Annotated in this window: 96 protein-coding genes (2 of these 96 running past the window's edge); 74 read left to right on the top strand and 22 right to left on the bottom strand. The window is 70.0% G+C overall.

Features of this window, described 5'->3' with window-relative positions; genetic code table 11:
• The 12 genes from tssM to AC07SQ_RS00600 form a co-directional block, all read left to right on the top strand.
• Window positions 1-2685, top strand: partial view of a type VI secretion system membrane subunit TssM gene (tssM, locus tag AC07SQ_RS00545; protein WP_495271381.1) — the 3' portion only. The gene continues 1383 nt to the left of window position 1, outside the view; 2685 of the gene's 4068 nt are visible here — the last part of the coding sequence; its start codon lies off the left edge, out of view; its stop codon occupies window positions 2683-2685.
• Between the two features lie 18 nt (window positions 2686-2703).
• On the top strand, window positions 2704-3435 hold the full coding sequence (gene tagF / locus AC07SQ_RS00550; RefSeq protein WP_495271380.1) for a type VI secretion system-associated protein TagF: 732 nt from the start codon (window positions 2704-2706) through the stop codon (window positions 3433-3435).
• Window positions 3432-4541: a TagK domain-containing protein gene (locus AC07SQ_RS00555; RefSeq protein ID WP_495271379.1), complete on the top strand. Its 1110-nt coding sequence runs from the start codon at window positions 3432-3434 to the stop codon at window positions 4539-4541. The genes tagF and AC07SQ_RS00555 overlap by 4 nt, the downstream gene beginning before the upstream one ends.
• Window positions 4538-5695 (top strand): type VI secretion system baseplate subunit TssG, encoded by a 1158-nt coding sequence (tssG, locus tag AC07SQ_RS00560; RefSeq protein WP_495271378.1) that lies wholly within the window; start codon window positions 4538-4540, stop codon window positions 5693-5695. The genes AC07SQ_RS00555 and tssG overlap by 4 nt, the downstream gene beginning before the upstream one ends.
• 25 nt (window positions 5696-5720) lie before the next feature.
• The gene (locus AC07SQ_RS00565) at window positions 5721-6764 is read left to right on the top strand and encodes a type VI secretion system protein TssA (RefSeq protein ID WP_495271377.1); all 1044 of its coding nucleotides are present in this window, start codon (window positions 5721-5723) and stop codon (window positions 6762-6764) included.
• Window positions 6761-7342: a hypothetical protein gene (locus tag AC07SQ_RS00570; RefSeq protein ID WP_495271376.1), complete on the top strand. Its 582-nt coding sequence runs from the start codon at window positions 6761-6763 to the stop codon at window positions 7340-7342. The genes AC07SQ_RS00565 and AC07SQ_RS00570 overlap by 4 nt, the downstream gene beginning before the upstream one ends.
• A 140-nt stretch (window positions 7343-7482) precedes the next feature.
• Entirely contained in the window at window positions 7483-7842 is a 360-nt protein-coding gene (clpS, locus tag AC07SQ_RS00575) for an ATP-dependent Clp protease adapter ClpS (protein WP_062471456.1), read from the top strand.
• 67 nt (window positions 7843-7909) lie between these two features.
• On the top strand, window positions 7910-10231 hold the full coding sequence (clpA, locus tag AC07SQ_RS00580; RefSeq protein ID WP_062471453.1) for an ATP-dependent Clp protease ATP-binding subunit ClpA: 2322 nt from the start codon (window positions 7910-7912) through the stop codon (window positions 10229-10231).
• Window positions 10232-10331: 100 nt separating this feature from the next.
• Complete coding sequence (gene cls / locus AC07SQ_RS00585; RefSeq protein ID WP_159271897.1) at window positions 10332-11780, top strand: cardiolipin synthase; 1449 nt, start codon at window positions 10332-10334, stop codon at window positions 11778-11780.
• Entirely contained in the window at window positions 11781-13220 is a 1440-nt protein-coding gene (gene sbcB / locus AC07SQ_RS00590; protein ID WP_095745215.1) for an exodeoxyribonuclease I, read from the top strand. It begins immediately after the preceding gene.
• 20 nt (window positions 13221-13240) lie between these two features.
• The gene (locus AC07SQ_RS00595) at window positions 13241-13675 is read left to right on the top strand and encodes a DUF3574 domain-containing protein (protein ID WP_495271375.1); all 435 of its coding nucleotides are present in this window, start codon (window positions 13241-13243) and stop codon (window positions 13673-13675) included.
• Window positions 13676-13697: 22 nt separating this feature from the next.
• Window positions 13698-14213, top strand: a complete 516-nt coding sequence (locus tag AC07SQ_RS00600; protein WP_495271374.1) for a GNAT family N-acetyltransferase — start codon at window positions 13698-13700, stop codon at window positions 14211-14213.
• On the opposite strand, the gene AC07SQ_RS00605 is transcribed toward AC07SQ_RS00600, so the two are convergent.
• Complete coding sequence (locus tag AC07SQ_RS00605; RefSeq protein WP_495271373.1) at window positions 14210-14719, bottom strand: GNAT family N-acetyltransferase; 510 nt, start codon at window positions 14717-14719, stop codon at window positions 14210-14212. The genes AC07SQ_RS00600 and AC07SQ_RS00605 overlap by 4 nt on opposite strands.
• Window positions 14720-14729: 10 nt before the next feature.
• Window positions 14730-15794, bottom strand: coding sequence for a DUF72 domain-containing protein (locus tag AC07SQ_RS00610; RefSeq protein WP_495271372.1), 1065 nt, complete (start codon window positions 15792-15794; stop codon window positions 14730-14732).
• A gap of 61 nt (window positions 15795-15855) precedes the next feature.
• Here AC07SQ_RS00610 and AC07SQ_RS00615 point away from each other — a divergent pair, with 61 nt between their 5' ends.
• From AC07SQ_RS00615 to AC07SQ_RS00650, 8 genes are all read left to right on the top strand, one after another.
• On the top strand, window positions 15856-17334 hold the full coding sequence (locus tag AC07SQ_RS00615) for a sensor histidine kinase (protein WP_495271371.1): 1479 nt from the start codon (window positions 15856-15858) through the stop codon (window positions 17332-17334).
• The gene (locus AC07SQ_RS00620) at window positions 17331-17984 is read left to right on the top strand and encodes a response regulator transcription factor (protein WP_492683769.1); all 654 of its coding nucleotides are present in this window, start codon (window positions 17331-17333) and stop codon (window positions 17982-17984) included. The genes AC07SQ_RS00615 and AC07SQ_RS00620 overlap by 4 nt, the downstream gene beginning before the upstream one ends.
• A gap of 116 nt (window positions 17985-18100) precedes the next feature.
• A complete protein-coding gene (locus tag AC07SQ_RS00625) occupies window positions 18101-18601 on the top strand; it encodes a GlcG/HbpS family heme-binding protein (RefSeq protein ID WP_056581174.1) in 501 nt (166 codons plus the stop codon).
• The gene (locus AC07SQ_RS00630; protein WP_070060562.1) at window positions 18601-19299 is read left to right on the top strand and encodes an ankyrin repeat domain-containing protein; all 699 of its coding nucleotides are present in this window, start codon (window positions 18601-18603) and stop codon (window positions 19297-19299) included. The genes AC07SQ_RS00625 and AC07SQ_RS00630 overlap by 1 nt, the downstream gene beginning before the upstream one ends.
• A 63-nt stretch (window positions 19300-19362) precedes the next feature.
• The gene (locus tag AC07SQ_RS00635; protein WP_495271370.1) at window positions 19363-19998 is read left to right on the top strand and encodes an FMN-binding negative transcriptional regulator; all 636 of its coding nucleotides are present in this window, start codon (window positions 19363-19365) and stop codon (window positions 19996-19998) included.
• Between the two features lie 7 nt (window positions 19999-20005).
• Complete coding sequence (locus AC07SQ_RS00640) at window positions 20006-20224, top strand: hypothetical protein (protein ID WP_493192396.1); 219 nt, start codon at window positions 20006-20008, stop codon at window positions 20222-20224.
• Complete coding sequence (gene tadA / locus AC07SQ_RS00645) at window positions 20214-21329, top strand: tRNA adenosine(34) deaminase TadA (RefSeq protein WP_495271369.1); 1116 nt, start codon at window positions 20214-20216, stop codon at window positions 21327-21329. The genes AC07SQ_RS00640 and tadA overlap by 11 nt, the downstream gene beginning before the upstream one ends.
• Window positions 21326-22303, top strand: coding sequence for an LD-carboxypeptidase (locus AC07SQ_RS00650; RefSeq protein ID WP_495271368.1), 978 nt, complete (start codon window positions 21326-21328; stop codon window positions 22301-22303). The genes tadA and AC07SQ_RS00650 overlap by 4 nt, the downstream gene beginning before the upstream one ends.
• Window positions 22304-22355: 52 nt before the next feature.
• On the opposite strand, the gene AC07SQ_RS00655 is transcribed toward AC07SQ_RS00650, so the two are convergent.
• Window positions 22356-22691: a hypothetical protein gene (locus tag AC07SQ_RS00655; protein WP_062480058.1), complete on the bottom strand. Its 336-nt coding sequence runs from the start codon at window positions 22689-22691 to the stop codon at window positions 22356-22358.
• A gap of 331 nt (window positions 22692-23022) precedes the next feature.
• Between AC07SQ_RS00655 and AC07SQ_RS00660 the strand changes: the two genes are divergently transcribed.
• The 3 genes from AC07SQ_RS00660 (at window position 23023) to AC07SQ_RS00670 (ending at window position 24859) form a co-directional block, all read left to right on the top strand.
• Window positions 23023-23970 carry an adenylate/guanylate cyclase domain-containing protein gene (locus tag AC07SQ_RS00660; RefSeq protein ID WP_062480056.1) on the top strand — a complete coding sequence of 316 codons (948 nt, stop codon included), beginning with the start codon at window positions 23023-23025 and terminating at the stop codon, window positions 23968-23970.
• Window positions 23971-24092: 122 nt separating this feature from the next.
• Window positions 24093-24443 carry a hypothetical protein gene (locus AC07SQ_RS00665; protein WP_495271367.1) on the top strand — a complete coding sequence of 117 codons (351 nt, stop codon included), beginning with the start codon at window positions 24093-24095 and terminating at the stop codon, window positions 24441-24443.
• Window positions 24444-24628: 185 nt separating this feature from the next.
• Window positions 24629-24859 carry a hypothetical protein gene (locus AC07SQ_RS00670; protein ID WP_492683763.1) on the top strand — a complete coding sequence of 77 codons (231 nt, stop codon included), beginning with the start codon at window positions 24629-24631 and terminating at the stop codon, window positions 24857-24859.
• Between the two features lie 13 nt (window positions 24860-24872).
• Here AC07SQ_RS00670 and AC07SQ_RS00675 read toward each other — a convergent pair whose 3' ends face one another.
• The 5 genes from AC07SQ_RS00675 to AC07SQ_RS00695 form a co-directional block, all read right to left on the bottom strand.
• Window positions 24873-25232, bottom strand: coding sequence for a response regulator (locus AC07SQ_RS00675; RefSeq protein ID WP_095745227.1), 360 nt, complete (start codon window positions 25230-25232; stop codon window positions 24873-24875).
• An 85-nt stretch (window positions 25233-25317) separates the two neighbouring features.
• Window positions 25318-26535, bottom strand: coding sequence for a hybrid sensor histidine kinase/response regulator (locus AC07SQ_RS00680; protein ID WP_495271366.1), 1218 nt, complete (start codon window positions 26533-26535; stop codon window positions 25318-25320).
• Window positions 26525-27139: a chemotaxis protein CheB gene (locus tag AC07SQ_RS00685; protein WP_062480044.1), complete on the bottom strand. Its 615-nt coding sequence runs from the start codon at window positions 27137-27139 to the stop codon at window positions 26525-26527. The genes AC07SQ_RS00680 and AC07SQ_RS00685 overlap by 11 nt, the downstream gene beginning before the upstream one ends.
• On the bottom strand, window positions 27136-27966 hold the full coding sequence (locus AC07SQ_RS00690; RefSeq protein ID WP_062480071.1) for a CheR family methyltransferase: 831 nt from the start codon (window positions 27964-27966) through the stop codon (window positions 27136-27138). Before AC07SQ_RS00690 ends, AC07SQ_RS00685 begins: the two co-directional genes overlap by 4 nt.
• A 47-nt stretch (window positions 27967-28013) precedes the next feature.
• Window positions 28014-31514 (bottom strand): response regulator, encoded by a 3501-nt coding sequence (locus AC07SQ_RS00695; RefSeq protein WP_495271365.1) that lies wholly within the window; start codon window positions 31512-31514, stop codon window positions 28014-28016.
• Between the two features lie 141 nt (window positions 31515-31655).
• Between AC07SQ_RS00695 and AC07SQ_RS00700 the strand changes: the two genes are divergently transcribed.
• From AC07SQ_RS00700 to bioD, 7 genes are all read left to right on the top strand, one after another.
• Entirely contained in the window at window positions 31656-33986 is a 2331-nt protein-coding gene (locus AC07SQ_RS00700; protein WP_495271364.1) for an ATP-dependent DNA helicase, read from the top strand.
• Window positions 33964-34581, top strand: coding sequence for an alpha-ketoglutarate-dependent dioxygenase AlkB (locus AC07SQ_RS00705; protein ID WP_495271363.1), 618 nt, complete (start codon window positions 33964-33966; stop codon window positions 34579-34581). Before AC07SQ_RS00700 ends, AC07SQ_RS00705 begins: the two co-directional genes overlap by 23 nt.
• Complete coding sequence (locus AC07SQ_RS00710; RefSeq protein ID WP_495271362.1) at window positions 34578-35168, top strand: DUF4304 domain-containing protein; 591 nt, start codon at window positions 34578-34580, stop codon at window positions 35166-35168. Before AC07SQ_RS00705 ends, AC07SQ_RS00710 begins: the two co-directional genes overlap by 4 nt.
• Before the next feature lie 114 nt (window positions 35169-35282).
• The gene (locus AC07SQ_RS00715; RefSeq protein ID WP_495271361.1) at window positions 35283-35594 is read left to right on the top strand and encodes a plasmid stabilization protein; all 312 of its coding nucleotides are present in this window, start codon (window positions 35283-35285) and stop codon (window positions 35592-35594) included.
• A 298-nt stretch (window positions 35595-35892) separates the two neighbouring features.
• On the top strand, window positions 35893-37320 hold the full coding sequence (locus AC07SQ_RS00720) for an adenosylmethionine--8-amino-7-oxononanoate transaminase (protein WP_495271360.1): 1428 nt from the start codon (window positions 35893-35895) through the stop codon (window positions 37318-37320).
• The gene (gene bioF / locus AC07SQ_RS00725) at window positions 37304-38536 is read left to right on the top strand and encodes an 8-amino-7-oxononanoate synthase (protein ID WP_495271359.1); all 1233 of its coding nucleotides are present in this window, start codon (window positions 37304-37306) and stop codon (window positions 38534-38536) included. The genes AC07SQ_RS00720 and bioF overlap by 17 nt, the downstream gene beginning before the upstream one ends.
• A complete protein-coding gene (gene bioD, locus AC07SQ_RS00730; RefSeq protein ID WP_495271358.1) occupies window positions 38533-39300 on the top strand; it encodes a dethiobiotin synthase in 768 nt (255 codons plus the stop codon). Before bioF ends, bioD begins: the two co-directional genes overlap by 4 nt.
• Here bioD and AC07SQ_RS00735 read toward each other — a convergent pair.
• Window positions 39283-40335, bottom strand: coding sequence for an aldo/keto reductase (locus AC07SQ_RS00735; RefSeq protein WP_139706342.1), 1053 nt, complete (start codon window positions 40333-40335; stop codon window positions 39283-39285). The two genes, bioD and AC07SQ_RS00735, sit on opposite strands and share 18 nt — an antisense overlap.
• A gap of 236 nt (window positions 40336-40571) precedes the next feature.
• Here AC07SQ_RS00735 and AC07SQ_RS00740 point away from each other — a divergent pair, with 236 nt between their 5' ends.
• Together AC07SQ_RS00740 and AC07SQ_RS00745 are read left to right on the top strand one after the other, a co-directional pair.
• Window positions 40572-41555, top strand: a complete 984-nt coding sequence (locus tag AC07SQ_RS00740; RefSeq protein ID WP_062482185.1) for an AraC family transcriptional regulator — start codon at window positions 40572-40574, stop codon at window positions 41553-41555.
• Window positions 41556-41717: 162 nt separating this feature from the next.
• Window positions 41718-42947: a class I SAM-dependent methyltransferase gene (locus AC07SQ_RS00745; RefSeq protein WP_495271357.1), complete on the top strand. Its 1230-nt coding sequence runs from the start codon at window positions 41718-41720 to the stop codon at window positions 42945-42947.
• 21 nt (window positions 42948-42968) lie between these two features.
• Here AC07SQ_RS00745 and AC07SQ_RS00750 read toward each other — a convergent pair whose 3' ends face one another.
• The gene (locus AC07SQ_RS00750) at window positions 42969-43175 is read right to left on the bottom strand and encodes a dodecin (protein ID WP_062482179.1); all 207 of its coding nucleotides are present in this window, start codon (window positions 43173-43175) and stop codon (window positions 42969-42971) included.
• A 176-nt stretch (window positions 43176-43351) separates the two neighbouring features.
• Between AC07SQ_RS00750 and AC07SQ_RS00755 the strand changes: the two genes are divergently transcribed.
• From AC07SQ_RS00755 to AC07SQ_RS00825, 15 genes are all read left to right on the top strand, one after another.
• Window positions 43352-43552 carry a hypothetical protein gene (locus AC07SQ_RS00755; protein WP_062482175.1) on the top strand — a complete coding sequence of 67 codons (201 nt, stop codon included), beginning with the start codon at window positions 43352-43354 and terminating at the stop codon, window positions 43550-43552.
• A 115-nt stretch (window positions 43553-43667) separates the two neighbouring features.
• Window positions 43668-44675 carry an LLM class flavin-dependent oxidoreductase gene (locus AC07SQ_RS00760; RefSeq protein ID WP_495267213.1) on the top strand — a complete coding sequence of 336 codons (1008 nt, stop codon included), beginning with the start codon at window positions 43668-43670 and terminating at the stop codon, window positions 44673-44675.
• Window positions 44676-44709: 34 nt separating this feature from the next.
• Complete coding sequence (locus AC07SQ_RS00765) at window positions 44710-46050, top strand: LLM class flavin-dependent oxidoreductase (RefSeq protein WP_495271356.1); 1341 nt, start codon at window positions 44710-44712, stop codon at window positions 46048-46050.
• Complete coding sequence (locus AC07SQ_RS00770) at window positions 46050-47270, top strand: M20 aminoacylase family protein (RefSeq protein ID WP_495271355.1); 1221 nt, start codon at window positions 46050-46052, stop codon at window positions 47268-47270. Before AC07SQ_RS00765 ends, AC07SQ_RS00770 begins: the two co-directional genes overlap by 1 nt.
• Window positions 47267-47803, top strand: a complete 537-nt coding sequence (locus tag AC07SQ_RS00775) for a GNAT family N-acetyltransferase (RefSeq protein WP_159277042.1) — start codon at window positions 47267-47269, stop codon at window positions 47801-47803. The genes AC07SQ_RS00770 and AC07SQ_RS00775 overlap by 4 nt, the downstream gene beginning before the upstream one ends.
• The gene (locus tag AC07SQ_RS00780; RefSeq protein WP_495271354.1) at window positions 47800-49626 is read left to right on the top strand and encodes an amino acid ABC transporter permease/ATP-binding protein; all 1827 of its coding nucleotides are present in this window, start codon (window positions 47800-47802) and stop codon (window positions 49624-49626) included. The genes AC07SQ_RS00775 and AC07SQ_RS00780 overlap by 4 nt, the downstream gene beginning before the upstream one ends.
• Before the next feature lie 40 nt (window positions 49627-49666).
• Window positions 49667-50590: an ABC transporter substrate-binding protein gene (locus AC07SQ_RS00785; protein ID WP_495271353.1), complete on the top strand. Its 924-nt coding sequence runs from the start codon at window positions 49667-49669 to the stop codon at window positions 50588-50590.
• A 12-nt stretch (window positions 50591-50602) separates the two neighbouring features.
• On the top strand, window positions 50603-51529 hold the full coding sequence (locus AC07SQ_RS00790) for an ABC transporter substrate-binding protein (RefSeq protein WP_495271352.1): 927 nt from the start codon (window positions 50603-50605) through the stop codon (window positions 51527-51529).
• Between the two features lie 19 nt (window positions 51530-51548).
• Window positions 51549-52592, top strand: coding sequence for an LLM class flavin-dependent oxidoreductase (locus AC07SQ_RS00795; protein ID WP_495271351.1), 1044 nt, complete (start codon window positions 51549-51551; stop codon window positions 52590-52592).
• 119 nt (window positions 52593-52711) lie between these two features.
• Window positions 52712-53662, top strand: a complete 951-nt coding sequence (locus AC07SQ_RS00800; RefSeq protein ID WP_062472823.1) for a sulfurtransferase — start codon at window positions 52712-52714, stop codon at window positions 53660-53662.
• Between the two features lie 126 nt (window positions 53663-53788).
• Window positions 53789-55003 (top strand): YeeE/YedE thiosulfate transporter family protein, encoded by a 1215-nt coding sequence (locus AC07SQ_RS00805; RefSeq protein ID WP_495271350.1) that lies wholly within the window; start codon window positions 53789-53791, stop codon window positions 55001-55003.
• A gap of 164 nt (window positions 55004-55167) precedes the next feature.
• Complete coding sequence (locus AC07SQ_RS00810; protein ID WP_495271349.1) at window positions 55168-56757, top strand: ABC transporter substrate-binding protein; 1590 nt, start codon at window positions 55168-55170, stop codon at window positions 56755-56757.
• Window positions 56758-56767: 10 nt separating this feature from the next.
• On the top strand, window positions 56768-57733 hold the full coding sequence (locus AC07SQ_RS00815) for an ABC transporter permease (RefSeq protein WP_101491495.1): 966 nt from the start codon (window positions 56768-56770) through the stop codon (window positions 57731-57733).
• A gap of 20 nt (window positions 57734-57753) precedes the next feature.
• Complete coding sequence (locus AC07SQ_RS00820) at window positions 57754-58695, top strand: ABC transporter permease (RefSeq protein ID WP_495271348.1); 942 nt, start codon at window positions 57754-57756, stop codon at window positions 58693-58695.
• A complete protein-coding gene (locus tag AC07SQ_RS00825) occupies window positions 58692-60452 on the top strand; it encodes a dipeptide ABC transporter ATP-binding protein (RefSeq protein WP_495271347.1) in 1761 nt (586 codons plus the stop codon). The genes AC07SQ_RS00820 and AC07SQ_RS00825 overlap by 4 nt, the downstream gene beginning before the upstream one ends.
• Window positions 60453-60459: 7 nt before the next feature.
• On the opposite strand, the gene AC07SQ_RS00830 is transcribed toward AC07SQ_RS00825, so the two are convergent.
• The 3 genes from AC07SQ_RS00830 to AC07SQ_RS00840 are packed head-to-tail and all read right to left on the bottom strand — an operon-like array spanning window position 60460 to window position 66122.
• Entirely contained in the window at window positions 60460-62358 is a 1899-nt protein-coding gene (locus tag AC07SQ_RS00830; protein WP_495271346.1) for an esterase/lipase family protein, read from the bottom strand.
• The gene (locus tag AC07SQ_RS00835) at window positions 62355-63368 is read right to left on the bottom strand and encodes an Lnb N-terminal periplasmic domain-containing protein (RefSeq protein WP_495271345.1); all 1014 of its coding nucleotides are present in this window, start codon (window positions 63366-63368) and stop codon (window positions 62355-62357) included. Before AC07SQ_RS00835 ends, AC07SQ_RS00830 begins: the two co-directional genes overlap by 4 nt.
• A 60-nt stretch (window positions 63369-63428) precedes the next feature.
• Window positions 63429-66122, bottom strand: coding sequence for a bifunctional acetate--CoA ligase family protein/GNAT family N-acetyltransferase (locus AC07SQ_RS00840; RefSeq protein ID WP_495271344.1), 2694 nt, complete (start codon window positions 66120-66122; stop codon window positions 63429-63431).
• Window positions 66123-66441: 319 nt separating this feature from the next.
• On the opposite strand from AC07SQ_RS00840, the gene AC07SQ_RS00845 reads away from it, so the two are divergent.
• The 16 genes from AC07SQ_RS00845 (at window position 66442) to AC07SQ_RS00920 (ending at window position 95061) form a co-directional block, all read left to right on the top strand.
• Window positions 66442-67803 carry a homoserine dehydrogenase gene (locus tag AC07SQ_RS00845; protein ID WP_495271343.1) on the top strand — a complete coding sequence of 454 codons (1362 nt, stop codon included), beginning with the start codon at window positions 66442-66444 and terminating at the stop codon, window positions 67801-67803.
• Between the two features lie 115 nt (window positions 67804-67918).
• The gene (gene gspG / locus AC07SQ_RS00850) at window positions 67919-68350 is read left to right on the top strand and encodes a type II secretion system major pseudopilin GspG (RefSeq protein WP_307638249.1); all 432 of its coding nucleotides are present in this window, start codon (window positions 67919-67921) and stop codon (window positions 68348-68350) included.
• Window positions 68351-68374: 24 nt separating this feature from the next.
• Window positions 68375-69370: a type II secretion system minor pseudopilin GspK gene (gene gspK, locus AC07SQ_RS00855; protein WP_495312997.1), complete on the top strand. Its 996-nt coding sequence runs from the start codon at window positions 68375-68377 to the stop codon at window positions 69368-69370.
• Window positions 69367-70563, top strand: a complete 1197-nt coding sequence (gspL, locus tag AC07SQ_RS00860) for a type II secretion system protein GspL (RefSeq protein WP_495271341.1) — start codon at window positions 69367-69369, stop codon at window positions 70561-70563. Before gspK ends, gspL begins: the two co-directional genes overlap by 4 nt.
• Before the next feature lie 44 nt (window positions 70564-70607).
• Entirely contained in the window at window positions 70608-71165 is a 558-nt protein-coding gene (locus tag AC07SQ_RS00865) for a type II secretion system protein M (RefSeq protein ID WP_495271340.1), read from the top strand.
• A complete protein-coding gene (gene gspD / locus AC07SQ_RS00870) occupies window positions 71162-73768 on the top strand; it encodes a type II secretion system secretin GspD (RefSeq protein ID WP_495271339.1) in 2607 nt (868 codons plus the stop codon). The genes AC07SQ_RS00865 and gspD overlap by 4 nt, the downstream gene beginning before the upstream one ends.
• Entirely contained in the window at window positions 73765-75207 is a 1443-nt protein-coding gene (gene gspE, locus AC07SQ_RS00875) for a type II secretion system ATPase GspE (RefSeq protein WP_495271338.1), read from the top strand. The genes gspD and gspE overlap by 4 nt, the downstream gene beginning before the upstream one ends.
• Window positions 75208-75213: 6 nt before the next feature.
• Window positions 75214-76419, top strand: coding sequence for a type II secretion system inner membrane protein GspF (gspF, locus tag AC07SQ_RS00880; RefSeq protein ID WP_495271337.1), 1206 nt, complete (start codon window positions 75214-75216; stop codon window positions 76417-76419).
• A 164-nt stretch (window positions 76420-76583) separates the two neighbouring features.
• Entirely contained in the window at window positions 76584-77807 is a 1224-nt protein-coding gene (locus AC07SQ_RS00885; RefSeq protein WP_495271336.1) for a substrate-binding domain-containing protein, read from the top strand.
• A gap of 232 nt (window positions 77808-78039) precedes the next feature.
• Window positions 78040-78765 (top strand): STN domain-containing protein, encoded by a 726-nt coding sequence (locus tag AC07SQ_RS00890; RefSeq protein ID WP_495271335.1) that lies wholly within the window; start codon window positions 78040-78042, stop codon window positions 78763-78765.
• Window positions 78762-79310, top strand: a complete 549-nt coding sequence (locus tag AC07SQ_RS00895; protein ID WP_492741095.1) for an RNA polymerase sigma factor — start codon at window positions 78762-78764, stop codon at window positions 79308-79310. The genes AC07SQ_RS00890 and AC07SQ_RS00895 overlap by 4 nt, the downstream gene beginning before the upstream one ends.
• An 11-nt stretch (window positions 79311-79321) precedes the next feature.
• The gene (locus AC07SQ_RS00900; RefSeq protein WP_495271334.1) at window positions 79322-80314 is read left to right on the top strand and encodes a FecR family protein; all 993 of its coding nucleotides are present in this window, start codon (window positions 79322-79324) and stop codon (window positions 80312-80314) included.
• 68 nt (window positions 80315-80382) lie between these two features.
• Window positions 80383-80724 carry a FecR/PupR family sigma factor regulator gene (locus tag AC07SQ_RS00905; protein WP_495271333.1) on the top strand — a complete coding sequence of 114 codons (342 nt, stop codon included), beginning with the start codon at window positions 80383-80385 and terminating at the stop codon, window positions 80722-80724.
• Window positions 80715-93668, top strand: coding sequence for a filamentous hemagglutinin family protein (locus AC07SQ_RS00910; protein ID WP_495271332.1), 12954 nt, complete (start codon window positions 80715-80717; stop codon window positions 93666-93668). Before AC07SQ_RS00905 ends, AC07SQ_RS00910 begins: the two co-directional genes overlap by 10 nt.
• A gap of 125 nt (window positions 93669-93793) precedes the next feature.
• Window positions 93794-94429, top strand: a complete 636-nt coding sequence (locus tag AC07SQ_RS00915; protein ID WP_495271331.1) for an RNA polymerase sigma factor — start codon at window positions 93794-93796, stop codon at window positions 94427-94429.
• A gap of 14 nt (window positions 94430-94443) precedes the next feature.
• Entirely contained in the window at window positions 94444-95061 is a 618-nt protein-coding gene (locus AC07SQ_RS00920) for a transposase (protein WP_495261544.1), read from the top strand.
• Between the two features lie 13 nt (window positions 95062-95074).
• On the opposite strand, the gene AC07SQ_RS00925 is transcribed toward AC07SQ_RS00920, so the two are convergent.
• Window positions 95075-95506 carry a type II secretion system protein N gene (locus tag AC07SQ_RS00925; protein ID WP_495271330.1) on the bottom strand — a complete coding sequence of 144 codons (432 nt, stop codon included), beginning with the start codon at window positions 95504-95506 and terminating at the stop codon, window positions 95075-95077.
• Window positions 95507-95665: 159 nt separating this feature from the next.
• Between AC07SQ_RS00925 and AC07SQ_RS00930 the strand changes: the two genes are divergently transcribed.
• Genes AC07SQ_RS00930 through AC07SQ_RS00940 form a run of 3 tightly spaced genes read left to right on the top strand, consistent with a single transcriptional unit; the run spans window position 95666 to window position 97135 of the window.
• The gene (locus AC07SQ_RS00930) at window positions 95666-96154 is read left to right on the top strand and encodes a prepilin-type N-terminal cleavage/methylation domain-containing protein (RefSeq protein ID WP_495271329.1); all 489 of its coding nucleotides are present in this window, start codon (window positions 95666-95668) and stop codon (window positions 96152-96154) included.
• On the top strand, window positions 96144-96509 hold the full coding sequence (gene gspI / locus AC07SQ_RS00935) for a type II secretion system minor pseudopilin GspI (RefSeq protein ID WP_492735357.1): 366 nt from the start codon (window positions 96144-96146) through the stop codon (window positions 96507-96509). The genes AC07SQ_RS00930 and gspI overlap by 11 nt, the downstream gene beginning before the upstream one ends.
• A complete protein-coding gene (locus AC07SQ_RS00940; protein WP_495271328.1) occupies window positions 96506-97135 on the top strand; it encodes a type II secretion system protein GspJ in 630 nt (209 codons plus the stop codon). The genes gspI and AC07SQ_RS00940 overlap by 4 nt, the downstream gene beginning before the upstream one ends.
• A gap of 6 nt (window positions 97136-97141) precedes the next feature.
• Here the strand turns inward: AC07SQ_RS00940 and AC07SQ_RS00945 are convergent, their stop codons facing one another.
• From AC07SQ_RS00945 to AC07SQ_RS00960, 4 genes are read right to left on the bottom strand one after another with little or no spacing between them, the layout of a single operon-like run.
• Window positions 97142-97843, bottom strand: coding sequence for an MOSC domain-containing protein (locus tag AC07SQ_RS00945; RefSeq protein WP_495271327.1), 702 nt, complete (start codon window positions 97841-97843; stop codon window positions 97142-97144).
• A complete protein-coding gene (locus tag AC07SQ_RS00950) occupies window positions 97840-98532 on the bottom strand; it encodes a glutamine amidotransferase (protein WP_495271326.1) in 693 nt (230 codons plus the stop codon). The genes AC07SQ_RS00945 and AC07SQ_RS00950 overlap by 4 nt, the downstream gene beginning before the upstream one ends.
• A 22-nt stretch (window positions 98533-98554) precedes the next feature.
• Window positions 98555-99106 (bottom strand): redoxin family protein, encoded by a 552-nt coding sequence (locus AC07SQ_RS00955; RefSeq protein WP_492685641.1) that lies wholly within the window; start codon window positions 99104-99106, stop codon window positions 98555-98557.
• 1 nt (window position 99107) lies between these two features.
• Window positions 99108-99656, bottom strand: coding sequence for a carboxymuconolactone decarboxylase family protein (locus AC07SQ_RS00960; RefSeq protein WP_495271325.1), 549 nt, complete (start codon window positions 99654-99656; stop codon window positions 99108-99110).
• Between the two features lie 95 nt (window positions 99657-99751).
• Here AC07SQ_RS00960 and AC07SQ_RS00965 point away from each other — a divergent pair, with 95 nt between their 5' ends.
• Complete coding sequence (locus AC07SQ_RS00965; protein ID WP_495271324.1) at window positions 99752-100636, top strand: cupin domain-containing protein; 885 nt, start codon at window positions 99752-99754, stop codon at window positions 100634-100636.
• Between the two features lie 4 nt (window positions 100637-100640).
• Here the strand turns inward: AC07SQ_RS00965 and AC07SQ_RS00970 are convergent, their stop codons facing one another.
• Both AC07SQ_RS00970 and AC07SQ_RS00975 read right to left on the bottom strand, forming a co-directional pair.
• Window positions 100641-101828: a M20 aminoacylase family protein gene (locus AC07SQ_RS00970; protein ID WP_495271323.1), complete on the bottom strand. Its 1188-nt coding sequence runs from the start codon at window positions 101826-101828 to the stop codon at window positions 100641-100643.
• Window positions 101825-102823, bottom strand: a complete 999-nt coding sequence (locus AC07SQ_RS00975; RefSeq protein WP_495271322.1) for a tripartite tricarboxylate transporter substrate binding protein — start codon at window positions 102821-102823, stop codon at window positions 101825-101827. Before AC07SQ_RS00975 ends, AC07SQ_RS00970 begins: the two co-directional genes overlap by 4 nt.
• Window positions 102824-102954: 131 nt before the next feature.
• Between AC07SQ_RS00975 and AC07SQ_RS00980 the strand changes: the two genes are divergently transcribed.
• On the top strand, window positions 102955-103842 hold the full coding sequence (locus AC07SQ_RS00980; protein ID WP_095745258.1) for a LysR family transcriptional regulator: 888 nt from the start codon (window positions 102955-102957) through the stop codon (window positions 103840-103842).
• A gap of 12 nt (window positions 103843-103854) precedes the next feature.
• Here AC07SQ_RS00980 and AC07SQ_RS00985 read toward each other — a convergent pair whose 3' ends face one another.
• Together AC07SQ_RS00985 and AC07SQ_RS00990 are read right to left on the bottom strand one after the other, a co-directional pair.
• Window positions 103855-106173, bottom strand: a complete 2319-nt coding sequence (locus AC07SQ_RS00985; protein ID WP_495271321.1) for an ATP-binding protein — start codon at window positions 106171-106173, stop codon at window positions 103855-103857.
• Window positions 106174-106223: 50 nt separating this feature from the next.
• Entirely contained in the window at window positions 106224-106901 is a 678-nt protein-coding gene (locus AC07SQ_RS00990; protein WP_495263639.1) for a response regulator, read from the bottom strand.
• A 455-nt stretch (window positions 106902-107356) separates the two neighbouring features.
• Here AC07SQ_RS00990 and AC07SQ_RS00995 point away from each other — a divergent pair, with 455 nt between their 5' ends.
• The 6 genes from AC07SQ_RS00995 to AC07SQ_RS01020 all read left to right on the top strand — a co-directional run.
• Window positions 107357-107971 (top strand): DUF1120 domain-containing protein, encoded by a 615-nt coding sequence (locus AC07SQ_RS00995; protein WP_495271320.1) that lies wholly within the window; start codon window positions 107357-107359, stop codon window positions 107969-107971.
• Window positions 107972-108105: 134 nt separating this feature from the next.
• Window positions 108106-108768, top strand: a complete 663-nt coding sequence (locus tag AC07SQ_RS01000) for a DUF1120 domain-containing protein (RefSeq protein ID WP_495271319.1) — start codon at window positions 108106-108108, stop codon at window positions 108766-108768.
• A 275-nt stretch (window positions 108769-109043) separates the two neighbouring features.
• Window positions 109044-109760: a fimbria/pilus chaperone family protein gene (locus tag AC07SQ_RS01005; RefSeq protein WP_495271318.1), complete on the top strand. Its 717-nt coding sequence runs from the start codon at window positions 109044-109046 to the stop codon at window positions 109758-109760.
• 2 nt (window positions 109761-109762) lie between these two features.
• The gene (locus AC07SQ_RS01010) at window positions 109763-112300 is read left to right on the top strand and encodes a fimbria/pilus outer membrane usher protein (protein WP_495271317.1); all 2538 of its coding nucleotides are present in this window, start codon (window positions 109763-109765) and stop codon (window positions 112298-112300) included.
• Window positions 112297-112869, top strand: a complete 573-nt coding sequence (locus AC07SQ_RS01015) for a DUF1120 domain-containing protein (RefSeq protein WP_495271316.1) — start codon at window positions 112297-112299, stop codon at window positions 112867-112869. The genes AC07SQ_RS01010 and AC07SQ_RS01015 overlap by 4 nt, the downstream gene beginning before the upstream one ends.
• Before the next feature lie 83 nt (window positions 112870-112952).
• Window positions 112953-113588, top strand: the 5' portion of a protein-coding gene (locus AC07SQ_RS01020; protein ID WP_495271315.1) for a winged helix-turn-helix transcriptional regulator. 237 nt of this gene lie beyond the right edge of the window; the window shows 636 of its 873 coding nt (coding positions 1-636); it begins with the start codon at window positions 112953-112955; the stop codon falls past the right edge of the window.

Below are 113588 nucleotides of genomic sequence, written 5' to 3' on the forward strand. Positions count from 1 at the left end.
GACCTGGAAATGCCTGCCGATGCCGGCACGCTGTTTCAGCGTCTGCAGCGCAGTCTGGGCCTGGGGGCGGGCGGCGCATCTGCGGCCGGCAACGAAGAGGGGGTCAAGCCACCGGGAAGAATGGCCTCGCCCATGCGGGGACAGCAAGGGTTCTTTCTGCAGGACCTGCTGACCAAGGTGATCATTCCCGAGGCGCATCTGGTGCGCCCCAATCTGCGCTGGGAGTTCCGCTTCCGGTTGCTGCGTCTCACCGGGCATGCGCTGGCCGTGGTGATCTTCCTGTGGCTTGCCGGCGCGCTGGCCCTGAGCTTCGGCAACAACCGCCAGTACCTGAGCGCCGTCGGCCAGCGCGCCGAAGCGCTCACCGTGCAGGTGCGCCAGCTGTTCGCCGATTTCAAGCCCGCAGGGGTCCCGGACGTGCTCAGCGGGGCGCGTGAGTTGCCGGGCTATTCGGGCCTCGACATCGACAACCCGCCCGGCAGTTTTCTCTACGGCCTCTACACGGTGCCTCCGGTGCTGGAGGCGGCCAGCGACACCTACGCCCAGCTGCAGGATCACACCCTGCTTCCCTCCGTCCTGCAGCGGATGGAGAGCGTACTGAAGCAGAGCATGAATGACGGCGATGCCAAGACGGCGTACGAGGTCTTGCGCGTCTACAAGCTGCTGCACGACAAGGAACGCTACATGCAGGGCGGGGCGCAGGATGTGCGCAACTGGGTGCTGAAAGACTGGGAGAGGGCTGACAGCGCTGCCGCCTTTGGCGGCCGGGCATCGATGGTGGGGCATGTCACGGCACTGTTCTCCGGTGCCCGACCGGTGCAGTCCGCATCGCTGCCCAACGAGGCGCTGGTGCGCTCGGTGCAAAACTTCCTGGACAGCAATACCTCGAGTCAGCGCGTCTATGAACGCGCCAAGGCCGCCATGCTGTCCGAGGCGCCCCAGGAGTTCACGCTGGTGCGCGCGGTCGGACCCCAAGCCGGGACCGTGTTTTCCCGCGCAGGCGGATTGCCTCTGGAAAAAGGGGTGGCGGGCCTGTTCACCTATGACGGCTACCACGAGGTCTTCAACAAGCGCTTGCCGGAATTCGTGGTGCGGGCCCTCGACGACGATGCATGGGTCATGGGGCGCGGCGCGCAGGGCGGCGCGACCTTGGCCACGCAAATGAAGACACCGGCGCTGCTCGATGAAGCGGCCCGCAAGCTGCGCAATGATCCGCTGCTCGATGACATCCGGCGCCAGTATTTGGCGGAGTACGCCCAGCATTGGGAGTCTTTTCTCGAATCGATCCGAACCGTGAGCGGCAGCGACACCACGGGAACGAGCCTGGGCTTCGATCTGAGCGTGCTGCGGCAGCTTGCCGCCCCTGACTCTCCGCTGGCCCGGTTGGCGCGAGCGGCGGCCCGCGAGACCACCTTGTCGCGCCCGCTGGTGGTTCGCACGCAGGAGGAAAAAGGCTTCCTCGACAAGGCCACCGACGAACTGAACAAGCAGACCAATGCCATCGGCAGGAACCTCGGCATCCGGGCCGAGGAGCGGCTTGAAAAGCAGATCGTCGACAACCGCTTCGCCGCGCTGCGCGAGGTCGTCACGGGGCAGGCCGACATTGGCGTGACCAGCGCCGGTGCCGCTGCGGGCAAGCCGGGGCTCGAAAACATCTCTGGCCTGCTGAACGAGTTCTACACCTTGCTGGTCGTGGCAGACACGGCGCTCACAGCCGGAAGCCTGCCTCCCGGAGGTGCCGAGGTCGGCGCCCGTTTGAAGCTGGAGGCCGGCAAATTGCCGGCGCCCTTTCGTGAGGTGCTGACGGCGCTGGCCGCCAGCGGTGGCGACAAGGTGATGCTCGGCTCCACCGGCATCCTGCGCAGCCAGGCTCAACTGCAGCTCGACCGCATCATGGGGTTGATGGCGATGCAGGTCAGCGAGCCCTGCAAGCGCGGCGTGGAAGGGCGATACCCGCTGGCCGCCGTGACGCAGGACGCGTCCATCGAAGACTTTTCGTTGGTGTTCGCTGCAGGCGGTGCGGCGGATGAGTTCTTCAACAAGCACCTCGCACCCTATGTGGACATGAGCGTGCGGCCGTGGCGTTACAAGGATCCGAATGTGGCCAATGCCATGGTCGGCATCGACGCTGCGGCAGGCAACGGCGCCGGGCTGAAGCCGGCCACTTCCGGCCCGACCCTGCTCGGTGAATTGCTCAAGCTGCTGGCCCAGAGTGGTCCGAGTCTCGATGCCTTCTACCGCGCACAGCAGATTCGCGACCTGTTCTTCCGCGACGCGGGCGGCAAGAAGCTGGCCTGGAAAATCGATCTGCGTGTGCTTGAGCTCGAGCCCAGCATCACCGAACTGGTCATCGACATCGACGGGCAAGGGCAGCGCTACGTTCATGGCCCGGTGCAGGCCTTTGCTGTTAACTGGCCGGGGCCCCGCGGCGGGGCGATGGCGGAGATCACGGCCAATCCCCGCATTTCGAACCCGACCTCGACCTTCCTGGCTCATGGGCCGTGGGCCTTGTTTCGGCTCTTGGAGAAAGGGCGCATCGTGAGCACGGCCACGCCGGGGCGATTGAGCGTGGAATATGCGTTCGACGGCCGCAGGGCGTTGATCGATGTCAGTTCGGGCAGCCAGCCGAATCCCCTCGGTAGCGATGTGCTCAAGGGCTTTCGTTGCCCTGGACGCGCAGCCTGACCCATGCGGATGTGGAGCATGCTGCGTGCCGCGTGGCACGTCACCCCGCCTGCCATCTGGGGAAAACTTCCCGGGCATGCGGATTTCGTTCGCAGCGGCGTCCGCCACGGGGAACCGGACGCGTGGATGCCCTGGCTGGCCCAGCAGTGCCGCCATGCCGGGGCTGACGCCACGGCACGTGCCATGGCGATTCCCGTCGCCTTCGTGCTTCCGCCAGGAACGCTGGCGTTCGCGCGGCGGCGCTTCGTGCTGGGCGTGATCGCGCCGTCCGTTGACAAGGTGGGTCGGCACCACCCCTTGCTTGTCTACCAACTGGCGCATCCACGCTGGACGCAGGCGCACTTCGGCGCTCAGGTGCAGGAGCCCCTGGATTGGCAGTTCTGGCTTGCGCGTGCCGTGGCCCGTCATGCCTGTGCCCAGGGGGCGGCCGATCTGCGCGTGCTGGAGCGCACGGTGCGGGCGCTGTGGCGCGCGCAACAGTCGCAGAACGGGCGTGCGGCATTGAAGGACGAGAGCAACCGCGCGCATCGGCGCCGGCAGATGCAGGCATTGCTCGAACGTGGGACGGGGCCCGCGCAGCCGAACGATCCCGCCGCGGCGCTGCAAGGCGTTCGCTTCCTGCCATGGGCCGACTGGCCGAACCGGCTGCAGGGACCCCGGGCGGAAATGGCGTTCTGGCAGCAGGACGCGCAAGGGCGCTTCATCGGAGCGGCCAACCGGCTGCAGAAGCTGTGGGGGGATGCACCATGATCCGCATGGAGACAAGGGAGGGCGACCCCGAAAAGACCCCTTTGCGCCTGCAGCTCACGCACAGCAACGGGGAGCCACGGCGTGGCGCCTTGTCGATCCCTCCCTCCGGCGCCGGCATGGCTGATGCGCTCCAGCTGTGTGGGGAGCGTCAGAGCGAAGCGCAATGGCGCGCGGCCAATCTGTGCCGCATCGCATGGAGCGATAGTGCGGGGGAATGGCGTTTGACGAACAGCAGCCACACGCTGATGTGCGTGTGCCGGGGCGAGCGCGTGCCCGCAGGAGCGAGCGTGCCGGTCGCGCCGGGGGACGCGCTGGAACTCGGACTGTTGCGTTTCACGGTCGAGCAAGGCGCCCCGGCCGACGTGAGGCAGCCGGGCACGCAGACGCCTGGTCGGCGCGGGTCCGCCGATGTCGAGCGAGGCGCGGCGTCGCACACGCCCACGTCCGACGCGCCGCCCTTTGACCTGCGTGTATTGGCCTTCAACGACCCTCCGGAGGGCGGCGGGCGCGACGAACACGTGGATGTGCTGGCGAACCCGTTCGGCGTTCTCGACATCGCGGGGGCGCAACCGTCGCCCGTCGCGGATGTCCTGGCGGGGCTGCTCGGTGATGCCCCCGTTGCTGCGCAAGCACGACCTGCCGTGCGTCCGGCAAGCCCGCCGGCCCGTGGCGATGGCCGCCCGGCCTGCCTGCTCGACGAACTGCACGAGGAGTTTGTCCGTGTGGTGCGCGATCCCGCTCAACTCTCGGGGCGTGTCGACTGGGAGGGCCTGCTGGCATCGGGCAACGAAGCCGCGCCCACGCTCGATGACTTGCGTCGGCAAGCCGAGCCGTACCCGTTGCTGCGCGACATCCTGCTGCCGCGCGAGGGCATCGACCGGATCATCGAAGACTTCGAGCCGCTCGTGAGATCAGGCTTGCTCGACCAGGAGGTGCCCGAGGACGTGCTGGGCCTGTTCGCCCCGGAACTGGCGCGCGACAGCCGTGCGCCATTGCCCAGCCTGACACGGCAAGAGCACCATGACCTGTCGCCTGACAGCCATCTTCACTTGGGGGCGACATCGCAGCATCGAGCGGACACCGACGAAGGCGAGGGGAAGTCATGACGAAATCCCCGGAGGCTGCCCCCGGCGGGACGCTTCAAGACATGCTGGGACGACTGCGGCGTGCGCCGTGGAGGTTCGGCTTCCTGTCCCTGTTGAGGCGCTTCGGCGCGTCCCACCTGCAGCATCCCCCCGTCGGCTTGGCCAGGCGCCCTCAGCATGAGCCGTTCCGGCTGGGGCAGGCGGCGGCCTTGACCTTCGCGCCGCGCGAAATCGCCAGCGTGGTGCTGCCCGGCGAGTCGGAGCGCCGGGTGCCGGGGGCGTCCTCGACGCGGTCCGGCAACAACCCGACGCTGCCGGTCGTGCGCCTGTACGGCCTCGGGCTCCTGGGCCCCAACGGCCCGTTGCCGCTGCACTACACCGAACTGGTGCGGGACCGCACGGAAAACCACAACGACAGCACCCTGGCGGACTTTCTCGACCTCTTCCATCACCGCTACCTGACGCACATGTACCGGGCGTGGTCGCAAGGACAGGCCGCTGCCGGGCTCGACCGTTCGGAGGACGAGGCGTTCAGCCGCTACATCGCACGCCTGACGGGGCACGACCCGCTCGAGATCCGCGATTCGGTGCTGCCCGCGCACGCCCGGTTGGCGGCCTCGACCCACCTGGCCCGCGAAGCCCGCAATCCCGACGGGCTGGCCGCCACGCTGGCGCACTTTTTCGCCGTGCCCGTGCAGCTGCAGGAGTTCGTGCGCCACTGGATCCGGATCGATCCCGAGGACCAGAGCCACCTGGGACGCGCGCGGACCTCCAGCATCATGGGCGTCGGGGCCATGGCGGGGGAGGTCGTGGCCGACCGGCAGAACAAGTTCCGGCTCGTGCTCGGCCCGCTGAGCCTAGAGCAGTACCTGCGTTTCACCCCTCAGGGGCAAGACCTGGGCTTGCTCGTCGAATGGGTGCGCGGCTTTGTCGGCTACGAATTCGTCTGGGAGGTGGAACTGCGTGTGCGCAACGACAGCACCCCGCCGGCACGGCTCGACGATGCCGAAAAGCTCGGGTGGTCTACCTGGCTCGGCGGTTCCGGCAGCGCGGAAGACGGGCGGCCTGCCGTCGATGCGCCGCGTTCGACGCCCGGCTACACCGTCGGCATGGTGTTCGAGCCCGAGGCGTACATCGGCTCGCGCCATCACGGCCAAGCGGCCGCGGCGCGCTGAATCTTTCATTGGGAGAACCTGCTCCATGACTGCCCCCATCCACACCGACGCCGAGCCCACCGCCTACGCCACGCGCGCCCGCAGTGAGGCGGGCGACCGGCTGTCCCCCTTCAGCGCGGCGGCGCCTTGCGGCCCCAGCCTGGAATACGACGCCGAATACGCCGTCCTGCTGGCGCGCATGTCCCCGCGTGGCGATGCGCAGTACGGGCAGTTCGTCGGAGCACCCGACGCCCCGAACTGGGCCGAGATCGAACGGGACTGCCGTCGGCTGCTGTTGCGGACGCGGGACATCAATCTCTTTGTCTGGCTGTGCCGAGCACGCACCCGTCTGGCGCAGGCGGCAGGGCTTGCGCAGTCGTTGGTGCTGCTGGTCGAGGCGCTGCGGACCTGGCCCGAAGCGGTGCACCCCCAGTTGGTGATCGAAGGCGAGCGCGACCCGGCCGTGCGCGCCAATGCGCTCGCTGCGCTGGCCGATCCGGAGGGCCTGTTGAGCGACGTGCGAGAAGTCGTCATTGCAGCCAATGCCGCGCGGCACCTGACGGTGCGTGAAGTCGAGCGCGCCTTTACGATGCCCCGAGCGCCGGACGCAGCCAGTCCGGAGGCCATGGCGCAGCAGCTGGCAGACCTCGCGGCCGCGGCGTCGGGCGACGACCAGGCGCCGCTGCGCCTGTTGGCGCAAGCGGCCGAGGCGGCGGCGCAGATCGTCGCCTGGGCTGGCCAGCACCTGGGGCCGGACGCGCCTCCACTGCATCCGCTGGTGCGGTTGCTGGCCCCGTTCCAGCGAACCGGGTCATCGGCGCCGCCTGTCGCGGCCGCAGCAAGGCCTGACCCACTCCCGTCGTGGCCGGCAAGCACGCCAGCCGGTGAGGGCCTGGCGACACGCGACGACATCCTGCGTGACATTCGCAAGGCCCGCCGATGGTTCGAGAACCACGAACCAAGCAGTCCTGTCGCCGTGTTGCTCAAGCAGGCCGAACGCATGACCGGCCTGCGGTTTTCCCAGGTGGCCGATGCCATTCCACTTGATCTGCTGCGCAAATGGGATGCCGACGAGGAGGCTTCGCTGTGACGCTGATCCAGGCCAACTTTCTTGTCATCTGCTTCGCGGTCGGCGCCGCTGGCGCCTTGCTTGGCCTCTGGGTGTTCTCGCACAGGCTCGGCAGGCAACTCGACGCGCAGCGCCGTGCCTCGGATTCGGAGCGCGAACAGATGCGGCTGGCGATCCGCGCCGAATTGGCGCTGCTCGGGCAACAGCAGACCGCACATCAGAAAGCGCAACGCTTGGCACTGGCGCGGTGGCAGGCTGAGCAGGATGCGCGGCGGCTGGCTGAATGGCAGGCGCTGTCGCCAGCGCTCCCCACCTTGACGGGCAGAAGAGGAGGGCCGGTTGCGCCGCCCGTTGCACCGTTCCCCACACAGCGGCCGCGATCGCAACCAGGCCCCGCCTTTCACGAGGATTCGGAGCCGCAGAACTCGCCGGTCCCGCTCGCCCTGCCCACCGCTGTTGACCCGGAGGCAGAATCGGCCCCCGAGCGCGAACTCACCGACGAAGAAATCGACGCCTTGCCGCCCGATCTGCCGGTTCCGACCCGGGTGCCGGGCCGGAAATTGCCGGCGCCCAAAGGTCCCGTTCTGCGCAATCTGTAAAAAAGACCGGCAACCTGCCGGTTTTTTTACGTCTGTCTTCGTGCTGTCGTACACGACGCATGCCTCTTGATTTGTCGAATAGGCGTCACCAAGTCTGTTGGCGTCGGCACGGTGCTTGCACGCTCTATAGAATCTTTTTCATGGCAACGAGAATTCCCAAAACTCCCAGCACCCCACCGGCGCAGAAACCGGCGGGCGACGACGGAGATTCGGTCGTTCTGGAGCGCCGCCCGCAAAAAACGGCGCCGCCCCAGATGTACCAGGTCGTCATGCTGAACGACGACTACACGCCGATGGAGTTCGTGATCGTCATCCTGCAGGAATACTTCAGCAAGGACCGAGAGACGGCGACCCAGATCATGCTCAAGATCCACCTCGATGGCCGGGGTGTCTGTGGGGTTTATTCCCGCGACATGGCGGCCACCAAGGTCAATCAGGTGATGGAGGCCGCGCAGCAGGCAGGGCACCCGCTGCAATGTGTCAGCGAACCGGTCGCGTGAACCAGTTGAATTGCACGCGCTCCAACCCATCTGAGAACTTATTTACAGCAAGGCAAAAGGAAATCACATGATTGCCCAGGAACTGGAAGTCAGCTTGCACATGGCCTTCGTCGAGGCCCGGCAGCAACGCCACGAGTTCATCACCGTGGAACATCTGCTGCTCGCTTTGCTGGACAACCCGAGCGCCGCGGAAGTTCTGCGCGCCTGCTCGGCGAACGTCGACGACCTGCGGGCGTCGCTCACCAACTTCATCAAGGACAACACGCCCCAAGTGGCGGGTACCGATGATGTCGACACCCAGCCCACCCTGGGTTTCCAGCGCGTGATCCAGCGCGCCATCATGCACGTGCAGTCCACCGGCAACGGCAAGAAGGAAGTCACCGGCGCCAACGTGCTGGTCGCGATCTTCGGCGAGAAGGATTCGCACGCCGTGTACTACCTGCACCAGCAGGGCGTCACCCGCTTGGACGTGGTCAATTTCATTGCCCACGGCATCAAGAAGAGCGATCCACCGGAAGCCGTCAAGGGCAGCGGCGAAGCGCCTCAGGGCGAGGGCGAAGAGGGCGGCGGCGAACGCAACGAGAAGGCCTCGCCGCTCGAGCAGTTCACGCAAAACCTCAACCAGCTCGCCAAGGACGGCAAGATCGATCCGCTGATCGGCCGCGAGTACGAGGTGGAGCGCGTCATCCAGATCCTGTGCCGCCGGCGCAAGAACAACCCGCTGCTCGTGGGCGAGGCCGGCGTGGGCAAGACCGCGATCGCGGAAGGCCTGGCATGGCGCATCACCCAGGGCGACGTGCCCGAGATCCTCGCCGAGGCGCAGGTCTATTCGCTCGACATGGGCGCGCTGCTGGCCGGCACCAAGTACCGCGGTGACTTCGAACAGCGCCTGAAGGGCGTGCTCAAGTCGCTCAAGGACAAGCCGAACGCCATCCTGTTCATCGACGAAATCCACACCCTGATCGGTGCGGGCGCAGCCTCGGGCGGCACGCTCGACGCGTCGAACCTGCTCAAGCCGGCGCTCTCCAGCGGCCAGCTCAAGTGCATCGGCGCCACCACCTTCACGGAATACCGCGGCATCTTCGAGAAGGACGCGGCCCTGTCGCGTCGTTTCCAGAAGGTCGACGTGGTCGAGCCGTCGGTGCAGGAAACCGTCGACATCCTCAAGGGCCTGAAGTCGCGTTTCGAGGAACACCATGGCGTGAAGTACGCCGTGGCGGCCCTGCAGGCTGCGGCCGAGCTCAGCGCCAAGTACATCAATGACCGTCACCTGCCCGACAAGGCGATCGACGTCATCGACGAAGCCGGCGCCGCCCAGCGCATCCTGCCGCCGAGCAAGCGCAAGAAGACCATCAGCAAGACCGAGGTCGAGGAAATCGTCGCGAAGATCGCGCGCATTCCCCCGGCCAACGTCAGCAACGACGACCGCAGCAAGCTGCAGACGATCGAGCGCGATCTCAAGAGCGTGGTGTTCGGCCAGGACAAGGCACTCGAAGTGCTGGCCTCCGCGGTCAAGATGGCGCGTTCGGGCCTGGGCAAGGGCGACAAGCCGATCGGCTCGTTCCTGTTCTCCGGCCCCACGGGCGTCGGCAAGACCGAAGCGGCGAAGCAGCTGGCCTACATCATGGGCATCGAGCTGATCCGCTTCGACATGTCGGAGTACATGGAGCGTCACGCGGTGAGCCGCCTGATCGGCGCGCCTCCGGGCTACGTCGGTTTCGACCAGGGCGGTCTGCTGACCGAGGCTGTCACGAAGAAGCCGCACGCGGTGCTGCTGCTCGACGAAATCGAGAAGGCGCACCCGGACATCTTCAACGTGCTGCTGCAGGTCATGGACCACGGCACGCTGACGGACAACAACGGGCGCAAGGCCGACTTCCGCAACGTCATCATCATCATGACGACGAACGCGGGTGCCGAGACCATGAACAAGGCGACCATCGGCTTCACGAACGCGCGGCAGGCCGGCGACGAAATGGGCGACATCAAGCGCCTGTTCACGCCGGAGTTCCGCAACCGTCTGGACGCCATCGTCAATTTCAAGGCGCTCGACGAACAGGTCATCCTGCGCGTGGTCGACAAATTCCTGCTGCAACTGGAAACCCAGCTCAGCGAGAAGAAGGTCGAGGTCACCTTCACCGACAAGCTGCGCAAGCACCTGGCGAAGAAGGGCTTCGATCCGCTGATGGGCGCACGTCCGATGCAGCGCCTGATCCAGGACACGATCCGTCGTGCACTGGCCGACGAGCTGCTGTTCGGTCGCCTGACCGACGGCGGTCGCCTCGAAGTCGACCTCGACGAGAAGGACGAAGTGCTGCTCGACATCCAGCCGATCCCGAAGAAGGAAGGCAAGTCGAAGCCCGAAGCTGAGGAAGCCGCCACGGGCTGATCCCGCCTCTCTGAGGAACGAAGTCAAAGGCCGGTAGCATTCGCTGCTGGCCTTTTTCTTTGGGCCGGCCGAAAACACCCCGCCTTCACCCGCTTTTGCCTTGATCCTCCCCGAACTCAGCCACGAATGGAAAACTGGCCTCTCCCTGGCGTGGAGCGGCTACATCGCCGTGCTGTCGATCTGGATCGTGATGCAAAAGCGCGCGCCGGTGTCCACCATGAGCTGGATCCTGTCGCTGGCGCTGCTGCCGTTCGCGGGCTTCATCGTCTATTACTTCCTGGGGCCGCAGCGGCTGCGCAAGCAGCGGCTCAAGCGCCTGCGCAACCGCGCGAACGCGCATGCGCAGGCCGACCTGGCGCGGCTGCGTGACGCCTCGCAGCATGCGCCGCCGGCGCTGCAGCAGATGGCCCGGCTGGGCACCGCCGCCTGCGGCCTGCCGGTGTCGAGCGCCACGGGCGTCGAGCTGCTGTCGGGCGGCGCGCGCACCTTCGACGCGATCTTCGAGGCCGTGCGCGCGGCGCGCGACCACGTCCACCTCGAGTACTACATCTTCGAGCCTGACCGGATCGGCACCGCCTTGCGCGACCTGCTGGTCGAGCGCGCGCAGTCCGGCGTGCGGGTGCGCCTGCTGCTCGACGCGCTCGGCTCCAAGCGCATCGGCCGCAAGTTCATGGCGCCGATGCACGCGGCGGGCGTGGAAGTGGCGCTGTTCCACGACACCAAGATCGGCCGGCGCCTGCGCCCCGTGACCAACTACCGCACCCACCGCAAGATCGTGGTGTGCGACGGCCGCGTGGGCTTCACGGGCGGCGTGAACATCACCGACGAGGAAGACAAGCGCACCAACCCCAAGGACGCGTACCACGACGTGCACGTGCGCATCGAAGGCAGCGCGGTGCGCTGGCTGCAGACCACCTTCCTGGAGGACTGGAGCTACGCCACCGGCGAAAAGCAGCACCGCTCAGACGCCGTCCTGGACGCGCTGCTGCCCCAGGTGGAGGCGGGCGACATCCCGGTGCAGATCGTCACCAGTGGCCCCGACAACGCCTTCGAGGCCATCCACCGCATGCACGTCGAGGCCATCCACTCGGCCACGCGCCGGGCCTGGCTCACCACGCCGTACTTCGTGCCGGGCGAGCCTGCGCTGATGGCGCTGACCAGCGCGGCGCTGCGCGGCGTCGACGTGCGGCTGCTCGTGCCGCGCCGCAGCGACTCGGCCATCGTGAGCGCCGCCGCGCGTTCGTACTTCGACGAGCTGATCGCTGCGGGCGTCAAGATCTGGGAGTACAAGGAACGCATGCTGCATTCCAAGACGCTGGTGGTCGACGACCATTGCGCGATGATCGGCACCGCCAATTTCGACAACCGCAGCTTCCGGCTCAACTTCGAGGTCTGCGCCGTGGTCTACGGGCCCGCGCTGACCCAGCCGCTGGCGGCGCAGTTCGAAACCGACCTGCACAGCTCCGGCGCGGTGCGCGCCCACCGCCCGCAGACTTTCTGGCGCCGCCTCGGCGATGCCATTGCGCGACTGTTTTCTCCCTTGCTCTGAATGAACCACACCTTTCTCTGGCACGACTACGAAACCTTCGGCGCCGTGCCGCGCCGCGACCGTCCCTCGCAGTTCGCGGCCATCCGCACCGACGCCGAGCTCAACGAGGTCGGCGAGCCGCTGATGATCTATTGCAAGCCCGCGCCGGACTACCTGCCCAGCCCCGAGGCCTGCCTGATCACCGGCATCACGCCGCAGGTCTGCCTGGAGCGCGGCATTCCCGAGCACGAGTTCGCGGCCCACATCGAGCAGGCCTTCTCGCAGCCCGGCACCATCGGCGTGGGCTACAACACCATCCGCTTCGACGACGAGGTCACGCGCTTCCTGTTCTGGCGCAACCTCATCGACCCGTATGCGCGCGAATGGCAGAACGACTGCGGCCGTTGGGACCTGCTCGACGTGGTGCGCCTCACGTATGCGCTGCGCCCCGACGGCATCGAGTGGCCGAAGAAGGAAGACGGCAAGCCCAGCTTCAAGCTCGAAGACCTGGCGCGCGCCAACGGCCTGCTGCACGAGTCGGCGCACGATGCGCTGTCCGACGTGCGCGCCACCATCGCGCTGGCGCGGCTCATCCGCGACAAGCAGCCCAAGCTCTTCGACTTCGCCTTCGGCCTGCACAAGAAGGACCGCGTGGCGATGGAACTCGGCCTGCCCGCGATGCGCGAGACCGCTAAGCCCTTCCTGCATGTGTCGGGCATGTTCCCGGTCGAGCGCGGCTGCCTGGCCGTGATGTGGCCGCTGGCCAGCCACCCGACCAACAAGAACGAGCTGCTGGCCTGGGACCTGTCGCAAGACCCGAGCGAGCTGCGCGACCTCGACGCCGAGACGCTGCGCCTGCGCCTGTTCACGCGCACCGCCGACCTACCCGAAGGCATGACGCGGCTGCCGATGAAGAGCGTGCACCTGAACAAATCGCCGATGGTGGTCGGCAACCTGCGCACGCTGGCACCGGCCATGGCCGAGCGCTGGGGCGTCGACATGGACACCGCCATGCGACACGCCGCCATCGCGCGCGACCTGCCCGACATGAGCGCGATCTGGTCGCAGGTTTTTTCCCGCCCGAAGGAGGCGACGCCCGATGTCGATGAAGACCTCTACGGCGGCTTTGTCGGCAACGGCGACCGCCGGCGCCTGAACCAGCTGCGCGGGCTGTCGCCCGAGGGGCTCGCCAAGGAGCGCGTGGCCTTCGACGACGGGCGGCTCGAAGAAATCCTCTTCCGCTACCGCGCGCGCAACTGGCCCGAGTCGCTGAACGAGGAAGAAGCCGAGCGCTGGGAAGCGCTGCGCGTGGCGCGCCTGTTCAAGGGCGAGGGCGGGGCGCGCACCATCGAGGCGCTGTTCAGCGAAGTCGATGCGCTGTCCGAGAACGCCGACGAGCGCGGTGAGGAAATCCTGGGCGCGCTGTACGAGTACGCCGAGTCGATCGCGCCCGAGGCCTGAACCAAGACCGAGGGGCCGGCATGAGCAACGTCGCACGCCACAGGCTGTTTCGCGCAGGCGTGGCGGGCGCGCTGGCCGCTGCGGTGCTTGCAGGCTGCGCCGCAGGGCCGTTCGGCCACTGCGCAACGGGCTTCGAAGCCTTCGAGCGCGACACCCTCTATTTCGGCCGCGCCATCCCCACGGGCGGTCAGGTGTCCGACGCCGACTGGGCCGACTTTCTCGACACCCGCGTCACACCGGCCTTTCCGCAAGGCTTCACCGTGCTCGACGCCGCCGGCCAGTGGCGCGGTGCGTCGGGGCAGGTGGTGCGCGAGCTCTCGAAGCTGGTCGTGCTGCTGCACCCGCGCGACGCGAAGACCGACGCGACCATCACCGCGTTGATCGACACCTACCGCCAGCGCTTCGCGCAAGAGGCCGTGTTGCAGGAAAGGCAGTCCGTCTGTGCCCGTTTCTGAAGCCGCTCCCACCGTTCGCCGCTTGGTCCCCGCCGACGCACCGGCCTACCGCGCGCTGATGCTCGACGCCTACGCGCGGCACCCCGAGGCGTTCACTTCCACGGTCGAGGAGCGCGCCAGCCTGCCGCCGACGTGGTGGGAGACGCGCCTGCGCACGGACGCCGATGCTGCCGAGGTGGTGTACGGCGCCTTCGATGCCACCGGCGCGCTGATCGGCGCGGCGGGGCTGGGCCGCGAATCGCGGCAGCGCACGCGCCACAAGGCGAGCTTGTTCGGCATGGTGGTGGCGGAATCGGCACGGCGCGCGGGTGCCGGGCGACAACTCGTGCGGGCCTTGCTCGCGCATGCACGCACGCTCAATGGCGTGCGCGTGGTGCAGCTGACGGTGACCGAAGGCAACCGCCCGGCGCAGGCGCTGTACGAGCGCTGCGGCTTCCAGGTCTTCGGCGTCGAGCCGATGGCCACCGTGCTCGATGGCGCGTTCTCGTCGAAGGTCCACATGTGGTGCGACCTCGGCGCCGCACCGCCTGTGGCCTAAACGCCGCGCTCGCGCACCATCAGCAGCGCGGGCCCGTCGGGCGTGACCACCTCGCCCAGCGCACGGAAGCCAGCCTTGGCATAGCTGCGGATCGCGCGGGCGTTGCGCGGCGACGGATCGGTCTGGATGCGCGTCACGGCCGGGTCGGCGAACAGCTGGTCCGTGAAGGCGCGCACCATCGCGCTGCCGAGTCCGCGATTCAACTGGTCCGCCTGCGCGAGGAACTGGTCGATGCCGCGCGCGCCCGGGTCGCGTTCGTCTTCCCACCAGCCGTCGCCCGAACCCATCACGACGTACGACTGGATGAATCCCAAAGGCTGCCCGTCGTACAGCGCGATGTAGCCGCGGTCGGGCGAGTCGTGCGCCAGCATCGGCGTGAAGTCGGCCTCGACCTCGGCGAGCGTCGGCACCGGCGTCCACCATTCGGCCACGTGCGGGCGGCACAGCCACTCGTGGAGCATCGCGAAATCCGTGGATTGCAGGGGCCGGAACGAGATCGAAGGCATGGCGGGCGTCCTAGCGGGAGATCCGGTCGACGATGTCCTGCGCCAGCGAGGCGATGGTCAGCGGCGCGCAGCCTTCGGCGTTGTTGCTCACGGTGACGAAGGCGTTCTGCCCGGCGCCCGTGGTGCCCGCGATCACCTTGGCCAGCGCGGCGCGGGTTTCGGGGTCGGGGTCGAGCACCTTGTCGAAGGGGCCGTAGAGCTTCTCGGCGTCTTCATAACCGAAGCGGCCGTGGCGGCGGTGCAGGTTCCAGCGGCACACCAGCGGCCCGGGCCACAGGGCGCGCAGCATCGGCAGCTGGTCTTCGATGGGCGGCATCTTCGCGTGCAGGCCCATGCAGAAGGTCGCGCCCACGCTGCGCAGCATGTCGGCGAAGGCGGGGCACAGCAGCTGCGGGTCGCGCACCTCGACGGCGAGCACGGCGTCGGGCGCGGTCGGTTTCAGGTCGGGCATCGCCGCCAGCATCGCGCCGATGCGGGCGATCAGCGTGGGCTGGTCGGCCAGCAGGTGCGCGGGGATCGGGCTCAGCTGGAACACCAGCGCGCCGATGCGGTGGCCCAGCCCGTCGAGCGCCGGCTGCACGAACTCCTGCAGCGCGATCTCGTGGCTCAGGAACACCGGGTTGGCCTGCGTACCGCGGCCGCTTTCGTCGCGCACGGTGGCGTCGGTCACCAGGCTCGGGGCCTTCACGACGAAGCGGAAGTCGTCGGGCACCATGGCCGCGTAGCGCGCGTACTGGCTGGCCGTGAGGGCGCGGTAGAAGTTGCGGTCCAGACTCACGGTGCGCAGCAGCGGGTGCTGGGCGAGCGCCGACAGGCCGTTCTTCGAGAGCACGGTTTCGGCATAGTCGCCGTCCCAGACCAGGCCGGCCCAGCCCGGGTAGCTCCACGACGAGGTGCCCAGGCGCAGTTTCGGCGGCAACTCGGCGGCGAGGGCGACCAGCGCCGCGTCGGGGGCCACCGGCTTCACGGTGGCACCGCGCGATTTCTTCGGCGAAGGCGGCGGCGCCTCGGCCGCTTCGGCCGGGCGCGGAAGTTCGGGGAGGTCGGAAAAAAGGGAGTCCTGCACGTCAGCCATGTCTGGGTCGGCATTTTCGGCCAAGCCGGGAGGCCCGTCGGCGCCGGGCACAATCCGCGCCATGACACAGTGGTTGCGTACGCGGGGCGGTTGGTGGCTGGCTTGGATGGTGCTCACGGCCGCTGGCGCCGTGTGGTTCGCGCGCGCCGAGTTGACCCGGCTCCAGCAGGATTTCGAGACCGACGCGCGCATCGCGCACCGGCTCATGAGCCAGCAGGTGGTGCAGTACGACGCCGTGCTGGCCACGCTCGCCTTGCTGGAGCCCAACGCCGGCGCCGACTACCCCGAGCGGCGCCTGCCGTCGGTGTACTCGTCGATCCTGCGCGTGCAGCGGCGCGCGGCTGACGAGCCCTGGCCCGATGCCGAGCACGCCGACGCGCTGGCCGCGGCAGAGGCCCGTTCGCGCGCCGAGCGCCGCGCCGACCTCGCCGTGCTCGACCTCGCGCATGGCCGCTACCAGCTCGTGATCGGCTCGGAGCCGCTGAGCTATGCGCTCGAGATCGACCTCGTCGGCTCGGTGCCCTGGCGCGACTGGCCGATGAACCCGCAGCGCAGTCCCGTGCGACTGGTCCTGCAGCGCGACGGCCAGCAACTGGTGCTGCAACACGGCCAATCGGCCGCGCATGGCTGGCGCTACAGCCTGAGCAAGGAGCTGGCGTCGCCGAGCCAGCCTTTCGAGCTGGTGGCCGAGCGCCAGGTCGGCTGGGCCGAGCTGCCGTGGCGCACCATCGGCGGCTGGGCGGTGGCGATGGCGCTGCTGCTGGCGGGCCTGTGGGCCGCACAACGCCAGCGCATCGCGCGGCGCCGCGCCGAGGAGTTGCTGCGCCTGGGCCAGGTGGCACGCCTCAATGCGCTGGGCGAGCTGTCGGCCGGGCTGGCGCATGAGCTCAACCAGCCGCTCACGGCCGTGCTGGCCAACGCCCAGGCCGCGCGCCGCCTGCTCGACGACGATCCGCCCGACCTCGCCACCGCGCGCGACGCGATGGGGCAGGCCGTTGAGCAGGCCCGTCGTGCCTCCGGCGTGGTCGGCCGCCTGCGCCGCGTGATCGAGCGCCCCGAGGCCGGCGGCGACGTGAAGCCGCTGGTGCTGCAGGAGGTGGTGCGCAGCGCCATGCACCTGCTGGCGCCCGAGTTCGCGCGCCACGGCGTGGCGGCCCAGTTCGACGCCAGCGCGCAGGCGCCCGTGCGCGTGCAGGCCGAGGCCGTGGCGCTGGAGCAGATCGTGCACAACCTGCTCATGAACGCGATGCAGGCGCTGGACCTCGTGCCCGCGGCCGAGCGGCGCCTTGTGGTCTCGGTCGGGCGCAACGGCGAGGAGGGTGTGCTGACCGTCACCGACAACGGCCGCGGCATCGCGCCCGAGGCGCTGCCGCGCCTGTTCGAACCTTTCTTCAGCACGCGCGAAGGCGGCCTGGGCCTCGGCCTGAGCCTGAGCGAAACGCTGGCCAGCGGCATGGGCGGCAGCCTGAGCGCCGCCAATGCCTCGCCGCGCGGTGCGCGCTTCACCTTGCTGCTGCCGCTGGTGGCACCCTCGACATGACCACGTTGACCGCCGACCAGCCGCAATCGCCCCTGATCCACCTGATCGACGACGACCAGGCCGTGCGCGACAGCCTGTCGCTGCTGATCGGCACCGTCGGCCTGCGCGTGCAGGGCTGGGCCGATCCGCAGGCCTTCATCGACGGCTTCGACCGCGCGAGCGTCGGCGCCATCGTGCTGGACGTGCGCATGCCCGGCATCAGCGGCCTCACGGTGCTGGACCGGCTGGTGGCGCAGGGCGTCGACCAGCCTGTGATCATGCTGACCGGTCACGGCACGGTCGAGATGTGCCGCCGCGCCTTCAAGGCCGGCGCGGCCGAGTTCCTGGAGAAGCCGGTGGACGACGAGCAGCTGCTCGAAGCCCTGCAGCAGGCCGTGCGCCAGCATGTGCGCACGCGCGAGCGCTCGCAGGCCGACAACGCCGCGCGCGAGCGGGTGGCGCAGCTGTCGGAGCGCGAGCGCGAGGTGCTGGCCTTCATCGTGCAGGGGCTCACCAACAAGGAGATCGCGCGCGTGCTGGCGCTGTCGCCGCGCACCGTCGAGACCCACCGCGCCAACCTGTTCGCCAAGCTCGATTGCGACTCGCTGGCGCAGCTGATCCGGCGCTACGCCGTGCTGGCGTCGGACGCGGGAGAAGAGGGCGCTCCGTAGTTCTACGGAGTGCCGGGCGTAGCCGTACGAATGGTTGCAGCGGACCGTATTTTTTACAGTGACACCGTGGTCGGCACAGGCCGGCACGAACCCTCTCATCACTGGAGAAACAACACATGCAATCGATCATCCGCGTTGGCGGCCTCGCCGTTCTGCTCGCTGCTTCCGTCGCCCAGGCCCAGACGCCGGCCCCCGCTGTTCGCACCGAGAAGAACATCTCGCTCGCGCTGGCCAACCAGATCGCCGCAGAAACCGTGGCCGCCTGCGCCGCCAACGGCTACAACGTGGCCGCCACCGTGGTCGACCGCGCCGGCACCGTGCGCGCCGTGCAGCGCGCCGACAACGCCGGCCCGCACACGCTGTCGTCGAGCGAACGCAAGGCCTGGACCTCGGCTTCGGCCAAGAGCCCCACGCAAGCCATGATGGAAGGCGCCCAGAAGAACCCCGGCGCCGCCAACCTCGTGTATCTGCCGGGCTTCCTGCTGCTGGGCGGCGGCGTGCCGATCAAGTCGGGCAACGAAGTGATCGGTGCCGTGGGCGTGGGCGGTGCGCCCGGCGGCCACCTCGACGAGCAGTGCGCCAACGCCGCGCTCGAGAAGGTCAAGGGCCAGCTCTGATGACGGCGCGCGGTCTCTGGTCGGCGGTGCTCGCCGCCGCGATCGGCTGGAGCGCCGCGCCCGGCGCGGCGGCCCAGGTGCCGCCGCTGGCCGCCGAAGTGTTGGCCTACGAAGGCCTGCATCGCGCCGCCTGGCACGGCGACCTGCCCAAGCTCAAGAGCCTGATCGCCTCCGGCGCCAGCCTCGATGTGCGCGACGCGCGCGGCCGCACGCCGCTGCAGGTCGCCACCTATGCGCGTCAGCGCGACGCCGTGACGCTGCTCGCCAAGGCGGGCGCGAACATCGACCTGCTCGAAGACGACCGCTACGACGCCGTGACCATCGCGTCCGTGGCCGACGACGTGACCACACTCACGCTGCTGCTGCAACTGGGCGCCAAGCCCGGGCAGGTCACCAGCCGCTACGACGGCACCGCCTTGATCGCTGCCGCACATCTGGGGCACGACGAGGTCGTGCGCCGGCTGGTCGCGGCCGGTGCGCCGCTGGACCATGTGAACAACCTGCACTGGACGGCGGTGATCGAATCGATCGTGCTCGGCGATGGCGGCGCCCGCCACCAGCGCACGCTGGCCGCGCTGATCGCCGGCGGTGCCAACCTGCAACTGGCCGACCGCCAGGGCCTCACGCCGCTGCAGCTCGCAAAGGCGCGCGGCTACACCGCGATGGTGAAGCAGCTCGAAGCGGCACGCGCCAAGTAGCCTGCCGCACCGAAAGCCGGGGCGACTCGGGGACAATCGGACCTCCCCACGAGGAACCGCCCCATGTACATGCCTCCGCAGTTCAACGCCAAGGACCCGGCCGTCGCGCTGGGCCTCATGCGCGACCACCCCTTTGCCAACCTGATCTCGAACGACGACGAGGGCCTGCCCTTCGTCACGCACCTGCCCATCGTGGCCGAGCAGCGCGAGGGCGATGCGCTGGTGCTGCTGGGGCATTGCGCCAAGCCCAACCCGCACTGGCGCTACCTGCAGGCGCGGCCGCGCGCGGTCGTGGTCTTCCAGGGGCCGCACGCCTACCTGTCGCCTTCGGTCTATCCCGACCTGGCGCGCGTGCCGACGTGGAACTACCTCGCGGTCCATTGCACCGTCGAAGCCCGGCTCGTCGAGACGCCCGAGGCCAAGGACGCGCTGCTCAAGAAACTCATCGGCGACCACGAGCCGGCCTACGCCCAGCAGTGGAAGGACCTCGGCGAGGAGTTCCAGCGCAAGATGCTGGCCGGCATCATGGGCTTCGAGCTGCACGTGACGGCGCTGCAATGCAAGATCAAGCTCAACCAGCACCGGCCCGAATCGCACACGGCGATGCGCGAGGTCTACAGCGCCGGCTCGGCTGACGAACAGGCGCTGGCCGTGTGGATGGACCGGCTCGGCATGGCCGTCGCACCGGAGGCGCGCTGAGATGCGGATGTTCGGTTTGATCGGCCTCGTGCTCGCGCTGGTGGTCGTCGGCCTGCTGGCGAAGCAGCAGCTGTCGCGCACCGCCATCGCCAAACAACCGGCAGCGCCCGGCGTGTCGGCTCCTGCGGCGGTCGATGCACGCACGCAGGCGCAGCAGGTCCAGCAACAGGTCAAGGACGCCCTCGACGCCGCGGCCCAGGCCCGCAAGATGCCCGATGACAACTGAGCCGGCCGCATCGACATCGGACGCGCACTGGATGGCGCTCGCGCTGCAGGAAGCGCAGCGTGCGGCCGACGCGGGCGAGGTGCCGGTGGGCGCGGTGCTGGTGAAGGACGGCCAGGTCGTCGCAACCGGCCGCAACACGCCCGTGGCGCAGCACGACCCGAGCGCGCACGCCGAGATCAACGCACTGCGCGCCGGTGCCGCCGCACTCGGCAACTACCGGCTCGACGGCTGCGAGCTCTTCGTCACGCTCGAGCCCTGCGCGATGTGCGCGGGCGCGATGCTGCATTCGCGGTTGGCGCGCGTGGTGTTCGGCGCCGCCGACCCCAAGACCGGCGCCGCGGGCTCGGTGCTCGATCTCTTCGCCGAGCCGAAGCTGAACCATCACACGCGCGTGCAGGGCGGCGTGCTGGCCGACGACTGCAGTGCGTTGCTGCAGCGCTTCTTCCAGCAGCGCCGCAGTGTCGCGCGCGCGCAGGCCGAGCCGCTGCGCGACGACGCCTTGCGCACGCCTGCTGAACGCTTTGCCCCGCTCATCGATTTCGAATTCGCGCCGCATCACGCGCAGGACCTGCCGGTCCTGCAGGGCTGGCGCCTGCACTGGATCGACGAGACCGGCCCGGCCGGCAGCGATGGCCGCGTGGCCGATTGCCTGTGCCTGCATGGCCCGGGCGAGTGGGGCTACTTCTTCCGCCACCTCGTCGGCACGCCCGGCCTGCGCACGCTGGTGCCCGACCTGATCGGCTTCGGCAAGAGCGACAAGCCCAAGCGCGAAGCCACGCACCGGCTCGAATGGCACCGCGACGTGCTGCTGGCGTGGCTCGACCAGGTGCATCCCGAACCGCTCGCGCTGGTGCACAGCGAGGCGGGCGATGAACTGGCCGCGCTGCTGCAAACGTCGGCGCCGGGCCGCTTCACCGCAACGCTTGCCGCACCCGACAGCGGCGTGCGCGCCAAGGACGCCTGGCGCGCGCCGTTCCCCGACCGTGGCTACGAGGCCGCGCTGCGCGCGCTCGGTCCGCGTGCCGCATCGGGCGGGCCGGACAGCGCGCAGGCCGCCACCCTGGCCCGGCAGATCCGGGACGCAATGGGATACTCGACGACGTGACGTCCAAACATATCTACATCTATTCCCCCTCCAGTGCCATCCGCGACAAGGCCGCCTTCCGGCGCGGCGTGGCGCGGCTGAAGGCCCTGGGCCATGAAGTCGAAGTCGATGAAGCCACGCTCTTGGCGCACCAGCGTTTCGCTGGCGACGACGCCACCCGGCTCGCCGCCATCTCGCGCGCGGCCGCCAGCGGCGCCGACGTGGCGCTGATCGCACGCGGCGGCTACGGCCTCACGCGCATCCTCGACGCGCTGCCGTACAAGGCGCTGGCCAAGGCCATCGACAAGGGCACCGAGTTCGTCGGCTGCAGCGACTTCACGGCCCTGCAGAACGCACTGCTGGCCAAGAACGGTGCCGTCACCTGGTCGGGCCCCGCGGTCGGCGAAGACTTCGGCGCCGAAGGTGGTGCCGATGACATCATGGAAGCCTGCTTCGACGACCTGTTGAGCGGGCAGGGAGAGGGCACCGGCTGGCGCATGCCAGCGCGCGACGCCGAACTCAAGGTCAAGCCGGTCGAAGACGCCGTGCTCTGGGGCGGCAACCTCTGCGTGCTGACCAGCCTGCTGGGCACGCCGTACTTCCCGGTGGTCGACAAGGGCGTGCTCTTCATCGAGGACACCAACGAACACCCGTACCGCATCGAACGCATGCTCGACCAGCTGAAGCTCGCGGGCGTGCTGGCGCGCCAGAAGGCCGTCGTGTTCGGCCAGTTCACGGGCGTGCGCAACATCGCCGGCTACGACCGCGGCTTCGGCATGAACACGGTGATCGACCGGCTGCGTTCAAGCCTGAAGAAGGTGCAGGTGATTGCCGGCTTGCCGTTCGGGCATGTGCAGACCAAGGTGCTGCTGCCGGTGGGTGCGAAGGTGGCGCTGGCCGCCGAGGGGCGCGACGTGTTCCTGGTGTGGGGCCATCGGCACGGCCACCATGACCATGATCACCACGGTCACGACCATCACGGCCACGACCATTGAGCCAGCACGCAGGCGGCCACCGGTGCCGCTGCGTTGCCGGCCGATCAGGACATCACTGGTTGGTGAAACGCTGATGGACGCGCGGGCCCATCGAGCCGGGCAGGCCGCCCTTGAACATGCTGTTGATTTCTTTCATCTGGCGCCGCGCGGCCGATTCGCCGTCGATGGCGCTCAGCGCGACCATCACGTCCTGGCGCAGGTACCAGAGGGTCTCGACATCGACCGCAAAGCGCACGCGTTGGCTGACACGCTGGATCGATTGGCCACCGCGGCCCTGGAGCACCGACAGCATCGCCGTGCGGATGCGCCCGAGCTGACTTTCCGCAACCTGCCGCGAGCCCAGGCCGGGTACGTTCAGGAGCTGAAAAAGGCGGCGAAAGAGCAGCATGTCACGAAAAGCGTATTGCCGGGAGCTGAGACGGTCGCTACCTTAAGCCTCAGTTCGCCGGGACACAAGATGTGAAACACCGTTTCTTGTTTGCAAACAACAAGCTTTAGCGGTCTCTTTTGTTGTCATTTGAATTTTGAGCGCAAAAGTATTAAAAAACTTTGGCATTCATCTGCACGATGCGCCAAGCTGGCCCAGTCGATGCAGCGTCAACAAGAAGCTTCTGCGGATCGTTCCTTGCATGTGAAGGCGCATGTCGGGGAAACTTCTCGCAGGAGCGGCGAAAGGTCCAGAGCAACATAACCAGCGCTTGCCGCCAAGAAAAAACAGTATGGGTGTCAATTCCACAGTCGTTTTCGCGGACTTGACCGGAAGTACCAGGGTCTTCGAGGCCATGGGGAATGCACGTGCCACCGAGACCGTGACGCGGCTGACCCAATGGATCGGGCGTGTGTGCGAGGCCCACGGCGGCCGGGTCGTGAAATCGCTCGGCGACGGCGTGTTCGCCATCTTCACCAGCGGCGCTGCCGCCACGCACGCGGTCATCGAGTTGCAGCGCTACCACCAGAAGCGCCTGGCCGGCTGGCCCGTGCCGCTGCGCATGGCGCTGCAGATCGGCGTGGCCAGCGGCGACGTGGTCGAGGTGGAGGGCGACTGCTTCGGCGACGCCGTCAACCTGGCCTCGCGACTGAGCGACCTGGCCGGCCCCGGCCAGATCTGGGTCACCGAGGCGGTGATCCAGCAACTGCACGAAGGCGCGGTGCAGCACCGCGACCTCGGGCCCATCAGCATCCGCGGGCGCACCGAGATGTCGATCGTCCACCGCATCGACTGGCAGGAAGACCTGACCAGCTTCCTCACCGTGCCGGCCGCGCTGCTGCCGGCGCGGCTGCCCGATTCCACCTTCGGCCGCATCGAACTCGCATGGCTCGACGTGCGCTCCATGTTCCGCATCGACCAGCTGCCCATTCACCTGGGCCGCGTGGGCGACGCGCAGTTCGTGGTCAACGACCCGCGCGTGTCGCGGCTGCATGCGCGCATCGAGGAGCGGCAGGGCAGTTGCGTGCTGATCGACGTCAGCACCTACGGCACCTGGGTGCGCTTCCATGGCAACGGCGGGCCGAGCCACGAGATCGCGTTGCGGCGCGACGAGTGCGTGCTGCATGGCCGCGGCGAGATTGGCCTGGGCGCGCCGCTGAGCGACTTCAGCGCGCCGACCATCGCCTTCAACACGACGGGCGACGACGTGATGCTGTCGCGCCGGGCCATCGTGAACTGAAGGCCGACTGGGAATCCCGTTCACGTTTGGCAACCAGCTGGTGCGCTTCGAGGTGCACCACGCAGGGACATGTGGCGTTGCAGGAGCACGCCGGCGCCGTTCGCGCCAGGCCTGGAGCCACCATGCATTCCCCAAGTGATTCTTCTGTTTTCAGATGGGCCGCGGTTGCCGCGATCGCGGCCGGCACGCTGCTCGCCACGGGTGCCGCCAGCGCGCGCACGAGCTGGTCGGTGCAGATCGGCACGCCCGGCGCGGTCTATGCACCGCCGTACTACGTGCCGCCGCCCGTCTATGCGTACCCGGCCCCGATCTACTACGAACCGCCACCGCCGCGGGCCTACTACCGTCCGCCGCCGCCCGTGTACTACCGGCCGGCCCCGATCTACGTCCCGCCGCGCGGGCGCCTGTACTACGGTCCCGGCTATCCCTACCGTGCGCCGAACGATGACGACGACGATGACGACCGCGATTGACCGGCCACCCGCAAGCTTGCAGGCATGCCAATTCTTGGCGTGAACTCTGACGAAAACGTCACATTCAGTCACATTTGTAAGATCAAAGAATTCATTTCATGCCTGCAGGAGGGTTGAGGCCCGGGGCATGACACTTGCCTTGCATCGTTCAACAGGCGCGCAGAGTGCCGAAGGAGCGACAAAAAATGCAGACCAGCGTTCGGCCTTTCACCGATGTCGACGCCGCCATTGCGGCGGTGGAGGCCCTGGACGGCGAACTCCGTAAGTTCGAGCTGGCCGTGGGGGACAACCTCCAGGACAGCATCGGCCTGCAGATGGCGCAGATCACCGACCGCGCGCTCGCACGCGGCTGGGAACCCAGCGGCTTCATCCAGAAGGAAGGTTTTCGCCTCTACCGCTACCGCGCGATGCGCTGACAGGCCCTGGTAGTCAACTCGGCGCGAGGATGCGCTCGAGCGCCCCGATGTCGATGGGCTTTTGCAGGTGGTGGTCGAACAGCACCTCGCCCGGCGCCGCATTCGCCGCGTCCCTTTCCGAAAAACCGGAAATCGCCACCAGCAACCGCGGCGTGCCTTCGGCCGCGGTGGCACGCAGCCGGCGCGCCACCTCGGTGCCAGGGAAGTCGGGCAGGGTGAGGTCGATCAGCGCCGCATCGAAGCGCTCGCCGGCCGCCGCGTCCAGCGCCTGTTGCGCCGTGTAGGTGCAGCGGGCGGTGTGATCCTGCAGCGTCAGCAGCTCCCGCAGCAGGTCGGCCGCGGCCTCGTTGTCGTCGACGATCAGCACATTCACAGTTGTTTTCTCTCGGCATCCATTGATTGCGATCCCGCAGTATCGACGCTGTGCCTACCGGAATCCGTAACAGAGGCCTTGTTTGTTACTTCCCGGCGTCGGCCGTGGCAGGCGGCGGCTGCAGCGGCAGCTCGACGAAAAAGCGCGCGCCGTGGCCCGGCGTGCTCTCCACGCCGATACGGCCCGCGTGCAGGCTCACGATCTTGTGCGTGATGTACAGCCCCAGGCCCAGGCCGGCCGCGTGCTTGCGACTGACGTCGGTGCGCTCGAACTGCTCGAAGATGCGGTGGTGGTCTTCAGGCGAAATGCCGATGCCCTGGTCGCGCACGCTGACCACGGCGTTGTCACCGTCCTGGCGCACCGTCATCTCGACCGGCTTGCCGCCGCCGTAGCGCAGCGCGTTGGTCAGCAGGTTGGTCAGCACCTGTTCGATGCGGAACTCGTCCCACACGCCGCGCAGCGCGGGGGGTGCGTCCAGGCTGATGGCGCAGCCCGCGGCCTCGGCCTGGTGGCGCAGGTTGTCGACCACGGCGCGGGCCAGCTCGGCCAGGTCGACCGGCTTGGTCTGGATCGACAGCGCGTCGCGGCGCAGCCGCGTCACGTCGAGCATGTCGTCGATGAGCCGCACCATGTTGCGGATCTGCCGCTGGTCGCGCTCGATCATCAGGGGCAGCTTCTCGGGCGAGAAGCTGTCGAGCTTGCCCTTGGACAGGTGCAGCTGCCGCAGCTGCGCCTCCAGGTAGAGCGTGTTCAGCGGCGTGCGCAGTTCGTGCGACACCATCGACATGAAGTCGTCGCGCATGCGCACCGCGCGCTCCAGCTCGCGCTGCGTGTGCTGCAGCTGCTGCACCAGCTCTTCCTGCTTGCGGTGCGCAGCGGCCAGCGATTCCATTTCGTGGCGCAGCGCCTTGCGGTGCTGGTGCAGGTCGACGAACACGCTGACCTTGCTGACCACCGCGTGCGGATCGAGCGGCTTGTGCAGGAAGTCGACCGCGCCGCTTTCGTAGCCCTGGAAGGCGTAGTTCATCTCGCGCCCGGCGGCGCTCACGAAGATGATCGGGATGTGCCGCGTGCGCTCGGTGCCGCGCATCAGCTCGGCCAGCTCGAAGCCGTTCATGCCGGGCATCTGCACGTCGACGATGGCGAGCGCGAATTCGTGCTCCAGCAGCAGCGCCAGCGCGGCCTCGGCCGAACCGGCGCGGTACACCAGCCGCCCGGGCGCGCGAATCAGCGCCTCGAGCGCCAGCAGGTTCTCGGGCAGGTCGTCGACGATCAGCAGCTTGCTTTCGACCTCAATGGGCATGGGCGGGCTCCAGTAGCTGCAGCAGGATGCGCAGGTCGCGCAGCCGAAGCACGTGGTCGGGGGCGTGGCGCGCAATGGCGGCGAGGGGCATGGTGGGAACCAGGGCTTCTTTCGGGTCTTGCACGGCGGTGAGTCCGCCGGCGCGGTGGATGCGCAGCAGGCCTTCGGCGCCGTCCTCGTTGGCGCCGGTCATGAGAAAGCCGGCCACCGACGGCCCGTAGGCGTCGGCGGCCGAGGCCATGAGCACGTCGATGGACGGGCGCGAGAACAGCACGGGCGGCTCGCAGCTCAATGAAAAGCGCCTCCCGCGCTCGATCGACAGGTGGTAGCCCGGCGGCGCGAAGTACAGGCAGCCGTCCACCAGCGGCATCTTGTCGAGCGCCTCGTGCACCGGAATCGGCAGGCGCTGCGCGAAGATCTCGGCCAGGTGGCTCTCGTGCGATTCGGGCAGGTGCAGCACCACCGCCATCGGAATGCGCCAGTTGGCCGGCAGGCCGTCGAGCACCGCGCTGAGCGCGTCGATGCCGCCGGCCGAGGCGCCGAGCACCACGGCTTCGACACGGCGAACCGGAAACGGACGGTGCTGCGTGCCGGCGCGCTTCATGCGACCTTGCGGTAGATGCGCTCGGCGCGCGCGTGGGCGTCGAAGCGGTCGGCGTAGCCCGAGAAGTCGATGCTCTCCTTCGAGCCCAGCCCGAGAAAACCGCGGTGCGACAGCGACTCGTGGAACAGCCCGAGCGCGCGGTCCTGCAGCTGGCGGTTGAAGTAGATCAGCACGTTGCGGCACGACACCAGCTGCGTCTCGGCGAACACGCTGTCGGTGGCCAGACTGTGGTCGGCAAAGATCACGTCGGCGCACAGCGAGGGGTCGAAGCGCGCGGCCTCGTAGGCGGCGGTGTAGTAGTCGGAGAACGCGCTCAGGCCGCCCGCACGCTGGTAGTTGGCCGTGTAGCCGCGGATCGCCTCGAGCGGAAAGATGCCCTGGCGCGCCTTCTCGAGCGAGGCCGGGTTGATGTCGGTGGCGTAGATCTGCGTGCGCTCGAGCAGGCCTTCCTCGCGCAGCAGGATGGCCAGCGAGAACACCTCTTCGCCCGTGCTGCAGCCCGCCACCCACACCTTGACCGAGGGGTAGGTGTGCAGGATCGGCACCACGTGCCGGCGCAGTGCCAGGAAGTAGGCCGGGTCGCGGAACATCTCGCTCACGGGAATGGTCAGGAACTGCAGCAGCTGGCCGAACAGCGCCGCGTCGCGCAGCACGCGGTCCTGCAGTGCCGAGATGCTGGGCAGCTCGAGCTGCTCCAGCGCATACAGCACGCGGCGCTTCTGCGAGGCCGTGGTGTAGTTGCGAAAGTCGTAGCTGTACTTGAGGTAGATGGCCTCCATCAGCAGGCGCAGCTCGATCTCGGTGTCGCTCAGCGGCTGGGGCTGCATGGGGGCGGTGGCCGGGTCCTGCAGCGCGGCGGGAAGGGGCTTGCGGGTCACAGGCGCTCCATCTTCGGCATCCACACGCGCAACAGCGAGAACAGGCGCTCCAGGTCGACCGGCTTGGCCAGGTAGTCGCTGGCGCCGGCGGCCAGGCACTGGTCGCGGTCGTCCTTCATGGCCTTGGCGGTGATGGCGATCACCGGCATCTTCGCGAAGCGCGGGTCGGCGCGCAGGCGGCGCGTGGCTTCCAGGCCGTCCATCTCCGGCATCATCACGTCCATCAGTACGAGGTCGATCTCGCTGACCTGGTCCAGCCGCTCCAGCGCCTCGCGGCCGTTGCGCCCGATCTCGACCGTGGCGCCGCGCTGCTCCAGCGCGCTGGTGAGCGCGAAGATGTTGCGCACGTCGTCGTCCACCAGCAGGATGGTGCGGCCCTCGAAGATGCGGTCGCGCCCGCGCGCCGTCTTCAGCATGCCTTGGCGTTCGCTGGACAGCGAAGCCTCCACCTTGTGCAGGAACAGCGTCACCTCGTCGAGCAGCCGCTCGGGCGAGCGCGCGCCCTTGATGATGATCGAGCGCGAGTAGCGCTGCAGCTCGGTTTCTTCGTCGCGCGTGAGGTTGCGCCCGGTGTAGACGATGACCGGCGGGAACGACACGATCTCTTCCGCCGCCATGGCCTTGAGCAGCTCGCTGCCCTGCATGTCGGGCAGCCGCAGGTCGGTGATCATGCAGTCGAACACGCGCGTGCGCAGCAGCGCGAGCGCCTCCTCGCCGGAGCCGACCGCGACGATCTCGATGTCGTCGTCGCCGATCAGCCGGATCACGCTCTCGCGCTGCAAGGCGTCGTCTTCCACCAGCAGCACGACCTTGACCTTCTGCGTGAGCTTTTCTTCCAGCCGGCCGAACACCTTGGTCAGCTCCTCGCGCGTGGCCGGCTTCAGCGCGAAGCCGATGGCGCCCATGTGCAGCGCGGCGGCCTGCGCGTTGTCGGCGGCCGAGACGACGTGGATCGGGATGTGGCGCGTGTGCGGCGAGTCCTTGAGCTTTTGCAGCACGTCCAGGCCGGTGCTGTCGGGCAGGCGCATGTCCAGCAGGATCGCGTCGGGCACGAACTGCGTGGCCAGCTCGAAGCCGTCGGCCGCGCCATGTGCCACCAGGCAGCGGTAGCCCAGCTCGTGCGCCAGGTCGTACAGGATGTGGGCGAACTGCGGCTCGTCCTCGATGACCAGCACGCGGCGCACCTGGTCGCGCGGAATCGACCGGTCGTCCGCGAAGCGCGGGGCCGGCACCACGGGCGCCGGGGCAGGGGGCGCGAGCGGCGGCGGCGACAGCACGGCGGGCGCATGTGAAGACGAAGACGTCGACACCGAACGCAGCGTGCCCACGGGCGTGGCCGGCGCGGGCATGGTCTGCGGCGCGCGCGGCGGCAGCTGCAGCGTGAAGGTGCTGCCCTGGCCGGCTTCGCTCTTCACCGTCAGCGAGCCGCCCAGCAGCTGCGTGAGGTCGCGCGAGATCGACAGGCCCAGCCCCGTGCCGCCGTAGCGCCGGCTGGTGGTGCCATCGGCCTGGCGGAAGGCCTCGAAGATCAGCTCGTGCTGCTGCGGGTCGATGCCGATGCCCGAGTCGTGCACCGCAAAGGCCGCGCCGCCGTCGGCCGTGGCCGACACCGTGAGCGCCACTTCGCCGCGCTCGGTGAACTTGATCGCGTTCGACAGCAGGTTCTTCAGGATCTGTTCCACGCGCTGCCGGTCGGTGACCAGCAGGGCCGGCGCGTCGGGCCGCAGCTCCAGGCGGAACTCCAGGTTCTTGTCGGTCGCGAGCGGGCGGAAGGTGCTTTCCAGGCTCTGGGCCAGCTTGTCGAGCGGCACCTCTTCGGGCACCAGTTCGAGCTTGCCGGCCTCGACCTTGGCGATGTCCAGGATGTCGTTGATCAGCACCAGCAGGTCGTTGCCCGAGGCGTAGATCGATTCCGCGAACTTCACCTGCTCCAGCGACAGGTTGCCCTGCGGGTTGTCGCCCAGCAGCTTGGCCAGGATGAGCGCGCTGTTCAGCGGCGTGCGCAGCTCGTGCGACATGTTCGCCAGGAACTCCGACTTGTAGCGGCTGGCGCGCTGCAGCTCGTCGGCGCGGTCTTCCAGGTCGCGCTGCACGCGGCGCAGGGCGGTGTTGCGCTGGTCGAGCGCTTCGGTGCGTTCCGACAGCTGGCTGTTGGTCTGTTCCAGCTCGGCTTGCTGGTTCTCCAGCATGGCCTGCGAGGCGCGCAGGGCGCGCGACTGTTCTTCGAGCTCTTCGTTGGCGGTGCGCAGCTCTTCCTGCTGCACCTGCAGTTCTTCGTTGAGCTGCTGCGTTTCGGCCAGCACGTCCTGCAATTGCTCGCGGTAGCGCGCCGCCGCCAGCGAGGTGCCGATGTCGTCGGCCACCAGATCGAACAGCTGCTCGCTGCGCGCGTCGGGCGTGCCCGGCAGGCCGAGTTCGAGCACGCCGTTGACGGCGCCGTCGGCCGCCACCGGCAGCAGCAGCACGGCCTTGGGCGCCATCTCGCCGAGGCCGGAATTCACCTTCAGGTAATCGGCCTGCACCGGATCGATCAGCATGCGGCGCTGCTCGGCTGCCGCCTGGCCGACCAGGCTTTCGGTGGGGGAGAACACCTGCGGCGAGGCTTCGGCCTCGCTGGAGAAACCATAGCTCGCGGCGCGGCGCAGCGGGCCGTGGCGTTCACGCACATAGAGCGCGCCGACCGAGCTGCCGAGGTTGCGCGAGAAGAACGCGAGGATCTTGCGGCCCATGTCCGGCGCGCTGAGTTCGCCGACCAGCTCGCCCACCAGCTCGGTCTGCGCATTGCGCAGCCAGGCTTCCTGCGACAGCCGCTCGGCGTGCGCCGCCTGTTCGCCCAGCACCACGTCGTAGCTGTCGGACAGGCGCATCAGCTGCCGGCGACCGAAGAACGCCACCAGGCCCGAGTACACCAGCGTGAACAGAAGGAACAGCCCGACCACCCACCAGCTGGTGCGGTTGGCTTCGGTGTTGCGCTGGAAGCGCAGCGTCTGCTCGGTGTCCATGAAGGCCGTGAACTCGGCGCGCAGGTCGTCGGTGAGGCGCTTGCCGCGGCCCAGCCGGACGGTGGCCTGCGGATCGATGCCGTTGCGCCGGGCCTCGATCATTTCCCGCGCGAAGTTCAGCCACGACTCCTGCAGGCCGACGATGCGGTCGACGCGCTCCACCTGCTGGCGGTTGTCCGACACCTGGCGGCGCAGCGCGTCGGTGTCGGCCTTCAGGCGCGGCAGGGCGGACTGGTAGGGCTCGAGAAAACTCTCCTCGCCGGTGATCAGGAAACCGCGCATGCCCGTTTCCATGTCGATGGAACGGCGTTGCAGTTCGCTGGCGGCGCGCGTGACCTGGTCGGTGTGCTCGACCCAGCTCAGGCTCGTCAGCAGATACAGGATCAGCGCGACGAACGCCACGGCCCCGATCAGTCCGCCCAGCAGCGGCAGCTTGAGGTTGCGGCTGAGCAGGCGGTCGAATTCGACGGGGTCGATCGCGGAGGGAGTTTTCATGAATGCATTTGTAAGCAAAACTTGTCAAGTCTTGCCGAAAAAGATCATTTGACCTGTCGGAGAAGGCCTCGATACCGATTTGTGTGACGTATTGCCGCATTCGGCGCTCGCTATACTGTGATTTCATCCAGTATCGGCAGCATGCCTTCCGACCTCCATTCCGCCCCGTCAGCCGCCGTTTCGGCGGCGCACGTCGTGTCCGTCAAGGCCCTGTGCGCCTTCGGCGCGAAGGCGGGCGATCTCGACCTGCGCTTCGTGCCCGCGCCCAGCGCGCTCGAAGGCATGGCCGGCCACGCGCTGGTGCAGGCCCGGCGCGGCGGCGACTACCAGAGCGAGGTGCCGCTGGCCACCGCCTGCGGCACGCTGCGCGTGCGCGGCCGGGCCGACGGCTACGACCCGGCGCAGGCGCGGGTGGAAGAAATCAAGACCTTCCGCGGCGACTTCGACGCCATCCGCTCCAACCACCGCGCGCTGCACTGGGCCCAGGTGCGCTGCTACGGCTGGATGCTGTGCGAACAGGAAGGGCACGAGAGCCTGACCGTCGCGCTGGTCTATCTCGACCTGGCCAGCGGCGACGAGACGGTGCTCGAAGAGCAGCACACGCGCGACACGCTGCGCACGCACTTCGAAACCCTGTGCGCCTGCTACAGCGACTGGGCGCAGCGCGAGGCCGCGCACCGCGGCGCGCTCGACGACGCGCTGGCGCGGCTCGAGTTTCCCCACGCCGACTTCCGCACCGGCCAGCGCGAACTGGCCGAGGCGGTTTACCGCGCCGCCGTGGGCGAGCGCTGCCTGCTGGCGCAGGCGCCCACTGGCATCGGCAAGACGCTGGCCACGCTCTTTCCGCTGCTCAAGGCGCGCGCGACGCACAAGCTCGACAAGGTGTTCTTCCTCACCGCCAAGACCTCCGGCCGGCCCGTGGCGCTCGACGCCTTGCGCGTGCTGGGGCAGGGCGGCGCGCACCGGCCGCGCGTGCTCGAACTCGCGGCCCGCGAGAAGGTCTGCGAGTACCCCGACCGCGCCTGCCACGGCGAGGCCTGCCCGCTGGCGCGCGGCTTCTACGACCGCCTGCCCGCCGCGCGCGCCGAGGCCGCGCAGGTGAGCTGGCTCGACCGCGAAGCGCTGCGGCGGGTCGCGCTCGCGCACGAGGTGTGCCCCTATTTCCTGGCGCAGGAAATGACGCACTGGAGCGACGTCGTCGTGGGCGACTACAACTACTACTTCGACAGCAGCGCGTTCCTGTTCGCCAGCATGAAGGACGCCAGCTGGCGCGTCGCCGTGCTGGTCGACGAGGCCCACAACCTGCTGGAGCGCGCACGCGGCATGTACACCGCGAAGCTCGAAGGCGCGGCGCTGGAAGAAGCGCACCGCGCAGCGCCCGCCGCCGTGCGCGGCCCGCTGGCGCGGCTGTTCCGCGAATGGGACACGCTGCAGCAGGCGCAGACCGCCGACTACGACACCGCCGACGAGATCCCCGAGCGCTTCCTGCGCACGCTGCAGGCCGCCAACACCGCGATGGCCGAGCACTTCGCCGCCACGCCCGACGCGGCGCAGGGGCCGCTGCAGCGCTTCTTCTTCGATGCGCTGCACTTCGCGCGGCTGGCCGAGGTCTTCGACGACCACTCGGTGTTCGAGCGCACGCTGGGCGCCACGCAGGAGCAGCGCGGGCTGGCCATCCGCAACCTCGTGCCCGGGCCGTTCCTCGAAGGCCGCTTCGCGGACGCGGTGTCGGTCACCTGCTTCTCGGGCACGCTCGCGCCGTTCGCGTTCTACCGCGACGCGCTCGGCCTGCCCGAAGACACGGCGCTGCTCGACGTCGAATCGCCGTTTCGCGGCCAGCAGCTGCGCGTCGAGGTCGCGACCGGCGTCTCCACGCGCTTTCGCGACCGCGCCGGCTCGCTGCGCCATGTGACGGACATCATCGGCGCGCAGTTCGAACGCCTGCCCGGCAACTACCTGGCCTTCTTCAGCAGCTTCGACTACCTGGACAAGGCCTGCGCCGCGTTCTCGCTGCGCCACCCCGGCGTGCCCGTGTGGACGCAGACGCGCGGCATGCGCGAAACCGACCGCCACGATTTCGTCGCGCGCTTCGAAGAGGGCGGGCAGGGCATCGGCTTCGCCGTGCTCGGCGGTGCGTTCGGCGAAGGCATCGACCTGCCGGGAAGCCGGCTCATCGGCGCCTTCGTCGCCAGCCTGGGGCTGCCCCAGTACAACGAACTCAACGAGATCACGCGCGAGCGCATGCAGTCGCGCTTCGGCAAGGGCTACGAGTACACCTACCTCTACCCCGGCCTGCAGAAGGTGGTGCAGGCCGCCGGCCGCGTGATCCGTACCGAGGCCGACACGGGCGTGCTGCACCTGCTCGACGACCGCTTTGCGCGCGCCGAGATCCGCGAGCTGCTGCCGCGCTGGTGGCATGTGCAGCTGGCCGGGGAGGCCGGGGAAAACGATGCGCGCCACCCGACGCCTTGAGCACGCCGGCCAGCCCGACCTGTTCGGCGAGGCGCCCGTGGCGGCCATCGAGGGCCTGCGCTACGAAGCCGGCTTCCTGTCGCGCGAGGAGGAGGCCGGCCTGCTGCGCATCGTGCAGGGCCTGCCGCTCAAGGAGATGCGCTACAAGGAATACACCGCCCGCCGGCGCGGCACCAGCTTCGGCGGCAGCTACGACTTCGACACCAACCGCCTCAAGCCCGGCGCGCCGCTGCCTGAGGCGCTGCACCCGCTGCGCGCGAAGGCGGCCGCCTGGGCCGGCCTGGCGCCCGAAGACCTCACCCACGTGCTGATCGCCGAGTACCGCCCCGGCACGCCGCTGGGCTGGCACCGCGACGTGCCCGACTTCGAGGACATCGTCGGCGTCTCGCTGTGCGGCGACGCGGTGATGCAGTTCCGGCCGTATGTGCCCGGCGCGCCCGCGTCGGGGCCGGCCGTGCTCGAATTCCTCATCGAGCCGCGCTCCGTGTACCTGCTGCGCGGACCGGCGCGCTGGGCATGGCAACATGCCATCGCCCCGACCGAGGGCCTGCGTTATTCGATCACCTTGCGTACTCGGAGACCCCGCGCGCCATGAACCGCACCACCTTCCTCAAGCTGCTCACGCACCACCTCTTTCCCGTGCTCAAGGCCGAAGGCTTCCAGGGTTCGGGCCAGACGCTGCGGCGCATCGACGGGCCGGTGATCCACGTGTTCAACGTGCAGGGCGCCAGCGGCGGCAAGGCCTGCTACCTGAACCTCGGCGCGCACCTGGACTTCTTGCCGCCCGAGGGCGGAACGCCGGTGGCGCCCGAGGCGCTCGAAGAATCGCACTGCGTGTTCCGCGACCGCCTGGACCCACCGCCCGGCGCCGCGTTCGGATGGGCCTATGGCGAGACGAAAGAACAGGCCGAGGAAAACGTCGAATTCATCGTGAGCGAGTGGGAAGGACCGGGGCGTACTTTCTTCGCACGGCATGGCAGCTATCCGCAGAGCTTCGAACAGATGCTGCGCGAGACCGACCCGCACCAGATCCATGCGCGCAACGCCTTGCACTTCGCACGGATCGCGATGCACCTGGGCGACCGCGCACGGGCACAGGCGCTGGTCGAGGCGGGGCTCGCGCGGGCGCCGGAACGCGCCACGGCCCTGAAGGCCGACCTCGCGAACGTGTTGTCGGCCTGAGCGCGCACGACAGACTGCGCTGACGCGCAGCGCCTGCCTCTTCCGACCCATGGCGCCGCACAGGCGGCCAGCATGAAGGCTTCTTTCATCCCATTTGATTGAAGGAGCGCAGACATGCCGAGAGGCGACAAGTCGTCCTACACGGACAAGCAGAAACGCAAGGCCGAGCACATCGAGGCCGGCTACGAGCACCGCGGCGTGGCCAAGGGCGAGGCCGAGCGCCGCGCCTGGGCCACGGTGAATGCCGAGACCGGCGGCGGCAAGAAGAGCGGTGCGGGCCGCGGCAAGGCCGAGAACCACGGGCCCTCGCGCAAGGGCGGGCGCCTCGGTGGCGCCGCCGCGGCGAACCGCACCGCCGCCGAACGCTTGGCCTCCGCGAAGAAGGGCGCCGCAACACGCAAGCGCAACGCCGAGAAGCGCGGCTGAAGCCGGTTGCGAATATCCGCCATATCGGTTGTCCGAAAAGCGAAGTCCACCCACCGCGCACCCTGAAAAGCGGACATTCCTTCGCCATCTGTGACGGCAGCCGGACAACTTGCGTCGGCCCCGCGCCGGCGCGGCCCCGCACGAAGTCGCCAGCTTGCGCGACGTTGGCCTGAACGCACGCGCTACACCGCCCAACCTCGGTCATTCCGCCTTCTTTTCGCACGCGTTCCGGGCGTTTGCCGGGGCGCGTTCGCGTCGATACGATCCGCCGCCTTGCCCTCCAGAAAGGAACGCGCGGGTGCCTCCCTCGAACGTTTTCTCCCCCACGACCGCGCCAGCCGCCGCAGGTGCCGATGCCGCCAATGCCAACGCCGACTGGCAACAGCGCAGCCGCCGCCATGTCTGGCACCCCTGCACCCAGAGCATCCGCCTCGACGTGGCGCCGCCGCTGCCCATCGCGCGCGGCGAGGGCGTCTGGCTGACCGACCACGAAGGCCGGCGCTACCTCGACGCCACCAGCTCGTGGTGGGTCAACCTGTTCGGCCACGCGCACCCGGCGATCAACGCCGCGCTCAAGGCGCAGCTGGACACGCTGCCGCACGTGATGCTCGCCGGCTGCACGCACGCGCCGGCGGTCGAGCTGGCCGAGCGGCTGGCGGCGCTCACGGGCCATGCGCTGGGCCATTGCTTCTATGCCTCCGACGGCGCTTCGGCCGTGGAGATCGCGCTCAAGATGAGCTTCCACGCCTGGCGCAACGCAGGCCGCGCCGGCAAGCGCCGCTTCGTGGCCTTGCGCGGCGGCTACCACGGCGAGACGCTGGGCGCGCTGCACGTCACCGACGTGCCCGTGTTCCGCGACGCCTATGCGCCGCTGCTCGCCAGCGCGCACCTCGTGGCCTCGCCCGATGCGCGCGCCGCCCGGCCCGGCGAAGACGCCGCCGCCGTGGCGAACCGCGCCGCCGACGAGCTTGAGGCGCTCCTGGCCGCGCAGCACGACAGCATCGCCGCCGTGATCGTCGAGCCGCTGGTGCAGTGCGCCACCGGCATGGCGATGCACGATCCGGCCTACCTGCGCCGCGTGCGCGCGCTGTGCGACTGCTTCGGCGTGCACCTGATCGCCGACGAGATCGCGGTCGGCTGCGGGCGCACCGGCACCTTCTTCGCGTGCGAGCAGGCCGGCATCTGGCCCGACTTCCTGTGCCTGTCGAAGGGCATCAGCGGCGGCTACCTGCCGCTGGCGCTGGTGATGACGCGCGAGGCCATCTACCAGGGCTTCGTCGACGACGACGCCGCGCGCAGCTTCCTGCATTCGCATTCCTACACCGGCAACGCGTTGGCCTGCCGCGCGGCGCTCGCCACGCTCGATCTGTTCGAACAGGAAGACGCGCTGAACCGCAACCTCTCGCGGTCCGCGCGCCTGCTGGCGCGGCTGCGCGAAGGGCTGGCCGGCCAAGCGGTCGACCACCTGCGCCAGCGCGGAATGATCACGGCCTTCGACGTGCGCGAGCCCGGTGCGCGCTTCGCCGAGCGCTTCCACCTCGCGGCGCGCGACCATGGCCTGCTGATGCGGCCCATCGGCGCCACCGTGTACCTGATGCCGCCGTACGCCATCGCCGACGACGAGATCGACCAGCTCGTGGACGGCACGCTCGCCACGCTCCAGGCCGTCACCCACGCATCCGGCGCCATCGCCGAAGAAGGAGCCCGCGATGCTGCGCTTGCTTGAACGCCTGCAGGACGAGATCACCGCGCTCGAGGCGCGCTCGCTGCGCCGCCGCCGTCAGATCGCCGAGACCGCCTGCGCGCCCGAGCAGATCCTCACGCTGGCCGGCGCCGCCGCACCGCGCACCATGCTCGGCTTCAGCAGCAACGACTACCTGGGCCTGGCCGCGCACCCCGCGCTGGCCGAGGCGCTGGCCGAAGGCGCTGCGCGCTACGGCACGGGCAGCGGCGGCTCGCACCTGATCCTGGGCCACTCGCGCGCCCATGCGCAGCTCGAGGAGCGGCTGGGCGAATGGATGGCGCCGCACATTCCCGAGGCGCGCAGCCTGTTCTTCTGCACCGGCTACATGGCCAACCTGGCGGTGCTGTCTGCGCTGGGCGACGGCGAGGCGGTGATCTTCTCGGAGACGCTGAACCACGCCTCGCTGATCGACGGCGCGCGGCTGGCCCGCGCCCGCGTGGAGCGCTACCCGCACTGCGACCTGCAGGCGCTCGACGCGCAGCTGGCCGCCTGCGACGCGCCGGTCAAGCTCATCGTGAGCGACGCCGTCTTCAGCATGGACGGCCACATCGCCCCGGTGGCGGGCCTGCTGGCGCTGGCCGAGCAGCACGACGCCTGGCTGGTGATCGACGACGCACACGGCTTCGGCGTGCTCGGCGCCACCGGGCGCGGCGCGCTGCAGGCGCTGGCGCTGCGCTCCGAGCGGCTGGTGCTGATCGGCACGCTGGGCAAGGCGGCCGGCGTGTCGGGCGCCTTCGTGGCGGCGCACCGCACGGTGATCGACTTCCTGGTGCAGCGCGCGCGGCCCTACATCTTCACCACGGCCGCGCCGCCGGCGGTGGCGCATGCGCTGCTCACCAGCCTGGCGCTCATCGAGGGCGAGGAGGGCATGCGCCGCCGCGCGCAGCTGCGCGCCCGCATCACCCAACTGCGCAGCGGCCTGAAGCAGGTGCTGCCGGCCGACGGCAGCGCCTGGCTGGCCGATTCGCCGACCGCGATCCAGCCGCTCATCGTGGGCGACAACGCGCGCGCGATGCAGACCATGGAGCGGCTCGACGTGCACGGCCTGCGCGTGGGCGCGATCCGTCCGCCCACGGTGCCTGCCGGCACCGCGCGGCTGCGCATCGCGCTGTCGGCCAGCCACACCGAGGCCGACGTGGCGCGGCTCATCGGCGCGCTGGGCGAGGCCCTGGCCGAACCGTGGCCGGAGGCCGCATGACGACGGCAGCAGCAGCAGCAGCAGCGACACAGCGCCGCTGGTTCGTCACGGGCACCGACACCGGCGTGGGCAAGACGCTGGTGAGCAGCGCCATGCTCGCGCTGCTGGCCGCCTCGGGCCTGCGCGCGGTCGGCATGAAGCCGGTGGCGGCGGGGCTCGATGCCATCGACGGCGAATGGCGCAATGAAGACGTCGAGCGCTTGCAGGCGGCCGGCAACGTCGCCGCGCCGCTGGCCTGGCGCTGCCCCTATGTGCTGAAGGCGCCGATGTCGCCGCACCTGGCGGCGCGGGAAGAGGGCGTGCAGGTCGCGCTGCCCGTGCTGCTCGATGCCTTCGAACGGCTGTCGGCGCAGGCCGATGCGGTGGTGGTGGAAGGCGTGGGCGGCTTCTGCGTGCCGCTGGGCGACGACCTGGACACGGCCGACCTCGCGGTGGCGCTGGGCCTGCCCGTGATCCTCGTGGTCGGGCTGCGGCTGGGTTGCCTCAACCATGCGCTGCTCACCGCCGAGGCGATCCGCGCGCGCGGGCTGGTGCTGGCCGGCTGGGTCGCGAGCGTGGTCGAGCCGCAGATGCTCTCGCCCGAAGGCAACCTGCAGACGCTGCGCGCCCGGCTCGGTGCGCCGCTGCTGGGCGTGGTGCCGCACCTGGCCGCGCCCTCGGCGGCGCGCGCCGCCGAACACCTCGACCTGCGCGCGCTGCGGGCCAGCGCGGCCCATGCCGCGCGTCGCACCGAGGCCCCGCGCGTGTCAGCCGCGACGGCCTGAATCGGCCAGCCGCTGGGCGCGCACGCCGCCCTGGCGCGCCAGCATCCAGCCCGGGTACTCGGGCGCCAGCGCGCTGGCCTTGTCGATCGCCGCGAGTTCGTCGGCCGTGAGCCGCACCTCGGTGGCGGCGATGTTGTCGTCCAGCTGGTCGATGCGCTTGGCGCCGACGATCACGCTGGTCACCACCGGCTGGTGCAGCAGCCAGGCCAGCGCGATCTGCGCCACCGACACGCCGCGCGGCTCGGCGAACTGGCGCATGAGGTCGATGCAGTCGTAGGCGCGCTCCACGTTCACCGGCGGAAAGTCGAAGCTCGCGCGGCGGCTGCCTTGCGCGGTGGCGGTGTGGCGGTCGACCTTGCCGCTGAGCAGGCCGCCGGCCAGCGGGCTCCAGACCATCAGGCCGAGCTGTTCGCTGCGCAGCATCGGCACCAGCTCGCGCTCCAGGTCGCGCCCGGCCACGGTGTAGTAGGCCTGCAGCGACTCGAAGCGCGCCAGCCGGTCGCGCTCGGCGATGCCCAGCGCCTTGGCGATCTGCCACGCGGCCCAGTTCGACACGCCCACGTAGCGCACGTGGCCCTGGCGCACGAGGTCGTCGAGCGCGCGCACCGTTTCCTCGATGGGCGTGATCGGGTCGATGCCGTGGATCTGGTACAGGTCGATGTGGTCCAGCTGCAGCCGCTTCAGGCTGGCCTTCACGCCGTCCATGATGTGGTAGCGCGAGGCGCCGGCCGAGTTCACGCCCTTGCTGCCGGTTTCGCCGAGCACCTTGGTCGCGACCACCACGCGGTCGCGCGGCACCTTCAGGTTCTTCAGCGCCTGGCCGGTGATGGTCTCGGACAGGCCCTCGGAGTACACGTCGGCCGTGTCGATGAAGTTGATGCCGGCGTCGAGCGAGCGGCCGATGAGGCCCTCGGCCTCGCCTTGCTGCAGCTGGCCGATGTGGTCCCAGATGCCCGGCGCGCCGCCGAAGGTCATCGTGCCGAGGCAGAGTTCGGAAACCAGGAGGCCGGTGCGGCCGAATTGGCGGTATTGCATCGAAAGTTGTCCTTTGCGGGTGGAGGGGCCGTCCGGCGTGACGGATGGCCGGCGGTTGCGAAAAAGTATCCCGCCGGCGCGCCCCGGCGGGCGAGCGCGTTTCTGCAAAGTCTTTGCCTATTTCTCCAGACATCGTGCGCAGGCCGTGCGAAGGAGAGGATGCGACGCTAAGCTGCGGGCAGCCCAATCCTCCATGGCCGCCACCGCGGCCGCTCCCCTTTGTCAGAGGCCTACCCATGTCTGATGAAACCCCCGACACCGCCACCGTCCTCGCCATGCCGATGCCGCTGGAACCCGAACTCGATGCCGCCCGCGAAGAGCTGGTGCAGCTCATCCGCCACATCACGCGCGGGCAGGACGGCACGGTCGAATGCGCCGTGCCCGGCCTGCAGGTGCACTGCATCAGCAAGCCCGACGGCCCCAAGCACGGCTTCGCGACGCCGGCGCTGGGCCTCATCGCGCAGGGCTCCAAGCGGATCATCGTGGGCGACGACATCTACGTGTACGACCCGATGAACTACCTCGTCACCTCGGTCGACCTGCCGGTGTGCGGCCAGGTGTGCGTGACCAGCGAGAACGAGCCCTACCTGGGCGTGCGGCTGGAGCTGGCGCTCGACGAGATCGGCGACCTCATCGGCGACGAGAAGCTGCCCGCCAAGGCCAACGCGCCGGCCTCGCGCGGCATGTACGTCAACCGCATCGCCATGCCGGTGCTGGAGCCCGTGCTGCGCCTGCTGCGGTTGCTCGACACGCCCGAAGACATTCCGATCATGGCGCCGCTCATCAAGCGCGAGATCATGTACCGCCTGCTGGTGAACGGCGAGGGCGCGCGGCTGCGCCAGATCGCGCTGCACGACAGCCACACGCAGCGCATCGCGAAAGCCATCAGCGCGCTGCGCACCAACTACGCGCAGTCGCTGCGCGTGGAGGACATGGCGCGCGCGGTGCACATGAGCGTGTCGTCGTTCCACCACCACTTCAAGGCCGTGACGGCGATGAGCCCGCTGCAGTACCAGAAGCAGCTGCGCCTGCAGGAGGCGCGCCGCCAGATGCTGATCGCCGGCACCGACGTGGCCAGCGCCGCGCACAACGTGGGCTACGAAAGCCCCTCGCAGTTCGCGCGCGAGTACGGTCGCATGTTCGGCGCGCCGCCGCTGCGCGACAAGCGCCGCTGGCTCGGCGAGGCCGGCAACGACGCGACCTCGATGGAAGCCGCGTAGGCCGCCCGGGGCCCCGCGCGAGGGGTTTTTCAACATAGCACCTGCCGCGATTTCTTGCGTCGTCGTGGAAATGCAGGTTTCGCAAATTCTCGCTATCGTTTTGTTCGCTGCAGCACCCGTCCGCCCGTGGAGGCGGGACTACTCAACAACTCGGAGAGATGCATGCTTTGGGAAAAGAAGCTGGCGCAGTGGAGCGCCGCGGTCCGCGCACGGGCCAACCTGCCCGCGCGGCTCACCTTGTGGGACGGCCAGTCCTACGACTTCGGTGACTTCAGCGGACCGGCGGTCACGCTGCACGTGAAATCGCCCGCGGCGCTGTCGCTGATGCTGCAGCCCACGCTCGACAACCTGGGCGAGGCCTACGTCAAGAGCAAGATCGACATCGAAGGCAAGCTCAGCGACGTGATCGACATTGCCTACGGCCTGGCGAAAACCTCGCTCGACAAGCCCGGCGGCGCGCTGCAGAGCATGGCGCGCTACTTCGCGCACACCAAGTCGTCGGACAAGAAATCGATCGAGTACCACTACGACGTGTCGAACGCGTTCTACCAACTCTGGCTCGACGCGAACATGGTCTATTCGTGCGCCTACTTCGAGAACGGCGACGAAGACCTGGCCACCGCGCAGCTGAAGAAAATAGACCACATCCTCACCAAGATCGAACTCCAGCCCGGGCAGACGCTGCTCGACATCGGCTGCGGTTGGGGCGCGCTGGTGATCCGCGCGGCGCAGAAGTTCGGCGCGCGCTGCGTGGGCGTCACGCTGTCGCAGAACCAGTTCGACCTAGCGACCGAGCGCGTGAAGGCCGCCGGCCTGCAAGACCGCATCGAGATCCGCCTGCAGGACTACCGCGACGTGGCGGGCCAGTTCGACCGCATCACCAGCGTCGGCATGTTCGAGCACGTGGGTCGCAAGAACCTGTCCGAGTACTTCGGGCGTGTGCAGAAGTTGCTGGCCGACGACGGCATCGTCATGAACCACGGCATCACCTCGTCCGACCCCGAGGGCGGCGGCGTGTCGTACGGTGGCGGCGACTTCATCGACCGCTACGTGTTCCCCAACGGCGAGCTGCCGCACATCAGCCTGGCGCTGCAGGCCATGCAGCAGGGCGGGCTCGAGGCTTTCGACGTGGAGAACCTGCGCCGGCACTACGCGCAGACGCTGCGCCACTGGAGCGACGCCTACGAGGCCCATGCCGACGAGGCGCGCGCGCTGGTCGACGAAGAGAAGTTCCGCATCTGGCGCATCTACCTCGCGGGCTGCGCCTACGCCTTCGAGAACGATGACGTGGCGATCTACCAGATCGTCGGGCGCAAGGCGGGCAGGGCGGCAAGCACGCTCCCGTGGTCGCGCCGCTTTATCTACGACGGCACCTCGGCGCTGCGCGCCTGACCCGTCAAGGCCGCGTTGCGGCTACTCGAGCGTGAAGCCGATCTTCACCGTCACCTGCCAGTGCGCGACCTTGCCGTCGACCACGTGGCCGCGCGTCTCGGTGACGGTGAACCACTGGATGTTGCGCACCGTCTCGTGCGCCTTCGCGATGGCGGTCTGCACCGCGTCCTCGATGCTGGTCTTGGACGAGCCCGTCAGCTCGAGCGACTTGTAGACATGGTTCGACATGGCGGCTGCTCCTTGGGTGGTTGCGTGCCCATCGTAGCCATCGCATGGGGAGAGAGGCAACACCTTTGGGCGTGTGGATGCGATGCAAACCGCATCAGGACATTCGCAATCCGTCGTTGGCAACGGCGGGTGCGCTTCGCAGAATCGGCGGCATCGAACCAGGGAAACCGCCCGCCATGCCACTGCACACCGTCGCCTCTTCATCCCCGGCCGCACAGGCCCGCCACGTCCTCGCGCTGACCGCCATCGCCTGGTGCATCGCGCCGGCGTCGCCGCATGAAGTGGCACGCCGCGCACCGCATGGCCATGTGCCGCTGCGCGTGCGCAGGCGGCTGCACGCCACGGCCGTGGCGGCGCTCCTGCCTTATGCATGGTGAGCCGCGCGACCCCGCAGATTCCAGATATCGATAGAGGAATTCAGCGCAAACGGCCCGCGCGATGGCTCGCAGAATTTGAAGCACACCCGCTTCCACTGCGCCATCGCCGAACACCGTGTCCTACTCGCTCTCCCTGCTCGACAAGAGCCTGATCCCCGAAGGTGCCGATGCCGCGCAGGCGTTCCAGCACACCATCGCGCTGGCCCGGCGCGCCGAACGGCTGGGCTACCGCCGCTACTGGCTGGCCGAGCACCACGGCAACCGCACCTACGCGGGTTCGGCACCCGAGGTGCTGGCCTCGCACCTGCTGGCCAAGACCTCGCGCATCCGCATCGGCACCGGCGGCGTCATGCTGCAGCACTACAGCCCCTTCAAGGTGGCGGAGACCTTCAAGGTGCTGGCCTCGCTGGCGCCGGGCCGTGTCGACCTGGGCATCGGCAAGGCGCCGGGCGGCCTGCCGCTGACCAGCAAGGCGCTGCAATCGCTGCACGATCCGGCGAAGGCGAAGGCCCTCGATTTCGAAGCGCGCCTGCGCGAGCTCGATGCCTTCCTGCACGACGGCGTGCCCGCCGACCACGCGCTGGCCGGCGCCGTGGCCACGCCGTTCCCGCCGGTGGCGCCGCAGCGCGTGCTGCTGGGCGGCAGCCCCGAGAGCGCGCTGCTCGCGGCGCGGCTGGGCTGGCAGTTCGTCTATGCGGGCCACTTCAACGGCGACCCCGTGAACATCGAACAATCGATCGATGCCTACCGCGGCGCAACCGGCCGCGCGCCGCTGCTCGCGCTGTTCGCCTTCGCCGCCGAGACGCACGACGAGGCCGCCGAGCGCGTGGGCGCGCTGCGCAGCTTCCGCGTGACCTTGCCCACGGGCCAGAGCGTGAACCTGCCCAGCCTCGAAGCCGCCGCCGAGTTCGCGCGGCAGGCCGGCGCCAGCGACTACCGCACCGAAGAGCGGCGCCCGCATGTCATCGCCGGCACCGGCGAGGAGGTGCGCGACGCGCTCGAAGCCCTCAGCGCGCGCCATGGCATCGAGGAGTTCGTGATCGACATCCCGGTGGCGGACTTCGGCGCGCGCGCCACGGCGGTCGAGCTGCTGGCGCAGGCCCGCGAGCCCGCACTGGCCTGAGTCTTTTCTTTTTCCCACCACAAGAACGATCGTCATGAGCAACATCCAGTTCGGCGTCATGCTGCAAGGGGCCGGCAGCCACATGAATGCCTGGAAGCACCCGGGCGGCCCGGCCGATGCCAGCGTCAACCTCGACTTCTTCATCCGCAACGCGCAGAAGGCCGAGGCCGCGGGCATCGCCTTCGCGTTCGTAGCCGACGGGCTCTACATCAACGAGAAGTCGATCCCGCACTTCCTCAACCGCTTCGAGCCGATCTCGATCCTGTCGGCGCTGGCCGCCGTCACCTCGAAGATCGGCCTGGCGGGGACCATCTCCAGCTCGTACAGCGACCCGTTCACGGTGGCGCGGCAGTTCGCCTCGCTCGACCTCATCAGCGGCGGGCGCGCGGGCTGGAACGTGGTGACCACGCCGCTGGAAGGCAGCGCGAAGAACTACAGCCGCGCCCACCCCGAGCACGCGCTGCGCTACGAGATCGCCGACGAGTACCTGGCCGTGACGCAGGGCCTGTGGGACAGCTGGGATGACGACGCCTTCGTGCGCGACCGCGAGAGCGGCCGCTTCTTCGACCGCGACAAGCTGCACACACTGGACCACAAGGGCCGCTTCTTCCAGGTGGCCGGGCCGCTGAACATCCAGCGCTCGTCGCAGGGGCAGCCGGTGATCTTTCAGGCCGGTTCGTCGGACGCGGGCATCGGCCTGGCGGGCAAGTACGCCGACGCGGTGTTCACGCATTCGCCGTCGCTCGAAGACACGCGCGCCTTCCTCAAGCAGGTCAAGGCCAGCGCCGTGGCGCAGGGGCGGCAGGCCGGCGACGTGAAGATCTTCCCGGGCATCGGCCCCGTGGTCGCGGCCACCGAGGCGGAGGCCGAGGCCAAGTACCTCGCCATCCGCGCGCTGCTGACGGTCGAGGAGGCGCTGGCCTACCTGGGCCGCTTCTTCGACCACCACGACTTCAGCCAGTACCCGCTCGATGCGCCGTTCCCCGAGCTGGGCGAGATCGGCCGCAACAGCTTCCGCTCGACCACCGACCGCATCAAGGCCAATGCCAAGGCCAAGGGCCAGACGCTGCGCGAGGTGGCGCTCGAAGTGGCCACGCCGCGCACGCAGTTCGTGGGCACGGGCGAGCACATCGCCGACGAGATCATCCGCTGGGTGGACGAGGGCGCGGCCGACGGCTTCATCCTCGGCTTCCCGGTGCTGGGGCAGGGCCTGGACGACTTCATCGAGTTCGTGGTTCCGGCGCTGGAGGCACGCGGCCGCTACCAGCGCACGCTGCCGGGCCAGACCCTGCGCGACCACTTGGGCCTGCCGCGCAAGGCGAGCCGCCATGCCGCGCCGCAGGGCGGCGCCACCGCCGAGCGCAAGGCCGCCTGATGGGCGCCGCGCTGCCACGACCGGCCCTGAAGGACATCCACCGCGTCGAATCGACCATTGCCGGCTACGGCGACGAATTCATTGCGCTGCGGCGCGACATCCACCAGCACCCCGAGCTGTCGTTCAAGGAGCACCGTACCTCGAAGCTCGTGGCCGAGCGGCTCGCGGCCTGGGGCTACGAGGTTACGACCGGCCTGGCCGGCACCGGCGTGGTGGGCACGCTGCGGCGCGGGCCGGGGCGCAGCCTCGGCATCCGCGCCGACATGGACGCGCTGCCGATCCACGAGGCCACGGGCTTGCCGTACGCGAGCGAGAACGCGGGCGTGATGCATGCCTGCGGCCACGACGGCCACACGGCGATCCTGCTCGCGGCGGCGCGCTTCCTGGCCGAGGCGGGTGCCTTTCGCGGCACGCTGCACCTGATCTTCCAGCCCGCCGAAGAACTCGGCGCGGGTGCCAAGAAGATGATCGACGAGGGCCTGTTCACGCGCTTCCCGTGCGACGCCGTCTTCGGCCTGCACAACTGGCCCGGCGTGGGGGCAGGGCACGTGGGCTGCGTCACCGGGCCCGCGATGGCGGCCATTGACCAGGCGCACATCACGGTGCGCGGCAAGGGCGGCCACGGCGCGCAGCCGCACGAGACGGTGGACCCCGTGGTCGCGAGCGCGCACCTGATCGCGGCGCTGCAGACCGTGGTGTCGCGCAACGTCGATCCGCTGGACATGGGCGTGGTCACGGTCGGTTCCATCCACGGCGGCGAGGCCTCCAATGTGATTCCGAACACGGTCGAGCTCAAGCTCACGGCGCGTTCGTTCAAGCCCGAGGTGCGCGCGCTGCTGGCGCAGCGCATCCCCGCGCTGGCGCGGGCGCAGGCCGAGAGCTTCGGTGCGCAGGCCGAGGTGGACTACCGGCCGGGCTTTCCACCGGTGGTCAACCACGCCGAAGAAACCGCCTTCGCACGCGCCGTGGCGCTGGACACCTTCGGCGCGCAGCGGGTCGACCCGGCCTTCCGCCCGCGCACCGCCAGCGAAGACTTCGCCTACATGCTGCAGGCGCGCCCCGGCAGCTACGTGTTCTTCGGCAATGGCGAGAGCGCCTCGCTGCACAGCCCGCGCTACGACTTCAACGACGCGATCCTCGCGCCCGCGGCCGTGTACTGGGCCCGGCTGGCCGAGCGCTTTCTTTCCGCCGACGGCGACACCCAGGAAACCACCCCATGAGCGAACAGTTTCTCTACACCACGCCGCTGGACCCGTTGGCCCGGCCGTTGATCGAAGGCCTCACCTTCGAGTACGACAGCCGCTACGGCGACGTGCTGCGCGAGCCCGGCGCACCGCGCGAGATCGACCGCTACGCGCCCGAGGTGTTCGCACCGCCGCACGGCAACTTCGTGCTGCTGCTGCGCGACGGCGTGGCGATCGGCGGCGGCGCCTTCATGCGCCACGACGAGCGCACCGCCGAACTCAAGCGCGTGTGGACGCACGGCGCGCTGCGCCGCCAGGGCCTGGCCAGCCGCGTGCTGGCCGAGCTGGAGGCGCAGGTGCTGCGCCAGGGCTACGAACGCATCTACCTCACGACCGGCTTTCGCCAGCCCGAGGCCGTGGGCCTGTACCGCAGTCATGGCTACACGGCGCTCTTCACCGACGACGCCGACCCCGAGACGCCGCGCAAGCTGCCGTTCGAGAAGCACCTGGCGCAATGGGCCACGCAAGGCCGCGCCGGTGCGGCGCTGAGCGGGGCGGTGTCGCGATGAACACGACCACCATCCTCGATGTCGGCCCGGAGCCGCGCACCCCCACAGCACCCGCACGACCAATCGGCCGCAGCGACGCGGCACCGCCCGCGAAGGGCGACTACTCGCACTTTCGCATCGTCCCCGCGACCTACCCGGCGCGCACCGTCGGCACCGTCTTCGCGGTGGCGGTGATCGGCCTCGTGCTGCATTCGGTGCTCACCAACCCGCGCTGGGGCTGGCCGGTGTTCGCGCAGTGGTTCTTCTCGGAGCCGGTGCTGGCCGGGCTGGGCCGCACGCTGCTGCTCACGGCGCTGGGCGCGGTGCTGGGCTTCTTCTTCGGCACGGGGCTGGCGCTGGCGCGGGTGTCGCGCTCGCCGCTGCTGGCACGGCTGGCCTGGGTGTTCACCTGGCTCTTCCGCTCGGTGCCGGTGATCGTGCTGCTCTTGATCATCAACAACCTGGGCTACCTGTACGAGACCGTGTCGCTGGGCGTGCCGTTCACCGACCTGACATTCTTCTCTTACCCGACCACGCAGCTCATCAGCCCCTTCGTGGCGGCGTTGCTGGGCCTCACGCTGAACCAGGCGGCCTTCGCCTCGGAGATCGTGCGCGGGGGCATCCTGTCGGTGGACCAGGGGCAGCTCGAGGCAGCCGCCGCGCTGGGCCTTTCGCGCCGGCGCCAGGCTTCGCGCATCGTGCTGCCGCAGGCCATGCGCAGCATCCTGCCCACGGCCTTCAACGACATCATCGGGCTGGCCAAGGGCACCTCGAACCTCTACATCCTGGCGCTGCCCGAGCTGTTCTACACGATCCAGATCATCTACCGGCGCAACCTGGAAGTGATTCCGCTGCTCATGGTGGCGACCGTGTGGTACCTCGTGATCCTCACGGTGCTGTCGGTGGCGCAGCACTACATCGAGCGGCATTTCTCGCGCGGGGCGCTGCGCCATGCGCCGCGCTCGTGGCTGGGCGGCGTGGTGCACGGGCTGTGGGCGCGGGGCAGGGCGCCGGCCGTGGTGCCCGTGTCGACACCGGCAGCGGCCCCCGCGCAGGTGCCGCGCTGGAGCGGCTCGCGCGCGCCGGGCGGCGAGGTGACGATCCACGGCGTGTCCAAGCGCTTCGGCGCGCTGCAGGTGCTCGACGACGTGACCTTCACCGCGCCGCGCGGCAGCGTCACCGTGATCCTCGGCCCCTCGGGCTCGGGCAAGTCGACGCTGCTGCGCACCATCAACCACCTGGAGCGCGTGGACGACGGCTTCATTGCCATCGATGGCGAGCTCATCGGCTACCGGCGCGACGCCGACACGCTGTACGAGCTGCACGAGAAGGACATCCTCACGCGCCGCGTCGACGTGGGCATGGTGTTCCAGAACTTCAACCTGTTCCCGCACCTCACGGTGCTGGAGAACATCGTCGAGGCGCCGCAGTCGGTGCGCGGCCTGCCGCGCGCCGAGGCCGAGGCGCTGGCCACCGACCTGCTGGCCCGCGTCGGCCTGGCCGACCGCAAGGACGCCTACCCGCGCCAGCTCTCGGGCGGCCAGCAGCAGCGCGTGGCGATCGCGCGGGCGCTGGCGCTCAAGCCCAAGGTGCTGCTGTTCGACGAGCCCACCTCGGCGCTCGACCCCGAGCTGGTGGGCGAGGTGCTCGCGGTGATCGAGGAGCTCGCGAGCTCCGGCACCACGCTGGTCATCGTGACGCACGAGATAGGCTTCGCCCGCGAGGTGGCCGACACCGTGGTCTTCATGGAGCAGGGCCGCATCCTCGAGACCGGCACGCCCGAGCAGGTGTTCAACGCGCCGAGGCATCCGCGCACGGCCGAGTTCCTGGCCAAGGTGCTCTGAGATTTCTTTCCCTTCCCCATTTTTCAAACCGACCGCTTTCATGACCCATCGACGCCTTCTCCTGTCCGTTCTCCTGGCGGCCTTGCTGCCGATCGCCGCCACGGCCCAGACCGCCCCGGCGCCCGACCTGAGCCCCGAGCAGCCGGGCCGCCCGCGCGCGCAGAAGATCGACGAGGCCGTGCGGCTCGCGAAGGACTTCAAGTTCCAGAAGGAAGGCGTGCTCGTCGTGGGCACCACCACCGGCCGGCTGCCGTTCGCGGCCTACGCCACCGACACGAAGACGCCCGTGGGCAACGCGCCCGACATCGCGCAGCTCGTGGCCGACAGCCTGGGGCGCAAGCTGGAGCTGGTGTCCACCGCCTGGGCCGACTGGCCGCTGGGCCTGCAGTCGGGCAAGTTCGACGTGGTGGTGTCGAACGTGACCGTCACCGAGGAGCGCAAGGAGAAGTTCGACTTCTCGACCTACCGCAACGACCAGCTGGGCATCTACGTGAAGTCGGACAGCAAGCTGGGCGCGATCAAGGAGCCCAAGGACATCGCGGGCCTGAAGCTCATCGTGACGGCCAGCACGAACCAGGAGCAGATCCTGCTGCGCTGGAACAAGCAGAACATTGCCGCCGGCCTCAAGCCCATCGAGATCCAGTACTACGACGACGATGTGGTGCAGCGCCTGGCCATCCAGTCGGGCCGCGCCGACGCCTACGTGGGCCCCAATGCCATCGCGGCCTACGAGGCGCGCGACGGCAAGACCCGGCTCGCGGGCCTGGTGTCGGGCGGCTGGCCGCTCAACGCCGAGATCGCCGTCACCTCGCGCAAGGGCTCGGGCATTGCCGAGGCCGTGACGCTGGCGCTGAACACGCAGATCAGGAACGGCAACTACGGCAAGGCGCTGTCGCGCTGGAACCTGGCGTCCGAAGCGATCGAGGTGGCGCGCACCAACCCACCCGGCCTGCCGAAGAACTGAGGGGAGGGGACCATGTCGTTCAAGAAAAAACTGGGGGCGCTGGCCGCCCTCGGGCTGATGGCGTTCGCGCCGGCGCACGCCGCCGACACCTTCGACTTCAGCCCCGAACAGAAGGGCCGCCTGCACACCGGCAAGGACGCCGAGGCCGTCAACGCCATTCCGCCGAGCTTCAAGTTCGTGAAGGAGGGCGTGCTGACCATCGCCATCGCGCCGTTCGCGCCGCCGATCTCCACCTATGGCACCGACGCGAAGACGGTGGTGGGCTTCGACCCCGACTTTGCCCACCTCATCGCCGAGGCGCTGGGCCTGAAGCTGGAGCTGCGGCCCGTCGCCTGGGCCGACTGGCCGCTGGGCCTGAGCTCGGGCAAGTACGACGCCGTGATCTCCAATGTGGGCGTGACCGAGCAGCGCAAGGAGAAGTTCGACTTCTCGACCTACCGGCTCGGCCTGCACGGCTTCTACGTGCGCACCGACAGCGCCATCCAGTCGATCAAGGAGCCGAAGGACGTGGCGGGCCTGAAGCTCACGACCGGCGCGGGCACCAACCAGGAACGCATCCTGCTCGAATGGGACCGCCAGAACGTGGCCGCGGGCCTGAAGCCGGTGTCGATCCAGTACTACGACGACGATGTGACGCGCTGGCTGGCCGTGACGACGAAGCGCGTCGACGCCAACTTCAATCCCAACGCACCACAAGCCTACGAGGCCGCGAAGAACGGACAGCTGCGGCTGGCCGGCACCGTGAACGCGGGCTGGCCGCTGAAGTCGGACGTGGCCGTGGCCACGCGCAAGGGCAGCGGCCTGGCGGTGGCGCTGACCACCGCGGCCAACGGCCTGATCCGCAACGGCACCTACGCCAAGGCGCTCGCGCGCTGGCGTCTGGCCGAAGAGGCGCTGCCGAAATCGGAGGTCAACCCGCCGGGGTTGCCGAAGTTCTGACCCTGCGATTCCCACGACCATGACCATCCACCACATCGGTTTTCTCACGCCCGGCAACTACGACGAGGCCGACCCGCACGCGGGCCTCGAGGCTGCGCTGCGGCTCTTTGAATTCGGCGAGCGGCGCGGTTTCGACAGCGCCTGGGTGCGCCAGCGCCACCTGGAGCGCGCCGTGTCGTCGGCGCCGACCTTCCTGGCCGCCGCCACGCAGCGCACGCGCCGCATCGAACTCGGCGCGGCCGTGATCCAGATGGGCTACGAAAACCCGTTCCGGCTCGCCGAAGACCTGGCCACCGTCGACGTGCTCTCGCGCGGCCGCCTGCAGGTGGGCCTGAGCGCGGGCGCGCCGCCGCACGGCGCCTTGCTGGGCGGGCGCTTCCAGGACGCACCGCCGGCCACCGTCGACTTCACGCACAAGCGCGTGGCGCGGCTGCGCGCCAACCTCGAAGACGTGCTGCTGGGCGACGAGGACACGGTGGTCGAATCGGCCGGCGGGCGCGTGCGTCCGCGCGTGCAGCCCTATGCGCCCGGCCTGGTGGGGCGGCTCTGGTACGGCGGCGGGTCGCTGCGCTCGGCCGAATGGGCGGGGCGCAACGGCTTTCACCTGCTGCTGGGCAACGTGCTCACAGGCGAGAACACCGACGACTTCCTCGAGGCGCAGACCGGCCTCGTCGAACGCTACCGCGCCAGCGAAGTGCCCGGCGCGCGGCGCGGTCGGATTGCGCTGGGCCGTGTGATCGTGCCGCTGGACGGCGCCGATGCGGCCACGCGGCGGCGCTACCGCGCGTTCGCGGCAGGCCGCGTCGAACGCACGTTGTCGCCGCAGGGCGAGCGCCGCACGCTGTTCGCCGGCGACCTCGTGGGCAGCGCCGACGAGATCCTCGAGCGCCTGCACCGCGACCCCGTGCTGCCGCTGGTGAGCGAGCTGCGCGTGGAGCTGCCCTACAACTTCGACAGCGAGGCCTACGAGCAGATCCTGGACGACCTGGCGGTGCGCATCGCGCCCGAACTGGGCTGGCGCGTGCGCGCCGAGCTGCCACATCAAGAGGCCGCACTCGCTTGAGCCTCAGACGCTTTGCGCATGCGCTTATCGCAAACGCTTCGTTGGTGATCACGTGCTGCCTGCCTAGAGTTCGCTCTGATCTGTTTCAGATGTCTTCCATTCAACACAAGGAGTCCCGCATGTCGATCTTCAGCAGATGGTGGCGCGCCGCGTCCCTCGCCACGCTGACCTTCCTGGCCACCGCACCGTCGGCCTTCGCGCAGGCCTCGGCCGACGGCAGCGGCCCGCTGGTCTCGACCGACTGGCTCGAGAAGAACCTGCGCAACCCGAAGCTGCGCGTGATCGAGGTCAGCGTGAACCCGGGCCTGTACGAGCGCGGCCACATTCCGGGCGCGGTGAATTTCTCGTGGCACAACGACCTCAACGACCGCGTGCGCCGCGACATCGTGAGCCAGGCCGAATTCGAGAAGCTGCTGTCGGCGGCCGGCGTCGACAAGGACACCACCGTGATCCTCTACGGCGACACCAACAACTGGTTCGCCGCCTGGGGTGCCTGGGTGTTCGACCAGTACGGCGTGCAGAACGTGAAGCTGCTCGACGGCGGGCGCAAGAAGTGGGAGGCCGAGAACCGGGTGCTCGACAACCGCGCGCCCGAGCATGTCGCCACGCGCTTCAAGGTGACGCAGCCCAACCCCCAGCTGCGCGCGCGGCTGGCCGACGTGCTGGCCGTGGCCGAGGGCCGCTCCGACGCGAAGCTGGTCGACATCCGCTCGGCCGACGAGTACAGCGGCAAGATCTTCGCGCCGGCCGGCGCCGCCGAACTGGCGGTGCGCGCGGGCCACGTGCCCGGCGCGGCCAACGTGCCCTGGGGCCGCGCGGTGAACGAAGACGGCACCTTCAAGTCGGCCGCCGAGCTGAAGGCGATCTACGCGGCCGTCGGCATCGACGGCAGCAAGCCGGCCATCACCTACTGCCGCATCGGCGAACGCTCGAGCCACACCTGGTTCGCGCTGCACAAGATCCTGGGCTACAAGAACGTGCGCAACTACGACGGCTCGTGGACCGAGTACGGCAACGCCGTCGGCGTGCCGGTCAACAACCCGGCTGGCACGGTGTGGGCGTCCAAATGAATGAGTTGAGGTGAGATGAGTTCGAGGTGAGTCGGCGTTGGAGGGACCTCGCGGCCTCTCTGATGAGCGACATTGGGCGAGCCCTCGGGCTCGCTTTTTTTTGGGTCAACACAAAGGGACCGGGGCATGTCCGCTTCGTCAATCAGTGCGGCGCCTTCGCCGCCGCTTTCTCGCACAGGCCTAGCCGCTGCAGTCGTGGTGTTGCTGCTGGTCGCCGCCGGCGTGCACCTGCTCGGCGAGCGCAGCGGCGGCCGCGCGCTGGCCTTCGCGCTCGGGCTGGGCGCGGTGCTCGGCGTGGTGCTGCAGCGCTCGCGCTTCTGCTTCTACTGCCATGCGCGCGACTACTTCGAAGGCGGCGACGCGCGCGGCCTGCTGGCCATCGTGGCCGCGCTCGCGGTCGGCACCGTGGGCATGCATGTCGTCATGACCGGCTGGCTGCCCGTGCCGCAGCCGGGGCGGTTGCCGCCCGATGCGCACATCGGGCCGGTCAGCGGCGCCCTGGTGCTCGCGGGGCTGGCCTTCGGCGCGGGCATGGTGGTGTCGGGCTCGTGCATCAGCGCGCACTGGTACCGGCTGGGCGAAGGCTCGCCGACCGCGCCGTTCGCACTGCTCGGTGCGGGCGCGGGATTCCTGCTCGGCTTTGCGAGCTGGAACTGGCTCTACAGCGCCACCATCGCCACGGCGCCCGTGGTGTGGTTGCCGCATCACCTGGGCTATGCGGGGTCGGCGGCGCTGCAGCTGGCGGTGCTTGCGGCGCTCGCGGCCTGGCTCTGGCGGAAGCTGCCGGCGGGCCAGGCGGCGTCGCCCACGTCGCGCAGCTTCATCGACGCCGCGCGCCGGCTGCTGCACGGACGCTGGCCGTATGCGTGGGGCGGCCTCGCGGTCGGTGCGATCGCCGTGATCGTGGTGCTGCGGCTGCGCCCGCTGGGCGTGACAGCGGCGCTCGGCAGCGCCGCGCGCGACCTCGGCAATGCGCACGGCCTGCTGCCGCAGCGGCTGGACGGCCTCGACGGTTTCGGTGGCTGCGTCACGGCGGTGGTCGAAAGCCTCTGGCAGACGCCCAACGCGTTGCTGGTCGGCGGCCTCGTGGCTGGCGCACTGGCCGCGGCGCTCGCGAGCGGGCAATTCAAGCCCGCGTGGCCGACGGTGGGGCAGGTCGTGCGCGGCCTCGGCGGCGGCGTGCTGCTCGGGTGGGGCGCGATGACCGGGCTGGGCTGCACGGTCGGCAACCTGCTGTCGGGCACCATGGCCGGTGCGCTGTCGGGCTGGGTGTTCGGCGCGAGCGTGCTGCTGGCGGTGTGGGGCGGGCTGCGATTGAAGCGTCTCGCCGTAAGGGCGTGATCGCCGTTCATCGCAGCGCGGCAGACACCGCATTTCCATATGCGGAGTCCTTCTTTCGGAGCGGCGCGGGGCAGGGCACAGTCCCTCACGCACAGGCACAGGACGACGCCGCCCCGCGCGGTCGTCCGCCTGTCTTCTCTTCCAAAGAACACCCGAGGGATTCCATGCTCCGACCACTCCTGACCGCGGCCCTGCTGGCCGCCGGCCTGCTGCAGGCGCCTGTTGCCGCTGCCGAAACCGTGCGCTGGGCGCGCAGCGCCGACCCCGCCACGCTCGATCCGCATGCGGTCAACACCGGCACCAACTTCGGGCTGCTGCACCAGATCTATGAGCCGCTGATCCTGCGCGGTGCCGACAGCAAGTTGCAGCCCGCGCTGGCCACTTCGTGGAAGCTCACGGCCGATCCGACGGTGTGGGAGTTCAAGCTGCGCCCCGGCGTCAAGTTCCATGACGGCGCGCTGCTCACGGCCGACGACGTGGTGTTTTCGCTGCAGCGCGCGCAGGCGCCGAGCTCGGCGCTCAAGTCGCTGCTGTCGTCGGTGGCCGAGGTGAAGAAGGTCGACCCACTCACGGTGCATGTACGCACCAAGGGCCCGAACCTGATCTTCCCGAACAACCTCACGAACCTCTTCATCCTCAACGAGGCCTGGGCGAAGGCGAACAAGGCCGAGCAGTCGCAGGACGTGGCCAGCAAGACCGAGAACTTCGCCACCCGCAACGAGAACGGCACCGGCCCCTACGTGCTGGCCTCGCGCGAGGTCGATGCGCGCACGGTGCTCAAGCAGTTTCCGCAGTACTGGGGTCGCGGCCAGTTTCCGCTGGACGTGACCGAGCTGGTCTACGTGCCGATCAAGTCGCCCGCCACGCGCGTGGCCGCGCTGCTGTCGGGCGAGGTCGATTTCGTGCAGGACCTGCCGGCGCAGGACGTGGGCCGCCTCAAGGCCGACAAGCGCCTGCGCGTGACCGAAGGGCCCGAGAACCGTTCGATCTTCCTGGGCCTGAACGTGGGCGCGAAGGAACTCAAGTACGCCGACGTGAAGGGCAAGAACCCGCTGGCCGACCCGAAGGTGCGCGAGGCCATCGGCCTGGCGATCGACCGCGACGCGATCAAGGCGGCGGTGATGCGCGGGCTGTCGAACCCCTCGGGCATCATCGCGCCGCCGTTCGTGCACGGCTACGAGAAGGGCTTCGCGGCCTACCCGAAGGCCAACGCGGCGCAGGCGAAGAAGCTGCTGGCCGAGGCCGGCTACCCGAACGGCTTTGCGATCACGCTGCACACGCCGAACGACCGCTACGTGAACGACGAGGCCATCAGCACGGCGGTGTCGGGCTTCCTCGGGCGCATCGGCATCAAGACCACGGTGGCGGCGCGCCCGATCGCGCTGCACAGCACCGCCATCAACTCGGCCGACACCGACTTCTACCTGTTCGGTTGGGGCGTGCCGACCTACGACTCGGCCTACATCTTCGATTACCTGGTGCACACGCGCGGCAAGGACGGCCGCGGCCCGACCAACGCCACCGGCTACAGCAATGCCGAGGTCGATGCGCAGATCGCATCGCTGGCCGCCGAGAGCGACAAGGCCAAGCGCGACGCCACCATCAAGAGCATCTGGCAGACGGTGCAGAAGGAGCGCATCTACATCGCGCTGCACGACCAGGTGCTCAACTTCGCCTCGACCCCGAAGCTGGACATTCCGGTGAGCCCCGACGGCAGCGTGTTCTTCAAGAACGTGAAAGTGGCCAGGCCCTAGAGCGTCGGCCATGTGGGTTCATCTCTTGCGCCGGCTCGGCCAGTCCGTGCTGGTGCTGCTGGCGGTGTCGTTCGTGTCCTTCCTGGTGTTCCGCCACATCGGCGACCCGACCATCAGCCTGCTCGGCGAAGACGCCACGATCGAAGAACGCGCCGCGCTGACGGCCGAACTGGGTTTCGACCGCCCGGTGCCGGTGCAGTACTTGCGCTACGTCGGCCACGCGCTGCAGGGCGACCTGGGCGTGTCGTACCGGCTCAAGCGACCGGTGGTCGAACTCATCGCCGAGCGGTTGCCGGCCACGCTGGAGCTGGCGCTGGTGGCGGCCGTGCTGGCGGTGGCGGGCGGCGTGGCGCTGGGCGTGTACACCGCGATCCGACGCGACAGCGTGGCCAGCCGCGCGGTCATGGCGGTGTCGCTGGTCGGCGTGTCGCTGCCCACCTTCCTGATCGGCATCGGGCTCATCTACCTGTTCGCGGTCGAGTTGCGCTGGTTGCCGTCGTTCGGGCGCGGCGACACGGTGCAGCTGGGTGGCTGGAGCACCGGGCTGCTCACGGCCTCGGGCTGGGCCTCGCTGCTGATGCCCGCGCTGACGCTGGGCCTGTACAAGCTGACGCTGATCATGCGGCTGGTGCGCGCCGAGATGCTGGAGGTGCTGCGCGCCGACTACATCCGCTTCGGCCGCGCGCGCGGGCTGCGCGAGCGCGACCTGAACTACGGCCATGCGCTGCGCAACACGCTGATCCCGGTCATCACCATCACCGGACTGCAGATCGGCTCGCTGGTGGCCTTTGCCATCGTCACCGAGACGGTGTTCCAGTGGCCGGGCGTGGGCCTGCTGTTCATCACGTCGATCCAGGGGGTGGACGTGCCGGTGGTGGCGGCCTACCTGCTGCTGATCGCGCTGCTGTACGTGGCGATCAACTTCATCGTCGACCTGCTGTATGTGCTGGTCGATCCGCGCCTGCGACGCGCCTGACTCCTTTCTTGTTTTTCCGAATGACGCTTCCTTCTCCGACCGGCGTTCCCGCGCCGCGCCGCTGGCGCAACGCCGAGTCGCCCGTGCTGCGCGCGTTTGCACGCTCGCGCACCGTGCAACTGGCCGCCTTCGTGCTGCTGCTGGTCGCGCTGGCCTCGCTGTTCGCACCGTGGATCGCGCGGCAAGACCCGTTCGACCCGGCCGTGCTCGATCTGATCGACGCCTTCACGCCGCCGGGGCAGCAGGGCGCCTCGGGCGCTTTCTACCCGCTGGGCGCCGACGACCAGGGGCGCGACGTGTCCTCGGCCATCCTCTACGGGCTGCGCATGTCGCTGCTGGTGGGCGTGAGCGCGGTCGGGTTGTCGCTGATCATCGGCGTGCCGCTCGGGCTGGCGGCCGGCTATGCGGGCGGCTGGTTCGACACGCTGGTGATGCGCGTGGCCGATGTGCAGCTGACCTTTCCGGTGCTGCTGGTGGCGCTCCTGATCTTCGGCATTGCGCGCGGCCTGCTGCCCGAGGGCTACCGCGACGACATGGCGGTGTACGTGATCGTGGCGGCCATCGGGCTGTCGGAATGGGTGCAGTACGCGCGCACGGTGCGCGGCGCCGTGATGCTCGAGAAGCACAAGGACTACGTGGCCGCCGCGCAGATCATCGGCCGCTCGCGCACCGGCATCCTGGTGCGGCACATCCTGCCGAACCTGCTGGCGCCGGTGCTGGTGATTGCCACCATCAGCTTCGCGCTGGCCATCGTGGCGGAGTCGACGCTGTCGTACCTGGGCGTGGGGCTACCGCCCACGCAACCGTCGCTGGGCACGCTGATCCGCATCGGGCAGGGCTTTCTGTTCTCGGGCGAGTGGTGGATCCTGCTGTTTCCGGCGCTGGTGCTGCTGGCGCTGGCGCTGTCGGTCAACCTGGCGGGCGACTGGCTGCGCGACGCCTTGAACCCAAGGCTGCAATGAGCGCGCGCGACCCATCGCCATCGCCCCACGGCGAAACGCCCGTGCTGCGGGTGCGCGGGCTGGACGTGGCCTTCGACACGCACCGGGGCACGGTGCAGGTGCTCGATGGCGTCTCGTTCGAGATCGCGCCGGGCGAAATCCTGGGCGTGGTCGGCGAGTCGGGCGCGGGCAAGTCGATGGTCGGCGCGGCCGTCATCGGCCTGGTGCCGCCGCCGGGGCGCATCGCGGGCGGCACGGTCGAGCTGCACGGCGAGCGCATCGACACGCTTCGCGGCGAAGACATGCGCCGCGTGCGCGGGCGCCGCATCGGCAGCGTGTTCCAGGACCCGCTGACCAGCCTGAACCCGGTCTACCCGATCGGCCGGCACCTCATCGAAACCATCCGCACGCACCTGCCCGTGAGCGAGCAGGAGGCGCGCCGGCGCGCGCTGGCGCTGCTGGCCGACGTGGAGATTCCCGACCCCGAAAGCCGCATCGACCAGTACCCGCACCAGTTCTCGGGTGGCATGCGCCAGCGCGTGGCGATTGCGCTCGCGCTGTGCGCCGAGCCGCAACTGCTGATTGCCGACGAGCCCACCACCGCGCTCGACGTGTCGGTGCAGGCCCAGGTGATCCGCGTGTTCCGGCGCGTCTGCCGCGAGCGCGGCACGGCGGCGATGCTCATCACGCACGACATGGGCGTGATCGCCGAGGCGGCCGACCGCGTGATGGTGATGTACCAGGGCCGCGTGCTGGAGACCGGCCCGGTGCGCCAGGTGCTCGACCACCCACGCGAGCCGTACACGCGCGCACTGATGGCCGCGATTCCCTCGGTGCACGACAGGCTGCATCGGCTGCCGGTGCCCGAGATCGGCGCGGACCTCGCCGTGGCCGCCGCGCTGCCGCCCGCGCAGGCCGAGACCGTGGCGGCGCCGGCCGACAGCCCGCCGCTGATCCACGTGCAAGGCCTGTCGCGCGAATTCGATCTTTCGGCCGGCTGGCTCGTGCGCGCGCTCGCGCGCCAGCCGAAGAAGGTGCTGCACGCGGTCGACGGCGTGAGCTTCGACATCGCGCGCGGCCGCACCTTCGGACTGGTCGGCGAATCGGGCTCGGGCAAGTCGACCGTGGCGCGCATGATCGCCGGCCTCACGCGGCCCACGGCCGGCACGGTGCATTTCGACGGCATCGACCGCTGGGGCGACGCCGCGCAGACGGCCGCGCTGCGCCGGCGCTTCCAGATGATCTTCCAGGACCCGCATGCCAGCCTCAACCCGCGCTGGCGCGTGGACCGGCTCATCGCCGAGCCGGTCGAGGTGCTGGGCCTGGCCGCCAGCGCCGACGAAACCGCCGAGCGCGTGGCCCAGGCGCTGCGCCGCGTGCGCATGTCGCCCGACGACGGGCGGCGCTATCCGCACCAGTTCTCGGGCGGCCAGCGCCAGCGCATCGCCATCGCGCGGGCCTTGGCCAGCCAGCCCGAGTTCATCGTCTGCGACGAACCGACCTCGTCGCTCGACGTGTCGGTGCAGGCCCAGGTGCTGAACCTCATGCGCGACCTGCAGGACGAGTTCGGCCTGACCTACCTGCTGATCAGCCACAACCTCGCGGTGATCCGTCACATGTGCGACGACGTGGGTGTGATGCAGCGCGGGCGCCTGGTGGAGCAGGGCAGTGCGGCCGAAGTGCTCGATGCGCCGAAGCATGCGTACACGCGGGCGTTGATGGCGGCGGTGCCGGACATGCGGCACGCACCGGCTGCGGCCGTGCTCGCCACGGCATGAAGTGCCCTCAGGGCACGCGCTGCAGCTGCTCGCGCAGGATGCGCCGGATCTCCAGGATCGCCAGCGGGTGCTCCTGCACGCTGTGCGCCGACGGAATCACCAGCTCCGACACCGCGCCGTCGAGGTGCGCGCTGGTGTAGGGCACGATGCCGTCGCTCGACTCGGCCAGCGGCAGGCCGGGCGTGTCGTTGCCGATGATCGAGTGGTAGCGCACCTTCGGACTCAGCGGCAACCCGGACGACAGGCGCACGAACGCATCGCGGTCGCTGAGGTTGTCGATGCTGTTGGGAATGCGCAGCGGGCCCATGTCCTGCGAACTGGGCGCCACGCGCATCAGCTCGCGCGAGATGTCGTTGAGCTGGCCCAGCATGGCCACCGGCAGGGTGATGAGGTTGGCCACCCAGCGCGAGATGCGCTTGTTGGCGAACGAGGTGCCGCGGTGCGGCGACGCGATGAAGATGGCGTCGCTGACCTGGGGCAGCGGCTCGAAGCGCAGGTAGGGGCCCAGCCCTTCCTCGATGCGGCGGCGCTGCGCGGCCGGCATGGGGTAGCCCTCGCGCAGCGCGTCCCACAGCACGTCGCCCGACGACGACACCAGCAGGCGCGAGAGCACGCCGCCCATGCTGTGGCCGATGAGCGTGACGTTGCGCGACGCCTCGGCGCGGCCCTGCGGATCGAAGTGCACCAGGGTCTGCGTGATGGCTTCGCGGATGGCCAGGTTGTTCAGCGGCAGCGGCGCGTTGGTCGGGTAGTACACCTGCCAGATCTGGTAGCGGCGGCGCAGCGTCTCGTCGCCGAGCACTTCGTTCGCCACGTTGATCCAGGCCTCGGGGCTGCTGGCCAGGCCGTGCAGCATGACGATGGTGCGGCGCTTCGGGTCGTAGGGCTGCATCAGGTAGATGTGCGGCCGGGTCAGGCCCTCGGCGCCGCCGAACAGGCTGCGCAGCGCCTGCAGCGCGAAGTCGGAGCGGGCCAGCCACAGGCCGTAGCCCGAGGTGAAGTTGGCGGCCAGCGGAATCTCTTCGCCGGCCAGGTTGATCGTGCTGGTGCGGTAGGGGTCGAACACGGCGATGCGCAGCGTGCGCGTGGCCAGCACGTCCTGCAGGGTAGCGCCGTCGAACTGCAGCAGCGCGGTGAGGGCGGGGAAGGGCGTTTCGCTGAAGGGCGGGGCGTCTTCGTCGGCCTGCGCCGCGGTCGGGCGGTCGTCGCCCGCGGCCACCAGCTCGGCGCCGAAGCCGTCGCGGCGGTAGATGTTGCGCAGGCCCGAGAAGGTCAGCGAGGCGGCGGGAATCAGCTCTTTGGGCGGAGGCGCGTCGGGTGCGAGCTGCAGCGCCGACAGGTCGGCGTCGATGCGCCAGCCGCTCACCTGCGGAATGGCGGCCACCGACATGTCGCTCTTGCGGTAGCGGCTGAACAGGCCGGTGATGGCGCGCTGCACCGCGTAGTTGTAGTAGTCGCGCACCTGCGTCTGGCGGTCTTCGAAGGCGCGGTCGCGCGGCTTGCGCGCCGTGTGGAACAGGTAGGCGTAGGCGTGGCGCGCGGTTTCCAGCCAGGCCTCGATGGCTTCGGGCGCCATGGGCTGCGCGGCCGAGCCGCCATCGCCGCCCGCCAGCGCGAGCTGCAGCCACACCTCGGACAGCGCCGACATGCGTTGCTCGTCGCTCAGGCCGGCGGAGGTGGCGAGGTTCTGGCGGCAGGCGCGGCCGTCCTTGCGGCACTGGTCGGCGTCGGAGCCGATGACGCGCAGCACCTCCTGCGCGGAGCTGCTGAGCTGGCCGGTGGTGAGCACGTCGCCGCGCCGCTGCGCCAGGTAGTCGGCCGGCGAGATGGAGCCGACCGTGACGCCCGCGCAGCCGGTGAGCAGCGACAGCGCCAGCAGCAGGGCGGGGAAGCCAATGCGCTTCATGGCGCCACGCCCGGCAGGCCGTTGCGGATGGCCTGCGAGAAGTTCACGCCGGGCTGCTGGTCGGTGGCGATGGCCCGGTCGGTGATGCGGCCGCCAGCGCGCAGCGCCTCCATGCTCAGCCCCGGCGTCAGGCCGCCTACGTCGTGCAGGTACTCGGGCAGGTAGCCCGAGGCCAGCAGGCGGTAGTCCATCGGCAGGCCGGGCACGACGTGCCGGGCGAGGCTGTAGACGATGGTCGTGCAGTTGGCGGTGAGCGTGTTGTAGAAGCTCGGCGCGCGCGCCAGCGCATTGGCCTCGCCGACGTAGCCCAGGAACAGCGAACGCATTTCGGCCTGCGGCAGGCGCACGCGGTACATGTAGACGTCTTCGCCGCGCACGTTGGTGCGTACGCGCAGGATGTCGTGCTCGTCGGCGGCCACGAGGCTGTTCTCGAACTGCTTGAAGAAACCGCCCACGGACGAGAAGCTCTCGCCGCGCTCCTTGCGGATCTCGATGGAGAAAGTGACGAACTGGCCATCGTCGAAGCCGAAGGACACCAGCGTGTGGGCGATGGCCGGGCCGGTCCAGTACGACAGCGACACGTCGACCGAGCGCAGGCGGTCCAGGTCGTAACGGCGCGTGTCCCAGCGCACGGTGTAGTCGGTGTCGCTGCGCCAGTCGAAGTTGCGCACGTTCTCCATCGTGACCACGCTGCCCTCGACGCGCGGCTTCAGGTGGCGCGCCACGTCGTCGGCCCATTCGCGATGCTGCGAGGGCGCGATGGTGCCCCACCACTCGAGCAGCACGACGAAGCCGATGGCGTAGGCCAGCAGCGAGCGGCCGGCCTTGCCGCGCCACAGCAGCACGATCGCCGCCAGGCCGAAGAGGCCCCACAGCACCATCGCGCCGACCTTGAGCGGTGTCGCCACCGGCAGCTGGTACCAGAGGGCCGCGCAGGCCCAGGCGGCCGACAGCAACACGGCGAAGCTCACCAGCAGACGGCCGAGGGAGTGCAGGAGGATTCGGAGCATGAAGAAACGCGGAGGTGGAGGGCGGCCGATTCTCGTCGAGTTGCAGCCGCCGCCGTCGGGCTACAGCGGGTAGGTCACCAGCTTGAAGTCCGGGTCCTCGGGGAAGGACTTCACCGAGAAGCCCAGCCGGCGCACCAGCTTGAGCATGTCGGGGTTGCCGGCCAGCACCAGCCCGTCCATTTCGGAAAGGCCGCGGTCGCGTGCCACGTCGATGATGCTTTCCATGAGGCGCGAGCCGATGCCCTTGCCGCTGAACTCGTCGGCCACCACGAGCGAGAACTCGCAGCTGGTCTGGTCGGGGTTGGTGATGTAGCGCGACACGCCCACGATGCGCTCGCTCTCGAGGATGCTGCCGTCGGGCGCGGTGCTGCGCTCCATCACGGTGGCGACCAGCGCCATCTCGCGGTCGTAGTCGATGAGCGTGAAGCGCGACAGCATCGACGGCGGCAGCTCATGGAAGCGCGAGACGAAGCGGAACCAGCGGCTCTCGGGCGACAGCCCCTGCACCAGTGCCTGCAGCATCTGCGCGTCGTTCGGATGTACCGGTCGCACGACGTACGCGCCGCCACCGGGCAGCGGCCATTCGCGCCGGTAGCGCGCGGGGTACGGCATGATGGCCAGGTGCTGGTAGCCGTTGCCCACCGGGCCCGCCACGGCCTGCGTGCTGCTGTCGACCACGATGCGCGCATCGACCGACACCGCGCCGTGCTCGTCCACGATGATGGGGTTGATGTCCATCTCGCGCAGCTCGGGCAGCTCGCACACCATTTCGGACACGCGCAGCAGCACGTCCTCGATGGCCTCCATGTTCACCGCGTTGGCGCCGCGCCATTCGCCCAGCGTCTCGGCCACGCGCGAGCGCTCGATGAGGTGGCGCGCCAGGAACTGGTTCAGCGGCGGCAGCTCCATCGCGCGGTCGTTCATGAGCTCGATCATGGTGCCGCCGGCGCCGAAGACGATCACTGGGCCGAAGGGCTGGTCGGTGACCAGGCCCACGTAGATTTCGCGCCCGCGCCGCGCGCGCACCATCTTCTGCACGGTCACGCCGTTGATGCGGGCATCGGGCGCCAGGCGTGCCACGCGCTCCATCATCTCCAGGTAGGTGTCGCGCGCGCTGGTGCCGTTCATCACGTTCAGCGCCACGCCCTCGACGTCGGACTTGTGCGAGATGTCGGGCGAGTCGATCTTGAGCGCCACCGGAAAGCCCAGCTGCGTGGCGATCATCATGGCCTCGTTGGCGCTGCGCGCGAGCAGGGTGCGCGTGATCGGGATGTGGAAGCACGACAGCAGCGACTTCGACTCCATCTCGGTCAGCACCTTGCGCCGCTCGGCCAGCACGCTCTCGATGAGCAGGCGCGCGCCGTCGATGTCGGGCTTGGCCAGCGCCGACAGCGGCGGCGGCGTCTGCTGCAGCAGCTGCTGGTTCTGGTAGAAGGCCGCGATGTTGCCGAAGGCGCCCACGGCCGCCTCGGGCGTGCGAAAGCTCGGGATGGTGGCCTCGGCCAGCACGGCCCGCGCATTGCCCACCGATGCGTCGCCCATCCAGCACGACAGCAGCGGCTTGGGCATGGGGCGCGGAATGTCGGCCAGCGCGCGCGCCGTGGCGGCCGCGTCGACGCCGGCCTTGGGCGAGAAGATGGCGAGCACGCCGTCGATCTGGCTGTCGGCCGAGGCGGTGTCGATGGCGGCGCGAAAGTGCGCGGGCGTGGCGTCTTCCGACAGGTCGATGAGGTCGGTGAGCGACGCGAGCGCCGGCAGCGAGGGCTGCAGCGACCGCTGCGCGGGGGCCGAGAGGCGGCCCAGGTCCAGGCCGATCTCGTTGATCCAGTCGGCCGCGAGCACGCCGGGGCCGCCGCCGTTGGTGACCACGGCCAGCCGCTTGCCCACCGGCCGGTAGCGCGAGGCCAGGCATTTGGCGGCCGAGAACAGTTCGACGAAGGAGCGCACCCGCACCGCGCCCGCGCGGCGCAGGGCGGCGTCGAACACGTCGTCGCTGCCCACGATGGCCGCGCTGTGCGTCTGCGCGGCCTCGTTGCCGGCCGGCTTGCGGCCCGCCTTGAGCACCACCACCGGCTTGGCGTGCGAGGCCGAGCGCAACGCGCTCATGAAGCGGCGCGCATCGGCAATGCCCTCGAGGTACACGATGATGCTGTGCGTGCTCGAATCGTTGGCCAGGAAGTCGAGCACCTGCGGGATGTCGACCGAGGTGTGCGGCCCGAGCGACACCACGCTGGAAAAGCCCACGCCGTTCTGCCGCGCCCAGTCGAGCATCGAGGCCGTGAGCGCACCCGACTGCGACACCAGCGCCAGCGGCCCGGTGCGCGCGAGCGGGCCGGCCACGCTGGCGTTCAGGTGCAGCGGCGGGCGTTGGAAGCCCAGCGAATTCGGGCCCAGCAGGTGCACGCCTTCGCGGCGCGCGATCTTGCGCCACTGCGCGGCCTGCTCGGCGGCGATGCCGGTGGAGATGACCACCGCGGCCTTGCAGCCGATGCGGCCCGCGATCTCGAGGGCGGCCGCCACGTCGTGCGGCGCCAGCGCGATCAGCGCCAGGTCGGCGTGCGTCTGCGCCAGCTCTTCGAGCGTGCCCTGGGTGCGCACGTCCAGAAAGCGCAGCGTGCTGTCGAAGCGGTCGGCCCGGAAGGCCTCGCGCAGCGTGCGGCCCAGGGCGGTCTGGCCCCCCGGATCGCTGGGCTGGCCGACGAAGGCCACGATCGACGCCGGGGCGAACAGGGGGGTCAGGAAATGCTTGTCCATGCCCTAGTTTGCCCGGATCGGGGCGTGCCGCAAGCACCGCGTGTACACTCGCCGGCTCATGTCGTGCCTTTCACTTTCCCCCGTTGCAGCATCCAGCGCCGCCGTTGTCGGCCGCACGATGCCGTTCGCCGCCTGCGTGCGAACGAGCGACGCAGTGAATGCACGAATGATTACCACCATGACCGCCGCGGCCCCCTGAGCACGCGCAGGGTGGCCGCTCCGGCAGCCACCTGGTGTCTCTTCTCCCGAATGAACGAAACCCAGCTGGCAGCTGGGTTTTTTTGTTTTTGTCCTGTTCGTTCGTTGTTTGGAGAAGCCCATGTACCGCGATCCCGTCTCGTCCTTCCTGCCCCAGCCCAGCCATCCTGCGGCCATTCGCCCCCTGCGCGTCGGCATGATCGGCATCGGCACCGTGGGTGCGGGCACCTTCCGCGTGCTGGCCCGCAACCAGGACCTCATCGCCGCCCGTGCCGGGCGCGGCATCGAGGTGACGGTGGTGGCCGCGCGCAACCTCGCGCGCGCCCAGGGCATCGTGGGCGAGGGCGTGGCGCTCACGGCCGACCCGATGCAGGTGGCCACCGATCCCGATGTCGATGTGGTGGTCGAGGTGGCCGGCGGCACCGGCCCGGCGCGCGACTGGGTGCTGGCGGCCATTGCGCACGGCAAGCACGTGGTCACGGCCAACAAGGCGTTGCTGGCCGTGCACGGCCCCGAGATCTTCGCCGCCGCCAGCGCGCACGGCGTGCCCGTGATGTACGAGGGCGCGGTGGCGGTGAGCATCCCCATCGTGAAAGCGCTGCGCGAGGGCCTCACGGCCAACCGCATCGAATGGGTGGCGGGCATCGTCAACGGCACCACCAACTTCATCCTGAGCAAGATGCGCGACGAGGGCCTGGACTTCGGCGACGCGCTCGCGCAGGCCCAGGCGCTGGGCTATGCCGAGGCCGACCCGGCCTTCGACATCGAGGGCGTCGACGCCGCCCACAAGACCGCACTGCTGGCCGCCAACGCCTTCGGCATGCCGGTGCGCTTTGCCGACGCGCAGGTCGAGGGCATCACGGCGCTGCAACGTGTGGACGTGGCCTGCGCCGAACAGCTGGGCTTTCGCGTCAAGCTGCTGGGCGTGGCGCGCCGCCGTGAAGAAGGCGTGGAGCTGCGCGTGCAGCCCGCGCTGGTGCCGGCGACGCACCTGCTCGCGCAGGTGAACGGCTCGATGAACGGCATCATGGTCAAGGGCGACGCGGCGGGCGTCACGATGTACTACGGCGCGGGCGCCGGTTCGGAGCAGACCGCCTCGGCCGTGATCGCCGACCTGGTCGACGTGGCGCGCCTGGACGGCACCCACGCCGGCCAGCGCGTGCCGCACACCGGCTTCCACGCGCATGCGGTGCGCGAGCTGCCGGTGCTGCCGCGCGCGACCGTGCGCAGCGCGCACTACCTGCGCGTGCCGGTGCAGGCGGCGACCGACATCGCAGCCGTGGCCGACCTGCTGGCCGCGCAGCGGCTGCCGGTGCGGCAACTGGTGCTGGCGAACGGGCCGGCGGAGGCGGCGCCGCAGGTGCTGGTGATCACCGAATCGGCGTTGCAAAGCGCGGTCGATCTCGCCTTGCACGCGTTGCAGACGAGCCCGGTCGTGGCTGGCCCGGTGATCGCACTGCGCGTCGAAACCCTCGACGACTGAAGGCCTGTCACCGAACTCCCGAGGATTTTCAATCGGACTGACATGCGCCGCTGCGAGGATGGCCCGCAGTGCTCGTCGTTGTCCTTGTGAAGTCTTTTCCCGGGAGTTGTGGAACATGGCCGCCCGTTCAATCCGTCGCCGTGCCGAGCGGGCCTTCACCCTCATCGAACTGATGGTGGTGCTGGTCATCATCGGCGTGCTCGCCGCGCTCATCGTGCCGAGTCTGATGGACCGCCCCGACCAGGCCCGCGCCACCGCGGCGCGGCAGGACGTGGCCGCGATCATGCAGGGGCTGAAGCTCTACCGCCTGGACAACGGCGCCTACCCTAGCGCCACGCAGGGCCTGCGTTCGCTCGTCGAGAAGCCGGCCACGGGCAAGGTGCCGACGAACTGGCGCACCTACCTCGAACGCCTGCCTCAGGACCCGTGGGGCAACGCCTACCAGTACCTGAACCCCGGCACGCACGGCGAGGTCGACGTGTTCTCGCTGGGCGCCGACGGCGAGCCCGACGGAGAAAAAGCCAACGCGGACATCGGCTCCTGGTAGCGCGGGAACGGCACCGTGGGCGCGATGGCAGGGATCGGAACAGGCCGCCGGCAACGGCGCATGCGCGGCATGGCGGTGATCAGCGCCTTGCTGATCGTCGCGGTGATCGCCGCGCTGGCAGCCGCGCTGCTCGGGCGGCAGTCGGCCTTCATCCGCACCACGCAGGGCGAGCAATCGCGCGTGCAGGCGCGCTGGCTGCTGCGCGGGGAACTGGGCGCGGCGCAGCGGCTGTTGCGCGCCGAGGCCGTGCGCGAGCCGACCACGCGCCTGGACGGCCTGTGGACCCGGCCGTTCGCCGGGCCCGTGGCGGGGCAGGTGGCCGCCGAGGGCGCGCGGCTGCTCAGCGAGATCAGCGACGAGCAAAGCAAATTCAACCTGCGCAACCTCGTCGACCGGGGCCGCATCGACCCGGCCGAAGCGGCCGTGTTCCAACGGCTCTGCACGATGACGGGCGTCTCGCAGGCCCAGGCGCAGGCGCTCATGCGGCGCGTGGTCGGCAGCATCGCCGACCCCGAAGGCGAAGCCGCGCAGACGATGCCCGATGCGGCAGCCGACACGATGGCCGCAACGCCGGGCCTGCCGCCCGAGTTGCCGCGCGCCCCGCAGGCCCCGCGCCCGCGCGTGCTGGAAGACCTGCAGGCTGTGCCTGGCGTCGATGCCGGCGTGATCGCGCGGCTCGCGCCTTTCGTCACGCTGCTGCCGGCGCGTACCTGGATCAACGCGAACACGGCCAGCGCCGAGCTGCTCGCAGCAGGTGTGCCCGGGCTGGCGCTGGACAAGGCGCGTGCGCTGCTCGCCGCGCGCGACCGTGGCCAGTGGTTCATCAACCGTGGCGACTTTGCGAACCGGCTCCAGATGCCCGCGCTCGACGAGCGCGACGTGCGCATCGGCATCGACAGCAACTGGTTCCGCGTCGCCAGCGTGCTCGACACGCCGCGCACGAAGTTCGTGCAGGTCGCGCTGCTGCAGGACGACAAGACCAGTGTGCCGCGCGTGGTCTGGCTGCGGGAGGGCGTGTGAGTGCTCTGAAAGTCGATCGCCTGCGCTTGCAATTGCCGCCCTGGCCGGGCGAAGGCGAAACCGATGCCGTGGACGCCGAGGTGCACTGCGGCTGGCGCGCCGCCGACGGCCGGTGGCACGACGGCGGCGCGCTCGCACTAGGCGCCGTGGCCGGCCGCTTCGAGGCGCGCCATCTCGAGGTTGCGCTGGCGCCGGGCGAGGTGGCGCTGGCGAGCTTCGCGCTGCCGCCGCTGACGGGGCGGCACCTGCATGCCGCGGTGCTCGGGGCCATCGAGCCCTGTGCGTTGCAGTCGATCGACGCGCTGGCGGTGGGCGTCGGCCCGCGCGGGGCCGACGGCACGGTGCCGGCCGCTTGGATCGCGCGCGACGCGATGGCGCGCTGGCTGGCGCTGCTGCGCCGGCACGGCATGGCGCCGCGCGCGCTGTGCCTGCCGACCGCCTTCCTGCCGACGCCCACCGAGGGCTGGACAGGCCTGCAGTTGGACCGCTGGCTCGTGGTGCGCACCGGCGCCGGCGCGGGCTTCATGCAGGCGCTGCCGCACGGCGCGGACCGCGACGCCGCGCTCGCGGCGTATGTGACGAGCGGCGAGGCGGCGTCGCCGGCCGTGCACTGGACGGCGCAGGAAGAGGGCGACGCGGCGCGCTGGTCGGGCGAGGGCTGGCGCTGGGCGCTGTCCGCGAGCGACCCCGCGCAGGCGCATGCGGGCGTGGCGGCGCTGCTGCGGCCGGCGGCCTTGTGGGGCTGCATGGCCGCGCTCGTGTGGACGGCCGGCCTCCAGGTGCATGCCAACCGGCTGGCGACGCAAGGCCAGGCCCTGAAGCGGGAGATGGCCGCGCGGGTCAAGGCTGCGTTTCCCGAGCTGCCCGTGGTCGTCAACCCCGTGCAGCAGGCGCGCCAGCAGAAGGAGGCGAGGGCGGGCCAGGCACCGCAGGCCGCAGTCGGCGGCGATTACGCGGGGCTGTCGCGCGCGGCGGTGGGCTTGCTCGCGCAGCTGCCGGCCGGGCAGGTCCAGGCCATGCACTACACGGCGGGCGAGCTGCGCGTCCGCTGGCGCGAGGGCGCGGCGCCGAACACCGAGGCGCTGCGCGTGCTGCAGGCGCAGGCGCGCGAGCGAAGCTTGTCCGCCGACCCGGAGGCCGGCGCACTGCGCATCACGCCGGCCACGGCCCGCGCAGAGAAGGACACCCCGTGAACCTGTCCCGAAGGGGTGGCGTCCTCCTCGACCCTGCGCGACGGATGGCACGCGAAGCGGCCAGACGCTGGCGCGCGCTCCCCGCACGCGACCGGCTCGGCGCGGGCCTTGCGCTGCTGATCGTGGTGCTGGCGATCCTGTGGCTGGGCCTGGCCCGTCCCGCGCTCGACACCGCCGCCCGCTGGCAGCGCGACCTGCCGAAGCTGCGGGCCCAGTCCGCCGAACTCGACACGCTGCTGGCCGACGTGCCCGGCGCCCACGCGGCGACCGATACAGCACAGGGCGGCATAGACGCCGCCCTCGACCGCGCCGGCCTGCGCGGCCGTTACCGCCTGCACGACGCCGTGGCCGACGGGCCGCCGGCGGCCGGGAGCCCGGCGCAGCCCGCGCGTGCCTGGCGCGTCGAGTTCCCGGAGCCCGTGCCAGCCGCACAGGTGTTCGCCTGGCTCGTGGCGGTCTCGGCGCGCCGCGACCTCGAGGTCACGCAGGCGCAGCTGGAGCGCATCGACAGCACTGAAGACGACAGCGAGGGCACGCCGCAGGGCCGCGTGCGCGGCGCGGTGGCGCTGCAGTCCACACAACTCACCAAGGATGGCCAGTGACACGAGATCGAAACGGCGCGGCCCTGCGTCGATGGACGGCGGCTTGCTGCCTGGGCGTCTTCGCGATCGCCGCCAGCGCCGCGACCCCATCGCCGCCCGCCAAGACAGCGCCGCGTGCCGGTGCGGAAGAACGCGTGGTGCTGAACTTCGTCGATGCCGACATCACCTCGGTGGTCTCGGCATTGGCGCGGTTCCTGGGTCGCAACTTCCTGTTCGATCCGCGCGTGAAGGGGCAGATCACGCTGGTCTCCGAAGGCGAGGTGCCGGCCGCCACCGCCTACGGCATGCTGGCTTCGGCGCTGCGCATGCGCGGCTTCGCGATCGTCGACGTGGGCGAGGTGAGCCGTGTCGTGCCCGTGGCCGACGCCAAGCAGCAGGGCGGATCGGTCAACGCACGCAGCCCCGGCGGCGGGCTCGCGACGCGCACCTTCCGGCTCAACTACGAGAACGCCGAGGCGATGGTGCCCGTGCTCAAGCCGCTGGTCGCGGCCGAGAACAGCATCGCGGCCTATGCCGCCAACAACACGCTGGTCGTCACCGACTACATCGACAACCTCGAGCGGCTGGCGCGCATCATCGAGAGCATCGACACGCCCACCGCACTCGACGCCCAGCTGGTCAAGCTGCGCCACGGCATCGCGACCGACATCGCCGCGCTGGCCACCGAGCTACTCGAAGGCAGCGGCGAAAAAGGCCGGCGCGACATCGTGGTGCTGGCCGATCCGCGCTCCAACAGCATCGTGATCCGCTCCAGCAGCCCGGGCCGCACGGCGCTGGCACGCGAACTCATCGGCAAGCTCGAGAGCGCGCAGGGCGACCCGGGCAACCTGCATGTGGTCTACCTGCGCAATGCGCAGGCGGTGCACCTGGCGAACGTGCTGCGCGGGCTCCTCACGGGCGAATCGGGCGAGCAGACCGCCACGGGCGGTGGCGGCAGCTCGGTGCGTGCCGCGCTGGGCGCGGGCGGCATGCTCGGTGGCGCGGGGGCGGCGAATGGCGGCGCGGCCAACGGTGCGTCGGCCACCGGCAGCCAGTCCGCGACCGGCGGCGCCACCGCAAGCACCGCCGGCAAATTCGGCGGCCTGCGCGGCGCGGCCGGTGGCGCCAATGGCCCCGCGCAGGGCGCGGCGGGCGGCACCGGCGGCACGTCCACCGCGTTCTCCAGCGGCGGTGTCACGGTGCAGGCCGACGCCACCACCAACACGCTCATCATCGCGGCGCCCGATCCGATGTACCGCAGCCTGCGCAGCGTGATCGACCTGCTCGACCAGCGGCGCGCGCAGGTGCTGGTCGAAAGCCTGATCGTCGAGGTCACCGAGCGCGACGCGGCCGAGCTGGGCATCCAGTGGATGGCCGGCGGCAACAACGGCCGCGTGCGCGGCGGCACCAACTTCGGCGGCGCGGGCCTCAACGCCAATGCGCGCACCACCATCGACGCCATGCCGCGCGGCCTGAACATCGGCGTGGTCGACGGCACCATCAACCTGCCCGGCGTGGGCGAGGTGCTCAACCTGAAGGTGCTGGCGCGCGCGTTGCAGGCCAAGGACGGCGCCAACATTCTCTCGACGCCGAACATCCTCACGCTGGACAACGAGCCGGCCTCGATCATGGTCGGCAAGACCGTGCCCTTCGTGAGCGGCCAGTACATCACCAACGGCAACAGCAGCACCAACCCGTTCCAGACCATCCAGCGCGAGGACATCGGCCTGAAGCTCAACATCCGGCCGCAGATTTCCGAGGGCGGCACGGTCAAGCTCGACATCTACCAGGAGGTGTCCAGCATCGACGAGCAGACCTCGGGCGCGGCCGGCATCGTCACCAACAAGCGCGCGCTCGATACGAGCATCCTCGTGGACGACGGCCAGATCATGGTGCTGGGCGGGCTGATGGAAGACAGCGTCGCCAACGGCACCGAGGCCGTGCCCGGCCTGGGCTCGCTGCCGGTGCTGGGCAACCTGTTTCGCTACGACAAGCGCCAGCGCGTCAAGACCAACCTCATGGTGTTCCTGCGGCCCTACGTGATCCGCGACGCCAACGCCAGCCGCGGCCTCACGCTCGACCGCTACAACTTCATGCGCCTGCAGCAGGGCCGCGCGCGCCCGATGGCGCACGGCCTGCTGCCCGACAGCGGCGCACCGTTGCTGCCGCCGGCCGACGTGCCCAGCCTGCGCGCTCCGGGATCAGCGCCCGAGGTCGACCTGCGCCCCCAGAGCTGGGAGCACACGCGCGAGCAGCCACCGCCGCCCACCGCCACGGCCAGTGCGGTGCGCCAGGCACCGGCCGCTGCGCCGCCGCCACCCCCGACGCAGCGCTCGCGGCTGCCGACAGGCGTGACGGTCGAGTCCGACCCCGCCGCGCTGTACGGCGGCGCCAACGACAAGGTCACCGTGGTGCAGTTCGCCGATACGAAGACCGAGCAGGAGGCGCTGCGCATCGTGCAGCGCGTGCGTGTGAGCGGCATCGGCGCCTACATCGTCGGCGGCCCGGGCGGGGAGGGCGCGATGGTGCGCGTGGACGTGCCGCGCGAGCCGCAGGCCGTGGACAACGCGGTCGCCGTGCTGCGCGAGCTGGGCTACCGGCCCGAACGGGTGGTGATGCCATGAACACGGCCCGCACCGACACCGTCTTGCCCCAGGCCTGGGCCCGCAGCCAGCGCGTCGCGGTGCAGCGCGACGGCGAGGCGGCCTTCCTGGCGGTCAGCCCGCGCACGCCCGGCTGGGCCGTGGTCGAGGCGCGCCGGCTGCTGGGCGCGCTGCCGCTGCGGCAGGTGGGCGACGACGACATGGAGCGCCTGCTCGCCGAGCGCCAGGCCGAATCCGGCGACGCCGCCTCGGTGGTGGGCGCGGTGGAGCAGCAGGTCGACCTGGCGCGGCTGATGCAGGACATCCCGGCCGTCACCGACCTGCTCGACGCGCAGGACGATGCGCCCGTCATCCGCATGATCAACGCGCTGCTCACGCAGGCCGCGCGCGACGGCGCGAGCGACGTGCACCTCGAGTCCTTCGAGACCCATTCGGTGGTGCGCTTTCGCGTCGACGGCACGCTGCGCGACGTGGTGACGCCGCGCCGGGCGCTGCATGCGGCGCTGATCTCGCGCATCAAGATCATGTCGCAGCTCGACATCGCCGAAAAACGCCTGCCGCAGGACGGGCGCATCACGCTGCGCGTGGGCGGTCGGCCGATCGACGTGCGCGTGTCGACCGTGCCCACGGCGCACGGCGAGCGCGCCGTGCTGCGGCTGCTCGAGAAGGACGCCGGCCGGCTGCGGCTCGAACGGCTGGGCATGGCGCCCGACACGCTGGCCGAACTCACGCGGCTGGTGCGCCAGCCGCACGGCATCGTGCTGGTCACCGGCCCCACGGGCAGCGGCAAGACCACCACGCTGTACGCCGCGCTGGGCCAGCTCGACCTGGGCACCAGCAACATCCTCACCGTGGAAGACCCGGTGGAGTACGACCTGCCGGGCATCGGCCAGATTCCGGTGCACGCCAAGATCGGCATGACCTTCGGCGCGGCCCTGCGCGCCGCGCTGCGGCAGGACCCCGACAACCTCATGATCGGCGAGATCCGCGACCTGGAAACCGCGCAGATCGCCGTGCAGTCCTCGCTCACGGGCCACGGCGTGCTGGCCTCGCTGCACACCAACGACGCGGTGTCGGCCGTTACGCGCATGGCCGACATGGGCATCGAGCCCTTCCTGCTGTCGTCTTCGTTGCTGGGCGTGCTGGCGCAGCGGCTGGTGCGCTGCCTGTGCCCGGCCTGCAAGGCGCCGCGCGTGCAGGACGACGGCCGCACGGTCTACGTGCCCGTGGGCTGCGCGGCCTGCGGCCACTCGGGCTTCAAGGGGCGCACCGGCATCCACGAACTCTTCGTGGTGCACGACGACATCCGCCGCCTGATCCACGAAGGCGGCGACGAGCAGGCCATGCGCGCCGCCGCCGTGCGCCACGGCATGCGTTCGATGCGCGAGGACGGTCAGCGCTGGGTGCGCGAGGGCGTGACCACCGCCGAGGAAATCCTGCGCGTCACGCGCGACAGCTGATCTGCCATGGCACGGTTCCAGTACGAAGCGGCGAACGCGGCCGGCGAGGTGCAGCGCGGCGGCGCCGAGGGCGAGTCCGCGCGCTCCGTGCGCGCCCAGCTGCGCGAACGCGGCCTGACGCCGCTCGGCATCCGCGAACAGGCGGCCGGCGGCGGCGCGCTGGCCTGGCTGCAACCCAGGCTCGGTGCGGCCGACCTGTGCTGGGCCACGCGCGAACTCGCGAGCCTGCTGGGCGCACGCCTCACGCTCGAAGCCGCGCTCGTCGCCACCATCGAACAGGCCGAGCGCCGCCACGTGGCCGAAGCATTGGGCGCGGTCTGCGACGGCGTGCGCGCCGGCCTGCGGCTGGCCGATGCGCTCGGCGAACGGCCGCGCGACTTTCCACCGATCTACCGCGCACTCGTCAGCGCCGGCGAAGACTCGGGCGACCTCGCGCGCGTGATGGAGCGGCTGGCCGACTACCTCGAGAGCCGCGACACCCTGCGCGGCAAGGTGCTCACCGCCTTCATCTACCCGGCCATCGTCGGTTTCGTGTCGCTGTGCATCGTGGTCTTCCTGCTGGGCTATGTCGTGCCGCAGGTCATCGGCGCGTTCGCGCAGGCGCGCCAGGAGCTGCCGGCCATCACCCGCGTCATGCTGGCCGCGAGCGCCTTCGTGCGCGAGTGGGGCTGGCTCACGGCCGGCGTGTGCGCGGGCGCGGCAGTGGGGGCCCGCGCCGCGCTGCGCGATGCGGGACGGCGCCTGCGCTGGCATGCCCTCGTGCTGCGCCTGCCGCTGGTCGGGCGCTATGCGTTGGGCGTGGACACGGCGCGCTTCGCGTCCACGCTGGCGATCCTCATGGACGCGGGCGTGCCGCTGCTGCGCGGGCTCGAGGCCGCGCGCCAGACCCTGGGCAACGACTGGCTGCGCCGCTGCGTGCTCGAGGCCACGGGCCGCGTGAAGGAGGGCGCGCCCCTCGCGGCGGCGCTGAAGGCACAGAAGATTTTTCCGTCGAACCTCGTGCACCTGGTGGCCAGCGGCGAGAAGACGGGAGCGTTGGCGGCCATGTTCGAGCGCGCGGCGCAGAACCTCTCCCGAGATCTGGAGCGCCGCGCGATGCGCCTGACCACGCTGCTGGAGCCGCTGATGATCCTGGCCATGGGGGGCGTGGTCATGGCCATCGTGCTCGCGGTGCTCATGCCGATCATGGAAATCAACCAGATGGTGCGCTGAATGTTCGGGAGCTTGGCGCACGCCGGCGCCCCGTTTCGCACGCATTCACGGGTGCGTGTTCCCGAGCTTTTTTCGGGTGGCTGTCACCTCGCGAACGCACCATCGATCCTGTCGCTGCACAGGCGACACGAGTCAAATTTTCTGGTCCCTTCAAAGGAGTTTCCATGCGTGCAAAGTTCAAGTCGGTCGCCCTGTCGGCCGTGATGATGGCGGCCCTCGTGGCCGCCGGCGCCGCTTCCGCCCAGATCGCCGTCGGCGGTGGTGCGACCCTGCCCGAAGTGCTCTATGACGACATCCTGCCCAGCGGCGTCGGCTTCACCGACTTCAGCTACACCGGCACCGGCAGCGGCGCCGGCAAGACGGGCTTCGTCAGCAACAGCGCGACCGCCTTCCGCAACGAGTCCGTGAGTGGCACACCGGCCTGGGCCGCCGGTCAGTCGGTGCACTTCGCAGGCAGCGATTCCGCGCTGACCCAGGCGGAGTTCAACACCTATACCGCCAACGCCGCCGGTGCCACCGGCTGGGGCCCGATGATCCAGGTGCCCGCCGTGGCCACCTCGGTGCTCATCCCCTACAAGCGCGCCGGCATCGCCGACCTGAACCTGACCGACGCCAAGATGTGCGCCGTCTTCAGCAACAAGACCGGCGGCCAGACCTGGGGCCAGGTGCGCGGCACGGCCGACACGACGACCGTGAAGGTGGTCTACCGCACCGACAACAGCGGCACCACCGAGCTGCTGAGCCGCTACCTCGTGGCCGCTTGCCCGGGCGCCGGCTTCACGGTGTCGAACAACTTCGCCACGGTGGTGGGCGGTGCGCTCTCGCCGGCCAACGTCATCCCCACGCACTGGGTCGGCGTTGCCGGCAGCAGCGGCGTGTCGGGCGCCTTCGGTACCGACGGCCGCGTGGGCTACCTCAGCCCCGAGCCGAACTACACGGGCGCGAGCAACGCGGTCGTCGCGAAGATCAACAACGTGCTGCCGGTCGCCAGCTCGATCCGCAATGCGCTCGCCAAGCAGGTGCTTCCGAACGGCCCGGCGGCCAACCCGCTGAGCTGGGTGCCTGCCTACGTGATGCCGGCCGCCGGCACCGAGTACCCGATCTTCGGCACCACCAACCTGCTGTTGAACCAGTGCTACAAGGACGCCGCGATCCAGACCAAGGTCAAGAACCTGCTGACGGGCCTGACCGGCACGACCTACGACGCCAAGATCGAAACCGGCCCCAACTCGCACAACTTCGTGGTGCTCCCGAACGGCACGTCGCCGGGCACGCCGCCGGCCGCCAACAACAACTGGAAGGCCGTCATCGCCGCCAACTTCCTGAACGCTTCCAGCTCGCTGAGCATCGGCTACGCCAGCGTCTGCAACGGCAAGGGCCGCCCGTAAGTTGCTGATCGGTCCGGCCTGAGCGGGCCTTGCCCGTTCACCGACCCGGGGCCCCGTGGAGAGGCTGCGCTTCGGCGCGGCCGCTCCCGGGGCCTCTTCGCTGTTCGCGGCGGAGCAGAACGAATGAATGTCATGCGTGCGTCACCGTCGATCACTACCGTGACCACGGCCTTCCGCAGTCCCGAGGGCGCGGAAGAACGAAGTCACCCAGGAGCCTGTGCGTCCCACCGGTATGAGAGCGAACGCGGCATCGGTCCGTGCCCTGGCACTGATCGGGTGCCTGGCCTGGGGCGTGGGCGTGCAGGCGCAGCAGCCACCCGAGCCAGCCGCCAAGGCGGCATCGGCGGCACGCCGGGCGTTCGACATCGCACCGCAGCGGCTGGGCGATGCGCTCGATGTCTACAGCCGGATGACCGGCCTGGACATCCTGATCGACGGCGAGCATGCGCAGCGGCGGTCGGGCGCGGTGCGCGGCAGGCTGAGCGCGGCCGAGGCGCTCGACGCGATGCTGGCCGGCACGGGCATGGAGGCGCGCCATGCGAACGCGGGCTCGGTGGTGATCCGCGAGGCCGCCGCAGGGCCGAAGGAGGCGGGCCTGTCGCCGGAAGCGGCGGGCCTGGAGGGGTCGGGTTTCAACGAAGGGGATGTCTTGCATCAAGCCTATGCCGCACAGGTCCAGCACGCCTTGCGTGGTGCCCTGTGCGATACCACGCAGACGCGGCCGGGCAGCTACCGCCTCGCGCTGCAGCTGCACCTGGACGCGCGCGGCGCGGTGGACCGCTTTCGCCTGCTGAGCACCACCGGAGAACCCGACCGCGACGCCGCGGTGCGGCTCAAGGTGCAGAGGCTGTCGGTCGGCGCGCCACCGCCGCCGTCGCTGCCGCAACCGCTCGTGGTGTTGCTGTTGCCGGAAGGGCCGGGCGCGCGCACCGACTGCACGCCGCCGGTGGCGCCATGAGTGAAAGCCTGGCCTCCACGCTGCGCGCGCGCATGGTCGCGCGCTATGTCGAGCTGCGCGGCAAGCTCGAACGCATCGTCGGTTCGCGCGACGATGCGGCCGACGCCATGCAGGAAACCTGGCTGCGGCTCGCGGCCATGGGCGACGCGGGCACGGTGCACAACGCCGACGCCTACCTGCTGCGCATGGCCGCCAACATCGCGACCGACGGTTACCGCCGCGACAGCGTGCTGCTGGTGCGCGGCGAGATCGATGCGCTCGTTCACCTCGTGGACGAAACGAGCGACCCCGAGCGCATCGCCAGCGCGCGCAGCGACGTGCAGGCGCTGAGTGACGTGCTGGCGCGCATGCCGGTGCGGCGCCGCGAGATCCTCGTGGCCGCGCGGGTCGAGGGGCTGCTCAACAGCGAGATCGCGCTACGCTTCGAGGTGTCGCTGAGCACCGTCGAGAAAGAGCTGCGCGCGGCGCTGGACTACTGCAAGAAGCATTTGCCGGACGTGGACGCGGTGCAGCGCGGCCACTTTGCCGGGCCGAGACACAACTGATGATGAGCGCCATGTCTTCCCCCGATACCGAAACCGGCCAGCTGGAGCGCCAGGCGCGGGCCTGGTGGGCACGCCTGCATTCGGGCCAGGCCACGCGCGCCGATGCTGATGCGTTCAAGCAATGGGCCGCGTTGAGTGCCGCCCACGCGCAGGCCTGGCGCGAGCTGATGCGCGTGTGGTCCGCGCTCGATCCGCTGCTGGCCGAAGAAGCAGCACGACAGGCCGAAGCCGCACGCTCACGCACGCGGGCCTACCGCTTCTGGCCGGCGCTGTCGAACGCGCTGCATTCGCCGGGGCGCCGTGCTTTCCTTGGCGGTGCGGTCGCGGCCTCGGTGACCGCGGGCGTGCTCGCGGTCGATCCGCCGCTGGGCCTGTGGCCATCGGTCGGCGAGCTGACGGCCGACTACAGCACCGCGACCGGCGAGCAGCGGCAGGTGGCGCTGGGCGAGGGCGTCAGTGTGCGCATGAACACGCAGACGCAGATCAACCGCCTGCAGGGCGCGCGCGGATTGGCACTGGTCGCCGGCGAAGCCGAGATCGCGACCGCCGGCGAGGCCGAGCTGTTCGTCGAAGCCGGTGGCGGCCGGCTGCAGGCGCGCGGTGCGCGCTTCAACATCCGCCACACCGGGCCCGAGGTCTGCGTGACCTGTCTCGACGGCCGCGTGCTGGTGTCGGTGAACGGGCAGCAGCGTTCGGTCGAGGCGGGCCGGCAGGTGGTGTACGACCCCAGCGGGCTGCACGAGGTGGTGCGCGCCGACCTGGCGAACGTGAGCACCTGGGGCACGGGTGTGCTGTCGTTCGACGGCACGCCGCTGGCCGAGGTCATCGCGGAGATCAACCGCTACCGGCCGGGCCGGATCATCCTGCGCAACGAGGCGCTGGGCCGCGTGGCGGTGCGCATGCAGTTGTCGCTGCGCAGCATCGACAACGCGCTGGCGATGATCCGCGAGCTGTACGGCGCGAAGTTGCGCAGCCTGCCGGGCGGCATCGTGCTGCTGAGCTGAATTTCTGACACACCGCGAGCAACCTGCAAAAAGTTTACGGGTTGCATCGTGCAGGCTCGTCATGGGGTATGCAACCGACGCCTCATGACACCCGCCTGAGCGACGAAGCGCTGGCCTGGGTCGTGCGCCTGAACCGCCTGCATGGCAGCGAGGCCGAGGCACAAGCGCTTGCGGGCTGGTGTGCACGCAGCGCGGCGCATGCGCGGGCCTGGCGCGAGGCCTTCGCGCTGTGGCAGTTGCTGTTGCCCGCGGCCTGCCAGGCGCGGCCGTTGCCTGCCCCTCGATTCCCGTCGATCGCCCGCGCGGCGAACGACATCCATGTGTCCGCGCGCCGTCCGGGTTCCCGGGCGGCGTTCGATCCCGCCGTTTCTCCCTTCGCGCCGTTCCGCTCCCGCTCATCATGGTCCTGAATCCGCACGCCCATTCTTCGCGCCGACGCGCCGTTTCGACCGAGGGCGAGCTGCGCCTCACGCCGCTGGCGCGTGCGCTGGCCGTGGCACTGGCCACCGCGGGTGCGCTGGGCGTGGCCCAGGCACGGCAGGCCTTCAGCCCCGCCTGGTTCGCCGACAAGGGCGCGGCGCAGGCCGGCGCCGTCCAGAGCGGGCGCCTGCCGAACGGCATGCCGGCGTCGAGCCTCACGAACCCGGGGCTGCAACAGCAGCAGGCGAACGCGCAGCTGCAGCGTTCGATCAGCAACCTGAACCTCGCGGCACAGGCCATCGCGGCGCAACAGGCCGCGCAGGCGGCGGCGCGCGAGGCCGCGCGCAACACGCCGTCGTCGGTGCCCGACGGTCTCACCGAAGGCGGGCTCGCGGTCGACACCAACAGCCTCACGGCCGGCTGGCACAACGCCAACAGACCCGAACAGACGCCGTCGGCCGACGGTCGCACGCACGTGGCGATCCAGCAGACCGGCGACCGCGCGGTGCTGAACTGGGAGACCTTCAACGTCGGTCGCAACACCACGGTCGAGTTCCGCCAGCAGGCCGACTGGGCCGCGCTCAACCGCGTGAACGACCCGAAGGCACGGCCCTCGCAGATCCAGGGCCAGATCAAGGCCGACGGCACGGTGCTCATCGCCAACCGCAACGGCGTGGTGTTCAGCGGCACCAGCCAGACCGACACGCGCAACCTCGTGGCGGCCGCCGCGCACATCAGCGACGACCAGTTCAAGGCACGCGGCATCCACAGCACGCGCGCCGGCGAAGGCTATGCGCCGAGCTTCACCGATGCGCAGGGCGCGATAAAGGTCGAGGCGGGCGCGCAGCTCACCACGCGCACACCGGCCTCGGTGACGCAGGGCGGCGGCTACGTGCTGCTGATGGGCAAGGAGGTGCACAACGCCGGCACCGTCACCACGCCGCGCGGGCAGGCGCAGCTTGCGGCGGGCGACTTCTTCATCGTGCGCCCGGGCCAGGGCACGGCCGAGAACACCTTCTCGACCACGCGCGGCAACGAGGTGGCGCCGCAGTTCCTGCCCGACAGCACAGCGGGGCAGGTGAGCAACACCGGCCTGCTGCGTGCGCCCGAGGGCGACATCACGCTGGCCGGGCGCAAGGTGGTGCAGGACGGCGTGGCGCTGGCCACGACCACGGTCGACACGCGCGGCACGATCCATCTGCTGGCGTCGGCCGCCGATGCGAAGAGCAGCGTCACCGTCACCGGGCGCGCGCTGAACGCGGTGCTGCTCGACACGCAGGACGGCCGCACGGCGCTCGACAGCCAGCGCAGCGCACTCATCAACGAGTCGGCCAGGCAGGACGTGCTGCGCCGGGGCGCTGCATTGGGCGCGTTCGACAACCTCTCGCTGCTCAACGACCGGCGCGACCTGTCGCGCATCGAGATCGTCTCGGGCGGCGGCGTGCTGTTCGAAGGCGCGTCGACCACGCTCGCCACCGGTGGGCAGATCGCGGTGAGCGCGGGCCGCCAGGGCGGGCGCAGCACCGTGGCCGACGGTGCGCGGCTCGACGTATCGGGCGCTGTGGGCGTGCGCGTGGCCATGGCCTCGAACAACGTCGAGATCAACATCCAGGGCAACGAGCAGCGCGACGCACCGGTCAACCGCGACACCACGATGCTCAACAACAGCAACGTGTGGATCGACCGGCGCAAGCTCACGCGTGTGGCGGCAGGCACCGGCGGCTACGACGGCGAGCGCTGGTACACGGCGGGCGGCCTGCTGGAGGTGGGCGGCTACCTGGGCCTGCAGGGCCACGGCATCGGCGAATGGGCGGCGCAGGGCGGCCACGTGGTCTTCACGGGCGCCGAGGTGGTGACGCAGGCGGGATCGAACATCAACCTCTCGGGCGGCACGCTGGACGTGCAGACCGGCGTCATCCGCCAGAGCTGGCTCAAGGGCCGCGACGGGCGGCTGTACGAGGCGTCGAGCGCGCCGGCCGACATCGTCTACACCGGCGTCTACAAGGGCTTCGAAGACGAACACAAGCGCTGGGGCGACAAGACCACGGGCTACTTCTACAACCCGCTGATCGGCCCGCAGCAGCGGCTCGAGAACGGCTACACGGTGGGCCGCGACGCGGGCCGCCTCGAAGTGGCGACGGGCGCGGCGGTGCTGCGCGGCGACATCACGGCCACCGCCTACCAGGGGCCGGGGCAGGGCACGAAGAGTGACGCGGCACTAGACGGCTACGCGCAGTCGCACGCTGCGGCGGCCCGCGCGGGCCAGCTCACGCTCGGCAACGACCAGATCGTCGGCTTCAACGACGACCCCGCGAAGGGTGTGGTGGGCATCTTTCGCCAGCTGGTGCCGACGCTCGATCGCATCGTGTTCGCAGACGGTGCGGCGGGCGCCGACACGGCCAGGCTCGGGGCCGGCGACCCGCTGCCCGCCGCCGACAAGGAGGCGCTGCGCCTGGACAGCCGGCAGCTCAGCGGCTTCGGCCTGGGCGCGCTCGTGGCCGTGGCCGGCAAGGAGGTCGTGGTGGACGGCGCGCTGGGTGTGGCACCGGGCGGGCGCATCGCGCTGCACGCGACGACGGTGGCGGTGCGCGGCGACCTGACGGCGCGCGGCGGCCAGATCATGCTGGGCAACGTGGTACGCAGCGCCAGCAACGTCGGGGGACCGGGCGACGTCAACCTGCCGCTGGCCGAGGGCACGCTGCCCGAGACCATCGGCGTGCGCGTCGCGCCCGGCGTGACGCTCGATGCGCGCGGGCTGTGGAGCAACCTGCAGATGGACCCGTCGGGCAGCAGCGGCCTGCCGTACCTCGACGGCGGCGCGGTGCGCATCCGCACCACGGGCGCGATCGACCTGGCTGCGGGTTCACTGATCGATGTGTCGTCGGGCGGCGCGGTGCTGGCCAACGGCAAGACCCGCGGTGGGCGCGGCGGCGATGTGGACCTGCTGGCGGACAGCAACACCTCGGTGGCGACCCACGGCCTGCTGCATGCGGATGGCGACATCCGGGGCTACGGCGTGAGCGGTGGCGGCACCTTGCGGATGGCGTCGGGCACGGGGGTGGTGATCGGCGGCGAAGCGCTCGGCGAGCGCGCGGCCACCGACCTGATCCTGCTGGAGGACTACCAGGTGAAGGCGGGCAGCATCCTGCCGGTTGATTACCACTACCAGCGCACACGGGCGCTTCCGGGAGAAACGCTGGGATCGTCGCCGTTCTTCGATGATGGCGAGAAAGCCGTCACCATCGCAGCGGATTGGACGTTGCCTCGTCCGAAGAGTACGCGAGGCAGTTATGCGATCACGGCCATCGTGAATGGCGCGTCGACGACCTTTCGCTCCTGGGGCACGGACGAAGGCCAGGAGCCTGTCACGGTGCCTGCGGGTGCGAGGATCGTGTGGATGTCCAGCGTCGAGGAGTTTCCTATCTCTTTCGTCGTTCCCGCTGCGGTCTTCCCGAACGGGTTGAGCATCACGGCCCAACCGACGACTGTCCACGCAGGCCAGGTAGCCCCTGCCGACTTCACCATTGCGAGCGGCACCCGGGTGGCGGCCGGCACCGTGTTCAACCGGCCCGTCACGGCCCTCGCGCAGATCGGCATCGACAGCGGCATCCTCCGGTCAGGCTTCTCGCGCTACGACATCAACGGACACCTCGGGCTGGTCGTGGCCGATGGCGCGAAGCTCGATGTGCGCATGCCGGTCTACCGCTTTGCGCCCGATGCGAAGACCGTCGCAGGCGGCAGCGAGCCCGAGCGCGCACTCGCGTTGTGGATGCCGCCGCTGTGGACCGAAGACCCGGTGCGCGGCGTGCTCACGCAGCGCGGCGGCGCGAGCCTGCAGTTGCAGGCGCTCGTGGACAACGGCGTGGCCACGGTGTCGCGGGCGCCGGTCGATGTGCGCCCGGGTGCGGAGATCACGGTCGATGCGGGTCAGTCCATCGGCCTGCGCGGCCGGGAGATCACGGTCGACGGCCTGCTGCGCGCGCCGGGCGGCACCATCAGCGTGGAGGGCAGCGGATTGCCCGGCAGTGGGCAGGCGGGCAGTCCGGGCCAACCCGGGCTGGTGTGGATCGGCGAGCGCGCCGTGCTCGACGCCTCGGCGCGGGCCGCGGTGGCCTACGACAACTTCGGGCGGGCCTACGGGCAAGTGCCCGACGGCGGCACGATCCGCATCGGTGGCGCATTCGATTGGGAGCAGACCGGGCTGACCCAGGCGCCCGAAGCCTTCGTCGTCATTCGCCCGGGCGCGCTGCTCGATGCGTCGGGCACGCGTGCCGACCTCGATCCGGGCGCGGGCGGGCCGCGCGGCATGACCTCGCCGGTGCCGGTGGCGAGCAACGGCGGCACCATCGTCCTCTCGTCGAGCCAGGGCCTCTACCTGGACGGCACGCTGCGCGCGGCCGCCGGGGGGACGGGCGCCGCGGGCGGCACGCTGGCACTGGCGCTCGAGTCGGCGATCTACCCGACCGTGCTCACGACAGGCGAACTCCTGCGTCATCGCGAAATGGTGCTGGCCCAGACGCAGGGCGACAGCCCGCTCGTGGCGGCGACTTCGCGCTTCGACGCACGACAACTCCTGCGCACGGGCACGGGCCGGATCGGTGTCGATCGCATCGAGGCCGGAGGCTTCGACAACCTCTCGCTGCTGGTTCATGGTCCGTTGAGCTTCGATGGCAACGTCGCACTGAACCTGGGACAGAGCCTGCGCCTGTACGCGGCTTCGTACGCGCACAGCGACGCAGCGGCGGCAGGGTCTTCGGTGTCGCTGAGTGCGCCTTATGTCCGGCTGGCGGGGGTGCGCAGGCCGAAGGTCCCCGATGACTCGACCATGCCCGAGGCCGGCTGGGCGCAAGGGCCGTCCACGCAGGTGCCCGACGGCACCTTCGCGGTCGCCGGCGACCTGATCGACGTGCGCGACCGCGTTGGCTTCGGTGCACGAGCGACAGTCGAGTTGCGCACCTCGAACTACGCGATGGACCGGCGCGGATTCGCAGCCGTCGAACTCACGAGCCGCGGCGACATCCGTCTTCTGGGCGGCATGGGGAGCGAGGGGCTCACCGACATCACGACGGAGCTGGCAACCGCCGGCAACCTGGCATTGACCGCCGCGCAGGTGTACCCGGCCACGGATGCCAGTGCCCGGATCCTGGCAGGCGTGATGCCACGGGACCCGGCTTCCGGCGAGACGCCGCGCTACGCCGAGGGCAGCGTGCTGGCGATCCGCCGCCACGGTGACGGCGAGGTCGCGACGCCGTACTCGGCGTTCGGCAGCCTGCGGCTCGGCGCCGAGACCATCGAGCAGGGGGGCATCCTGCGTGCCCCGCTGGGACGCCTTCAACTGGGCTCCAGCTTCACAGGCGAGGTGGCTGAGCGGGTGACGCTGCTGGCGGGCAGCGAAACCTCGGTGAGCGGTGCGGGACTGCAGATGCCCTATGGCGGCACGGTCGACGGCCTGAGTTATCGCTACGGCGGACAGGCCGTGACGCCGGTCGGCGCGGGCGGAATGGAAGGCTCTGCGGCCGTCCGGCGCGGCATCGGCTTCAACGCCCGCCATGTCGACGCGCAGGCCGGTTCGCTGCTCGACCTGTCGGGTGGCGGCACGCTGTCGGGCGCCGGCTTCACCACCGGCCGGGGCGGCTCGGTCGACGTGCTGGCCACGCCGCTCGCGAACGCGAACCCCTTCAACGCCTACAGCGACCGCCGCAGCGGCGTGTACGCCATCGTGCCCGGCAGCGCGGCCCGCTATGCGCCGGTGGCGCCCGAGGCGGGCTTCGGCGCACCGGCGGTGGGGCAGCAGGTCACCCTTCCGGCCGGCGTACCGGGCCTGCCGGCCGGCACCTACACGCTGATGCCCTCGACCTATGCGTTGCTGCCCGGTGCCTTCCGCGTGGAGATCGGCGCGGGCGACCGCATCGGCCTGTCGGGCGTGACCGGCGTGGGCAACGGCTCGTATGTCGCGCCCGGCTACCTGGGCGTGGCCCACACCGCGATCCGCGAGACGCTGCCGAACCGCCTGGTGCTCACGCCGGGCACGCAGGTGCGTGCGCATTCGAGCTACCGCGAGACCGACTACAACACGTTCATGCGCGCGGACGCGGCGCGCCAGGGTTTTGCGCGCGGCATGCTCACGGTCGACGCGAAGACGCTGGACGTCTTCCTGGCCAAGCCCACCGACAGCGACACGAACCGCCTGGGCTTTACCTTCGACGGCCAGGTGCGCCTGGATGCGGCGCCCGGCACCGACGGCTTCGGCGGCACCGTGAACGTGCGCGGCCTGGGCGAGGTGCTGGCGGCGGGGCAGACGGCCGCCACCGACCTGGCCGGTTCGTCGGTGCGGGCCGACGAACTCAGCAAGCTGCATGCACCACGGTTGGTGCTCAATGGCGGCATCTTCGTCGAGTACGGCCAGAAAGGACGACTGGCCACGATCGGCGGCGATGGCAGCCTGGTGGTGCGCAGCGGCGCGCGCCTGTCGGCGGGCGACATCGTGCTGGCGAGCAGCCCTGGCTTCGTGGGTGAACAGCAGATCGTCATCGAGGAAGGCGCCTCGCTCAACACCCTGGGCCAGAAGGCCTCGGGTTTCGATTCGAGCGCGGGCTATGTGTTCACGGGCATGTCGGTGCTGGCGCTGTCGAACGGCTGGTTGAACCTGCAATTGGGTACGCCGCCGGCCGATGTGCCGTATTCCGTCGGCCTCCATGTCGGCCAGTGCGTGACGGCCTCATGCAGCGGCACCACGCAGCTGGTGTCCGAGGGCACGCTGGCCATCGCCACGAACGGTGCGCTGACGCTGGCCGACAACGTGTCCTACGGCACGCGCAACCTGTCGCTCGCAGTCGCGGCGGTCAACCTCGGCGAGGACGCCGCCATTGCCACCGCAGGCGCCAACGGCCGCCTGCCGCTGGGCCTGGCGCTGAACCAGGCACGGCTGGACCGCCTGCTGGCGGGCAACACCGCCATCGGCGCGCCGGCGCTGGAGACCCTGATCCTCAACGCGCGCGACGCCGTGAACATTTTCGGCGCCGTGAAGCTCGACGCCAGCGGCCTCGACCGGCTGGTGTTCGGCACGCCGGCGATCCACGGCTACGGCGGGGCAGGCGACGTGGCCGCGATCCGTGCGGGCGAGTTCGTCTGGTCCGGCTCCAGCGCCGTGCCCGGTGCGGCCATGGCCGACCTGCTGGGTGCGGGCACGCTCGACATCGGCGCCCGCACCATCGTGCTGGGCCACGGCCCGTATGCACAGCCCAGCGGCCAGGCGACCGATGCGCGCCTGGCGCTGGGCTTTGCCGACGTGAAGCTGAACGCCAGCGAACGCGTCACTTCGAGCGGTCGCGGCACGCTCGCGGTGCACCAGCGCCAGGGCGCCTACACGCCGGGCGAGGGCTATGCCTACGAAGGCGGCAACCTCGCGGTGGTGGCGCCGGTGCTCACGGGGCAGGCGGCCTCGACGATGCGCATCACCGCGGGCGGCGACATCACCGTGGCCGTGCCCGAGGGCGTGGCGCCCGGCACGAGCGACGCGCTGGGCGCGACACTGGAACTCAGGGGGAAGCGCGTCGGGCTGGAGGGCAGCATCGTGCTGCCCTCCGGCCGGCTGGTGCTGGCGGCGACGGACAACATCACGCTCGGCGCGGCCTCGCGCATCGACCTGTCGGGCCGCACCGTGACGCTGTTCGACGTGGTGAAAGACAGCGCCGGCGGCGAGCTGCTGATGACCAGCGCGGCCGGCCACATCACGCAGGCGGCGGGCGGCCTCATCGATGTGTCGGCGCACCGGCAGCGCGGCGGCACGATCGAGGCCGTGGCGCTGGGCGAGGGTGCCGGCCATGTCGCGCTCGACGGCGCGCTGCGCGGCGCCACCAGCGGCAGCTACGACGCGGGTGGCACGCTGGTGCCCTACGACGCGGGCGAGCTGACCGTGCGCGCCCGGACCCTGTCCGACTTCGCGGGCCTGAACCAGCGGCTCAACGAAGGCGGCGTGTTCGGTGCGCGGCGCTTCCAGATCAAGCAGGGCGACCTCGTGGTGGGCGACGGGGTGAAGGCGCGCGAGGTGGCCATTGCGCTCGACGGCGGCAGCCTGCGCGTGGACGGACGCATCGACGCGAGCGGCGTGCAGGTCGGCACCATCCGGCTCGCCGCCGCGGGCGACCTGCGCGTGAACGGCACGCTGGACGCACACGGCACGGGCCTGCGCGTGGACAGCGCGGGCCGCATCATCGACAGCCCGAACCGCGCCGTGATCGACCTCACGAGCCGCGACGGCACGCTCACGCTGGGCAGCGGCGCACGCATCGACCTGCGCGCCGGCACCGACGTGGCCATGGGCACCCGCGCCGGGCAGAACGATGGCCGCGCGCGCGGCACGCTCGACCTCAATGCACCACGCATCGGCGCGGACGACGTGGCCGTGGCGGTCGAGGGCACGCCCGCCATTGCGGGCGCGAAGACCATCGCGGTGAATGCCTTCCGCACCTACGACGACGCGCCGCTGGCCACGACGCCCGACGTGACGGGCCACCGGCCGCAACTGATCACGCAGGATTTCCTCATCGAGATCGACCGCCACAGCGTCGACTTCATCAACAAGGCGCTGGGCAACGCCTCGCTGTCGGCGCGCCTCGCAGGCCTGGGCAGCTACCACCTGCGCCCGGGCGTGGAGATCGTGAGCGACCGGATCAACAACCCGAACGGCGACCTCACGGTGGACGGCGACCTCGACCTCTCGGGCTACCGCTACGGCCCCTCGGCCGATCGCAGCGATCCGGCGCGGCGCGGCTTCGGCGAGCCCGGCAAGCTGGTGATCCGCGCGGCCGGCGCACTCAACGTGCACGGCAGCATCAACGACGGCTTCGCGCCACCGCCGGCCACGCCGGACGACGTGGGCTGGATGCTCGGCGAAGGGCGTTACGCCGGCGGCGACGTCGTCGTGCCCATCGACGGCGTGACGCTCGACACCGGCACCCGCTTCCCCGCGGGCGCCACCCTCAACTACAGCGTGGCCGTGAACCCCACCACGCTGCCCGCCGGCACGGTGCTGCCCGTGGATGCGGTGCTGCAAGCGCCGTGGAGCCTGCCGGCCGGCACCGTGGTCGCGGCCAACATCTACGGCCCCGACGGTTCCCTGGCCCATGCCGCCGGCGCGGTGCTGGCGACCGCCGTGACGCTGCCGCCCCAGACGCGGCTGAGCGCCGGCACCGCGCTGCGCACGGCGGCCTCGGTGGGCGCACTCACCTGGCCCAAGGGCGTGGAGCTGCCGGTAGAGATGACCATGGCCGGCCCGCTGCAACTCGCGCGCGGTGCGCTGATTCCGTCGAACACCTCGCTGGAACTGCCCGGCAACACGCCGGTGCAGCTGCGGCCCCTGGGCGACGGCAGTGTGCAGGGGCGCAACTGGGCGATCGCCCCGATGCTCGGCGACGGCGCCACTTCGTGGGACCTGCAGCTGGTGGCGGGCGCCGACCTCGGCGCGGCCGACCGCCGGGCAACGCGGCCGGATTCGCGCGCGGCGCTGCAGCTGGCCGATGCGCACAGCGTGCTGAAGTTCAGGGTCGAAACGCCCGGTGGCATGGTCTGGGCGCCGGGCAACTGGTTCGGCCATCCACCCGGCACACCGGTATCACCCGATGAACTTTTCTGGTGCGACGTCAGTGCAGAGCAATGCATGCCCGGCGGTGGCGGCGATCCGGTCGCGATCGGATCGCCGGGCACTACAGCCGCCTTCAGCGTGCTGCGCACCGGCACCGGCGACCTGGAGTTGCTGGCCGCGGGCGACCTGCGGATGCGTTCGCCCTTCGGCGTGTACACGGCGGGCACGGCCACCGCGACCGAGGCGGGCCACAACCGCCCGCGCGGCAGCGGCACCGACGGCCTGCTGGGGCCGCAGTCGCCGCTGACCGACTACAACGGCGCGCTCTCGGCCTACCGTGCGTGGTACCCCGACCAGGGCGGCAACCTGCTGATCGCGGCAGGTGGCGACCTCGTGGGCCACATCGTCTCCGATGAACGCTCGAGCGTGCTGGCCGGCAACTGGCTCTGGCGGCAAGGCTCGGGCACGGCGGGCATCGACAGCCCGATCCCGAGCGCATGGTGGATCAACTTCGGCGCCTACATCGGCGGCATCGCCACGCCTGGCACGTTCACACCGCCGACGCTGGCCGGCTTCACCGGTTTCGGCACGCTGGGCGGCGGCAACCTGAGCGTGCGTGTCGCTGGAGATGCAGGGGCCATCGCACCGCGCACGCCGCAGCCACTGGTGAACTCGCAGGACAGACCCAGCAGCGGCGGGCTCGTGCTCGCCGTGGCGAGCACCGGCCGCGTCGGCGCGGATGGTGCCCTGACCCTCACAGGCGGCGGCGACATCGACATACGCGTGGCCGGCGCCCTGAACCCGCACCGCGCGCTCAACGGGGGCGCGGAGAACCTCGTGCTCACCGGCGCCATCGCCAACCTGCGCGGCAGCACTGACGTGCGCGCGGCGTCGATCGGCAGCCTGGGCCTGCAGTACCTGTCGAGCAACTTCAACCTGAGCGACCCGATCGACACGCGCGCCATCGACCCCTTCAACCCGACCTTTGCCGATGCGCGCGGCGGCATCAACCTGCTGCCGGGCGACGCGACGATGCGCCTGAGCACGCGCGGCGACCTGGTGCTCGGCGCCGCGGCCGACCCCGGGCGCGTGCCCACGCCCAACAACTCGCCCTTCCGCCTCGGCGGCACCGGCTACGACGGAGGCGGGCAGGGCTGGTTCAGCCTGTGGAGCGACCGCAGCGCGATCGACTTGCTGTCGGCGGGTGGGCACCTGACGCCCGTGATGGCACGCCGGGACAGCGCCGACTCGACACTGAAGACCACCTCGCCGGACGCATGGATCGTCTATCCGGGCATCTTTCACGCCGCCGCGTTGACGGGGAACATCTACGCCGGCTATGCGGCGCTGCCGCAAGCACGGTACTACCCCGTGGCACTGAGCTACGGGCTGACCCTGGCGCCTTCCGCACGCGGCGAATTCGAGATGCTGTCGGGCGGTTCGATCTACGCGGGCCAACTCGGCATGGGCATGTCGGGCACCGGCACGCCGCTGCCGACGCCGTTCAATCCCGCATTCGTTGGACTTTTCGAAGACCAGTTCATCCGCGAAATTCGTGTCTCCAACGTCTCGCCCATGAGTCCGACGATGCTCACTGGGGGATTCAACAGGACTTCGCTGTTTGCCTTCGGCCCGAACACGGCAGCGCAGCCGCTGGCCCGCGACGTGGCAGCACCGCCCGTTCGCTTCTATGCGGCCAGCGGTGACATTGTCGGCCTGCGCACTGGCGCAACCCTGACCCTGCCCGACGGCAGCGCGACCTGGTACCAGGCCGCCGGCCCGGTCTGGATCAAGGCCGGCCGGGACATCGTCAACACTGGCGATGCGCCGGGCGCGTTCTGGGGGGAGGTTCCGACCGAGCTCCCGAACATGCGTTCGCGCGGCAACCTCATCGTCCACCAGCGCCCCACCGACGTCTCGGTGATCTCCGCCGGCCGCGACATCCTCTATGCCAACGTCGACATCGCCGGCCCCGGCACGCTCGAAGTCTCGGCGGGCCGGCACCTGCGGCAGGAAGACCGCGGCGGCATCACCTCGATCGGTCCCATCGTGCCTGGCGACACGCGGCCCGGCGCGTCGGTGGCGCTCATGGCCGGCGTGGGCGCGCAGGCGGCGACGCAGGGGCTGGACATGGCGCCGATTCGCGCGCGCTACCTCGACCCGTCGAACCGCGCCGAAACCGGCACGCCGCTGGCGCAGCAGCCGGGCAAGGCCGCGAAGACCTACGAGGCCGAACTGGCCGCCTGGCTGAAGGCGCGCTACGGCTTCGACGCCGGCACCACCGCGCAGGCGCTCGCGTACTTCGACGCACTGGCCCCGGCGCAGCAGCGCATCTTCCTGCGCGAGGTGTACTACGCCGAGCTGCGCGAAGGCGGGCGCGAGTACAACGACGCGGACGGTCCGCGCCAGGGCAGCTACCTGCGCGGGCGCGAGATGATCGCCGCGCTGTTCCCGATGCGCGCGGCGCTCGACGGCGACATCACCATGTTCGGCGGCTCGGGCGTGCGCACGCAGTTCGGCGGCGACATCGACATGCTCGCGCCGGGCGGCAGCATCATCCTGGGCGTGCAGGGCGCGGTGCCGCCGGCCACCTCGGGCGTGCTGACGCAGGGGCAGGGCAACATCCGCTTCTTCAGCGAGGGCAGCCTGCTGCTCGGGCTGTCGCGCATCATGACCACCTTCGGCGGCGACATCCTCGCGTGGTCGGAGAAGGGCGACATCAACGCCGGGCGCGGCGCCAAGACCACGGTGGTGTTCACGCCGCCCAAGCGCGTGTACGACAACGTCGGCAACGTCGAGGTGTCGCCGCAGGCCCCGAGCTCGGGCGCGGGCTTCGCGACGCTGGCGCCCATCGCCGAAGTGCCGCCGGGCGACGTCGACCTGATCGCGCCGCTGGGCACCATCGACGCGGGCGAGGCGGGCATCCGCGTGTCGGGCAACGTCAACGTGGCCGCGTTGCAGGTGGTGAACGCGGCCAACATCCAGGTCAAGGGCGAATCGGCCGGGCTGCCGGTGGTGGCCTCGGTGAACGTGGGCGCGCTGACCAACGCCAGCGCCGCCGCCGCGCAGGCCGGCATGGCGGCGCAGGACGCGATGCAGCGCGAACGCGCGGCGGCGCGCCAGGCGCTGCCGTCGGTGTTCACCGTGCGCGTGCTGGGCTTCGGCAACGAGCCTGCGAGCGGGGGTGCCGGCAACGGCGCGCAGGCGCCAGTCGACAGCGCCAAGGCGACCACCACCGCCGCAACCTACAACCCGCGCAGCGTGATCCGCGTGCTTGGCGGCGGCGGCAGCCTGCCGCCGGCGATGAGCCGGCAACTGACGGACGAGGAGCGCGCCAACCTGCAACGCTGAACGACCCGTCGAGCCCGCGCCCCGCACGACGGGCGCCCGTGTTCCTTCCCTTGTTGTCCCAGGCCTGGCCGTTGCCGCCACCGGAGAGTCCGGGGCGGCGCGACGGGCGCTCAGCGAAACCGACCATGACTCCCCATCCTCACGCCTTGCGACGCGCCCCGGACCGGTTCTCCTCGATGCGACCTTCGGTCTGGCGCCTGATCGACGACCGGGTTGCGCTGCCTGCGCTGCGCCCGGCCCCGCGGCCGGTGGCGGCGCCGACGCCGGGCGTGCAGCTGCAGCAGCACCTCGTGGCGCAGTACGCGCCGCTGCAACGGCGCCTCGAACGGCAGCTCGGCTGCGCGGACCTGGCCAGCGAATGCCTGCACGAGGCCTGGCTGCGGCTGGGCGAATGCACGCTGCAGGAGGTGCCCGCCAACCCCGACGCCTACGTGTACCGCGTGGCCTCCAACCTCGCGATGGACCGCATCCGCGCACGCAAGCGCTGGCAGGGCCTGAGCGCGGAAGGCGCCGACCTGGAGGCGATGGCCGACCCGCGCCCCGGCCCGGCGCAGATCGCGCAGGCGCGCTCGGACGTCGCCGCCGTCGACCGCGCCATGGCGCGCCTGCCGCAGCGCCATCGTTCGGTGCTGCTGGCGCTGCGCTGGCACGAGATGTCGCGCCAGGACGTGGCCCGGCGCCAGGGCACGACGGCGCGGCGGGTCGACACCACGCTGCGGCAGGCGCTGGCCGAATTGCGCCGCGACGGCTCGGCAACGTGAAGGGAGCGAACGAGATGAAGTGGATGTCGCCGTTGCGGGTCACCATGCAGGAGCTCGATGCCCGGCTCTCGAAGATCGTCGAACGCGCGCGCGAAGGCCCCGTGGCGGTCAACCGCTACGGCTCGCCCTGGGTCTGGATCGTGAGCCACCAGGCCTGGGTGCAGGCCGACAACCTGCGCGCGCTGGTGCCGCAGAGCCACCCGCTGGTGGCGCTGCGCGACCAGGTGGAAGACACGCTGCGCTGCGAACGCACGCTGCTGGCCGAGCTGGAGCGCCAGCACGGCGGCACGGTCGATGCCGCGACGCTGTTCAAGAGCCTGATGCTGCAGATCATCTATTCGCTCGAAGACGCGCAGAAGGTGCACGAGAGCCTGGCCTACAACATGCTCTTTCGCTGGTTCGTGGGCTTCGAGCGCTTTGCCGACGAGCTGCCCGCGCGCGCGGCCTTTGCGCGCGAGCTCGAAGCCTTCGGCGGCGATCCGCGTGCGGTGCGTGTCGTGACGCGGGCGCTGTCGGGCGCCTTCCTGCCGGAGTCGGGCGACGGCGATTTCCGCGTCAACCGCGGGCTGCTGCATGCGCTGTCGAACTGGGCCTCGGCGCCGGATGCGCGCCCGCGCGAAACGGCGCCCTGAGCGCCGCGAAGGTTCAGGGCGCGACGCGCATGATGCCGGGCGCCGTGGGCAGCATCGGCGCGGCGATGCGCAGCGAGGTGCCGGCCTTGTCGACCGTCACCGCGTCGGCCTCGATGCCCGCCAGCGTGAGCGCGCGGCCCAGCGCATCGCCGACCCGGTAGGGCTGCGGCGCGCCGTCGTTCACCGACAGCACGGCCACGCCGGCCTGGCCCGCGCCCGTGATCAAGCCCTTGACCGCGATGTTCGCGCGGACCTCGCCGGGCCCGAACCAGGCGGCGAGCGCATCGGCCGTGGGATCGGCGACGACGGCCTGCGTGGGCGCGGCGCGCACCGGCGGCGCGGCCGGCGTGAGCAGCCGGGCCCAGGTCACGACACCGGCCACGACCAGCGACAGGCCCGCGGCATGAACGAGAAGGCGGGCGGAAGGTGGCGTGAAGGGGCGCATGGTGAAGGGCGGTCAGCGGGCCGCGAGGGCGGCGGGCACCCCCTGTGTCTATCACGCGGGCGTTGGGGTTTCGTGTCAGCACGGCGTTTCATCGCGGCATCACGCAGCCTGCCTAGCATCGGCCGCATGGCGTGTTTCCACGACGGGATGACGAACCGCATGCGACAACGCGCAGGCGGGGAGTGCGGCTTCTCGCTGATCGAACTCATGATCGTGCTGGTCATCGTCGGCATCGCCACCGCTGCGATCAGCCTGGGCATCGCGCCCGACCCCGCGCAGGAACTGCGGCGCGACGCGCGCGAGCTGGTGCGGCACCTGGCCGTGGCGCAGAACGAGGTGCGCGTGGACGGCCGCACGATCGCGTGGCAGGCCGATGCCGAGGGCTACCGCTTTGCGCGCGGCACCTGGGTGCAACGGGGCGGCAGCGCGATCCCGCAGGTGACGACGCTCGGCGCGCTCGACACCTTCGCGGCCGACGACGAACTGCGTCCGCGCGGCTGGCGCGTGGGGCCGGTCGAGGTCGTGCCGGCGGGGCCGGTCGTGCTCACGTCGGAGCCCGTGGGCGCGAGCTGGCAGCGCGAACTGCGGCATGGTGCGGCCACGGTGACGGTGACGCGGGATGCGTCCGGGGCGTTTCATGTGCGCTAAGAACCGCGGCTTCACGCTGATCGAAATCTTGATTGCGCTGACCATCGTGAGCATCGCGCTGGCCGCGATCGTTCGCGCCTCGAGCCTCACCATCGGCAACCTCGGCCTGCTGGAGCGGCAGTCGCTGGCGATGCTGTCGGCGGGGAACCAATTGGCGGAGCTGCAGCTGGGCGGTGTGCCCGGGGCGCCGGGCGTGTCGCGCAGCGACTGCCCGCAGGGCGGCATCCGCTTCGTCTGCCGGCTGGAGGTCGGGACCGTGGTCGATGGCTTGCGGCCCGTGCGTGTGCAGGTCTACGCGGCCGACGACGAAGACCGCCTGCTGGCCACGCTGCACACGCGCAGCGCGCCACCATGAAGCGCACGCAACGCGGCTTCACGCTGGTCGAGGTGATGATCGCCATCGCGCTCATGGCCGTGCTCGCCGTGATGGCCTGGCGCGGCCTGGACAGCGTGAGCCGTGCGAACGACCAGCTCGAAGACCGCACCGAGCGCGTGGCCCGGCTGCTGCGCGCGCTGGACCAGTTCGAGCGCGACGTGGCTTTGCGCGCAACCACCGAGCTGCCGGCGCCGGCGGCTGCAGCGGCGAATCCGTCGGCCGCCATGCCGTTGCTGCCGGTGGCGATGCAGGCGCGCCAGCCGAACGGCGCGCCGTTCGTGGTCGAGATCGTGCGCACCGCACCGGCCGCGCCCGGGCAGTGGCAGCGCGTGCAATGGTGGGTGCGCGGCGATGTGCTCTACCGCGCGGCGGGGCCCGTGTCGGCCGTGTTCCCGTTGCAGGCGCCACAGCCTGCGGACCGGGTGGCGGTGCTCGACGGTGTCGCCACCTTCCAGCTGCGCGCCTGGGAGCCCGGCCTGGGCTGGCGCCGCCTGCCGGGCGTGGCGCCGGCGCGCGCACCGGCCACGGGGGTGGAACTGCTGCTGGCGGTGTCGGCGGGCAACGACGCCGCACCGCGGCCGTTCCGGCGCGTGCTGGCGTTCTGAACTGCGTCAGGCCTCAGGTGTGCGCAGCCGCGGCTCCCAGTCTTCGACGCGCCCCGCATCCACCCGCTTGCGAAACGTGGCGCGCCAGCGCTCGGCCAACGCGGGCAGGGCGGCGGCCCGTTCCCATTCGGGCGCGAAGCGCGCGTCGCGCGAGAACAGCAGCGCGATGAGGCGCGACAGCGGCCAGTCCGGGTGCGGGCGTTCCACGCGCGTGGCCATCGCGCCAGACCGCACCCAGCCGGGCTCGAGCACGCGGTAGTACCAGCCCGTGCAGCCGCGCGCCTGCATCTCGCGCGCCATGCCGGGCCTGCCGAAGTGGGCATCGAGCTTCCAGCAGGGCTGGCGGCCCTGCGACACCTGCACCCGCGCGTCGCCCAGTTGCACCACGTCGCCGATGCACACGGTCGATTCGTTCCAGCCCGTGGTCGAGATGTTCTCGCCGAAGGCGCCCGCGTGCGCCAGCAGTTCGGTGCGGTGGCCGCCCGCCGCCCAGCCGTCGTAGTGCTCGCGCGGGTAGTGGTGCACGGCCTTCTCGACGCCGCCGTGGATGCGCAGGTCGGCCTGCGCATCGCCCTGCAGGCCGGTGGACGACAGCCACAGCGCATCGGCCGTCGGCGTCTTGCGGATGCCGCTGCGCGTGCGGCCGTCGGGCAGCAGGGCCACGGGGCCGACCAGCAGTGCATCGATGGGCAGGGTGGGCTGCGTCATGCGAGCTGGTCCAGCCACGCGGTCAGCATGCGCGTTGCAGCATCGGAGCGCTTGTTGGCCAACACGGCGCTGCGGGCGCGCAGCGCGGGAATGTCGACGCCGGCCGTGGCCAGTTCGTGGTGGTGCCCGATGAGCCAGGGTTCGATGCGCGCGGGGTCGGCCTCGGGGTGGAACTGCAGCGCGAGCGCATGGCGGCCGTGGCTGAAGGCCTGGTGCGGTGTGCGCGCGGTGCTCGCCAGCAGTTCGGCGCCGGGCGGCAGGTCGAAGGTGTCGCCGTGCCAGTGCAGCACGGGTTCGCCGTCCAGCGCCGCGAGGCACGAGGCCCGGCCCGCCGCGCTCAGGTCGACGGGCGCCCAGCCGATCTCCGTGTGCCCCGACGGGTACACGCGCGCGCCGAGCGCACGGGCCATGAGCTGCGCGCCCAGGCACAGGCCCAGCGTGGGCCGCTGCAGCGCCAGCCGTTCGCGCAGGCCGGCGATCTCCTCGGCGAGCCAGGGGTAGGTCGCCGTGTCGTACGCCCCGATGGGGCCACCGAGCACCAGCACGAGGTCGGCGTGGCGCCACTCGTCGGCGCTGAGCGCGGACGGGCCCGCCTGCCGGTAGTCGATGGCGTGGCCGGCCTGGGTGAGCGCGTTCGCGAAGCGCCCGAGGTCTTCGAAGGCGAGGTGTTGCAGGGCGATGCATGGCATGCGGCGAGTTTCCTTTCTTCTTTCAGGCGCGGCAGGCGGTGTCGTCGCACGGGCCGTCTGGCGATGCATCGTCTGCAGGTTGCGCAATGAGGTGCGCAGGCGCCTCCTCGGCCGCGAGCTGCCCGATGGCGGCGCCCAAAGCCATGTCGTCGATCAACCCGAAGTGGCTCATGCGCAGGCGCCCCTGCCGGTCGACCAGCACTGTGCTCGGCGTGCCTTGCCACTGGTAGTCGCGCATGGTGGCGGGGATGCCGCCGGTGGGCGAGGGCTGGTCGATGCCGATGGGAAAGCCCAGGCGGTACTCGCGCACGAAGGCGTCGAGCGCGGCGGGCGTCATGACGTCGTGGTGCTCGAACACCGAGTGCAGGCCGATCACCGCCACGTCTTTCGCGGCGAACAGCTGCCGCGTCTTCTTCGCCTGCGGCAGGCCGTGCGATACGCAGGCCGGGCACAGCATCTGGAACGCGTGCAGCACCACGACCCGGCCGCGCAGCGACGCGAGCGTGACGGGCGCATCGGTGTTGAGCCACTGCGCGACCTGCAGCTCGGGCGCCTCGGGGCGCGGCCAGGCCATGTCAGGCCGCCTCGGTGCGCAGCTTCACCTGCGGGAAATCCACCGGCACCTGGAACGCCACGTTGACGTAGTTGGTGAACAGGTTCAGCGCGACGTGGGCCAGGATCTCGACGATGTGCCGGTCGTCAAAGCCCACGGCGCGCAGGGCCTGCACGTCGGCGTCGCTGACCTGGCCGCGCGCATCGACGAGCTTGAGCGCAAAGCGCAGCGCCGCCGCCGTGCGCGGGTCGGCCGATTCGCCGGCCTGCGCGGCGGTCATGTCGGCGGCCGACACGCCCGCCTTGCGCCCCAGCGCGGTGTGCGCTGCGAGGCAGTAGTGGCAGGCGTTGCGGTCGGCAACGGCCACGGCGATCTGCTCGCCGAGCTGCGCCGGAATGACGCCGCCGCCGAGCGCGCCGAACGATCCCCACAGGCTGCGCAGCGCCGCGGGCGAGTTGGCGACGGCGCGGAACATGTTGGGCGTGGCGCCGAAGGCACCGTGGATGTCGGCGAGCAAGGACTGGGCGTCGCCGGTGGCGGCGGTGTCGGTGACGAGGTTGACGCGGGGCATGAAGACTTCCTTTCGGTGATGACGATGGAGGCAGTGTCTTCCGGAAATACGTATGATTTGAACGCTTTCATCCATTCAACATATCTTTTCGTCCAATGCCGAGCGCAACACCGCCGCCGCCCATCGACAGGCTCTCGTCCCTGCTCGAACGCTTCCGTGTCCGCGCCCACCTGTTCCACACGGGGCCGCTGTGCGGCGTGACGCACTTCGCGGCCAAGGAGGGGCGCAGCTTCCTGCACGTGATGCGGCGCGGCGAGATGGTGGTCACGCATTCGGCGCCGTCGGTGCGCGCGGCCGGCGTGCCGCGCAAGCTGGTCGTCAAGGAACCCAGCCTGCTGTTCTACCCGCGCCCGCTGGCGCACGACTTCCACAACGCGCCCACCGAAGGCTCGGATTTCGTCTGCGCCACGGTCGACTTCGACGGCGGCGAGGCGCACCCGCTGGTGCGCGCCTTGCCACCGCTGGTGCGACTGCCGCTGCATGCGGTCGACGGCCTCGAAGCGGCGCTGGCGCTGCTGTTCGCGGAAACCGGGCGCGTGCTGTGCGGGCACCGGCTGCTGGCCGACCGGCTGTTCGAGGTGGTGCTGATCCAGCTGCTGCGCTGGCTGCTCGACCATCCGCAGGAAAGCGGCGTGCCCGCCGGCCTGCTGACGGGCCTGGGCGATCCGCAGCTGGCGCGCGTGCTGGTCGCGCTGCACGAACGACCGGGCGAACCGTGGCCGCTCGAACAGATGGCCACCGAGGCCGGCATGTCGCGCAGCGCGTTCGCGGCGCGCTTCAAGTCGGTGGTGGGCGCGACGCCCGCCGACTACCTCGCGCAATGGCGCCTGACGATCGCGCAGGCGGAGCTGCGCACGGGCGCGTCGGTCAAGGTGATTGCCGACAACCTCGGCTACGCGAATGCCTCGGCGTTGTCGCGCCTGTTCGCGCAGAAGGTGGGCGTGTCGCCGCGCGAATGGCTCGCGCGGCAGTCTTCTTGAACGTTCAGTTCGCGGCGCGCAAAAAGCGCTCGGTCAGCAGCACCCAGTAGGCGCCGCCCACGGCAACGTTGCTGTCGTTGAAGTCGTAGCCCGGGTTGTGGACCATGCAGGCGCCATGCGCGTCGCCGTCGCCATTGCCGATGAGCAGGTAGCAGCCGGGCACGCGCTCCAACATGAAGGCGAAGTCTTCGCTGCCCGGCAGCGGCGGCGTCTGCCAGGTGACCTGCGCCGGGCCCACGAGCTCCTCGGCGACGGTGCGCGCGAAGGCGGTTTCTTCAGGTGTGTTGACCAGCACCGCGTAACCGGGCCGCCAGTCGATCTGCGCCTGCACGCCGAAGCTCTCGGCCTGCGCGGCCACCAGCGCCTTGATGCGGGTTTCGATCTTCTTGCGCACCTCGCGGTCGAGGGCGCGCACGCTCAGCTCGAGCACGGCGCCTTGCGGGATCACGTTGTTGGCCTTGCCCGCGTGGATGGCGCCCACCGTGACCACCGCCATCTGCAGCGGGTCGATGTTGCGCGAGACCACGCTCTGCAGCGCCATCACGATGCTGGCCGCGGCCACGATGGGGTCGGCCGCGCGGTGCGGCATGGCGCCGTGGCCGCCCACGCCGGTGAGCGTGATGGTGGCGTAGTCGGACGAGGCCATGGCCGGGCCTTCGCGCATCGCCAGCCGGCCCTGCGCCATGCCGGGCATGTTGTGCATCGCGAAGATGGCGTCGCAGGGGTAGCGCTCGAACAGGCCGTCGTCGATCATGCGCACCGCGCCGCCGCCGCCTTCCTCGGCGGGCTGGAAGATCAGGTTCAGCGTGCCGTCGAAGCGCCCGCGTTCGGCCAGGTGCTGCGCTGCCGCCAGCAGCATTGCCGTGTGGCCGTCGTGGCCGCAGGCGTGCATCACGCCCGTGTGTTCGCTGGCGTAGGCCAGGCCCGTGGCCTCGTCGATGGGCAGGGCGTCCATGTCGGCGCGCAGGCCGAGGCGGCGCGTGCCGTTGCCGCGCACCAGCCGGCCCACCACGCCGGTGCCGCCCACATGGCGCTCGACGGTGTAGCCCCAGGCTTCGAGCTTGTCGGCCACCAGCGCCGAGGTGCGGTGCTCGTCGAAGCCGAGTTCGGGGTGCTGGTGGATGTCGCGGCGGATGCCGATGAAGGTGTCGGCGCTGGCGTGCAGGTCGTTCAGGAGGGCGGTGGTGCTCATTGGGGTTCCAGTCGGATGGACTTGGCGATGTCGCGGTAGCGCGCGGTCTCGGCTTCGTAGAACTTCGCCGATTCGGCCAGCGTCGTCTGCGGCGAGGCCAGCTGCGTCTGGGCCGCGAGCTGCTCGCGCACGCTCGTTTCCTTCAGCGCCGCGCCGACGGCCTGGTGCAGCTTCTGCACCACGTCCTCGGGCGTGTTCTTGCGCACGAAGAAGCCGCTCCAGGTCTTGTAGTTGACGTTCTTCAGCTCTTTGCCTTCGCTGGCGGTGGGCACGTTCTTCAGCAGCTCCGAGCGTTGCCCGCCGAGCTGGCCGAGGATCTTCAGCCGGCCTTGGTCGGCCAGCGCGCCCATGGCGGCGCTGTAGACCAGCACGGCAAAGTCGACCTGGCCGCCGCCGATGTCCTGCAGCAGCGGCGCGTTGCCCTTGTAGGGCGCGTGCATGAGCTTCACGCCGGTGTCCAGCTGCACCTTCTCGAGGATCAGGTGGTAGAGCGAGCCGATGCCCACGCTGCCGTACGACAGCGGCTTGTCGGGCGACTTGCGCGCCAGCGCAATGAGCTCGTCGACGCTGTTGGCCGGCAGGTCCTTGCGGGCGACGAAGACCATCACGGCCTCGGCCACCGGGTGCACCATGCGGAAGTCTTCGGCCTTGAGCTTCACGGCCGCATTGGCCAGCGGCGCCAGAATGATCTCGTTGGGCGAACCCTGGAAGAGGTAGTAGCCGTCGGCCGGCGCGGCCAGCACCTTCTGCGCGGCCATGGCGCCGCTCACGCCGCCCAGGTTTTCCACGACCACCTGCTGGCCCAGCGCCTTGCCCAGCGGCACGGTGAAGATGCGCGCGGTGGCGTCCGAGGGGCCGCCGGCCGGGTAGGGAACCATCAGGTTCACGGGCTTGACGGGAAAACCGTCGGCACGGGCAGGGCCCGCGGCCGCCAGCATCAGCCCGCAGCCGAGCAGCAGCGCGGATCGGAAGAGCGAAGTCGTCGTCAAAGTCATGTCTCCTGGGGTGGTGCCGGCTCGTGGGGCCGGATGCAGGGGAATGCTAGGAGCGGCTCGACGCAACGTCCAATGCATTGTTGGCTGCATTAGCATGAGTCCAATGCATTCCTGAAAACAAGGTTTTCGCCATGACGCTGGTTCAACTGAGGCACCTGATTTCGCTGGCCCACACGGGCTCGTTCAGCCAGTCGGCGCAGGCGCTGCACCTGACGCAGCCCGCGCTCAGCCGCAGCGTGCGCGCGCTCGAGGACGAGCTGGGCATGCCGCTGTTCGACCGCATCGGCCGGCGCAACGAGCTCACGGTCTTCGGGCGCGAGGTGCTGGAGCGCGCGCGGCTTTTGGTGTCGGAGGCCGAGGCGCTGCGCGACCGCGGCCGGCAAATGCGAGAAGGCGAGGGCGGCACGGTGCGCATCGGGCTGGGCTCGGGGCCGGGCGCGCTGCTGATGACGCCCTTCCTGCTGCACATGGCGACGCACCATCCGGCCGTGCGCACCGTGATCGCACGCGGCAGCACCGACCTGCTGGCGCAGGCGCTGCGCGAGCGCAGCCTCGATGCGCTGGTGGTCGATGCGCGCGCGCTCAAGCCCGCGCCCGACCTGGTGCTGACCCACGTGTACGAGCTGCGCGGCGCCTTCCTGTGCCGCCGCGGCCATCCGCTCACACGGCTGCGCAAGGGCGTGAGCTTCGAGGCGGTGCAACGCTACCCGATCGCCTCCACGCCGCTGAGCGACGAGGTGGCGCGCGGGTTGGTCGAGACCTACGGCCCGCAGGCGCATCCTGCCAACTGCGTGACCCTGCAGTGCGAGGAGCTGCCCAGCATCGCCGACGTGGTGCGCCAGAGCGACACGGTGCTGCTCGCGGTGCACGAGTCGGCCCCCGACCTGGTCGAGTTGCGGATGGAGCCGCCGATGCGCGGCACGGCGCGCTTCGGGCTGGTGACCTTGCGCCAGCGCACCGAGGCGCCGGCGCTGGCGATTCTTCGGCGGTTGATGAAAGAACGGATGGCGGGAGCGTAGGGCGCCGTCTGCTCAGGACGCCGCCTGTGCCGACAGCGCAAGCTGGAGTTCGTCCAGCAGGTCCGCCACGCGCATGTGATCCGAAGCGGTTTCGGCGCGAGCGATTTCTTCCAACGCCTCGGCGGGCGCTGCCACGGCCGCAGCGTCGACCATCAAGGCCGCGCCCCTGATGCGGTGGGCATGGTGCGCCGCGCTCGCGGTATCGCCCGCAGCGAACGCCCGGCGCAGCGCCGCAAGGTCTTCCGCCATGGCCTCGTGAAACTGCGGCGGCAAGGCCGTGTCGGGACGTTGCGGCGACGACGGCGTCCCGCCCAGCCAGAGCTGCAGCATGCTCGACAGTTCGTCCAGGCGCAGCGGCTTCTTGAGCACGCCGTCCATCCCGCTTTCCATGCATTCGTCGAGGTGCGCCGAGTCGGTCGCGGCCGAGATCGCGATCACGGGCAGATGGCCGGCGCCGGCCTCGCGCTCGCGCTCCCGGAGACGGCGCGTCGCCTCGTAGCCGCTCATCCCGGGCATGTGGCAGTCCATGAGCACGAGTGCAAAAGGATGCGGCGGCGCGAGCGCGGCCAGCGCCGCCGCGCCGTCGGATTCGATCCGGGCGTCGTAGCCCAGCATGCGCAACTGCTCCGCGATGATGAACTGGTTGCCCGGGTGGTCCTCCACGACCAGCACGGTGGCCCCAGAACCGGAAGACGGCTTGCCACGCGCCGCAGCGGTGTCCCTGGAAACCTCTTGTGCCGGCGCCACGAGCTGCACCGGCAAGATGAACTCGACCGAGGTACCCGCACCGAGGCGGCTGGTCAACCGGATCTCGCCGCCCATCAACTCGACCAATTCCTTGCAGATGGTCAGCCCCAGCCCGGTGCCGCCGAAGCGCCGCGTGGTCGAGTTGTCGGCCTGCGAATAGGCATCGAAGAGGGTGGCCTGCTGCGAGGGCGCGATGCCGATGCCGGTGTCGCTCACCGTGACCGTCAGCAGGCCATTCATGTCGCCATCGTCCAGAAGCTCCAGCGTCACGTCGATGCGCCCGCGCTCGGTGAACTTCACGGCATTGCCCAGCAGGTTGAGCAGCACCTGCCGCAACCGCGTGGGGTCGATCAGCACCTGCCGGCCCGAGGGGTTGTGCGTGCGCACCGCGATGACCAGCGGCTTGTCCTGCGCGTTCACGCGCGCCACATGCGCCACCTTCTGCGCCAGCGCGTCGACATCGGTGGGCACCAGTTCCAGCGCGAGGCGCCGGGCGTCCAGCTTCGAGAGGTCGAGCACATCGTCCAGCAGCGACAGCAGGGCTTCGGCTGCTGCCGAAGCGGTGCGCGTGAAGCGCGTCTGGCGCGCATCCAGCGGCGTGTGCGCCAGCATCTCGATGGAGGCCAGCACCGCGTTCATGGGCGTGCGGATCTCGTGGCTCATGACCGCCAGGAAGTTCGACTTGGTGCGCTCGCTCTTCTGGGCGGCGCGCTGCGCCACGCGGGCGCGCCAGGCGAACCAGCCGAGCAGCACGACGCCGCCGAGCAGCAGCAACAGCTGCGGCAGGCGGTAGCGCACGATCGACAGCAGCGAGGGCTCGCCGAAGTCGGTCTGCTCCAGCCACCGGTCGTTCATCTGGCCGGTCTCCGCCGCCGAGAGGCTGGCGAGCGACTTCTCCACGATGGAATGCAGCAGCGGCAGGTCGGCGCGAACACCCATCTGGGCCACGTACAGGAGATCGCCGATCGTGCCGGAGATGCTCAGCTGGCGCGCATGCCTGCGGCGCATCATGGGAAGAAACACCGCGTCGGAGCCGATGGCGGCGTAGGCCTCGCCGGTGATCACCGCATCGAGGCTTTCCATCGGTTCGCTGGTGGGCAGCACGCGCACGCCGGGGTAGCGCTCGGCGAAAGCATGGGCGTAGGTGCCTCCGCCGCGCACCGCCGCCACCTTGCCGTCCAGGTCCTTCATGTGCAGGACGAAGGGGGCGTCGGTGCGCGTGACGATGATCGTCTGCGCCACGAAGAAGGGATCGGTCAGGCGCAGCCGGGCGCCGACCTCGCGCGTGGTTCGCTGGGCGCTGGCGTTCGGGAACATGTCGACCTTGCCGTCGAGAAAGGCCTGCTGGGCTTCCTGCCAATCATGGGTGGCGTGCAGCTCGAAGCGCAGGCCCGACTTGCGGGCGACCGCGTCGAGGTACTCCGCGATCAATCCCTTGTAGCGGCCGTGCTCGATGGACTCCAGCGGGCTCAGCCGCGTGTCGGCGGCATAGCGCACGACGGGGTTGGCCTTCATCCAGCGCTGCTCCTCGTCGGTGAAGAGGGGCTGCGCCTGCGCCCAGGCAGGGCCGGCGGGGAGGGCCATCGCGCCGCACATCGTCCACCGGGCCGCTCGCCCGAGAGCGCGCCAGGGATTCATGTCTTGTCCAGCTGGTGGCGGATCTTGAACAGCTCGTTGTCCGTGCGGATGCCCAGCTTGCGGAAGGCCGCGTGTTTCTGCGTGCTGATGGTGTTCACGTTGCGGGAGAACTTCGTGGCGATCTGCGTGACCGACAGGCCTTCCAGGCAGCAGCGCAGCACCTCGCGCTCGCGCGGGGACAGCTGCGGGTTCTTCGTGAGCGCCTCGGCGTCGGTGTGGGGCGACGCGGCCTCGGAATGGGTGGCGATGTCCGCCGCCATGTCGGGATGCAGGTGGATGCGGCCCTTGCTCACCGTGCGCACGGCCGCCACGAGCTCGTCCAGTTCCTGGCTCTTGCCGACATAGCCGCGCGCGCCGGCTTTCAACGCCAGTGCCACGGTGGCCGCGCTGTAGTGCGCGGAGATGACGATCGTCCGGCTGCGCGGATGCCGCACCTTCAGTGCCCGCAGGAGGTTGAGCCCGTCGATGTCCGAAGGCCCGAGCGAGAAATCCACGAGCACGACATCCGCCGCCACGGTGGCCAGGGCATCGAGCAGTTCGCGGCTGGTGGCATGGCTGCCGACCACCGACAGGTCGGGCTCGTCCGCCAATCTGGCGATCAGGCCATGCCGGACGACCGCGTGGTCGTCGAGCACCATCAGGCGAAGCGGCTGCGCGGCGAGGTGGTGTGCCATGAGGACCCTCCCAGTGGGCGGATCGTAGGCGGCTCGCCCCCACGTCGACACCATCACAACGAGGGGATGCGTGAGTGCATGCCGCGCGAGCCTGCGCCGCCCCGGGTTCGAATTTTCGAACGATCCCTAAGTCGACCTCCCGGTTTTTCGTTGTATTTCTATATCGGGAAAAGCACCCGAAAAGAACAATTCATCGGAAGAAAACACGCCGCCGCTCACACGCTTTTCGTGCGCACTTTCAAGGGCACTCGCTGCAAGAGGCGCAAGGCCCTTGCAACGCGAAACCCGACGCATCGGCGGTTGGATTGGGTTCGTTGCGGTGCAGTCCAACGCATCGTTTCGAGGCCATGGGTGGGTTTCAACGAATCCTTCGTTGAACCTTTTTTGAAGTTCTTGAGGACATACCAGTGAAGAAAATTGCAACCCTTGCCGCTGTCACCTGCGCGGCTGCCGTGATGTTCGTGCCCGGCCAGGCGAGCGCCCAAAGCGCCGAGCTCCGGATCGCCGGCACCATCATTCCGGCCGCCTGCACGCCCGTTTTCACAGGCGGCGGCGTGGTCGACTACGGCAACATTCCCTCCGGCTCGCTGAATCCGACGGCCCAGACCACGCTCGCGGACAAGTCGACCCAGCTGACGCTGACCTGCGATGCGCCTGTGCTGTTCGGCTTCAAGGTGATCGACGAACGCGCTGCGACGGCGGTCGCCGCGTTGGAAACCATCCCGGGGTATGCCACGAATGCGAAGTTCGGCCTGGGCGCTGTGGATGGCAAGAACATCGGCGCCTATTCGTTGCAGATCACGAAAGAGACGGCCGATCAAGGCAGCACCAAGCACATCAACAGCGTGGACGGCGGCGCCACCTGGTCGGACTTTGCCGGCGGCATGACCGGCGACGGCGGCACGCTCGTTGCGTTCGCCGCCAGTGCCACGGGAACGGTGCCAGGCGCCCACACCGCCATCACGGCCGACATCCGTGTGGTGACCGCCATCGACAAGGGCAGCAACCTGCCGCTGACCCAGCAGATTCCGCTGGATGGCCTGTCGACGTTCGAACTCGTCTACCTGTAAGCGGCGACTGATGAACAGCCCGTCGATCCATTTCCATTCCTGTTGCCTCTGCCGTCAAGGGCAGCGTTTCGGGATGGGGAGGATCTCAACGAATCCTTCGTTGAAACTTTTTTGAAGTTCTTGAGGAAATACGTGTGAAGAGAATTGCAACCCTCGCCGCCATCGCTGGCGCGGCCGCCGTGGTGATCGCGCCTGTCCCGGCGAGCGCCGAAAGCGCCGAACTGCGGATCACCGGCACCATCGTTCCTGCCGCTTGCACGCCCGTCTTTGCAGGCGGTGGCGTGGTCGACTACGGCACGATCCCCGCCAGCTCGCTGAACCCGACGGCCCAGACCACGCTTGCGCAAAAGTCGATCCAGCTGAGCATGACCTGCGATGCGCCTGCGATGTTCGGCTTCAAGGTGATCGACGAACGCGCAGGGACCGCGGTCACTTCGCTGGCAACGGTTCCGGGGCTTACTGAGAAGGAGAAGTTCGGCTTGGGTGCGTCGGATGGCAAGAACATCGGCGCATATTCGTTGCAGGTTGTGAGTCAGACCTCCGATGGAGGCTTCTCGCTTTCCCTTGCGAGCGAGGACGGCGGAATCAATTGGGGGTTCCTTGGCATGAGGGGCCTGAAGGGTGAAGGGAATCAACTTGTTTCATTCAGCAAGACCCAGTCGAATCTGCCGGCTGCCAGCAGGTCTGTCACGGCCGATATCCGTGTGACGACCGCCATCGACAAGAGCAGCAACCTGCCGTTGACCCACGCGATCCCGCTGGATGGCCTGTCGACGTTCGAACTCATCTACCTGTAAGCCACACGGCTGTATCGGGCGGGTCTTCCGCCCGATACAGGGTGGTGCCGGGCAGGGCGCCTGGTGCAATCCCTTCCCGGACATCCCGTTCTCGAGCCCGCCGCGGCATTGAGGACCCTTCGGCATCGCGTCCGGACCGTTCGGGATCGACGCGGTGCCACCCCTGGTGCCACAGCTGGCGAACAGCCCGTCGGTCCCTCCCCATTTTTGATTCTTCTCGAAAGCGCCCCTTTCGAGACGGCGGACGCGCTCGTCCGACCACAGCAAAGAGAACCGTGAACTTCACTCCCGCCAGATTTGTTTTCGCACTGTCCGCCTCGACCGCATGGATCGCGGGCCTTGCCCCGCTGCCGCTGCATGCCGCGGGCATGCTGCCGGAGACCTCGGTCGTCATCGTCAACGAGAGCGATGGCGAGGCCAGCATCAACGTCAAGAACACGGACGCCAAGCCGGCGCTCATGTTCACGTCGCTGACGGGCATTCCCGGGGACGACGACACCCTGCTGATCGTGACCCCGCCGGTCGCCCGGGTCGAGCCGGGCGAAACGCAGCTGGTGCGTTTTCTGCTGCAGACCAAGGAGCCGCTGAAGACGCAACGCCTGCGGCGCGTGATCTTCGAAGGCATCCCGCCGAAGAACACGGAACCGGGCCTGCGCGTGACCATGAACGTGCGCCAGAACCTGCCGGTGCTGATCCACCCCAAGGGCCTGGCGAAGGACGACCAGCCATGGAAGCGACTGAAGTGGTCGGTCGGGACCGGCACGCTGCGCGTCGTGAACGACAGCCCGTATGTGGTGCGCCTGGCCACCGCGGTCCAGTTGCTCCCGTCGACCGCGACGGTCGAGTTGCCGCGCCCCCACGTGCTTCCCGGCGAGACGGTGGAAGTGCCCCTGCCGGCCGCTGCGAAGGGGGCCGCCACGGTGCGGCTGGTGCCGGCGACGGTGTACGGCTTCACCGTGGCCAGCTACGACGTCAGGCTCGCGGCGCACTGACGATGGCTGGGTTGTCGTCCTTGCGCACCGTGGCCCCGGCGGCCGCCATGGGCGAGCGCGCGAAGGGCACTTCGGCCGGCCTGCCGGCGATGCTCTGCGTGCTGTTGGTTTCTCCGTCGGCCTTTGCCCTGGCCGGCGAGGACCGCGCCGACGCCATCGAGCAGTTCATCAAGGAAAAGCAGGGCGCAGGTTTCGACCTGGACATGCTCAGGCAGCGCGGCATCGACCCGAAGCTGGCGGACTACTTCCGCCGCGAAGCCCGCTTTCGCGCCGGGACCAGCGTGGTGACGCTGTTCGTCAACGGCGAGCGGCGCGGGCTGGTGCCCGCCACCTTCGATGCGGACGGCCGCCTGTGCTTCGACGAGACGCTGCGGGACAAGGCCGGCCTCGTCACGGGCCGCGGGGCGGGCGACGCAGCTGCGGGCGCCACGGCCTGCGATGAATTCCAGCGTCAGTTTCCCAGCACGATCGTCGAGCTGCGCCCCGGCAGGGACGAGGTCCGCCTCATCGTGCCGACCGACGCATTCCGGGCCCGCGAGCGCGCCGACACCTTCAGCAGCGGCGGCGTGGCCGGCCTGCTGAACTACGACCTGCTGACGATGGACAGCCGCCATGCCGGCGGCACCAGCAGCTTCCATTCGCTGGGCACCGAGGCCGGCCTGAACGTCGGCGACTGGATCTTCCGCAGCCGCCAGAGCTACACGTCGAACAACGGCAGGGAGAAGCTCCAGCACCTGTATGCCTACGGCCAGAAGACGCTGACCGGGTTGGGCTCGACGGTGCAGGGCGGCCAGATCACCATCGCCAGCTCGATCTTCCCGGGCGATCCGATCGTGGGCGTGCAGATCGTCCCGGAGGAGGCCCTGCGCGCGGACGCACGCGACAACGGCGCCGTGGTCGAAGGCATCGCCCACACGCAGGCCCGCGTCGAGGTGCGGCAGAACCATGCGCTCATCTACTCGACGGTCGTCCCGCCGGGGCCGTTCTCGCTGACGGGCCTGCCGTTGCTCAGCGGCGCGAGCGACCTGGAAGTCACGGTCATCGAGGCCGACGGCTCGCGCCGGCCGTTCACCGTGCCCGCCGCCGCCCTGGGCGCGACCGCGCTTCGCACGACGGCGGGCTATTCGTTCGCGGTCGGCCGCTACCGCCCGTACGGCCACGGCGAGCGGCAAGACAAGCCCTGGGTCGCGACCGGCACCGGCACCTGGGCACTGGACAAGCGCACGCACCTGACGGCGGGGGCCATGGCGGCCACGCGCTACCAAGCCGCGGCATGGGCCGTGAATCGCATGGTGGTGCCGGGCACGATGGCGGGGTTTCGCCAGGCCGTGTCCAACGCCTCGGGGGAAGGTGTGCGCGGCACGCAGGTCGATGCCTCGGTGAGCAGCGTGATCTCGCCCGCGTTGTCTGCGTCGATGAGCGCCACGCAACAGACCCGGGGCTACCGCGACCTGGCGGACACGGTCAACCGGAACCTGTTCGACACCGCCTGGACGCACCAGCGCTACAAGGGCCAGTACACGGGCTCTGTCGGCTGGACGCACGCGGACCTCGGCGCTTTTCGGCTGGCCTATTCGGCCTCCTCGAGCTTCGACGGACGCCACATCCAGCGCGTGATCGGCTCGTGGGTGAAGTCGTTCCCGCACGCCACGGTGTCGCTCAACCTGGAACGCAGCACGGGCGACCTGGGGCGCTTCGACAACCGGCATGCGGCCTATGTCACGGTGAGCATTCCGCTGGGCTCGAAGACGGTGAAGACGTACGTCAACCGCTACGACGACCGGACCCGCGCCGGTGTCACGCTCAACGAGCGCATCAACGACACGACGAGCTACCAGGTCTCGGCCGAGCGGGACAGCCGCGACGGGCGCAACGACTTCGCGGGGCGCGTGAGCCTGCTGCCGCGCTACACGCAAGCCAACCTGGGCTTCTCGCGCAACGGCGCGAGCACCACCTACAGCGGGCAACTGCAAGGCGGCATCGTCGCCCACAAGGACGGCATCACGTTCTCGCCGTACCCCGTGCAGGACACCTTCGGCATCGTCTCGGTGGGGGGCGTGTCCGGCGTCAGGATCGGCACGCCGCAAGGCCCGGTGTGGACCGACGCCTGGGGGCGCGCGGTGGCCCCGCAGCTGTTTCCTTACCACACGAGCCGGCTGGAGATCGCGACCCGCTCGCTGCCCCGCAACGTCGACCTGGTGAACGGCTACCAGGAGCTCGATGCGGGCCGCGGATCGGTGAACCACATCCGCTTCGGCGTGGTCAACGCCCGCCGGGTGCTGCTGAAAGCCGTCGGTCCTGCAGGGCAGGCGCTCGAGAAGGGTGGGGCGGTGGTCGACGGCGACAACCAGTACGTCACCTCGGTGGTCGACGGTGGGCAGGTCTTTCTGCCCGACGTGCGGGACGGCGCGAACCTGCGGGTCACGCTGTCGAACGGCGGCAGTTGCAGGCTCGCGTTTTCGCTGCCGGAAAAGCCCGACGCCTCCACCTACTTTGAATCGGCCGATGCGACCTGCACGGCCATGGGAGCACACCAATGATCACGATGAAAAACCTGCGCCGAATGGGCGCGATGTTCGGCATGGCACTTGCCGCGCTGGCAGCAACACCGGCGCATGCACAAGCCTCGGGGCGCTGCGACACGCAACTGAGCGAGTCGCTCGTCGACTACGGACGGATGACCCGCGCACAGCTGCTGGAGCGCCAGCCCGACCCCGCCCGGGCCTCGCTGGGCAAGCGCCTGGTAACGCTCACGGCGGTGTGCGCCGAACGCACGGCGATGGCGCTGTCGTTCCAGGGCGCGGCAGCGGATGACACGGGGTTCCGCTTTGCTGGGAACGGCCGCTTCACCCTGCGGATCGTGCAGGCGCAGCTCGACGGAAAGCCGGTTCGCCTGGCCGCATCGAGCGCGGACGCACCAGGCCAGACCCCTTCATCGCTCCTTCGGCCCGGCGAACGGTTGTCGCCCATGGACGGCGCAGCCCTGGCCCAGGGCCAACGCCTGACGGTGCAGCTCGAGATCGAGCCGTTTGTGGGGGCCGCTGCCACGCGCGTCGCAGCCGAAAGCACCTGGGAAGGCGCGGGGCGTTTCGAAGTTCTGAGCCGTTAGCCCGTCATCCGGCGCACAGGCCACCCATTCGGTTCGCCCACAAGGCGATTCGACATCCGATCCATCTACCTCTGGAGCGACCCTTGAAGCAGAGCCATTGCACAGTCCACACCGCCATTCCCTCCACGCTGCGGCTGCCCATCCTGTGGGATGAGCCCGTGTGCGCCACCATTGCGGTGATCGATCCGGAACTCCGGCCCCGGCAGCAGATGGGGCGGGCCATCCGCAGGCTCGGCCATTGGCCGCTGGTCTTCACCAGCGCACTGGAACTGATGCAGGCGTGCCGCTACCTCCACCTTCGCTTCGACGCCGTGGCCGTGGCCTGCCCGGTGGACGCCGGCGCCGCGGGCGCACTGATCGCCCAGGTGCGGGAACAGGTGGGCCCGGAGTGCCCCCTGATCCTGAGCGGCGGCAAGCGCGGCCTGCGCGAGCTGGCGGTCCTGCATGCACGCGAATCCGACCACGTGGAGGTGACGCCGGCTTCGTTCGAAGAGGCGTACCTCCTGATGCGGTGCTTCCTGCAATGGCACCGGGCACGGGTGGCGGGCCAGTTCGTCGAGTGGGGTGCGTTCCGCTTCGACCTGTCCGCGGACAGCGCGCAGGTGGCCGGCATCCGGGTCGAATTGACGCCCAATGAGTTCGACCTGGCCATCGTGCTGTTCAGGAACGTCGATCAGGTCCTGACGCACCACGCACTGCGCGCGCTGGTGTGGGACAGC

The organism is Variovorax sp. GW821-FHT06D12, from assembly GCF_059419205.1.

What these genes read in the sequence shown, in the direction of transcription:
- AC07SQ_RS00595 (WP_495271375.1), top strand. Translation starts at nt 13,241, where the DNA reads ATGAGCAACGTCGCACGCCACAGGCTGTTTCGCGCAGGCGTGGCGGGC.
- gspK (WP_495312997.1), top strand. Translation starts at nt 68,375, where the DNA reads ATGGCAGGGATCGGAACAGGCCGCCGGCAACGGCGCATGCGCGGCATG.
- AC07SQ_RS00890 (WP_495271335.1), top strand. Translation starts at nt 78,040, where the DNA reads ATGAGAGCGAACGCGGCATCGGTCCGTGCCCTGGCACTGATCGGGTGC.
- AC07SQ_RS00955 (WP_492685641.1), bottom strand. Translation starts at nt 99,106, where the DNA reads ATGGCCTGGCCGCGCCCCGAGGCGCCCGAGCTGCAGGTCGCGCAGTGG.
- AC07SQ_RS00845 (WP_495271343.1), top strand. Translation starts at nt 66,442, where the DNA reads ATGTACCGCGATCCCGTCTCGTCCTTCCTGCCCCAGCCCAGCCATCCT.
- AC07SQ_RS00995 (WP_495271320.1), top strand. Translation starts at nt 107,357, where the DNA reads ATGTTCGTGCCCGGCCAGGCGAGCGCCCAAAGCGCCGAGCTCCGGATC.
- AC07SQ_RS00990 (WP_495263639.1), bottom strand. Translation starts at nt 106,901, where the DNA reads ATGGCACACCACCTCGCCGCGCAGCCGCTTCGCCTGATGGTGCTCGAC.
- AC07SQ_RS00710 (WP_495271362.1), top strand. Translation starts at nt 34,578, where the DNA reads ATGAACCGCACCACCTTCCTCAAGCTGCTCACGCACCACCTCTTTCCC.
- AC07SQ_RS00900 (WP_495271334.1), top strand. Translation starts at nt 79,322, where the DNA reads ATGTCTTCCCCCGATACCGAAACCGGCCAGCTGGAGCGCCAGGCGCGG.
- AC07SQ_RS00810 (WP_495271349.1), top strand. Translation starts at nt 55,168, where the DNA reads ATGCTCCGACCACTCCTGACCGCGGCCCTGCTGGCCGCCGGCCTGCTG.
- AC07SQ_RS00610 (WP_495271372.1), bottom strand. Translation starts at nt 15,794, where the DNA reads ATGGCTGACGTGCAGGACTCCCTTTTTTCCGACCTCCCCGAACTTCCG.
- AC07SQ_RS00750 (WP_062482179.1), bottom strand. Translation starts at nt 43,175, where the DNA reads ATGTCGAACCATGTCTACAAGTCGCTCGAGCTGACGGGCTCGTCCAAG.
- AC07SQ_RS00615 (WP_495271371.1), top strand. Translation starts at nt 15,856, where the DNA reads ATGACACAGTGGTTGCGTACGCGGGGCGGTTGGTGGCTGGCTTGGATG.
- AC07SQ_RS00905 (WP_495271333.1), top strand. Translation starts at nt 80,383, where the DNA reads ATGCAACCGACGCCTCATGACACCCGCCTGAGCGACGAAGCGCTGGCC.
- AC07SQ_RS00940 (WP_495271328.1), top strand. Translation starts at nt 96,506, where the DNA reads ATGAAGCGCACGCAACGCGGCTTCACGCTGGTCGAGGTGATGATCGCC.
- AC07SQ_RS00715 (WP_495271361.1), top strand. Translation starts at nt 35,283, where the DNA reads ATGCCGAGAGGCGACAAGTCGTCCTACACGGACAAGCAGAAACGCAAG.
- AC07SQ_RS00925 (WP_495271330.1), bottom strand. Translation starts at nt 95,506, where the DNA reads ATGCGCCCCTTCACGCCACCTTCCGCCCGCCTTCTCGTTCATGCCGCG.
- AC07SQ_RS00830 (WP_495271346.1), bottom strand. Translation starts at nt 62,358, where the DNA reads ATGAAGCGCATTGGCTTCCCCGCCCTGCTGCTGGCGCTGTCGCTGCTC.
- AC07SQ_RS00745 (WP_495271357.1), top strand. Translation starts at nt 41,718, where the DNA reads ATGCTTTGGGAAAAGAAGCTGGCGCAGTGGAGCGCCGCGGTCCGCGCA.
- AC07SQ_RS00680 (WP_495271366.1), bottom strand. Translation starts at nt 26,535, where the DNA reads ATGCCCATTGAGGTCGAAAGCAAGCTGCTGATCGTCGACGACCTGCCC.
- AC07SQ_RS00635 (WP_495271370.1), top strand. Translation starts at nt 19,363, where the DNA reads ATGTACATGCCTCCGCAGTTCAACGCCAAGGACCCGGCCGTCGCGCTG.
- AC07SQ_RS00620 (WP_492683769.1), top strand. Translation starts at nt 17,331, where the DNA reads ATGACCACGTTGACCGCCGACCAGCCGCAATCGCCCCTGATCCACCTG.
- tagF (WP_495271380.1), top strand. Translation starts at nt 2,704, where the DNA reads ATGCTGCGTGCCGCGTGGCACGTCACCCCGCCTGCCATCTGGGGAAAA.
- AC07SQ_RS00835 (WP_495271345.1), bottom strand. Translation starts at nt 63,368, where the DNA reads ATGCTCCGAATCCTCCTGCACTCCCTCGGCCGTCTGCTGGTGAGCTTC.
- AC07SQ_RS01010 (WP_495271317.1), top strand. Translation starts at nt 109,763, where the DNA reads ATGGCTGGGTTGTCGTCCTTGCGCACCGTGGCCCCGGCGGCCGCCATG.
- AC07SQ_RS00965 (WP_495271324.1), top strand. Translation starts at nt 99,752, where the DNA reads ATGCCGAGCGCAACACCGCCGCCGCCCATCGACAGGCTCTCGTCCCTG.
- AC07SQ_RS00740 (WP_062482185.1), top strand. Translation starts at nt 40,572, where the DNA reads ATGTCTGATGAAACCCCCGACACCGCCACCGTCCTCGCCATGCCGATG.
- AC07SQ_RS00685 (WP_062480044.1), bottom strand. Translation starts at nt 27,139, where the DNA reads ATGAAGCGCGCCGGCACGCAGCACCGTCCGTTTCCGGTTCGCCGTGTC.
- AC07SQ_RS01015 (WP_495271316.1), top strand. Translation starts at nt 112,297, where the DNA reads ATGATCACGATGAAAAACCTGCGCCGAATGGGCGCGATGTTCGGCATG.
- AC07SQ_RS00660 (WP_062480056.1), top strand. Translation starts at nt 23,023, where the DNA reads ATGGGTGTCAATTCCACAGTCGTTTTCGCGGACTTGACCGGAAGTACC.
- AC07SQ_RS00695 (WP_495271365.1), bottom strand. Translation starts at nt 31,514, where the DNA reads ATGAAAACTCCCTCCGCGATCGACCCCGTCGAATTCGACCGCCTGCTC.
- gspF (WP_495271337.1), top strand. Translation starts at nt 75,214, where the DNA reads ATGGCACGGTTCCAGTACGAAGCGGCGAACGCGGCCGGCGAGGTGCAG.
- AC07SQ_RS00670 (WP_492683763.1), top strand. Translation starts at nt 24,629, where the DNA reads ATGCAGACCAGCGTTCGGCCTTTCACCGATGTCGACGCCGCCATTGCG.
- clpS (WP_062471456.1), top strand. Translation starts at nt 7,483, where the DNA reads ATGGCAACGAGAATTCCCAAAACTCCCAGCACCCCACCGGCGCAGAAA.
- AC07SQ_RS00920 (WP_495261544.1), top strand. Translation starts at nt 94,444, where the DNA reads ATGAAGTGGATGTCGCCGTTGCGGGTCACCATGCAGGAGCTCGATGCC.
- AC07SQ_RS00785 (WP_495271353.1), top strand. Translation starts at nt 49,667, where the DNA reads ATGACCCATCGACGCCTTCTCCTGTCCGTTCTCCTGGCGGCCTTGCTG.
- AC07SQ_RS00700 (WP_495271364.1), top strand. Translation starts at nt 31,656, where the DNA reads ATGCCTTCCGACCTCCATTCCGCCCCGTCAGCCGCCGTTTCGGCGGCG.
- AC07SQ_RS00755 (WP_062482175.1), top strand. Translation starts at nt 43,352, where the DNA reads ATGCCACTGCACACCGTCGCCTCTTCATCCCCGGCCGCACAGGCCCGC.
- AC07SQ_RS00790 (WP_495271352.1), top strand. Translation starts at nt 50,603, where the DNA reads ATGTCGTTCAAGAAAAAACTGGGGGCGCTGGCCGCCCTCGGGCTGATG.
- AC07SQ_RS00915 (WP_495271331.1), top strand. Translation starts at nt 93,794, where the DNA reads ATGACTCCCCATCCTCACGCCTTGCGACGCGCCCCGGACCGGTTCTCC.
- AC07SQ_RS00665 (WP_495271367.1), top strand. Translation starts at nt 24,093, where the DNA reads ATGCATTCCCCAAGTGATTCTTCTGTTTTCAGATGGGCCGCGGTTGCC.
- AC07SQ_RS00640 (WP_493192396.1), top strand. Translation starts at nt 20,006, where the DNA reads ATGTTCGGTTTGATCGGCCTCGTGCTCGCGCTGGTGGTCGTCGGCCTG.
- AC07SQ_RS00985 (WP_495271321.1), bottom strand. Translation starts at nt 106,173, where the DNA reads ATGGCCCTCCCCGCCGGCCCTGCCTGGGCGCAGGCGCAGCCCCTCTTC.
- AC07SQ_RS00910 (WP_495271332.1), top strand. Translation starts at nt 80,715, where the DNA reads ATGGTCCTGAATCCGCACGCCCATTCTTCGCGCCGACGCGCCGTTTCG.
- AC07SQ_RS00800 (WP_062472823.1), top strand. Translation starts at nt 52,712, where the DNA reads ATGTCGATCTTCAGCAGATGGTGGCGCGCCGCGTCCCTCGCCACGCTG.
- AC07SQ_RS00945 (WP_495271327.1), bottom strand. Translation starts at nt 97,843, where the DNA reads ATGACGCAGCCCACCCTGCCCATCGATGCACTGCTGGTCGGCCCCGTG.
- AC07SQ_RS00895 (WP_492741095.1), top strand. Translation starts at nt 78,762, where the DNA reads ATGAGTGAAAGCCTGGCCTCCACGCTGCGCGCGCGCATGGTCGCGCGC.
- AC07SQ_RS00625 (WP_056581174.1), top strand. Translation starts at nt 18,101, where the DNA reads ATGCAATCGATCATCCGCGTTGGCGGCCTCGCCGTTCTGCTCGCTGCT.
- AC07SQ_RS00975 (WP_495271322.1), bottom strand. Translation starts at nt 102,823, where the DNA reads ATGACTTTGACGACGACTTCGCTCTTCCGATCCGCGCTGCTGCTCGGC.
- AC07SQ_RS00765 (WP_495271356.1), top strand. Translation starts at nt 44,710, where the DNA reads ATGAGCAACATCCAGTTCGGCGTCATGCTGCAAGGGGCCGGCAGCCAC.
- tadA (WP_495271369.1), top strand. Translation starts at nt 20,214, where the DNA reads ATGACAACTGAGCCGGCCGCATCGACATCGGACGCGCACTGGATGGCG.
- AC07SQ_RS00840 (WP_495271344.1), bottom strand. Translation starts at nt 66,122, where the DNA reads ATGGACAAGCATTTCCTGACCCCCCTGTTCGCCCCGGCGTCGATCGTG.
- AC07SQ_RS00795 (WP_495271351.1), top strand. Translation starts at nt 51,549, where the DNA reads ATGACCATCCACCACATCGGTTTTCTCACGCCCGGCAACTACGACGAG.
- AC07SQ_RS00815 (WP_101491495.1), top strand. Translation starts at nt 56,768, where the DNA reads ATGTGGGTTCATCTCTTGCGCCGGCTCGGCCAGTCCGTGCTGGTGCTG.
- AC07SQ_RS00705 (WP_495271363.1), top strand. Translation starts at nt 33,964, where the DNA reads ATGCGCGCCACCCGACGCCTTGAGCACGCCGGCCAGCCCGACCTGTTC.
- AC07SQ_RS00655 (WP_062480058.1), bottom strand. Translation starts at nt 22,691, where the DNA reads ATGCTGCTCTTTCGCCGCCTTTTTCAGCTCCTGAACGTACCCGGCCTG.
- AC07SQ_RS00950 (WP_495271326.1), bottom strand. Translation starts at nt 98,532, where the DNA reads ATGCCATGCATCGCCCTGCAACACCTCGCCTTCGAAGACCTCGGGCGC.
- gspG (WP_307638249.1), top strand. Translation starts at nt 67,919, where the DNA reads ATGGCCGCCCGTTCAATCCGTCGCCGTGCCGAGCGGGCCTTCACCCTC.
- AC07SQ_RS00885 (WP_495271336.1), top strand. Translation starts at nt 76,584, where the DNA reads ATGCGTGCAAAGTTCAAGTCGGTCGCCCTGTCGGCCGTGATGATGGCG.
- AC07SQ_RS00820 (WP_495271348.1), top strand. Translation starts at nt 57,754, where the DNA reads ATGACGCTTCCTTCTCCGACCGGCGTTCCCGCGCCGCGCCGCTGGCGC.
- bioD (WP_495271358.1), top strand. Translation starts at nt 38,533, where the DNA reads ATGACGACGGCAGCAGCAGCAGCAGCAGCGACACAGCGCCGCTGGTTC.
- AC07SQ_RS00555 (WP_495271379.1), top strand. Translation starts at nt 3,432, where the DNA reads ATGATCCGCATGGAGACAAGGGAGGGCGACCCCGAAAAGACCCCTTTG.
- AC07SQ_RS00960 (WP_495271325.1), bottom strand. Translation starts at nt 99,656, where the DNA reads ATGCCCCGCGTCAACCTCGTCACCGACACCGCCGCCACCGGCGACGCC.
- AC07SQ_RS00770 (WP_495271355.1), top strand. Translation starts at nt 46,050, where the DNA reads ATGGGCGCCGCGCTGCCACGACCGGCCCTGAAGGACATCCACCGCGTC.
- AC07SQ_RS00805 (WP_495271350.1), top strand. Translation starts at nt 53,789, where the DNA reads ATGTCCGCTTCGTCAATCAGTGCGGCGCCTTCGCCGCCGCTTTCTCGC.
- sbcB (WP_095745215.1), top strand. Translation starts at nt 11,781, where the DNA reads ATGAACCACACCTTTCTCTGGCACGACTACGAAACCTTCGGCGCCGTG.
- AC07SQ_RS00775 (WP_159277042.1), top strand. Translation starts at nt 47,267, where the DNA reads ATGAGCGAACAGTTTCTCTACACCACGCCGCTGGACCCGTTGGCCCGG.
- gspI (WP_492735357.1), top strand. Translation starts at nt 96,144, where the DNA reads ATGTGCGCTAAGAACCGCGGCTTCACGCTGATCGAAATCTTGATTGCG.
- gspE (WP_495271338.1), top strand. Translation starts at nt 73,765, where the DNA reads ATGAACACGGCCCGCACCGACACCGTCTTGCCCCAGGCCTGGGCCCGC.
- bioF (WP_495271359.1), top strand. Translation starts at nt 37,304, where the DNA reads ATGCTGCGCTTGCTTGAACGCCTGCAGGACGAGATCACCGCGCTCGAG.
- AC07SQ_RS00565 (WP_495271377.1), top strand. Translation starts at nt 5,721, where the DNA reads ATGACTGCCCCCATCCACACCGACGCCGAGCCCACCGCCTACGCCACG.
- clpA (WP_062471453.1), top strand. Translation starts at nt 7,910, where the DNA reads ATGATTGCCCAGGAACTGGAAGTCAGCTTGCACATGGCCTTCGTCGAG.
- AC07SQ_RS00690 (WP_062480071.1), bottom strand. Translation starts at nt 27,966, where the DNA reads ATGCAGCCCCAGCCGCTGAGCGACACCGAGATCGAGCTGCGCCTGCTG.
- AC07SQ_RS00630 (WP_070060562.1), top strand. Translation starts at nt 18,601, where the DNA reads ATGACGGCGCGCGGTCTCTGGTCGGCGGTGCTCGCCGCCGCGATCGGC.
- AC07SQ_RS00605 (WP_495271373.1), bottom strand. Translation starts at nt 14,719, where the DNA reads ATGCCTTCGATCTCGTTCCGGCCCCTGCAATCCACGGATTTCGCGATG.
- AC07SQ_RS00735 (WP_139706342.1), bottom strand. Translation starts at nt 40,335, where the DNA reads ATGCAATACCGCCAATTCGGCCGCACCGGCCTCCTGGTTTCCGAACTC.
- AC07SQ_RS00865 (WP_495271340.1), top strand. Translation starts at nt 70,608, where the DNA reads ATGGCACGCGAAGCGGCCAGACGCTGGCGCGCGCTCCCCGCACGCGAC.
- AC07SQ_RS00780 (WP_495271354.1), top strand. Translation starts at nt 47,800, where the DNA reads ATGAACACGACCACCATCCTCGATGTCGGCCCGGAGCCGCGCACCCCC.
- AC07SQ_RS00930 (WP_495271329.1), top strand. Translation starts at nt 95,666, where the DNA reads ATGCGACAACGCGCAGGCGGGGAGTGCGGCTTCTCGCTGATCGAACTC.
- tssG (WP_495271378.1), top strand. Translation starts at nt 4,538, where the DNA reads ATGACGAAATCCCCGGAGGCTGCCCCCGGCGGGACGCTTCAAGACATG.
- AC07SQ_RS00980 (WP_095745258.1), top strand. Translation starts at nt 102,955, where the DNA reads ATGACGCTGGTTCAACTGAGGCACCTGATTTCGCTGGCCCACACGGGC.
- AC07SQ_RS00825 (WP_495271347.1), top strand. Translation starts at nt 58,692, where the DNA reads ATGAGCGCGCGCGACCCATCGCCATCGCCCCACGGCGAAACGCCCGTG.
- AC07SQ_RS00970 (WP_495271323.1), bottom strand. Translation starts at nt 101,828, where the DNA reads ATGAGCACCACCGCCCTCCTGAACGACCTGCACGCCAGCGCCGACACC.